The organism is Mycobacterium sp. FW102-FHT13B02 (assembly GCF_058790275.1).
Genome location: NZ_JBYTCM010000027.1, coordinates 1 through 84,700, shown reverse-complemented (window position 1 = coordinate 84,700; position 84,700 = coordinate 1). Strand labels below are relative to the sequence as shown.

At 68.3% G+C, this 84,700-nt stretch carries 79 protein-coding genes and 2 pseudogenes; 61 read left to right on the top strand and 20 right to left on the bottom strand.

Annotated features, from left to right (window positions below; all coding sequences use genetic code 11):
- Positions 1-319: 319 nt before the first annotated feature.
- The 3 genes and pseudogenes from AC3WTE_RS29260 (at position 320) to AC3WTE_RS29250 (ending at position 4,756) form a co-directional block, all read left to right on the top strand.
- On the top strand, positions 320-1,171 hold the full coding sequence (locus tag AC3WTE_RS29260) for a hypothetical protein (protein WP_492442955.1): 852 nt from the start codon (positions 320-322) through the stop codon (positions 1,169-1,171).
- Positions 1,164-1,838 (top strand): annotated as a pseudogene (locus tag AC3WTE_RS29255) (MBL fold metallo-hydrolase); the annotation flags it as partial. The gene AC3WTE_RS29260 and the pseudogene AC3WTE_RS29255, both read left to right, overlap by 8 nt.
- A gap of 125 nt (positions 1,839-1,963) precedes the next feature.
- Positions 1,964-4,756, top strand: coding sequence for an ATP-binding protein (locus AC3WTE_RS29250; protein ID WP_492442954.1), 2,793 nt, complete (start codon positions 1,964-1,966; stop codon positions 4,754-4,756).
- A 9-nt stretch (positions 4,757-4,765) separates the two neighbouring features.
- On the opposite strand, the gene AC3WTE_RS29245 is transcribed toward AC3WTE_RS29250, so the two are convergent.
- A complete protein-coding gene (locus AC3WTE_RS29245; protein WP_492442953.1) occupies positions 4,766-6,496 on the bottom strand; it encodes an L-aspartate oxidase in 1,731 nt (576 codons plus the stop codon).
- A gap of 158 nt (positions 6,497-6,654) precedes the next feature.
- On the opposite strand from AC3WTE_RS29245, the gene AC3WTE_RS29240 reads away from it, so the two are divergent.
- The 5 genes from AC3WTE_RS29240 (at position 6,655) to AC3WTE_RS29220 (ending at position 10,056) form a co-directional block, all read left to right on the top strand.
- Positions 6,655-7,320: a nitroreductase gene (locus tag AC3WTE_RS29240; protein WP_492442952.1), complete on the top strand. Its 666-nt coding sequence runs from the start codon at positions 6,655-6,657 to the stop codon at positions 7,318-7,320.
- A 122-nt stretch (positions 7,321-7,442) separates the two neighbouring features.
- Positions 7,443-7,841, top strand: coding sequence for a cupin domain-containing protein (locus AC3WTE_RS29235; RefSeq protein ID WP_492442951.1), 399 nt, complete (start codon positions 7,443-7,445; stop codon positions 7,839-7,841).
- A gap of 2 nt (positions 7,842-7,843) precedes the next feature.
- On the top strand, positions 7,844-8,497 hold the full coding sequence (locus AC3WTE_RS29230) for a nitroreductase (RefSeq protein ID WP_492442959.1): 654 nt from the start codon (positions 7,844-7,846) through the stop codon (positions 8,495-8,497).
- A gap of 99 nt (positions 8,498-8,596) precedes the next feature.
- Complete coding sequence (locus AC3WTE_RS29225; protein ID WP_492442950.1) at positions 8,597-9,340, top strand: SDR family oxidoreductase; 744 nt, start codon at positions 8,597-8,599, stop codon at positions 9,338-9,340.
- Positions 9,337-10,056 (top strand): SDR family NAD(P)-dependent oxidoreductase, encoded by a 720-nt coding sequence (locus tag AC3WTE_RS29220; RefSeq protein WP_492442949.1) that lies wholly within the window; start codon positions 9,337-9,339, stop codon positions 10,054-10,056. The genes AC3WTE_RS29225 and AC3WTE_RS29220 overlap by 4 nt, the downstream gene beginning before the upstream one ends.
- Positions 10,057-10,110: 54 nt before the next feature.
- Here the strand turns inward: AC3WTE_RS29220 and AC3WTE_RS29215 are convergent, their stop codons facing one another.
- Positions 10,111-11,025: an MBL fold metallo-hydrolase gene (locus tag AC3WTE_RS29215; protein ID WP_492442948.1), complete on the bottom strand. Its 915-nt coding sequence runs from the start codon at positions 11,023-11,025 to the stop codon at positions 10,111-10,113.
- A gap of 212 nt (positions 11,026-11,237) precedes the next feature.
- Here AC3WTE_RS29215 and AC3WTE_RS29210 point away from each other — a divergent pair, with 212 nt between their 5' ends.
- The 3 genes from AC3WTE_RS29210 to AC3WTE_RS29200 are packed head-to-tail and all read left to right on the top strand — an operon-like array spanning position 11,238 to position 15,049.
- Positions 11,238-11,786 (top strand): sigma-70 family RNA polymerase sigma factor, encoded by a 549-nt coding sequence (locus tag AC3WTE_RS29210; protein WP_492442947.1) that lies wholly within the window; start codon positions 11,238-11,240, stop codon positions 11,784-11,786.
- Between the two features lie 39 nt (positions 11,787-11,825).
- A complete protein-coding gene (locus AC3WTE_RS29205) occupies positions 11,826-13,592 on the top strand; it encodes a flavin-containing monooxygenase (protein WP_492442946.1) in 1,767 nt (588 codons plus the stop codon).
- A complete protein-coding gene (locus tag AC3WTE_RS29200) occupies positions 13,589-15,049 on the top strand; it encodes an aldehyde dehydrogenase (RefSeq protein ID WP_492442945.1) in 1,461 nt (486 codons plus the stop codon). The genes AC3WTE_RS29205 and AC3WTE_RS29200 overlap by 4 nt, the downstream gene beginning before the upstream one ends.
- A gap of 150 nt (positions 15,050-15,199) precedes the next feature.
- Here AC3WTE_RS29200 and AC3WTE_RS29195 read toward each other — a convergent pair whose 3' ends face one another.
- Complete coding sequence (locus tag AC3WTE_RS29195) at positions 15,200-16,339, bottom strand: NDMA-dependent alcohol dehydrogenase (protein ID WP_492442944.1); 1,140 nt, start codon at positions 16,337-16,339, stop codon at positions 15,200-15,202.
- A 108-nt stretch (positions 16,340-16,447) separates the two neighbouring features.
- Here AC3WTE_RS29195 and AC3WTE_RS29190 point away from each other — a divergent pair, with 108 nt between their 5' ends.
- The 8 genes from AC3WTE_RS29190 to AC3WTE_RS29155 all read left to right on the top strand — a co-directional run bounded on the left by AC3WTE_RS29190 (position 16,448) and on the right by AC3WTE_RS29155 (position 23,140).
- Positions 16,448-17,281 carry a GNAT family N-acetyltransferase gene (locus tag AC3WTE_RS29190; RefSeq protein WP_492442943.1) on the top strand — a complete coding sequence of 278 codons (834 nt, stop codon included), beginning with the start codon at positions 16,448-16,450 and terminating at the stop codon, positions 17,279-17,281.
- Positions 17,278-18,132, top strand: coding sequence for a lysophospholipid acyltransferase family protein (locus AC3WTE_RS29185; RefSeq protein WP_492442942.1), 855 nt, complete (start codon positions 17,278-17,280; stop codon positions 18,130-18,132). Before AC3WTE_RS29190 ends, AC3WTE_RS29185 begins: the two co-directional genes overlap by 4 nt.
- Before the next feature lie 33 nt (positions 18,133-18,165).
- On the top strand, positions 18,166-19,353 hold the full coding sequence (locus AC3WTE_RS29180; protein ID WP_492442941.1) for a cysteine desulfurase family protein: 1,188 nt from the start codon (positions 18,166-18,168) through the stop codon (positions 19,351-19,353).
- 2 nt (positions 19,354-19,355) lie between these two features.
- A complete protein-coding gene (mnmA, locus tag AC3WTE_RS29175) occupies positions 19,356-20,423 on the top strand; it encodes a tRNA 2-thiouridine(34) synthase MnmA (RefSeq protein ID WP_492442940.1) in 1,068 nt (355 codons plus the stop codon).
- A gap of 76 nt (positions 20,424-20,499) precedes the next feature.
- Entirely contained in the window at positions 20,500-20,988 is a 489-nt protein-coding gene (locus AC3WTE_RS29170; protein WP_492442939.1) for an SRPBCC family protein, read from the top strand.
- Positions 20,985-21,329 carry an ArsR/SmtB family transcription factor gene (locus AC3WTE_RS29165; protein WP_492442938.1) on the top strand — a complete coding sequence of 115 codons (345 nt, stop codon included), beginning with the start codon at positions 20,985-20,987 and terminating at the stop codon, positions 21,327-21,329. The genes AC3WTE_RS29170 and AC3WTE_RS29165 overlap by 4 nt, the downstream gene beginning before the upstream one ends.
- A gap of 10 nt (positions 21,330-21,339) precedes the next feature.
- A complete protein-coding gene (locus AC3WTE_RS29160; RefSeq protein ID WP_492442937.1) occupies positions 21,340-22,350 on the top strand; it encodes a methionine synthase in 1,011 nt (336 codons plus the stop codon).
- A 118-nt stretch (positions 22,351-22,468) separates the two neighbouring features.
- A complete protein-coding gene (locus AC3WTE_RS29155; RefSeq protein WP_492442936.1) occupies positions 22,469-23,140 on the top strand; it encodes a hypothetical protein in 672 nt (223 codons plus the stop codon).
- Here the strand turns inward: AC3WTE_RS29155 and AC3WTE_RS29150 are convergent.
- Both AC3WTE_RS29150 and AC3WTE_RS29145 read right to left on the bottom strand, forming a co-directional pair.
- Positions 23,137-24,756, bottom strand: a complete 1,620-nt coding sequence (locus AC3WTE_RS29150) for a 4-coumarate--CoA ligase family protein (RefSeq protein WP_492442935.1) — start codon at positions 24,754-24,756, stop codon at positions 23,137-23,139. The genes AC3WTE_RS29155 and AC3WTE_RS29150 overlap by 4 nt on opposite strands.
- 120 nt (positions 24,757-24,876) lie before the next feature.
- A complete protein-coding gene (locus tag AC3WTE_RS29145; RefSeq protein WP_492442934.1) occupies positions 24,877-25,290 on the bottom strand; it encodes a F420-dependent biliverdin reductase in 414 nt (137 codons plus the stop codon).
- Between the two features lie 35 nt (positions 25,291-25,325).
- Between AC3WTE_RS29145 and dprE2 the strand changes: the two genes are divergently transcribed.
- From dprE2 to AC3WTE_RS29115, 6 genes are all read left to right on the top strand, one after another.
- Entirely contained in the window at positions 25,326-26,084 is a 759-nt protein-coding gene (gene dprE2 / locus AC3WTE_RS29140; protein WP_492442933.1) for a decaprenylphospho-beta-D-erythro-pentofuranosid-2-ulose 2-reductase, read from the top strand.
- A 124-nt stretch (positions 26,085-26,208) separates the two neighbouring features.
- Positions 26,209-27,393 (top strand): precorrin-6y C5,15-methyltransferase (decarboxylating) subunit CbiE, encoded by a 1,185-nt coding sequence (gene cbiE, locus AC3WTE_RS29135; protein WP_492442932.1) that lies wholly within the window; start codon positions 26,209-26,211, stop codon positions 27,391-27,393.
- On the top strand, positions 27,390-28,145 hold the full coding sequence (gene cobM / locus AC3WTE_RS29130) for a precorrin-4 C(11)-methyltransferase (protein ID WP_492442931.1): 756 nt from the start codon (positions 27,390-27,392) through the stop codon (positions 28,143-28,145). The genes cbiE and cobM overlap by 4 nt, the downstream gene beginning before the upstream one ends.
- 26 nt (positions 28,146-28,171) lie before the next feature.
- Positions 28,172-28,894, top strand: a complete 723-nt coding sequence (locus AC3WTE_RS29125) for a cobalt-precorrin-6A reductase (RefSeq protein WP_492442930.1) — start codon at positions 28,172-28,174, stop codon at positions 28,892-28,894.
- 140 nt (positions 28,895-29,034) lie between these two features.
- On the top strand, positions 29,035-29,973 hold the full coding sequence (locus AC3WTE_RS29120; RefSeq protein WP_492442929.1) for a hypothetical protein: 939 nt from the start codon (positions 29,035-29,037) through the stop codon (positions 29,971-29,973).
- A gap of 56 nt (positions 29,974-30,029) precedes the next feature.
- Complete coding sequence (locus AC3WTE_RS29115) at positions 30,030-30,446, top strand: hypothetical protein (protein WP_492442928.1); 417 nt, start codon at positions 30,030-30,032, stop codon at positions 30,444-30,446.
- 167 nt (positions 30,447-30,613) lie between these two features.
- On the opposite strand, the gene AC3WTE_RS29110 is transcribed toward AC3WTE_RS29115, so the two are convergent.
- Genes AC3WTE_RS29110 through cobG form a run of 3 tightly spaced genes read right to left on the bottom strand, consistent with a single transcriptional unit; the run spans position 30,614 to position 33,869 of the window.
- Positions 30,614-32,083, bottom strand: coding sequence for a precorrin-2 C(20)-methyltransferase (locus AC3WTE_RS29110; RefSeq protein ID WP_492442927.1), 1,470 nt, complete (start codon positions 32,081-32,083; stop codon positions 30,614-30,616).
- Positions 32,084-32,111: 28 nt separating this feature from the next.
- Complete coding sequence (locus AC3WTE_RS29105; protein WP_492442926.1) at positions 32,112-32,738, bottom strand: precorrin-8X methylmutase; 627 nt, start codon at positions 32,736-32,738, stop codon at positions 32,112-32,114.
- A 9-nt stretch (positions 32,739-32,747) separates the two neighbouring features.
- Positions 32,748-33,869, bottom strand: a complete 1,122-nt coding sequence (gene cobG / locus AC3WTE_RS29100) for a precorrin-3B synthase (RefSeq protein ID WP_492442925.1) — start codon at positions 33,867-33,869, stop codon at positions 32,748-32,750.
- A 404-nt stretch (positions 33,870-34,273) separates the two neighbouring features.
- On the opposite strand from cobG, the gene cobN reads away from it, so the two are divergent.
- Complete coding sequence (gene cobN, locus AC3WTE_RS29095) at positions 34,274-37,864, top strand: cobaltochelatase subunit CobN (protein ID WP_492442924.1); 3,591 nt, start codon at positions 34,274-34,276, stop codon at positions 37,862-37,864.
- A 2-nt stretch (positions 37,865-37,866) separates the two neighbouring features.
- Here cobN and AC3WTE_RS29090 read toward each other — a convergent pair whose 3' ends face one another.
- The gene (locus tag AC3WTE_RS29090) at positions 37,867-38,241 is read right to left on the bottom strand and encodes a DUF7715 family protein (RefSeq protein WP_492442923.1); all 375 of its coding nucleotides are present in this window, start codon (positions 38,239-38,241) and stop codon (positions 37,867-37,869) included.
- Between the two features lie 242 nt (positions 38,242-38,483).
- On the opposite strand from AC3WTE_RS29090, the gene AC3WTE_RS29085 reads away from it, so the two are divergent.
- Genes AC3WTE_RS29085 through AC3WTE_RS29055 form a run of 7 tightly spaced genes read left to right on the top strand, consistent with a single transcriptional unit; the run spans position 38,484 to position 44,876 of the window.
- Positions 38,484-38,864, top strand: coding sequence for a PPOX class F420-dependent oxidoreductase (locus AC3WTE_RS29085; RefSeq protein ID WP_459365716.1), 381 nt, complete (start codon positions 38,484-38,486; stop codon positions 38,862-38,864).
- A complete protein-coding gene (purU, locus tag AC3WTE_RS29080; RefSeq protein ID WP_492442922.1) occupies positions 38,864-39,754 on the top strand; it encodes a formyltetrahydrofolate deformylase in 891 nt (296 codons plus the stop codon). The genes AC3WTE_RS29085 and purU overlap by 1 nt, the downstream gene beginning before the upstream one ends.
- Positions 39,755-39,758: 4 nt before the next feature.
- Entirely contained in the window at positions 39,759-40,151 is a 393-nt protein-coding gene (locus AC3WTE_RS29075; RefSeq protein WP_459365714.1) for a PPOX class F420-dependent oxidoreductase, read from the top strand.
- Between the two features lie 34 nt (positions 40,152-40,185).
- On the top strand, positions 40,186-40,674 hold the full coding sequence (locus tag AC3WTE_RS29070) for an FxsA family protein (RefSeq protein WP_492442921.1): 489 nt from the start codon (positions 40,186-40,188) through the stop codon (positions 40,672-40,674).
- Positions 40,675-40,695: 21 nt separating this feature from the next.
- Entirely contained in the window at positions 40,696-42,321 is a 1,626-nt protein-coding gene (locus tag AC3WTE_RS29065; protein ID WP_492442920.1) for an amidohydrolase, read from the top strand.
- Positions 42,314-44,131 carry an apolipoprotein N-acyltransferase gene (gene lnt, locus AC3WTE_RS29060; RefSeq protein ID WP_492442919.1) on the top strand — a complete coding sequence of 606 codons (1,818 nt, stop codon included), beginning with the start codon at positions 42,314-42,316 and terminating at the stop codon, positions 44,129-44,131. Before AC3WTE_RS29065 ends, lnt begins: the two co-directional genes overlap by 8 nt.
- Entirely contained in the window at positions 44,121-44,876 is a 756-nt protein-coding gene (locus tag AC3WTE_RS29055) for a polyprenol monophosphomannose synthase (protein WP_492442918.1), read from the top strand. Before lnt ends, AC3WTE_RS29055 begins: the two co-directional genes overlap by 11 nt.
- Before the next feature lie 59 nt (positions 44,877-44,935).
- Here the strand turns inward: AC3WTE_RS29055 and AC3WTE_RS29050 are convergent, their stop codons facing one another.
- Positions 44,936-45,271, bottom strand: coding sequence for an RNA polymerase-binding protein RbpA (locus AC3WTE_RS29050; RefSeq protein ID WP_043400890.1), 336 nt, complete (start codon positions 45,269-45,271; stop codon positions 44,936-44,938).
- 129 nt (positions 45,272-45,400) lie between these two features.
- On the opposite strand from AC3WTE_RS29050, the gene AC3WTE_RS29045 reads away from it, so the two are divergent.
- The 3 genes and pseudogenes from AC3WTE_RS29045 to AC3WTE_RS29035 all read left to right on the top strand — a co-directional run.
- Positions 45,401-45,727: a hypothetical protein gene (locus tag AC3WTE_RS29045; RefSeq protein WP_459365709.1), complete on the top strand. Its 327-nt coding sequence runs from the start codon at positions 45,401-45,403 to the stop codon at positions 45,725-45,727.
- Positions 45,728-45,758: 31 nt separating this feature from the next.
- A complete protein-coding gene (locus AC3WTE_RS29040; protein WP_492442917.1) occupies positions 45,759-46,397 on the top strand; it encodes a DNA-directed RNA polymerase subunit beta in 639 nt (212 codons plus the stop codon).
- 240 nt (positions 46,398-46,637) lie between these two features.
- A pseudogene (locus AC3WTE_RS29035) lies at positions 46,638-46,775 on the top strand (patatin-like phospholipase family protein); the annotation flags it as partial.
- Between the two features lie 96 nt (positions 46,776-46,871).
- Here the strand turns inward: AC3WTE_RS29035 and AC3WTE_RS29030 are convergent.
- A complete protein-coding gene (locus tag AC3WTE_RS29030) occupies positions 46,872-47,621 on the bottom strand; it encodes a hypothetical protein (RefSeq protein ID WP_492442916.1) in 750 nt (249 codons plus the stop codon).
- A 36-nt stretch (positions 47,622-47,657) separates the two neighbouring features.
- On the opposite strand from AC3WTE_RS29030, the gene ilvA reads away from it, so the two are divergent.
- Positions 47,658-48,941, top strand: coding sequence for a threonine ammonia-lyase IlvA (gene ilvA / locus AC3WTE_RS29025; RefSeq protein ID WP_492442915.1), 1,284 nt, complete (start codon positions 47,658-47,660; stop codon positions 48,939-48,941).
- Between the two features lie 53 nt (positions 48,942-48,994).
- Here ilvA and treZ read toward each other — a convergent pair whose 3' ends face one another.
- From treZ to sucT, 4 genes are read right to left on the bottom strand one after another with little or no spacing between them, the layout of a single operon-like run.
- Positions 48,995-50,716, bottom strand: a complete 1,722-nt coding sequence (gene treZ / locus AC3WTE_RS29020) for a malto-oligosyltrehalose trehalohydrolase (RefSeq protein ID WP_492442914.1) — start codon at positions 50,714-50,716, stop codon at positions 48,995-48,997.
- Positions 50,709-52,970 carry a malto-oligosyltrehalose synthase gene (gene treY, locus AC3WTE_RS29015; RefSeq protein ID WP_492442958.1) on the bottom strand — a complete coding sequence of 754 codons (2,262 nt, stop codon included), beginning with the start codon at positions 52,968-52,970 and terminating at the stop codon, positions 50,709-50,711. The genes treZ and treY overlap by 8 nt, the downstream gene beginning before the upstream one ends.
- Before the next feature lie 11 nt (positions 52,971-52,981).
- Positions 52,982-55,114: a glycogen debranching protein GlgX gene (gene glgX / locus AC3WTE_RS29010; RefSeq protein ID WP_492442913.1), complete on the bottom strand. Its 2,133-nt coding sequence runs from the start codon at positions 55,112-55,114 to the stop codon at positions 52,982-52,984.
- A 9-nt stretch (positions 55,115-55,123) separates the two neighbouring features.
- The gene (sucT, locus tag AC3WTE_RS29005; protein WP_492442912.1) at positions 55,124-57,280 is read right to left on the bottom strand and encodes an acetyltransferase SucT; all 2,157 of its coding nucleotides are present in this window, start codon (positions 57,278-57,280) and stop codon (positions 55,124-55,126) included.
- A 112-nt stretch (positions 57,281-57,392) separates the two neighbouring features.
- Between sucT and AC3WTE_RS29000 the strand changes: the two genes are divergently transcribed.
- Genes AC3WTE_RS29000 through AC3WTE_RS28985 form a run of 4 tightly spaced genes read left to right on the top strand, consistent with a single transcriptional unit; the run spans position 57,393 to position 61,070 of the window.
- Positions 57,393-58,685, top strand: coding sequence for an adenosylmethionine--8-amino-7-oxononanoate transaminase (locus AC3WTE_RS29000; protein ID WP_492442911.1), 1,293 nt, complete (start codon positions 57,393-57,395; stop codon positions 58,683-58,685).
- 36 nt (positions 58,686-58,721) lie between these two features.
- Positions 58,722-59,864, top strand: a complete 1,143-nt coding sequence (locus AC3WTE_RS28995) for an 8-amino-7-oxononanoate synthase (protein WP_492442910.1) — start codon at positions 58,722-58,724, stop codon at positions 59,862-59,864.
- Positions 59,861-60,553 carry a dethiobiotin synthase gene (gene bioD, locus AC3WTE_RS28990; RefSeq protein WP_492442909.1) on the top strand — a complete coding sequence of 231 codons (693 nt, stop codon included), beginning with the start codon at positions 59,861-59,863 and terminating at the stop codon, positions 60,551-60,553. The genes AC3WTE_RS28995 and bioD overlap by 4 nt, the downstream gene beginning before the upstream one ends.
- A 1-nt stretch (position 60,554) precedes the next feature.
- Complete coding sequence (locus tag AC3WTE_RS28985; protein ID WP_492442908.1) at positions 60,555-61,070, top strand: 2'-5' RNA ligase family protein; 516 nt, start codon at positions 60,555-60,557, stop codon at positions 61,068-61,070.
- A gap of 160 nt (positions 61,071-61,230) precedes the next feature.
- Here the strand turns inward: AC3WTE_RS28985 and AC3WTE_RS28980 are convergent, their stop codons facing one another.
- Positions 61,231-61,854, bottom strand: coding sequence for a TetR family transcriptional regulator (locus tag AC3WTE_RS28980; RefSeq protein ID WP_492442907.1), 624 nt, complete (start codon positions 61,852-61,854; stop codon positions 61,231-61,233).
- A gap of 61 nt (positions 61,855-61,915) precedes the next feature.
- Here AC3WTE_RS28980 and bioB point away from each other — a divergent pair, with 61 nt between their 5' ends.
- The 3 genes from bioB to AC3WTE_RS28965 are packed head-to-tail and all read left to right on the top strand — an operon-like array spanning position 61,916 to position 63,821.
- A complete protein-coding gene (gene bioB / locus AC3WTE_RS28975) occupies positions 61,916-62,923 on the top strand; it encodes a biotin synthase BioB (RefSeq protein ID WP_020103207.1) in 1,008 nt (335 codons plus the stop codon).
- The gene (gene bsaP / locus AC3WTE_RS28970; RefSeq protein ID WP_043398517.1) at positions 62,923-63,162 is read left to right on the top strand and encodes a biotin synthase auxiliary protein BsaP; all 240 of its coding nucleotides are present in this window, start codon (positions 62,923-62,925) and stop codon (positions 63,160-63,162) included. The genes bioB and bsaP overlap by 1 nt, the downstream gene beginning before the upstream one ends.
- Positions 63,159-63,821, top strand: a complete 663-nt coding sequence (locus tag AC3WTE_RS28965) for a DUF2567 domain-containing protein (protein WP_492442906.1) — start codon at positions 63,159-63,161, stop codon at positions 63,819-63,821. The genes bsaP and AC3WTE_RS28965 overlap by 4 nt, the downstream gene beginning before the upstream one ends.
- Here AC3WTE_RS28965 and AC3WTE_RS28960 read toward each other — a convergent pair.
- Positions 63,805-65,133: a lipase family protein gene (locus AC3WTE_RS28960; RefSeq protein WP_492442905.1), complete on the bottom strand. Its 1,329-nt coding sequence runs from the start codon at positions 65,131-65,133 to the stop codon at positions 63,805-63,807. The genes AC3WTE_RS28965 and AC3WTE_RS28960 overlap by 17 nt on opposite strands.
- An 87-nt stretch (positions 65,134-65,220) precedes the next feature.
- Positions 65,221-65,913 (bottom strand): NUDIX hydrolase, encoded by a 693-nt coding sequence (locus AC3WTE_RS28955; RefSeq protein ID WP_492442904.1) that lies wholly within the window; start codon positions 65,911-65,913, stop codon positions 65,221-65,223.
- Positions 65,914-65,961: 48 nt separating this feature from the next.
- On the opposite strand from AC3WTE_RS28955, the gene nadA reads away from it, so the two are divergent.
- The 4 genes from nadA (at position 65,962) to AC3WTE_RS28935 (ending at position 70,081) form a co-directional block, all read left to right on the top strand.
- Positions 65,962-66,975, top strand: coding sequence for a quinolinate synthase NadA (gene nadA / locus AC3WTE_RS28950; protein ID WP_492442903.1), 1,014 nt, complete (start codon positions 65,962-65,964; stop codon positions 66,973-66,975).
- 2 nt (positions 66,976-66,977) lie between these two features.
- Positions 66,978-68,576 carry an L-aspartate oxidase gene (locus AC3WTE_RS28945; RefSeq protein WP_492442902.1) on the top strand — a complete coding sequence of 533 codons (1,599 nt, stop codon included), beginning with the start codon at positions 66,978-66,980 and terminating at the stop codon, positions 68,574-68,576.
- A gap of 64 nt (positions 68,577-68,640) precedes the next feature.
- Positions 68,641-69,498, top strand: a complete 858-nt coding sequence (nadC, locus tag AC3WTE_RS28940) for a carboxylating nicotinate-nucleotide diphosphorylase (RefSeq protein ID WP_492442901.1) — start codon at positions 68,641-68,643, stop codon at positions 69,496-69,498.
- Between the two features lie 22 nt (positions 69,499-69,520).
- Complete coding sequence (locus tag AC3WTE_RS28935) at positions 69,521-70,081, top strand: flagellar basal body-associated FliL family protein (RefSeq protein ID WP_492442900.1); 561 nt, start codon at positions 69,521-69,523, stop codon at positions 70,079-70,081.
- A 48-nt stretch (positions 70,082-70,129) separates the two neighbouring features.
- On the opposite strand, the gene AC3WTE_RS28930 is transcribed toward AC3WTE_RS28935, so the two are convergent.
- Positions 70,130-70,546, bottom strand: a complete 417-nt coding sequence (locus AC3WTE_RS28930; protein WP_138231152.1) for a nitroreductase family deazaflavin-dependent oxidoreductase — start codon at positions 70,544-70,546, stop codon at positions 70,130-70,132.
- A 57-nt stretch (positions 70,547-70,603) separates the two neighbouring features.
- Here AC3WTE_RS28930 and hisD point away from each other — a divergent pair, with 57 nt between their 5' ends.
- The 8 genes from hisD to hisI are packed head-to-tail and all read left to right on the top strand — an operon-like array spanning position 70,604 to position 77,004.
- On the top strand, positions 70,604-71,923 hold the full coding sequence (gene hisD, locus AC3WTE_RS28925; RefSeq protein WP_492442957.1) for a histidinol dehydrogenase: 1,320 nt from the start codon (positions 70,604-70,606) through the stop codon (positions 71,921-71,923).
- Positions 71,923-73,077: a histidinol-phosphate transaminase gene (locus tag AC3WTE_RS28920; RefSeq protein ID WP_492442899.1), complete on the top strand. Its 1,155-nt coding sequence runs from the start codon at positions 71,923-71,925 to the stop codon at positions 73,075-73,077. The genes hisD and AC3WTE_RS28920 overlap by 1 nt, the downstream gene beginning before the upstream one ends.
- Positions 73,074-73,682, top strand: a complete 609-nt coding sequence (hisB, locus tag AC3WTE_RS28915) for an imidazoleglycerol-phosphate dehydratase HisB (RefSeq protein ID WP_492442898.1) — start codon at positions 73,074-73,076, stop codon at positions 73,680-73,682. Before AC3WTE_RS28920 ends, hisB begins: the two co-directional genes overlap by 4 nt.
- Positions 73,679-74,296 (top strand): imidazole glycerol phosphate synthase subunit HisH, encoded by a 618-nt coding sequence (hisH, locus tag AC3WTE_RS28910; RefSeq protein WP_492442897.1) that lies wholly within the window; start codon positions 73,679-73,681, stop codon positions 74,294-74,296. Before hisB ends, hisH begins: the two co-directional genes overlap by 4 nt.
- A complete protein-coding gene (gene priA / locus AC3WTE_RS28905; protein WP_492442896.1) occupies positions 74,293-75,024 on the top strand; it encodes a bifunctional 1-(5-phosphoribosyl)-5-((5-phosphoribosylamino)methylideneamino)imidazole-4-carboxamide isomerase/phosphoribosylanthranilate isomerase PriA in 732 nt (243 codons plus the stop codon). The genes hisH and priA overlap by 4 nt, the downstream gene beginning before the upstream one ends.
- Complete coding sequence (locus tag AC3WTE_RS28900) at positions 75,025-75,849, top strand: inositol monophosphatase family protein (protein ID WP_492442895.1); 825 nt, start codon at positions 75,025-75,027, stop codon at positions 75,847-75,849. It abuts the gene before it with no gap.
- Positions 75,840-76,619 (top strand): imidazole glycerol phosphate synthase subunit HisF, encoded by a 780-nt coding sequence (gene hisF, locus AC3WTE_RS28895; RefSeq protein WP_492442956.1) that lies wholly within the window; start codon positions 75,840-75,842, stop codon positions 76,617-76,619. The genes AC3WTE_RS28900 and hisF overlap by 10 nt, the downstream gene beginning before the upstream one ends.
- Positions 76,620-76,653: 34 nt before the next feature.
- A complete protein-coding gene (hisI, locus tag AC3WTE_RS28890) occupies positions 76,654-77,004 on the top strand; it encodes a phosphoribosyl-AMP cyclohydrolase (RefSeq protein WP_492442894.1) in 351 nt (116 codons plus the stop codon).
- Here the strand turns inward: hisI and AC3WTE_RS28885 are convergent.
- Positions 77,001-77,651, bottom strand: coding sequence for a TetR/AcrR family transcriptional regulator (locus AC3WTE_RS28885; RefSeq protein WP_492442893.1), 651 nt, complete (start codon positions 77,649-77,651; stop codon positions 77,001-77,003). The genes hisI and AC3WTE_RS28885 overlap by 4 nt on opposite strands.
- Positions 77,652-77,813: 162 nt before the next feature.
- Here AC3WTE_RS28885 and AC3WTE_RS28880 point away from each other — a divergent pair, with 162 nt between their 5' ends.
- Genes AC3WTE_RS28880 through atzF form a run of 5 tightly spaced genes read left to right on the top strand, consistent with a single transcriptional unit; the run spans position 77,814 to position 84,620 of the window.
- On the top strand, positions 77,814-79,322 hold the full coding sequence (locus tag AC3WTE_RS28880; RefSeq protein ID WP_492442892.1) for an amino acid permease: 1,509 nt from the start codon (positions 77,814-77,816) through the stop codon (positions 79,320-79,322).
- Between the two features lie 32 nt (positions 79,323-79,354).
- The gene (locus AC3WTE_RS28875; RefSeq protein WP_492442891.1) at positions 79,355-80,215 is read left to right on the top strand and encodes an urea amidolyase associated protein UAAP1; all 861 of its coding nucleotides are present in this window, start codon (positions 79,355-79,357) and stop codon (positions 80,213-80,215) included.
- Positions 80,212-80,859, top strand: a complete 648-nt coding sequence (locus tag AC3WTE_RS28870) for an urea amidolyase associated protein UAAP2 (RefSeq protein ID WP_492442890.1) — start codon at positions 80,212-80,214, stop codon at positions 80,857-80,859. The genes AC3WTE_RS28875 and AC3WTE_RS28870 overlap by 4 nt, the downstream gene beginning before the upstream one ends.
- Positions 80,860-80,910: 51 nt before the next feature.
- Positions 80,911-82,932 (top strand): 5-oxoprolinase/urea amidolyase family protein, encoded by a 2,022-nt coding sequence (locus AC3WTE_RS28865; protein WP_492442889.1) that lies wholly within the window; start codon positions 80,911-80,913, stop codon positions 82,930-82,932.
- Positions 82,932-84,620, top strand: coding sequence for an allophanate hydrolase (gene atzF, locus AC3WTE_RS28860; protein WP_492442888.1), 1,689 nt, complete (start codon positions 82,932-82,934; stop codon positions 84,618-84,620). The genes AC3WTE_RS28865 and atzF overlap by 1 nt, the downstream gene beginning before the upstream one ends.
- Positions 84,621-84,700: the final 80 nt, after the last annotated feature.

Below are 84,700 nucleotides of genomic sequence, written 5' to 3'. Positions count from 1 at the left end.
ACCCCAGCCGAGCGCTTGCGTGATCTACTACGGGCTCAATAACCAGCAGTGTTGCGACAACCCCTAGAAACCGCCCCAAGGTTCCGGGGCACTTTTGTGTCCGCCGCCGCCGACCAGCACTTGATCGGATTGCGAAACTACGGACTTCCAATGGTCCGGTTGTCCCGTCCTTACATCACGCTGATCTGGGCAGGCCGAAGCGGGTGTCGCCGGCCCGCCGATCACACCTGCGCAACCGCCGAGAACACGTCGGCACGACTCGGCGGAGTGGTGCCATGGCATATGTCGCGTGAAATCCGTTGTATTGGAGTGAATTTCAGTGTCACGAATCCTGTTGCAGACTACGATCCCAGGGCACCCTGACGACTGGCACGTCGGCCGTTTCTCGCTGCTGGCCGAAGAGTTACGGGCGGTTGGCCACGACGTGGTTGCCCGCGATCGCGCGAAACTGAGCGATGACGCCGTTCTGGGACATCTCGATGAACTCGATTTCGATCAGCTTTGGCTGATGGCGGTAGACGTCGGCGACGGCCTGACCGACGCGGAGGCGTGCGCGATCCAGAGATTCCGGGACAACGGCGGCGGAGTGCTGACTGCGCGCGACCATCAAGACCTGGGTTGCTGTCTGAACCGGCTGGGGTCACTCGGATTGGTCAACGAGTTCCACGACGCGAGCATCGACCCGGCCATCAGGTGCGACGACACGGGTACCCCAAACATCTCGTGGCCCAACTACCATTCGGGCGCCAATGGCGATTATCAGCATGTCGTGGTGGCGGAACCCGTACATTTCCTGCTGCGCACCGATAGGACTGTGAGTGGCCGGATCGAATGGTTCCCCGCGCATCCGCACGAAGGATCGGTGTCGCCGCAAACCCCTGACGCGACAGCCATCGCGCAAGGGCGGAGCGCGGTGACTGGCCGCAATTTCAACCTTGCTGTTGCACTCGACGGGGAGTACGCACCCGATGGTCGGCGCATGGGCCGAGCCGTCGCCGAGTCGACCTTCCATCACTTCGCGGACTACAACTGGGACCTCGATCGAGGAGCGCCCTCATTCGTGTCCGAGCCGCCCGGAACGCAGATCAAGACGGACCCTGTGCGGTTGGACATCTTCAAGGACTACATCCGCAATATCGCGACCTGGCTGCACCCATCCGCGGCGGTCTGACTTGGTTGATGCCGGACTCGGAACGGAATTCGCGTTTTCGGACCCTTCTCGAGCCGGATTGCTGGCGTTGCGGCTGCAGGGTGCGGGCGTCGACCCGGCCTCGGTGACCGACGTGGTGCTCACCCACATGCACATGGACCACATCGGTGCGTTGTTGGGCGATGGGCTGCGGTCGCGACTGCGGCCCGACCTGAAGATTCATCTGGCAGCGGTCGAGGCCGAGTTCTGGGAGTCGCCCGACTTTTCCAAGACGTCCATGGCGCCGGGGGTGCCCGAAGCGCTTCGGTCGGCTGCTACCCAGTTCTTGGGCGAATACCGTGATCGTCTGCGGACGTTCGAGACCGACACCGAAGTGGCGCCCGGCGTGCACGTCAGTCGAACTGGGGGGCATACCCCCGGGCACAGCGTGGTTCGAGTGGAGTCGGGCGGCGATCGATTGATGTTCGCCGGCGACGCGATGTTCCAGGCCACTTTCGAGAACCCCGAGTGGCACAACGGCTTCGAACACGATCCCGAGGAGGCTGCCCGCGTCCGGGTCCGGCTGATGAGGGAGCTCGCGTCGACTCGCGGGGCATTGGTGGCCACGCACTTGCCGTTCCCGTCGGTCTGTCACGTGGCGAACGCGGGCAACGCTTTTCGATGTGTGCCCACGGTGTGGGACTACTGATCGGCTGCTGGCATCGAGCGGACCAGCCGATGGCCATCGGCGGTCCGGGTCCTGCAGTTCGGGCGGCGCACAACAGTTGCTCCAGCCGACGGTAAGGTTCACCGCAGAGAGACGCGGTGGAGTCTATGTCGAGCGAGATTCAGGGAGAACGTCTGCGCGGTCGCGCCGGCGAATGCGAGTCGCTTCGGGTTCTGTTGTCGGCCGCCCAATCGGGCAGCAGCCAGGTCCTGGTCGTACGTGGTGAGCCAGGCGTCGGAAAGAGTGCACTGCTGCGCTACGCGGCCGATCGTGCGCAAGGGTTTCGCCGGACGTACGTCGCCGGCGTGCAGTCTGATATGGAACTGGCGTTTGCCGGGCTGCAGCAGCTGTGCGCCCCGCTGCTCGGTTATCTCGACGAATTGCCGGAACCGCAACGCGAGGCACTGAATGTCGCATTCGGTCGCGGGGTCGGTGCGACGCCCGACCGCTTCCTGGTCGGATTGGCGGTGCTGAGCCTGATGGCGGCCGCCACCGCCGATCAGCCGTTGTTGTGCGTCATCGACGACGTGCAATGGCTCGACGAGGTGTCTGTGCAGACGCTTGCATTCGTCGCACGGCGGCTGTTGGCCGAGCCGGTCGCGCTGGTCTTCGGTGCGCGCGATCGCGGCGCAGCGACATTGGCCGGTCTGCCGGAACTTCGGGTCGGCGGTCTGTCCGACGGCGACGCAAGGGAATTGCTCGAATCGGTGTTGGTGGGCGGGATCGACCCACGAGTGCGAGACCGCATCGTGGCCGAGACCCGTGGGATTCCGCTTGCCCTTCTCGAAGTGCCACGGACCGTACCTGCGTCCGAGCTTGCGGGCGGGTTCTGGGATATGGGCGCGCGCCGCTCGGTGGGTCAGATCGAAGACGGCTACCTGCGCCGCATTCAGGCTCTCCCGTCCGACACCCGGCGGTTGCTGCTTCTCGCGGCCACCGAGCCCATCGGGGACACGGCATTGTTCCTGCGCGGAGCGGAATTACTCGGAATTTCGGTCGATCGACTCGCCCCGGCCGAATCGGCGGGAGTGATCGAATTCGGTGCGCGCATGCGCTTCCACCATCCGCTGATGCGATCGGCGGCCTACCGAGCGGCAGCGGTCGCCGAGCGTAAAGCGATCCACCGGGCGTTGGCCGAAGCGACGGATCCGCAGTCGGATCCCGATCGGCGCGTCTGGCATACGGCCAACGCTGCCGCGGGCCCCGATGACGCAGTGGCCGCCGAACTGGAGGCCTCGGCCGGCCGCGCGCAGAGTCGCGGTGGAATAGCCGCCGCCGCAACATTTCTGGAACGCGCGACGGCCCTGACGGCGGACCCGGTACTCCGCGGTGCGCGAGCTCTCGCGGCCGCACAGGCCAAATGCGACGCGGCTGCGCCCGAGGCGGCACGCGAATTGCTTGCCATCGCAGAACTGGGACCGTTGTCCGAGCTTCAGCGTGCGCAGGTGGCCAGACTCCGGGCCCAGATGGAGTTCGCGCGCAGCCGCGGCGGCCAGCTGGGTGCTCCACCGATTGCCGAGGCCGCGTCGCAATTGCTCGAGGCCGCGATCCGGCTGGAGCGTCTCGATGACGAGGCAGCTGGAGAGGCGTACCTCGAGGCGTTCACCGCGGCGATGTACGCGGGGCGGCTCGGTGAGCCGGGCGCGATGGAGAAGGTCGCCGCCGCTGCCCATACCACTGTGGGTCGTGCCTCGAACCTGCATCGGCCGTTGGACCTGCTGCTCAGTGGTATAGCGACGCGGATCACCGGCGGTCTGAGCGCTGCCCGCGGGCAGCTGCGCACTGCACTGGGGTTGATCTGCGGTCAGCCACAGCGCGATAGTCAGTCCCTCGGTTGGGCGTCGCTCGGGTTGGCCATCGTCCAGGAGAACGCCGCCGGCGAGCTCTGGGATGACGCGATATGGAATCGCCTCGCGAGCAACATGGTCCGGCAGGCGCGGGCGGCCGGGGCGTTGGCCGTGTTGCCCTCTGCCCTCGCCTTCCGTGCCGGAACGCACCTGTGGGCGGGCGAGTTCGCCACGGCGGCAACGCTTCTCGAAGAGGCTAAGTCGATCGCCGCAGCCACCGATCACCTCGCGCCGATGCGTTACCACTCTCTGTCTCTGGCCGCGTTCCGCGGAAACCCGGATGATGCGCTCCCGATCATCGAGGCCGTGGCAGCGGGCGCAGCCGCCAGGGGCGAAGGTCGCGCGCTTGCGATGGCGGGTTGGGCCACCGCCGTCCTCTACAACGGTCTCGGCCGGTACGAGGAAGCATTTGCCGCAGCGCGCGACGCTTGCAGGTACGACGACCTCGGGCTGCACGGGTGGTGTCTGTCCGAACTCGTCGAAGCTGCCGCGCGCAGCGGCGATCTTGACGCGGCTGGCGCAGCCGTGCAGCGCCTCGAGGCGCGCGCTGGTGCCAGCGAGGCTGATTTTGGGCTCGGTGTCCTGGCCAGTGCGCGCGCGATGACCGTGGACGGCGAGCAGGCCGACGGGCTGTTCGCCGACTCTGTCGAGCGTCTTGCGCGCACCAGTATGGTCATCCACCTCGCCCGTGCCCATCTCCGCTATGGCGAATGGTTGCGTCGGGTGAACCGGCGCGTCGACGCCCGCAGGCACCTGGGCAGTGCGCACGAGATGTACAGCCGAATGGGAGCGCAGGCCTTCGCCGAACGAGCTCGCCGCGAACTGATCGCCACTGGTGAGAAGGTCCGGAAACAACCGATCAGCTCCGGTGACGAGCTGACGGCCCAGGAGGGGCAGATCGCCCGACTGGCTGCCAACGGCCTGACGAATCAGGAGATCGGTGCTCAGCTGTTCATCAGCACGCACACGGTCGAATGGCATCTCCGGAAGGTCTTCGTGAAACTCGGCATCACCTCACGCAGGCAGCTGCGTACCGTGTCCTGGGCAAGGTAGCCGCACTCGCTACTCGGCAAGCTTCCCCTGGCTCGAAACCTCGCGCATCCGCACCGAAATATCCTGCGGGATGGGACGAATCGTTTCGTGTTCGATCCGGCCCGGCCCCGACCACACCAGATTGACGTTGAGCCTGTCATCGATTTGCGGATAATCCGAGCGATTGTGGCAGCCACGGGTCTCGCGGCGCTCCAGCGCTGCCTCCAACGTGGCACGCGCCGCGATCACGCTGGCCTTGAGATCGAACGCATGCGCGAGGTCGTAGAACCCGGCAATATCGGGGTGAACGCCGACATCGGTCATTCGCGTCTCGATGTCGGCGAGCTCGTGCAATCCCGCCCGCAGGCCGACCTCATCGCGCACGACGCCGGCGTGCTCGGTCATGTCGTTGCGCAGCGCCCGCTGAAGCGATCGGACGTTCTCGGACCCGTCTGTCGCCAAGGCTTCACCGACCTCGCCACGTGCAGTGGAAACCGCTGTGTGAGAACGTTGTTGAGCCGTGAGGTGAGCCGAGTAGGCTGCGGCCGCCCGGCCGACGATCTTGCCGTAGACGAGCAGTTCCATGAGTGAGTTTCCACCCAGGCGGTTCGCCCCGTGCAGCCCGCTCGATGCTTCGCCGACCGCGTACAGGCCCTCGACGTCGGTGCTGTGATCCTCGGGACGCACCCACACTCCACCCATCGCGTAGTGCGCAGTCGGCGCGATCTCGATCGGTGCAGTCGTGATGTCGAGTAGTTGCAGATCCATCAACGTCTGATACACGCGCGGCAGGCGCTCCATGATCTGCGTCCGCGGCAGATGCGAGACGTCGAGCCAGACCCCGCCACGAGGGGTGCCGCGGCCCGACTTGATCTCGGTGTAGGCCGCCAGGGCGACCCGATCGCGAGTCGACAATTCCATCCGCTCGGCGTCGTAGCGTTTCATGAAGCGTTCCCCGAGATCGTTACGCAGAACGCCGCCTTCACCACGGGCCGCTTCGGACACCAGGGTGCCCGCGGAGTCTTCGGGTTCGATCAGTCCGGACGGATGGAATTGGACGAGCTCGGGGTCTCGAATCCGGCCGCCGGCCTCGAAAGCCAAACGCATTGAGTCACCGGTGTTTTCGTCGCGACGCGACGACGTGCGTCGCCAGATCCGGGTGTGTCCGCCAGCGGCGAGGATCACGGCATCGGCGTAAATGGTGTAGCGGGTGCCGTTCTCGATGTTGAATCCGTAGGCACCGAAGACGACGTTGTCGCGGACGAGCAGCCTGGTGATGTACATCGAGTCGAGGATTGGGACGGCGAGGTCCGCAGTCCGTCGGATGAGGGTGCGCTGCAGTTCAAGGCCCGTGTAGTCGCCCGCGAACGCGGTGCGCCGGAAGGTGTGGGCACCGAAGAAGCGCTGCGAGATGCGGCCGTCCTGTTCCCGGGCGAAGGCCATGCCCCACCGCTCCAGATCACGGATCGATTCTGCAGCGCCCTCGGTGACCACCCGCACCGTCTCCGGGTCGGCGAGCAGATAACTCTCTGTGATCGTGTCGGCCGCGTGCTGCTGCCAGGTGTCCTCGGCGTCCATCGTGGCCAGCGCGGCATTGATTCCGCCGGCAGCCAACGTGGTGTGCGCGTCGTTCTTCGGCCGCTTGCCCACCACCAGGACGTCGATACCGCGTTCTGCGAGTTCGATCGCGGAACGGAGCCCGGCGCCGCCCGTGCCTATCACCAGCACAGAGGTTGTGATCTGCTGTTCGGCGTTGGTCATGTTCTCTCCTCACCTGGCCACAAGAACGGACCGAAGCATGCGAACTCATCCCGTTGGCGTGTATTTCGCGGAAACCACGAATTCCCAAGGGTTCGCCGGCCTGCGGCGGCCTGCAGGCTGAAGTCGACAGTCGAAACAGGCTGAGAAAGCAGGTGATCGTGGACGTCTACGAGGCGGTTACCAGCCGGCGTGCGGTGCGTGGTTTCCTCGACAAGGAAGTTCCCAGGGATGTGATGGAGCGGGTTCTCAGCGCCGCGGCGTGGGCGCCTTCTGGCTCGAACATCCAGCCGTGGAACATCTACGTGGTGACCGGTGCGCCGCTGGCCGAGCTGAAGAAGCGCGCCGTCGAGCGGGTTGCTGCGGGTGTGCTGTGGGACGAACGCGAGTACGTGATGTACCCGCCCGCGATGAAATCGCCGTACCGTGACCGGCGTTCGGCGTTCGGCAACGAGCGCTACAGCGTGCTCGGTATCGCGCGCGAGGACTGGGAGGCGCGCCAGCGGGCCGCCATCGCCAACTGGGACTGTTTCGGCGCCCCCGCGGCCCTGTTCTGCTATATCGACCGCGACCTCGGCCTAGCCCAATGGGCCGACCTCGGGATGTACCTACAGAGTGTGATGCTGCTGCTGCGGGCAGAGGGCCTGCACAGCTGCCCACAGATGGCGTGGTCGCAGGTCCACAACACCGTCGCCGAGGTCGTCTTACCCCCGGACGAACTCATCCTGTTCTGCGGCATGTCGATCGGTTACGAGGACGCCACCGTGGACTACATCCGTACCGGCCGGGCCCCGCTCGAAGAGACCGTCACGTTCATCGGAGACTGAGTCGCGCTCGCTCCTATCGCGGCAGGGCGGCGACTACGGACTTCCAAGGGTCCCTGCCGGCGATGCGGCTGAAAGTCTGAACTCGACACCGGACGGGTCCGAATTCAACTGAGGAGTAATCGATGTTCGCCACTGATGACCTGATGAAAGCCATCACGACCATCCAGACCGTCACGCCGCCGTTCATTCCCGCCGATGCCCACGTGATGACGTCGATCATCGAGTGGCCGGCGGGTAGCGCGGGAGCCCCGCCGCACCGACACCCGGGTGGACCGTCGTTCGGCTATGTGCTGGAGGGCGAGATGCTCTTCGAGCTGGAAGGCGAAGCGCCGCGGGTGATCAAGGCCGGGGAGGCGTTCTGGGAACCGGGCGGCGACGCTATCCATTATTCGGACGCTAACAACCGCACTGACGTCCCACTGCGCTTTCTGGTGACGATGATCTGTACTCCCGGCGTGCCGATGCTCGTCGTCGTCGACGACGACGAACTCGAGGCCCGCAAGGACCGGCGAGTCCGATGACGATGGGGTTCGGCGATATCGTCCGGTCGCGTCGGTCGTCGCGGATGTTCTTGCCGGACAAGCCCGTTCCGCGGGAGCTGCTCGACGAGGCGCTGGCACTGGCGATCCGGGCGCCGTCGAACTCCAACACCCAGCCGTGGCACGTCTACTTCGTCACCGGTGAGCGGCGCGCGCAGTTGGTCGATGCGCTGCTCGCTGCCGTCGACGCGGCACCGCCCGCGGTCGGCTCGGCAGGTCTGCCGCCCCGGTTCGCGCATCTGCGCCGCGAGAGCGGCGCCCTGGTGTACGGAGCGATGGGCATCGAGCGCAACGACGCGGAGGGGCGCTGGGCTGCCCAGCGCCGCAACTGGGAGTTCTTCCGTGCCCCGGTCGCCGGGGTGGTGTGCATGCACCGCGATTTCGGCACCGTGGACGCGATGGGCGTCGGGATGTTCCTGCAGACGTTGATGCTGGCATTGACCGAACAGGGGCTCGGGAGTTGTGTACAGGTGTCGATCAGTTTCTATCCGGAGGTGTTGCGTGAGCAGCTGGACATTCCCGAGGAACTCGCGGTCCTGTGTGGCATCTCGATCGGCTATGCCGACCCGGCTTTTCCGGCGAACCACCTTGACACGCCGCGAAATCCGATCAGCGAGAACGTGGTGTTCCTCGACTGACGACAGCGACGCAGACTACGGGTTTTCCGGGGTTCGCTCGCTCTTTGTGCCTGCCAATGTGGAAGGTGCACAACCAAACAACTCGAAAGGGTATGTCTGATGAAGATCACTGTGATGGGCGCCAGCGGCCAGATCGGTTCGAAGGTCGTCGCGCTGCTCAAAGCGGCCGGCCACGAAACCGTGGCGGCGTCCAGGGACTCAGGGGCTGATGTGCTGACCGGCGCGGGCCTGGCCGAAGCGCTGACGGGCTCCGACGTGCTGGTCGACGTCGTCAACTCACCGGACTTTTCCGACGGCCCGGTGCTGGACTTCTTCACCAAGTCGGCGACCAACCTCACGGCCGCCGCGAAGGCGGCCGGTGTCGGACACTACGTGGCGCTGTCCATCGTGGGGTGCGACGGCCTGCCCGACAGCGGGTACATGCGCGCCAAGGTCGCGCAGGAGCGCATCATCACCGAATCGGGGCTGCCGTACACCATCGTGCGGGCCACCCAGTTCCACGAGTTCGCCGAAGCCATCACCGCATCACTGACCGTGGACGGTGAAGTCCGGGTGCCCGACGGACTCATCCAGCCGATCGCGGGAGCCGACGTGGCCGCCGAGGTGGCGCGGGTCGCGCAGGCCGCACCGATCGACGGGATCGTCAACATCGGCGGACCGGACAAGCTGACCTTCGCCGGCCTGGCCAAGCTGGCGCTGGCCCATCGCGGCGAAAGCCTGCCGATCGTGGTCGACCCGGCGGCGGTCTACTTCGGCACCAAGGTCGGTGACACCGGACTGGTCACCAGCGGCGACGCGATCATCTCCGATCTCAGGTTGGTGGATTGGCTGGCGACACAGTGACCGAACTGACCGGGCTGACCGCGCTGGTGACCGGCGGGACCGCGGGCATCGGGTTCGAGACGGCTCGCCTGCTGGCGGCCGCGGGCGCCTCGGTGATCACCACCGGCCGGTCCGCGGACCGCGGCGCCGCGGCGGCTGCCGAACTCGGGGTGCGGTTCATCGCCGCGGACCTGGCCGACCTCGAATCGGTGGAAGCCCTTGCCCGGCAATGTGGCGATGTCGACATCGTTGTCAACAACGCCGCCAGCTTTCCGAGTGCGCTCACGGTGGAGCAGGACGTCGCGACGTTCGAGTCGACCTTCGACACCAACGTGCGCGGCGCCTACTTCCTGGTTGCGGCACTGGTGCCGGGCATGCTCCGGCGCGGACGGGGGAGCATCGTCAACGTCACCTCGATGGTCGCGTTCAAAGGCGTGCCCGGGGCATCCAGCTACAGCGCGTCGAAGGCGGCCGTGGAATCGCTGACGCGCACCTGGGCAACCGAATTCGGGCCGCATGGGGTCCGGGTCAACAGTGTTGCTCCCGGGCCTACCGCGACGCCGGGGGTGGCCGCCGAATGGGGCGACACGAACGACGAACTCGGCCGCGGGTTGCCGCTGGGCCGTACTGCGCAGCCGGCCGAGATCGCACAGGCGGTGCTGTTCCTGGCGTCCCCGCGGTCCAGTTTCATCACCGGGTCGACTCTGCACGCGGACGGCGGTGGCGCGGCGGCCTGATCGCCGAAAACGGCCCCCGGACAAGCAGTCCGGGGGCCGTTCTCGTTGCGCGGATCAGTAGTCCCAGACCGCCGGCACACACCGGAAGGCATCACCGATGGCCGCCACGTGGCACACCGACGGGAACGGCAGGTGCGTGGCGACCAAGGCCTCCCCTGAGGCCGCGATTTCCCGCAGCAGTCGGACCCGCACCCGGGCCGCCTCTTCGGGGTCGTGCTCGAAGCCGTTCTGCCACTGCGGATTATCGAAGCCCGGGGCGAACACGGCGTCGCCGGCGAAGGTGAGCTTCTCGCCACGCGACTCTAGGCGAACCACGCTGTGCCCGGGGGTGTGACCCCCGGTTCGGCTGAGGAGGACGCCCGGCGCGACCTCGTAGTCCGTCTCGAAAGTCCGGAGTTGGCCGCTGTAGTCGTTCAGGAACTGCGTGGCGCACCGGCGCAGCACGTCCGGGATGGGCCCGGGCATGACGGTGTGGGAGAAGTCGGGGGCCGCCCAGAATTCGGCCTCGGCCGTGGCGGCGTGGACGCGCAGGTCCGGCCGGAACCGCTCCTTCACGCCCTCGGTGATGAGCCCGCCGACGTGGTCCATGTGCATGTGGGTCAGCACGACGTCGGTCACCGAGCCGAGATCGACACCGGCGGCCTCGAGTCGCTGGACGGTCTGTCCGGCGCGCGGGAAGTCCGGAAATTCCAGGCCCAGTCCGGCGTCGACCAGGATCGTCCGGTCGCCGCTCCGGACCACCACGATGTTGAGCGGCCAGTCGACGATCTCGGGAGGCAGGAAGTTGTCGTCCAACCATCCCGTCAGTTCGGCCGGCGGGACATTGGTGCCCAGTGTCGAAGCCGTGATCGGCAGGACACCGTCACTGATCACCAGTACGTCAATGTCGCCGACCGGCACCGCGTAGCGCGACGGGACCAACTCGTCGAGTCCCGTCCGATCGAGATGGGAAATGCTGTCCAAACTCACGTTGTCTCCTTGTGGCGCATCATTCGGCAGCGTCATGGATTTGACCCTGTGCGGCGTTGAACGCGCACCGGCGCGCGAAGTCATCCATCGTTACGCACACCACGGATTCAGGTAGCGACCACGTACTTCCAATGGTTCGCTGCAGGCGCTTCCCGGTAAGGCTGAGTTCGGCGGCGCGCCCTGCGCTGCCCTAGACGAGGGGAGTGTCGATCGTGACGGCAGCGCCGGTGCCGGACGCTGACCTCGCGGCCCGGTTTGCCGCGGGTACCGCGCCGCTGCTCGACGCGCTCGGCCGTGGCGCCCGCCGGTTGACACGCTGCGAAGCCGATGCCGAAGATCTGCTGCAGGACACCCTGTTACACGCGTATCAGGGCTTCGGGTCATTTCAGCAGGGCACCAATCTGAACGCCTGGCTGTTCCGCATCTTGCACAATCGCTGGGTCAGCAGGCATCGCCACCGGGCCGCGCGCCCGCCGGAGGTTTCCCTTGAGGTGATCATCGATTGCGGCCATGAACAGCCGACCACCCACGGTTCGGCTGAGGTCGAGGTGCTCGACCTCATGGCGGACGGCGATATCGAGGCCGCGTTCGCGGAACTGTCCGAAGGAGCCCGGACGGCCATGTTCTACGTGGAGGTCCAGGGGTACACCTACGCCGAGACCGCCGGGCTCATGGGCGTGCCGATGGGCACGGTGATGTCCAGGGTTTCCCGCGGGCGGCAGCAGCTTCGCGTTGCGCTGGCGCACCGGGACAGCGCATGAACCCTTGCCAGAAACTGAAACGTGTTCCAATATGCATCGATGACGCAACGCGGCGACAGCGCGACGTTTGACCCGGACGTACTCCGGCAGCGGTATGCCGAGGAACGCGCGCGGCGGCTGCGGAGCGACGGCATCGGCCAGTATGTCGAGATCGCCGGCCGGTTCGCGTCCTTCGGCGAAGACCCTTGGACGGAGCCGGGTTTCACCCGGCAGCCGCTGACCGACGAGGTCGACGTCGCGATCATCGGGGCCGGTTTCGGCGGGCTGCTCACGGGCGCTCGGCTGCGTGAACTGGGTGTGGCGGACATCCGGCTGATCGACAAGGCGGCCGACGTGGGCGGCACCTGGTACTGGAACCGGTACCCCGGCATCGCCTGCGACGTCGAGTCGTACGTGTACATGCCGCTGCTGGAAGAGCTGGGTTACATACCGAGCGAGAAATACGCCAAGGGTCCCGAGATTTTTGCGCACTGCCGGGCCATTGCCGAGCATTACGACCTGTACCGCAACGCCTGCCTGCGGACCGAGGTGCAGGAAATCCGTTGGGACTCGGACGATTCCCGCTGGGTGATCGCGACCAACCACGGCGACGCCATCCGGGCCCGGTTCGTCTCGATGGCCAATGGTTACCTGCAGAAGCCGAAACTGCCCGGGATCGAGGGCATCACCGAATTCGAAGGCCACGCCTTTCACACCAGCCGGTGGGACTACGGCTACACCGGCGCAGGTTTGGAGAACCTGGCTGACAAGCGCGTCGGCATCATCGGTACGGGCGCGACGTCCATCCAGTGCGTGCCGCGCCTGGCGCCGGCGGTCGGGGAGCTGTTCGTGTTCCAGCGCACGCCGTCGACGGTCGACGTGCGGGCCAACGCGCCGACCGATCCGGCCTGGGCCGCGGCGCTGGAACCCGGGTGGCAGCAACGCCGCATCGAGAACTTCCAGATCCTCACCGCGGGTGGCCAGGCCGACGAGGACCTGGTGGCCGACGCCTGGACCAGCCTGGCCAAGGCCATGCCGATCGCCAAAGAGGGAACCGATCCGCGGGCGTCGACGGCAGAACTGGCGGACTTCGCGAAGATGGAAGAGATCCGGGCGCGGATCGATGCGCTGGTGACCGATCCGGCCACCGCCGAGGGGCTCAAGCCCTGGTACGGCTACTACTGCAAGCGGCCGTGCTTCCACGACGAATACCTGCAGACGTTCAACCGCGACAACGTCACCCTGGTCGATACCAAGGGCCGGGGCGTCGAGCAGATCAGCGCCGCCGGGGTCGTGGTGGATGGCACCGAATACCCCTTGGACTGTCTGATTTTCGCCACCGGCTTCGAGGTCGGCACCGACTACACGCGGCGCGCCGGCTTCGAGGTGATCGGCCGCGCCGGAAATACGTTGACCGACAAGTGGTCCTCGGGGGTCCGCACGCTGCACGGCCTGCACGTCAACGGCTTTCCGAACTGCTTCATCGCGAGCATCGCGCAGTCGGGCTTCACGGTGAACTTCCCGTACCTGATCGACACCCAGTCGCGGCACACCGCGTGGGTGATCGCGTGGGCCCTCAAGCACGACATCGCCGAGGTCGAGGCGAGCGCCGCGGCCGAGGACAGCTGGGTCCGTGACGTCGTGGCCCGATCCGTGGTGATCTCCGGCCGGCGTGAAGCTTGTACGCCCGGCTACTACAACCGCGAAGGACAGCCCAGCGACCGGCTGAACCAGGACAGTTTCTTCTTCGGCAGCCCCACCGAGTACGCCGACATCCTCGCCGCCTGGCGGGACGCGGAAACTCTTGAGGGGCTTATGATCACGTGAGGACCGCACTGCTGATCGACGGTCAGCTGGTGCCGGGTGGCCGTGGCGAGTTCACCACCATCAATCCGGCCACCGAGGAGACGCTGGGACACGCAGCCGACGCGGACACCGGCGACATGGACCGCGCCATCGCCGCGGCCCGCACGGCATTCGACGACACCGACTGGTCGCGCGACACCGCGCTGCGGGTGCACTGCCTGCGGCAGCTGCGCGACGCGCTGAGTGAGGAGATCGAGCACCTGCGGGCCATCACCGTCGCCGAGGTCGGGGCCCCGGTCTCACTGACCTACGGCGGCCACCTGCAGCTGCCGGTCGACGGTCTGGGCTATGTGGCCGACCTCGCGGAAAACTACGCGTGGACAACCGATCTCGGAGCGGCCGCCCCGTTCTGTAAACCGACTCGGCGCACGGTGGTTCGCGAGCCGTGCGGCGTCGTCGGCGCGGTGACGCCGTGGAACTTCCCGCATCAGATCAACTTCGCCAAATTGGGCCCGGCGCTGGCCGCCGGCAACACCGTCGTGCTCAAGGCCGCCCCGGACACTCCGTGGTGTGCGGCCGAAGTCGGCCGGATCATCCACGAGCGCACCGATTTTCCCGCCGGCGTCGTCAACATCGTCACCTCCGATGATCACCGGATCGGCGCCCAGCTGACCGAGGACCCGCGAGTGGACCTCGTGTCGTTCACCGGATCGACGGCCACCGGCCGGGCCGTCATGGCAGCGGCATCGCAGACCATCAAGAAGGTGTTCCTGGAACTCGGCGGCAAGTCCGCCTACCTCGTGCTGGACGACGCCGATCTGCCCGCGGCCTGCGCCGCCGCTGCTGCCGGGGTGGCGATGCATGCCGGGCAGGGCTGCGCCTTCACGACCCGGCTGCTGGTGCCGCGGGCTCGGTACGACGAAGCCGTCGCGGCTGCGGCGTCGGCCATGTCCGGCATCGGTTTCGGCGATCCCACCGATCCCGCGACGTTGTGCGGCCCGCTGATCTCAGCGCGGCAGCGCGACCGGGTCGAGGGCTACCTGCGGCTGGCGCTCGAGGAGGGCGGACGGTTCGCGTGCGGTGGTGGCCGCCCGGAGGACCGGGATGCCGGTTTCTACGTCGAACCGACCGTCATCGCCGGACTCACCAACGACGCTCGGGTGGCGCGTGAGGAGATCTTCGGCCCGGTGCTCACCGTCATCGCGCACGACGGTGACGCGGACGCCGTGCGCATCGCCAACGATTCTCCGTACGGTCTGTCGGGGGCGGTGGTCGGTTCCGATCAGGACCGCGTCGACTGGGTGGCGTCGCGGCTGCGGACCGGCACCATCAACGTCAACGGCGGCGTCTGGTACTCGCCGGACGCGCCGTTCGGCGGCTACAAGCAGTCGGGGATCGGCCGGGAGATGGGCCTGGCCGGCTTCGAGGAGTACCTGGAAACCAAGCTGATTGCCCGCGGCATTGCCGACACACGTTGAGCCTGTATCTGTGGCGTATTCGTGCGAGTAACCACCGCCCCGGTTACAGGCTCAACGTGTGGGTGGCGACGTGAGCGCGTTGAGTCGGTATCTGTGGCGTGCTTGTGCGAGTAACCACGACCCTGGCCACAGGCACAACGCGGCGCTGGACTAAGTGAAATCCAAGACGGCGCGAATCACCCGGCCGTCCAGCAGATCATCGAAGGCCTTGTTGATGTCGTCGAGCCGGTAGCGTCGGGTGATCATCTCGTCGAGCTTGAGCCGGCCCTCCCGGTAGAGCTGTGCCAGCGCCGGTATTTCGCTGGTCGGATTGCACGACCCGAACAGCGTCCCGCACAGGTTCTTGTTCATCAGGATCAGGTCCTGCAGATCGAGCTGTACGGCCCCGGCTGACGGCGCCGCCATTCCCGTCAGCACGCACGTGCCACCCTTGCGGGTCAGGGACAGCGCATCGGCGACGTCGCCGTCACCGATCATCGACGGCGAGACCACCACCGCGTCGGCCATCACGCCGCGCGTCAGCTCCCGCACGAGCGCGACGGCTTCCGTGACGGTCGCCGCGGTGTGGGTCGCGCCGAACGTCAGCGCGCTATCCCGTTTGAAGGCCACCGGATCGACGGCGACCACCCGCGCCGCGCCGCCGAGGTGGGCACCCTGGAGGGCGGCGGTGCCGATGCCCCCGGCACCGATGACGACCACGGTGTCGCCGGCGCGCACCCCGGCCCGCCGCACGGTCGACCCGTACCCGGTCGGCACCGCGCACGACAACAGCGCACTGGGCACCAGTGGCAACGACGGATCGATCTTCACGAGCGAATCCGCCGCCACCACAGTGTGTTCCGCGAACGCACCGATCTTCGAGGTGTGTCGCAACTCCTCACCGGCGAGGCTGCGGTGGCGGAAGGTCCCATCGGTCGGCATGCCCGGTATCAGCGTGCCGGCGCCGACATCGCACAGGTACTCCATACCGCTTGTGCACCAACGGCATTTCCCGCACACCGCCAGGAACGACGTCACCACATGGTCGCCAGGGGAGAACCGCGTGACGCCCGGACCGGCCTCGAGCACCACCGCCGAACCTTCATGACCACCGATGGTGGGCGGCATACTCGGCGCCGCAGCGCCATTCGGCGCGGCCAGCTGCCCGGAGCGGATGTGGTCGTCGGAGTGGCACAGCCCGGCCGCCGCCATCTGCAGCAATACTTCACCGGCGCGCGGCGGATCGAGCTCGAATTCCTCGACGGACCAGTCCCCGCCCACCTCACGGACAATCGCGGCGCGGCTTCTCATCGCGGCATCATGTGCCGAATGTAACGGACCGTGATGTTTCGCAACCGGTCATCAACGCGTTACGTGAACGATGCCGCCGCGCTGAACGGCTCCGTCACCGTGCACAACATGAGCACTAGTTCTGTACTCATCGCCCCTGACGACACCAGTTCATCGACCGACACTCCGCGCTACACGCTGCTGCTGTCGGCCGACTCCGAACACATCGAGGCTGCGCAACGGCTTCGTCACCACGTGTTCACCTCGGAGCCGGGCTACACCCTCACCGACGACAGCCCCGGTTTCGAAAGTGGCCGGGACGCCGACCGATTCGACGAGTTCTGCGACCACCTCCTGGTCCGCGAAGACAACACCGGCGAGTACGTCGGCTGCTACCGCATGTTGCCACCGCCCGGCGCCATCGCCGCCGGTGGGCTTTACACCGCAACGGAATTCGACGTCAGCGCGCTCGACAGCCTGCGCCCTTCACTGGTGGAGATGGGTCGCGCCGTGGTGCGTGCCGATCACCGCAACGGCGCCGTCGTACTGCTCATGTGGGGCGGCATCCTGGCCTACCTGGACCACAGCGGCTACGACTACGTCACCGGCTGCGTGTCGGTGCCCATCCAGGGCAGCCCCGACGAGCCGCCGGCCACCCAGATTCGCGGCGTCCGTGACTTCGTCAACAAGCGGCACGCCTCGGAGTACAACGTGCGCCCGTACCGTCCCGTGATCATCGACGGCAAGTTGCTCGACGACATCGAGCCGCCGGCCCGAGTAACCGTCCCGCCGCTGATGCGCGGCTACCTGCGCCTGGGCGCCAAGGTGTGCGGCGACCCCGCCTACGACCCGGACTTCGGCGTCGGTGACTTCCCGGCCCTGCTGGACAAGCGCGAGGCCGACGTGCGCTACCTGACCCGGCTGCGTTCGGCCGCCACGGCCACCGACAAGGCCGGGCAGTGACCACGCCCACGGCCGTGCAGGAGCACCCCTGGCTGCCGAAGGCGTCGTGCGACGCCAGCTGCATCCGGGTGGACGCCGTGCACGTCAGCCGCCCGTTCGTCGTCGCCCTGCGCACCACCGCGCGGCTGATCATGACGATGCTGCTGCTGCCCACCCTGCCGCTGCTGGCGGTGCCGCTGCCCGGCCGGTCGCGCATCCAGCGGATGTACTGCCGGCTGGTGCTGCGCGGCCTGGGTGTGCGGATCAGTGTGTCCGGCGGCCCGATCCGCAACCTGAGCGGCGTGCTGGTGGTCGCAGGCCACGTCTCGTGGGTCGACATCTTCGTGATCGGCGCGGTCATGCCCGGGTCGTTCGTGGCGCGTGCCGACCTCATCGAGTGGCCTGCCCTTGGCTTCCTGGCCCGCTTGATGAAGGTCATCCCGATCGACCGCAACAGCCTGCGCCGGCTGCCCGACGTGGTCCGCACCGTCGCGGACCGGCTCACCGCTGGTCAGACCGTCGTCGCGTTCCCGGAGGGCACCACGTGGTGCGGTCTGGGCCACGGCACCTTCGCGCCGGCCATGTTCCAGGCCGCGGTGGACGCCGGCCGTCCCGTCCAGCCGCTGCGACTGACGTATCGGCACCGGGACGGCGCCCAGTCGACCATCCCGGCATTCATCGGCGACGATTCGCTGCTGACGTCAATCAAGCGCGTCATCACCGCCAAGCTGACGGTGTGCCACATCCAGGTGCAGTCGCTGCAGTTGCCGGGTACCGATCGCCGCGATCTGGCCGGCCGCTGCCAGGCCGCGGTGCACCAGGTCGGTCCGCTGCCCGTCGCCGCTGTTCACGGGCACGTGCTGGCCGCCTGACCGGTTTGGCCTGGCCGGTATCCTGGACAGGCCATGAGCCCCGCATATCTGGACCACGCCGCCACCACCCCGATGCACCCCGTTGCCATCGAGGCGATGACGGCGGTCCTGGCGGCCGGCGGTAACGCGTCTTCGCTGCACACCTCGGGGCGGGCCGCGCGGCGCCGGATGGAGGAGGCCCGCGAGTCTCTGGCCCAGCAGCTGGGCGCCCGGCCCTCCGAGGTGATCTTCACCGCCGGCGGCACCGAGAGCGACAACCTGGCCGTCAAGGGCATCTTCTGGGCGCGCCGGGACGGCTGCGACGGCCGCCGCCGGATCGTGACGTCACCCGTCGAGCACCACGCGGTGCTCGACGCCGTCGAATGGCTGGTGGAGCACGAGGGTGCGGAGGTGACATGGCTGCCGGTCGATTCCGCCGGTGCCGTGTCGCCCGCGGCGTTGCGCGACATCCTCGAAACCCATGACGACGTCGCGCTGGTCAGCGTGATGTGGGCCAACAACGAGGTCGGCACCATTCAGCCGATCGCCGAATTGGCCGCCATCGCTGCAGAATTCGGCGTCCCGATGCACAGCGACGCGATCCAGGCGATCGGGGCCGTGCCGGTCGATTTCGCCGCGAGCGGGCTGTCGGCCATGAGCGTGGCGGCACACAAGTTCGGCGGACCCACCGGGGTCGGCGCGCTGTTGCTGCGCCGGGATGTCGCGTGCGTGCCGCTGTTGCACGGCGGTGGGCAGGAGCGTGACGTGCGTTCAGGCACACCGGATGTCGCGGGCGTTGTGGCCATGGCTGCGGCCGCGCGCGTCGCGGTCGAGGGTCTGGACGCGCACCGGACCAGGATCGGGGCTTTGCGCGACCGTCTGATCGAGGGCGTGCTGTCCGGCATCGAGGACGTGGTGCTCAACGGCGGCGCCGGTGCGGACCGACTGCCGGGCAACGCGCACTTCACTTTTCGCGGATGCGAGGGCGATGCTCTATTGATGTTGCTGGACGCCAAGGGCGTCGAATGTTCGACGGGCTCGGCCTGTACGGCCGGGGTGGCGCAGCCGTCACACGTCTTGATCGCGATGGGCGCCGCTCCGGCCAGCGCCCGCGGATCACTCCGATTTTCGTTGGGGCACACCAGTTCTGATGCCGACATCGACGCCGTGCTGGCTGTGCTGCCGGCCGCGGTCGAGCGGGCTCGTCAGGCTGCACTGGCCAGTGCCGGGTTGGGAAGGTAGTCATGCGGGTTCTGGTAGCGATGAGCGGGGGAGTGGACTCCTCGGTGGCAGCGGCGCGCATGGTTGACGCCGGCCATGACGTGGTGGGCGTGCACCTGGCCCTGTCCACCGCTCCCGGCACCCTGCGCACCGGGTCACGTGGCTGTTGTTCCAAGGAAGACGCCGGAGATGCCCGCCGGGTCGCGGACATCCTCGAAATCCCGTTCTATGTCTGGGATTTCGCCGACCGCTTCAAGGAAGACGTGATCGACGACTTCGTCGAGTCGTACGCGCGCGGTGAGACGCCGAACCCCTGCGTGCGCTGCAACGAGAAGATCAAGTTCTCGGCGCTGTCGGCCCGCGCATTGGCGCTCGGTTTCGACGCCGTGGCAACCGGGCACTATGCGCGTCTGGAGGACGGTCGGCTCCGTCGTGCCGTCGACGCGGACAAGGACCAGTCGTACGTCCTCGGTGTCTTGACGGCCGAGCAGCTGAGCCACGCGCTGTTCCCGATCGGCGACACCCCCAAGCCGCAGATCCGGCAGGAAGCCGCCGAGCGTGGGCTGGCGGTCGCCGAGAAGCCGGACAGTCATGACATCTGCTTCATCCCGTCCGGCGACACCCGGGCCTTCCTCGGGGCACGCATCGGCATCCGTCCCGGCGCGGTCGTCGACGCCGGCGGCACGGTGCTCGCCGAACACGACGGCGTGCACGGTTTCACCATCGGCCAGCGCAAGGGCCTGGGCATCGCCGGTCCGGGGCCGGACGGTCTGCCGCGCTACGTGACGGGCATCGACGCCGAGACCGGCACTGTGCACGTCGGCGGCGTGGACGACCTCGAGGTACACACGCTGACCGGTGAGCGTCCGGTGTTCACCTCGGGTGTGGCGCCGGTGGGGCCCATCGAGTGCCTGATTCAGGTCCGGGCGCACGGCGGCCTGGCCGACGCGGTCGCCGAGTTCAACGACGGCGTCCTCACCGTGCAGTTGCGGTCCGTGCTGCGCGGCGTCGCACCTGGTCAGACCATGGTGCTGTACCGCCGCGACCCCGACGGTGACGAGGTCATCGGCAGCGCCACCATCGCGCGCTGACCTCATCCAAAGGCAACTGAATGGTTGCGTGTCCGAGCGTGCCGTCCTAGCCTAATAGGCAACCAGGAGGTTGCCTATGTATTCCGACCGCATCGAAAAAGAAGTCATGTTGCGCGCACCGCTGGACCGGGTGTGGCGCGCCATCTCCAATGCCGACGAGTTCGGGCGCTGGTTCGGCGTGCGGTTCGACGGCCCGTTCGTGGCCGGCGAATCGGTGACCGGGGTGATCACCCCGACCGAGGTCGACGACGCGGTCGCCGCTGCGCAGGAACCGCACGCGGGGAAGTCGTCCGTCTGGCACATCGTCGCTGTAGAGCCGAGGCGGCGACTGGCCTTCCGCTGGCACCCGTACGCCGTCGAACCGGACGCCGGCTATGACGCCGAACCGACCACGCTGGTCGAGTTCACGCTGACCGAAACCGCCGACGGTGTGCTGCTGCGGATCGTCGAATCCGGGTTCGACAACATCCCGGCCGACCGCCGCGCCGCGGCATTCGAAGCCAACAGCGGCGGCTGGGAAGCGCAGACGAAACTGGTACGCAAGTACCTGGACGAGCGGGCGTGAGTACGGCCGTCGAGACCCGGGCGCCGTTGTTCGACGCCCTCGGCGACCCCAACCGGCTGCGCATCGTCGTGCGTCTCTGTGAGGGCGGACCATGCTCGACTTCGCAAGTGACACAGGTGATCCCGGTGACCCGGCAGGCGGCCACCAAACATCTGCAGCTCTTGGCGGCGGTGGGCCTGGTGACCAGCAGCCGGCACGGCCGGGAGCGCATCTGGCGGATCCAGCCGGAGCCCCTGGCCCAAGCCAGCGACTACCTGACCGCGCTGTCGAAGCGGTGGGACCGGGCGCTGGACCGGCTGCGGAGCTACGTGGAGGACCAGGCCGAGGAACCCATCGAATAATGTTGGCCGCGTGACTATTTTCGCCCAGGCAACCGGTATCGGCTCGTGGCCGGGGACGGTCGCCCGGGAAGCGGCGGCCGTCGTGGTCGGTGAGCTACCCGCCCTGCCGCATCTGGTGGAGCTTCCGGCCCGCGGTATCGGCGCCGACATCATCGGCCGCGCCGGTGCGCTGCTGGTCGACATCGGCATCGACACCGTGCCCCGCGGTTACCGCATCGCGCCCGGCCGCGGTGCCGTCGTCCGCCGCGCCACGGGTCTGCTCGACGAGGACGTCGACGCACTCGAAGAAGCGTGGGAGAAGGCCGGGTTGCGCCGGGCCGGGCGGACCATCAAGGTGCAGGTCCCCGGTCCACTGACGCTGGCTGCCGAACTCGAGTTGTCCGGTGGGCACCGGGCCATCACCGATGCGGGCGCGCTGCGAGACCTGGCCGGATCACTCGCAGAGGGCGTGGCGCGCCATCGCGCCGAGGTCGCGCGGCGCTGCGAGGCCGAGGTGGTGGTGCAGTTCGACGAACCGGCACTGCCCGCCGCGTTGGCTGGGCGGCTGGCCGGGGTGACTCGGATGTCTCCGGTGGCGCCGGTCGACGCGTTGCTGGCCGCGAGTCTGCTCGACGAGTGTCTCGCGACCGTCGGGGGACCGGCCGCCATTCACGTGTGTGCGGCCGATGTGCCGTGGAAAACCTTGGCGCGCACCAGTTTCAGCGCCATTTCTGTTGATGCCGCCACACTGACCGCGGCTGATCTGGACGGCATCGGCCAGTGGATCGAGGCGGGCCGGACCATCATGCTGGGAGTGCTGCCGGGCGTGGCACCCGACCGCTCGGTCCCGGTCGAGACGGTCGCCGCCACAGCCGCGAGCATCACGGACCGGCTGGGGTTTCCGCGGACGGTGCTGCGCGAGCGCGTCGGCCTGACGCCCGCCTGCGGGCTGGCCGGGGCCACCGAGAAGTGGGCCCGCACGGCACTGACCCTGCTCCGCAGGGCTGCCGACGGCATTGCCCAGGACCCGGACGCCGCGTGAGTTCTGACCTGCCCGGCGAACCGCGGAAATCGTCAATCCGGGCTCGGTGACGTGCGATGATGAGAGTCCAGAGTGCGCCGCGGGGTGCCACTCGGTAGGGGATTGATCGGGGGCGGACGTGCGCCGTGACAATGCGCTACGGACTGCGGGGAGTCTCGCGGCAGCGGCATTTCTCGTGGCGGCCGGCCCTACGGTCGCGATCGCAGCGGCTAGCCCGGGCGGGTCCCACGGCAACGGCGGAAACAGCGGCTCGGGAAAGGCCGGGTCCGGCCAGAACAGCACCTCGCGTGGCAACTCTGCTGCCGGTGGATCCGTCACGCATGCCAATTCCGGCGGCAACTCCGCTATTTCGGGCCAGACCAACACCGGAAGCTCATCCAACGGTAAGGGCGGCGGCAACAGCAGTGCGCCGGGCACCCAGTCCAACAACGGTTCCGACAACCCCGCCGCGACGCCGACGCGTACACCAGCCACCCAGCCGACGGCAGTGGTCGTCGCCGAACAGCACACCGGCACGACGGCGGCCGGACAAGCGTGGTGGGCGGCGCCTGCGGTGGCCCCACCCGCTGTCGAGGTGCACATGCCCGCGGCACCGCGCGAGGACACCGCTGCGGATCTGCTGTCGGCCGCCCACACCGGCGTCCCGGTGTGGGCCGCCGCCGAGCCCGTCGGATTACGGAGCGATCTGTTCGGGCTGGCCGGGCTGGTGTTGATGCCGCTCGTCGGGCTCGGGGTCGGGTATCGCCAGGCCAAGGCCGTGCGCGACGCCGACCTGACGATCGGTCCCTAGAGCTCGCGGATCCCGCGCAGTTCGCGGCGCAGAATCTTGCCGGCTGCGGACTTCGGGATGGCATCGATGAATGCGACCTGCCGGACCTTCTTGTACGGCGCGACCTGCCCGGCGACGAAGTCCATGATCTCGTCGCCCGACAGCGCGGACCCCGGTTGCCGCACCACGAATGCCTTCGGCACTTCCTCGCCCGATTCCGGATCACGGACCCCGACCACCGCGGCATCGGCGATCCCGGGATGCGTCAGCAGCACGGCCTCGAGTTCGGCCGGCGGCACCTGGTAGCCCTTGTACTTGATGAGCTCCTTGAGCCGGTCGACGATGTAGATGCAGCCACTGGCGTCGACCCGGGCCAGGTCACCGGTGTGCAGGAAACCGTCGGCGTCGATGGTCTCGGCGGTGGCCGTGTCGTTGTTGAGGTAACCGGTCATGACGTTGGGGCCCTGGAAGCACAGTTCGCCGACCTCGCTCAGGCCGTGCTCGGGCTGGCCGATCTCGGCTCCGGTATCGGGGTCGACGATCTTGCTGACGGCATTCGGCACCGTCCAGCCGCACGAGCTCAGTGGCGCGACGGCGCCGACGAGTTCGCGACCACCGTCGAACGGCATGCAGTGGCTCACCGGGCTCAGCTCACTCATGCCGTAGCCCTGCACGATGGGGCAGCCGAGCCGGTCGGAGACCGCCATCCCGAGGTCGTCGTCGAGCGGCGCTGCACCCGACATCAAGCCCTTCAGGGAATCGAGCCGGTAGGAGTCGACCATCGGGTGCTTGGCCAGCGCGACGGCGACCGGCGGCGCGATGAACGCGAACGTGCACTTGTGGTCCTGGATGGTCTCGAGGAACACCGCGAGATCGAAGCTCGGCATGATCACCAGCCGGGCCCGGGCGTGCAGCACGGAGTTGAGCAACACCGTCATGCCGTAGATGTGGAAGAACGGCAGCACAGCCAGTACGCGGTCGTCGGGGACCAGGCCCTGGATCGGCCGAATCTGCGCCACGTTCGCCGCCAGATTGGTGTGGGTGAGCATGACGCCCTTGGGATTTCCCGTGGTGCCGGAGCTGTACGGCAATGCCGCCAGATGAGTGGCCGGGTCGAAGCCGACTTGTGGTGCGGGCAGTGCGGTGCCCAGCAGTTCCGCTGCGTTCGGATGGCCGTCCACCGTGGTACCCGGACCGTCGAGGACGACGATGCGGTCGGCAGCCAAGCCGACCTCGCCGGCGGCCTGCAGCGCCTGCGGTGCCAGCGCGGTGACCGTGATCAGCATGGTGGCACCGGAGTCGGTCAGCTGCTTGGCGATGTCCTTGGCGGTGAACAGCGCGTTGATGGTGGTGGCCGTGGCGCCGGCCCGCAGGATGCCGTGAAAGGCGACTGCGAACGCGGCGCTGTTGGGTGCCAGCAGGCCCACCACGTCGCCCGTGCCCAGGCCGCGGGCGGCCAGCGCACCGGCGAACGCCTCGATGCGGTTGGTCAGCTCGCGGTACGTGTACTCCGTGCCGGTCGCTACCTCGGTGATGGCGATGCGATCGGCATCCGCCTCGGCCAGATCGCCGAATATGTACTCGTAGACGGCAGTAGTCGGGATCTGGACTTCAGGAAAAGGGCTGGCGATAGTCATGGCGTCTTAGATCGAACCATGCCGGGGCGACGCGAGTCATGCCGGTTGGTGGCCTTTGCCTGCCGGGTTGTCGGGCCGCGTTACACCTCGTCGCCGAAGCGCAACGCCTCCGTCGCGCGACTACGCCTCGCCGCGGTCCAGGAGCCCGCTGGAGCCGAGGACGCGTTCCACCCGGACCTCGATCACCACGCGCCGGGGATTGACCCGCGGCGTGCGGTAGCGCTGCGCATATCGCAGTTCGGCGTCGCGAACGTCGTCGGCATCATGGCTGACCGTCGATTTGCCTTCGAGCGACAACCACCGGGCGCCGTCGACCTGGCTCAGCACGGCAACACCACGCTGGGCCGCGTTGAGGGCCTTCTGGGAACCGCCGGTGGTGATGACGCGCGCGATGTGGGTTTTCGGGTCGAAGGTGAAACCGACCGCGACGACGTGCGGCGAATTGTCCGACCGCAGGGTGGTCAGCATCGCCAGATGACGCTCGGTGAGGAATGCCAGCGCGTCACTGGTGAGCCGTGTCGTTGCCTTCGCCATCACGGTCAAAAGTAGCGCAGGTGATAATCGCAGCCGTGAACGACACGGCGGATACCGGCGGCGAGGTGGTCGTCGTCTTCGGCGGCCGCAGTGAGATCGGCGTGGAACTGGCCATCCGGCTGGCGCCCGGCAACACAGTGGTGCTCGCGGCACGCCAGGCCGACCAGCTGACCGACGAGGTGCAAGCGGTTCGCGCGGCGGGCGCTGCCAGCGTCCGGACCCGCGAGTTCGATGCCGACGACCTGCCCTCGCACGCCGCGTTGATCGGCGCGATCGAAGCCGAGCACGGCCCGATCGGCACCGCGGTGCTGGCCTTCGGCATCCTCGGGGACCAGGCCCGCGCCGAGGACGATGCCTCCCATGCGGTGGCTGTCGTGCACACCGACTACGTGGCCCAGGTGAACCTGCTGACGCTGCTGACGCAGCGAATGCGTGCCGCCGGCCGGGGTCGGCTCGTGGTGTTCTCGTCGATCGCCGGCGCGCGGGTCCGGCGGGCCAACTACGTCTACGGTTCGGCCAAGGCCGGCCTGGACGGCTTCGCTTGCGGGCTGGCCGACGCACTGCACGGCACCGGTATCCAACTGCTGATCGTGCGGCCCGGCTTCGTGATCGGCCGCATGACCGAGGGCATGGAGCCGGCACCGATGTCGAGCACGCCGGCGCAGGTCGCCGACGCCGCGGCCCGGGCCCTGGGGCGCGGCAAGGGCGCGGTGTGGGTGCCGTGGGGGATTCGGCCGCTGATCTTCGCGACGCGGTTCGTGCCGAAGGCGATCTGGCGAAGGATGCCGCGATGAGCGCTTGCGCGAAGAGCAGAGGGCACTGATGAGCGCTTGCGCGAAGAGCAGAGGGCACTGATGAGCGCTTGCGCGAAGAGCAGAGGGCACTGATGAGCGCTTGCGCGACGAGCGGAGGCCGCAGATGACCGGGAACGGTAAGATCACCGTCGTCGGTATCGGAGCCGACGGCCTGGCCGGCCTCGGCCAGGCCGCGCGCGGTGAACTGCTCCGCGCGACAGTGATTTTCGGTGGTCCCCGGCAGCTGGATCTGCTGGACACGCAGGTGACCGCCGAGCGGCGGGCCTGGCCGTCGCCGATGCTGCCGGCCCTGCCCGCGTTGTTCGACGGGCTGTCCGACGTGCACGTGGTGGCCTCCGGCGACCCGATGCTGCACGGCATCGGCGCCACGTTGAGCCGGCTGTTCGGCCGGGATCGGGTGACGGTGCTGCCGCACGTGTCGTCGGTGACGCTGGCCTGCGCGCGGCTGGGGTGGAGCGTGCAGGACACCGAGGTGATCAGCCTTGTCAACGCCGCACCGCACACCGCGATCCGGCACGGTGGACGCGCGGTGGTGTTGTCCAAAGGCTCCGATACGCCGCGGGCGCTGGCCCGGCTGCTCGACGAGACTGGTTGTGGCGAGTCGCAATTCACCGTGCTCGAGCAACTCGGCGGCCCCGCTGAACGGATCACCACCATGGTTGCCGCGGAGTGGGCCACCGACGCCCCTGCTGTTGATGCGCTGAATGTCATTGCCGTGCAGTACCTTCCCGAACGACGTGTCGCTGCGGTGCTACCGGACGCGGCGTTCGGCCATGACGGACAGATCACTAAGCAGACCATCCGGGCGCTGGCGCTGACGGCGCTGCAGCCGCGTCCCGGTCAGGCGTTGTGGGACGTCGGATCCGGGTCGGGGAGCATTGCCATCGAATGGTGCCGGGCGTCCGGTGGCCGAGCGGTCGCTTTCGAACGCGACGAGGTGCGCCGCGAGCGCATCGCCAACAACGTCACCATGTTCGGCTTGCGCGTCGATGTCCGTGGTGCCGCACCCGACAGCTTCGCCGACGTGCCAACGCCGGACACCGTCTTCATCGGCGGCGGCCTCACCCAGCCGGGGCTGTTCGAGGCCTGCTTCGACGCGCTGGAACCCGGCGGCCGGCTGGTCGCCAACGCGGTCACCGCCGAGTCGGAAGCATATGTGGTGCAGCTCTATGCAAAGCTCGGCGGCGACCTGCGGCGCTTCCAGCACTATCACGGCCAACCGATCGGCGGCTTCACCGGCTGGCGGCCGGCGATGCCGATAACCCAGTGGACGGTGGTCAAGAAATGACGGTGTACTTCATCGGCGCTGGTCCCGGCGCCGCCGACCTGATCACCGTGCGGGGACAGCGACTGCTGCGGTCCTGCCAGGTCTGCCTCTACGCGGGCTCGATCATGCCCGACGACCTGCTGGCGGAGTGCCCGCCGGGCGCGCGGGTGGTGGACACCGGTCCGCTCAACCTGGAGCAGATCATCGACGAGCTCGCCGCGGCACACGAAGCCGGACTCGACGTGGCGCGCCTGCATTCCGGTGACCCGTCGATCTACAGCGCCGTGGCCGAACAGTGCCGTCGGCTCGACGAACTCGGTATCGACTACGAAATCGTCCCGGGCGTACCGGCTTTCGCGGCCGCCGCCGCCGCACTCGGTCGGGAGCTCACGGTGCCCGGTGTCGCTCAGACCATCACCTTGTCGCGCGTTGCCACGCTGTCGACGGCGATGCCCGACGGCGAGGATCTCGTCACGCTGTCCAAACCGGGCGCCACACTGGTACTGCATCTGGCTGCGGCGCAGATCGACAGCATCGTCCCGCAGCTGCTCGATGGCGGGTATCGCCCCGAAACGCCCTGCGCGGTGGTGGCTTTCGTGAGCTGGCCGACCGAACAAGTCATCACGTGCACCCTGGCCGAGCTGGCCGACCGAACGAAGGCGGCCGGCATCACCAAGACCGCCGTCATCTTCGTCGGAGACGTGTTGGGCGCCCAGGGTTTTGCCGACAGTTACCTGTACTCCAGCGGCCGCCGCCGCGGGACGCGGCATTGATGGCACAGCCGGGGGACCGTTTGCCCATGAAGCTACTGCTCCTGGGCGGCACCTCCGAGGCGCGGACGCTGGCCAAGGTGCTGCACCCTGATGTCGAGCTGATCAGCTCCCTGGCCGGCCGCGTCCCGGACCCGGCCCTGCCGGTCGGACCCGTCCGGATCGGTGGCTTCGGTGGCGTCGACGGCCTGCGTGCCTATCTGCAGGACAACGGGATCACCGCCGTCGTCGACGCCACGCACCCCTTCGCCGCCAACATCACGGCCAACGCCGCGCGGGCCTGTGCCGGCTTGCAGCTGCCGCACCTGGTGCTGGCCCGGCCCGCCTGGCCGCACGGCGATGCCATCGTCGTCACCGACGACCGGCACGCCGCACAGACCGTCAAAGACCATGGCTACCAACGGATTTTCCTCACCACCGGACGTTCGGGCACCACGGTGTTCCGCTCATCGGACGCCTGGTTCCTGATCCGAGCGGTCACGCCGCCGGACGCCGACACCCTGCCCCCGAATCACGAAATCCTGCTCTCGCGCGGCCCGTACGACTACGACAACGAGCTCGCACTGCTACGCGCACACCGCATCGACGCGCTGGTCACGAAGAACAGCGGCGGGAGCATGACGCGGGCCAAATTGGACGCTGCTGCGGCGCTGAACATCCCGGTGATCATGGTGGATCGTCCGGCGCTGCCGACCGGGGTCGCGACCGTCAGCACCGTCGACGATGCCGTGGAGTGGGTCAGGCGGCGCTGACCCGATCCAACGCCCCGAGCCGGAAGGTTGGTCTCGTTTGTCCAGATCCGAGATAGTCCGCCGGTGTGATCTGGACGGTCCGGCGCCGGTGTCGAGAAATTAGGTCGATTTCGAGACGGATGTACGCGGATGCTGTTGTGGTGGGGATCGTTGAGCGGTGGCCGTCGCTGGGTGACCAGGTTGTGGTGGCGGAGCGGTTGTTTGGCCCGTCGGGGCTCGGCAAGGTCGGGGGATGGCTCGCCGAGCAAGCCGGGTTCGTCGGTGACGGTGAGTTCGCGAGGACCTTCTCCGATCACGTCCATCTGCCCGGGATCGAGTCCCTGGACTACGCACACCGACACATTCGCACCGCACGCGGTGACCTCTTGGGGGGAATCAGGTTCTACTCGCGCAACCTGACCCGCCCGTTCGTCGACGTCGTGGCTCACAGCTTCGACGACCTCGACGCGCTGGCCGCATGCGTGCACGCCGAATGGTCAGCGTTCCACGTGCGCTACCTGCGGGTGCGGACCCGGCCCGGCCGGCTGGCCAATCGACCCGGCGTCCTGCTCGACAAGAGCATCCACGCCGCCCGGTGCCGCGACATGGCCCCCGACGACGGCCGCGTCGCGCTGCGCCGCTTCGACACTCCTCAACGCGCCATCGACGCGGTCACCGACCGTTACGCCCACCTCGCCGCGACGAATCCCGTGCTGTCGAACAACCTGTCCCCAGCCCCACCCGAGGATCTGCGGGACTGGCATGCCCGGCACCAGATGTGGGCCATCACCCGCGGGAAGGACACCGTCGGCGCCTTCGCGGTGGCGCCCGGCTCGCTCGGCTGGATCACCGGCCAGGAAATCAACGAAGAGGTCATCGCCGTCGCCCACGCCGGGCAGCGGTACGCCACCTCGGCGCAGTGCGCATGGGCCCACGGCGGGTTCGCCGAGGCCACCGACCTGCTCATCGGAACCATCGACCGCCACAACCACGCCTCCCGAGCCACCGCGGTGCGCGCCGGCCGGCCCCGTGTCCTCGATGACGTCTTCATCACCCTCGACGACGACCCAGCCGGTGAGCACCGTGACCCGAGTGCCTGATCGCATCGGCACCAGCCCAGGCGGCGGCGTCCGGATCCGGCCGCGGCGTTCTGAAGATGAACCGGGCGACACTGGTCGCGGCCTTCGCCGATCTCTACGCGTGGACCCACCGGGATTGGTCACCGGTCACCAACACCAACGAGTTGATGGAGGCGTCTCGCCACGAAATCGCCCAGGTCGATCGCGCGCTCAGTACCGGAGTCTGGGTTGACGGACACTTGGCCGCGATCGCGTTGGCCTTCCCCGACGATGCGGGGATCGAGGTCGTCGCCGAGACCGTCCGCCCCACCCAAACCCGAGGTGAAGAACTGGTCGTCAGCGTCCTCACGACGTTGCTGGACACCCTCGCACGGCGCGGCGCCAGCAGCCGCGTCCAATTCGATGGGCACGTCACCGACCCCCACCTGCAGCCGGTACTCGACCGCATTCCGCGAGAGGACGCCAAGCCCGTCGATCTCATCGAAATTGACTGAAGATCCAAGACAAGATCTGAGCCGTCCAACGTCTCTAGATATGAGACGCCGGCCGCAGTCTCAGCAAGCGAACGGGCGCGTCAAGACCCGGGCAGTTGACGGGGCCCTCTGCCTTGACAGCTAGAACCATCGGAGGTCTGTTGGTTTTGTGGCGCCTCGACGACCGGTCAGCTCGGGTACGTCCGCGGGGTGAAGACTCGGTCGCCATCGGCAGTGGTGTGCCATACCGTCTGCGACGAACCGATGATCAGCAGGCAGCGCATGTCGATCTCGGCCGGCTTGAGGTCGGCAAGGCGCACCACGCACACCGACTCGTTGGGTCCGGCCACGTCGCGTCCGATGACCACGGGCGTGTTCGGGTCCCGGTACTCCAACAGCAGGTCCTGCATGGCGGCCACCTGCCAGGTCCGGGTCTTCGACGCCGGGTTGTAGATCGCCAGCACCAGATCGGCGCGGGCGGCGGCGGTGAGCCGCTCGGCGATGATGTCCCACGGCTTCAGTCGGTCGGACAACGAGATCACCGCGTAGTCGTGGCCGAGCGGCGCGCCGACGCGGCTGGCCACCGCCTGCGCGGCGGTCATCGCCGGGATCACCCGGACGTCCACGCCTGGCCACTGCTGGGCCTCTTCGAGCACCGCGGTCGCCATCGCGAAAACCCCGGGGTCGCCCGAGGACACGACGGCGACGGTGCGGCCCTGCTGGGCCAGCGTGCAGGCGAGCCCGGCGCGGGCACGCTCGTCGGTGTTGTCGCTGGGGTGGCGCTTCTGGCCGGGGCGATCCGGCACCCGGTCCAGATACGGCCCGTAGCCGATCAGATCGGTGGCGGCCGCGAGTTCCCGACGGGTCTGGGCCGTGGTCCACTCGGGGTCGCCCGGACCCAGCCCGACCACCACCACGCTGCCGACCGTTGCCTTGTCGCGTCGCCCACCCGGGAGGATCGCGATCGAGAAGTACGGGACCGTCGCGTCGTCGACGTCAGCGGCCGGCAGGACCCGCTGCGCCTCGGTGCTCGCGCGTTCCACGTAGTACGCCTCGTCGAGCCGTCCTGCTGACGAAAGTGCCTGTCGCACAGCGGGGTACGACCGGCCGAGCTTCATCACCACGGCCGCGTCGGTGTCGGCCAGCCGGCGCTGCAGCTCGCCCTCGGGCAGGGTGCCGGGCAGGACTGTGAGCACCTGCTCGCCCTGCACCAGCGGTGTCGAGATCGCGGCCGACGCGGCGCTGACCGACGTCACTCCCGGCACGATTACCGCATGGAACCTCTCGGTCAACCGCGTGTGCATGTGCATGTAGGAGCTGTAGAAGAGCGGATCGCCCTCAGCGAGCAGCGCGACGTTGCGGCCCGCCGCCAGGTGGGTGGCGATGCGCTCGGCGGCCTCGGAGTAGAAGTCCTCGATCGCGCCGTCGTACCCACCTGGGTGTGATGTGGTCTCGGTCGTCACCGGGTAGACCAGGTGTTCCTCGATCTGGCCGGGACGCAGATACGGTTCGGCGATGCGCCGCGCGATGCTGTGGCCGTGCCGCGCGCTGTGATAGGCCACCACGTCGGCCTCACCGATCAACCGGGCGGCCTTGACCGTCACCAGTTCCGGGTCGCCCGGACCCAGGCCGACACCGAAGAGCGTTCCCGTTGTCATCGTCCACCTTCTGCTCGTTCGGCAAGCCTCACTCGCGTTCACTCGCAATCGCGTTCACCGCGGCGGCAGCCATGGCACTACCGCCACGCCGCCCCGTCACCACCAGATAGTCCATGCCGCGCGGCCGCGCGATCAGTTCGTCCTTTGACTGTGCCGAGCCGACGAAGCCCACCGGACCGCCCAGCACCACCGCGGGCACCGGAGCGCCCTCGTCCAGCAGCTCCAGCAGCCGGAACAGCGCGGTCGGCGCATTGCCGATGGCCAGCACGGCGCCGCCGAGCCGGTCCGCCCACAGATCGACGGCCGCCGCCGAACGCGTGCTGCCGAGCTTCGCGGCCAGTTCTGGGGCCCGGGGATCGGCGACCAGTGACACCACCTCGTTGTCCGCCGGCATACGCGAGCGGGTGATGCCGGCGGCGACCATCGACGAGTCACACAGGATCGGGGCTCCGGCGGCCAATGCCGCATGGGCGCGCGTCACAACGTCGTCGGTATAGGCGACGTGCGCGGTGACATCGACCTGGCCGCAGGTGTGGATCAGGCGTACGACGACGCGCGAGACGTCGTCGGGAAATCGCGCCAGATCCGCCTCGGCGCGGATCGTCGCGAACGACTGCCGGTAGATCTCCGCAGCGTCGCGGACGTAGTCGAGCACCCGATAACCCTACGGGTGGCGCGGTTGGTACCCCGAGTTGGTCGCCACCAGCACTTCTCCGACGGCCGGACTGCCGCACGCGCGCTCACAGCCGACGAAGTGCCGGCGCCCGCCGGGCTCGCCGGACTCCGCTGCCGCGGCGGCGTCACTCCGGACGTCGGCGCGTGACTTGGCGCACCCCGGGCTGCCGGTGCAGGCACTGATCGACAACCAGGGGGAGTGCTCGTCGAAGACCAGACCCAGCGGCGCCAGCACGCGCAGTGCGGTGTCGGCAATACCCTCTTCGAGGTCACAGATGAGTAACGAGCGCCATGGAGTGACCACGACCGGGGCGGTGATTGCTGCCACAAACTCCGCGGTACGGGCCTGCAGCACACCCAGCGGGACAGCCGCGCCCAACGTGATCCGGCCGTCGTCCTGGGTGACCCAGCCAACCGGCGGGGCGTCGACGGGCGGCCAGGTGGCGCCCGGTGAGTCGGTGGGGTGGAGCCCGGCGCCGGTCAGGAGCTCGTCGGTATTGTCCAGTTCGCTTGTCCGCCAGCGGTTCCCGCGAATCTCCAGGAAGGTCTGGGCGAGGTCCAGCAGGGTGCCGCCGGCCTGTGCGGCAGGAATCCGCACCCCGGTGTCACGGCCCGCCACCAGCACGGCGGCGGTGTCGGGGGACACCAGATGGGTGCTCACATCGGGTGCCAGGCCCGAGATGTCGCCCCGCCCGTCGTCGACCCCGAACCAGAACCGTCCGGGTAGCTCGGCCAGGTCAGAGCGGTTTTGCAGCCCGGAATCGAGGTCGCGGACCACGTCCCGGACGTCGCCCAGCCCGCCGCTGCGGCCCGTCAGCGGCGACGCCACGATGTTGCGGACCCGTTCGTGGGTCGGCGAGGGCAGCAGGCCTGCCGTATCGACCGCCGCGGCCAGCCCTGCGGCGTCGTGGATGCCGCGCACCTGGATATTGCCGCGGGAGGTCAGTTCCATTGCCGGTGAACCGAATTCGTTCGCGGCGTGGGCCAGCGCCTCCAGTTGCCCAGCGGTGATCATGCCGCCCGCCAGGCGGATGCGGGCGAGGCCGCCGTCAGCTGCCTGGTGCACCTGCAGGGCGCCTGGGCAGGCGTCGTCATCACGTGTGCGAATCACCTTGTCCACGTTACGTTGTGCGGAGAATAGTGAAATAGGTCACTGCCGTTTCCGGCCTGTTCCCTGCCTTACATGTCCCTTGTTTTCGCCGCATCGGCCCGTACCGTGGAACACGAACTTCCGTTTGCTCCACCGCTTTCGGATGACGTAAGGAGGGACGTAATGTCCGATTTCGCTTTGTATGTTGGTGGCGTCTTCGCTCTCATCGTGGCCGCCGGCCTGCCGTACCGAGGCAAGACCTGGTACTCGCGTTGGAGTGCCAGCGAGCGCTGATCCCAGCAGCTTCACGTAAGTAAGACCGCCGACGGGGCGGGTTGCCCAGCAACCCGCCCCGTTGTGCATTCCACAGCACCCCTACCGAGGGCAGCCACCACTGGAGGCCGCCCGTACGGTACGAATAGGCGGTGCCGACCGTACTACTGCTCTCGACGTCCGACACCGACCTGATCACCGCCCGGGCCAGCGGAGCCGGGTACCGATGGGCCAACCCCTCCCGGTTGATCGACGGCGAATTGCCGGACCTGCTGGCCGGCGCGGACCTGGCGGTCGTGCGGGTGCTCGGCGGCTACCGGACCTGGCAGGACGACATCGACGCCGTCGTCGCCACCGGAATCCCGACCGTGGTGCTCTCGGGTGAGCAGACGCCCGACGCCGACCTGATGAGCCACTCGACCGTCCCCGCCGGCGTCGCCCTCCAGGCGCACATCTATCTGGCGCACGGCGGCACGGAGAACCTGCGCAACCTGCACTCCTTCTTGTCGGACACGGTCCTGATGACGGGGCTCGGCTTCGGTGAGCCCGAATCGACCCCGAGCTGGGGACTGCTGCGCACGCGAGGAGCAAATGAGCACGAGGCGCGCGAGTCCGAAGTGACCGGCCCCACCGTCGCGGTGCTGTACTACCGGGCGCAGCAGCTGGCCGGCAACACCGCCTACATCGACGCGCTGTGCGAGGCCCTGGAAGACGCGGGCAGCCGTCCTTTGCCGATCTTCTGCGCCTCGCTGCGCACCGCCGAACCCGAACTCATCGAGTTGCTCGGGACGGCCGACGCCCTGATCACGACCGTGTTGGCGGCCGGCGGCGCGACCCCGGCGCTGGCCAGTGCGGGCGGCGATGACGACAACTGGAACGTGGCGCACCTGGCGGCTCTCGACATCCCGATCCTGCAGGGCCTGTGCCTCACCAGCTCGCGTGCGCAGTGGGACGAAAACGACGACGGGCTGACGCCGCTGGACGTCGCGTCGCAGGTCGCGGTGCCCGAGTTCGACGGCCGCATCATCACCGTGCCGTTCTCGTTCAAAGAGATCGACAGCGAAGGCCTGATCTCGTACGTCGCCGACCCCGAGCGCTGTGAGCGGGTGGCGCGGCTGGCGGTCCGGCACGCGCGCCTGAAGCACATCGCGCCCGCCGACAAGCGCGTCGCCCTGGTGTTCTCGGCGTACCCCACCAAGCACGCCCGCATCGGCAACGCCGTCGGACTCGACACCCCGGCCAGCGCCGTGGCGCTGCTGCGCGCCATGCGCGACGCCGGCTACCGCATCGGCGACATTCCCGGCGTCGACGCCGAAGATGGGGACGCCCTCATCCACGCCATGATCGAGCGCGGCGGTCAGGACCCCGACTGGCTCAGCACCGAAGCGCTGGAAGCCAACCCCGTCCGGGTGTCTGCCAAGGACTACCGCGCCTGGTTCGCGACCTTGCCGGCCGAACTCACCGACGCCGTGACCAAGCACTGGGGCGCGGCCCCCGGTGAGCTGTTCGTCGACCGCTCGCAGGACCCCGACGGTGAAATCGTCATCGCCGCAATGGTTTCCGGCAACGTCGTGCTGATCGTCCAGCCACCGCGCGGATTCGGTGAGAACCCTGTCGCGATCTACCACGACCCCGACCTGCCGCCGAGCCACCACTACCTGGCGGCCTATCACTGGATCAACAAGCACTTCGGCGCCGACGTGATGATCCACCTGGGCAAGCACGGCAACCTGGAATGGCTGCCCGGTAAGACGCTCGGCATGTCCTCGGCATGCGGCACCGACGCCGCACTGGGCGACCTGCCGCTGGTGTACCCGTTCCTGGTCAACGATCCCGGGGAGGGCACGCAGGCCAAACGCCGCGCGCACGCGGTCCTGGTCGACCACCTGATCCCGCCGATGGCCCGCGCCGAGACCTACGGCGACATCGCCCGGCTGGAACAGCTGCTCGACGAGCACTCCACCATCTCGGCGCTGGACCCCGGCAAGCTGCCGGCCATCCGTCAGCAGATCTGGACGCTGATGCGCGCTGCCAAGATGGACCACGACCTGGGGCTGGAGGACCGGCCCGACGAGGACGTGTTCGACGACATGCTGCTGCACGTCGACGGTTGGCTGTGCGAGATCAAGGACGTCCAGATCCGCGACGGCCTGCACATCCTGGGCCAGGCGCCGGACGGTGAGGCCGAGCTGGACCTGGTGCTGGCCATCCTGCGGGCCCGCCAGCTGTTCGGCGGCGAGCAGTCGGTGCCGGGCCTGCGCGAGGCGCTGGGCTTGGCCGAAAATGGTGAGGCCGGCAGGGCAACTGTCGATGCGGCCGAGGGCCAGGCGCGTGAACTGGTTGCGGCACTGCAAAAGTCCGGCTGGGACGCCGCCGCGGTCGACGGCATCACCGACAACGCTGAAGTCGCCAAGGTGCTGCGGTTCGCCGCCACCGAGGTGGTGCCGCGGCTGCGCGCGACGGGCCGCGAGATCGACCAGATCCTGCACGCGCTCGCCGGCGGGTTCATCGCCGCCGGACCGTCGGGCTCACCGCTGCGCGGACTGGTCAACGTGCTGCCCACGGGACGCAACTTCTACTCCGTCGACCCCAAGGCCGTCCCGTCGAAGCTGGCGTGGGAAACCGGTGTGGCGATGGCGGATTCGCTGCTGGAACGCTACCGGACGGACTACGGCCGCTGGCCCGAGTCCGTCGGGCTCTCGGTCTGGGGCACGTCGGCCATGCGCACTGCGGGTGACGACATCGCCGAAGTGCTTGCGCTGCTGGGTGTACGGCCGATCTGGGACGACGCGTCACGTCGTGTGGTGGGGCTGGAGCCGGTCGCACTGGCCGAGTTGGGCCGCCCGCGCATCGACGTCACCGTCCGCATTTCCGGCTTCTTCCGCGACGCCTTCCCGCACGTGGTGGCCATGCTGGACGACGCCGTGCAACTGGTCGCCGGGCTCGATGAATCCGCCGAGGACAACTACGTCCGCGCCCACTCTCAGGTCGACATCGCCGACCACGGTGACCAAAGACGCGCCACCACAAGAATTTTCGGCTCCAAGCCGGGAACCTACGGCGCCGGACTGCTACAGCTCATCGACAGCCGCAACTGGCGCGACGACGCCGACCTGGCCCAGGTGTACACCGCCTGGGGTGGCTTCGCCTATGGTCGCGGCCTGGACGGTGCCCCGGCCACCGACGACATGAACCGGGCCTACCGGCGAATCTCGGTGGCGGCCAAGAACACCGACACCCGTGAGCACGACATCGCCGACTCCGACGACTACTTCCAGTACCACGGCGGCATGGTCGCCACCGTCCGCGCACTGACCGGCAAGGACCCGGCCGCCTACATCGGCGACAACACCCGGCCCGACGCCGTCCGCACCCGCACGCTGTCGGAGGAGACGACGCGCGTGTTCCGGGCCCGGGTGGTCAACCCGCGCTGGATGACGGCGATGCGACGGCACGGCTACAAGGGCGCCTTCGAGATGGCTGCCACCGTCGACTACCTGTTCGGGTACGACGCCACGGCGGGCGTCATGGCCGATTGGATGTACGAGCAGCTCACCCAGAGCTATGTGCTGGATCCGGAGAACCGCAAGTTCATGTCCGAGTCCAACCCGTGGGCGCTGCACGGTATGGCCGAGCGGCTGCTGGAGGCGGCGGGCCGCGGCATGTGGTCGGCGCCGGAGTCCGAGACCCTCGACGGCCTCAAGCAGGTGCTGTTGGAGACCGAAGGGGAGCTGGAGGGCTAGGTTTACGCGGCCCGCGGCGAGAACTCCTCGAGTCGACGTTCGATCACTGTTCCGGTGTCGAATGCTGCGGCCATGGCGAGGTTCTCGTCGGCAACTTCTTCAGCCCACTCGGGTGGCCATCCGCCGTCGCTGAGGCTGGTCCGCATTGCGAGGACCAGTTCTTGTCGTGTCATCTCCGCATCAACGACCTGAGCAGTGGTCGTGGCGCGATGTGATGCGAGACCGGCAAAACCCCGGCCGCATCCGCATCCGCCTTCAGGGTCGCGGCGGTCACGGTCGCACGGATCCTGAACCCACACGAGTTCTCCTGGGACGCAGTAGTTGTAGTCATTTCCGCGAACACCTTGAGTGAGCGCTGTCGCTACAAGGATTTTCATCTTGTCGACCTCCTGATCGGTTGGAACACGACGCTACGACTGGCCACCGACAAGTGTGGCGGTCGACATTGACGCAATGACCGAACGCAACTGGGTGGCGCCAGAACCGCCGATCTACCGCCGTCCAGTTGCTTTCGGCGACCGTCTACCACGCGGGTGCCAGCTGTGAACCATCACGCGTTTCGCGGCCGGCGAACCAGTTCGCAGCGCTGGCCGCACACCGCCCGACTAGCCTGATCGCCATGGCCCTCACCTTCGCCGACGTCGCCACCGCGAACTACATCCTGCTGACCACTTTCACCAAGGACGGCCGGCCGAAGCCCACCGCCGTCTGGGCCGTGCCCGACGGTGACCGGCTACTGGTCATCTCCGAAGCCAAGGCCTGGAAGGTCAAGCGGATCCGCAACACCCCGCGCGTCACGGTCGCCAAGTGCGACATGCGTGGCAACCCGAAGAGCGAGGCCGTCGAGGCCACGGCGGCCATCTTGGACAAGTCGCAGCTGAACACCGTCTACGACGGCATCGGCAAGCGCTACGGGTTGATCGGCAAGGCCTTCAACTTCGTCTCCAAGCTGCGCGGCGGTATGGAGAACAACGTCGCGCTGGAGTTGCGGGCCGCGTAGTGACTGGATTCCCCGCAGGCGCGCCAAAGCTGCCGCGCCACAAGGACATCGGGCGGCTACTGCTGAACTGCCCGGACCGCCGTGGCGTGATCGCCGCGGTCTCGACATTCCTGACCGACTCCGGTGCCAACATCATCTCGCTGGACCAGCATTCCACGGCTCCCGAAGACGGTGTCTTCCTGCAACGCACCGTCTTCCACCTGCCGGGGCTGGCCGCCGCGCAGCCCGATCTGGAGCGCGAATTCCATTCGGTGGCACAGGAATTCGACATGGACTACCGGTTCACCGATGCGTCAAGGCCGAAGCGCGTGGCGATCATGGCGTCGACCGCCGACCACTGCCTGCTCGACCTGCTGTGGCGCAACCGGCGCGGCGAACTCGACATGACCGTGGTGATGGTGATCTCCAACCACGCCGACCTGGCCGAGCAGGTCCGGGCGTTCGGGGTGCCGTTCGTCCACATCCCGGCCACCCGGGACATTCGCGAGCAGGCCGAGCAGCGTCAGCTGGAGCTGCTCAAGGGCAACGTCGATCTGGTGGTGCTCGCCCGGTACATGCAGATCATCACGCCGGCGTTCCTCGAGGCCATCGGCTGTCCGCTGATCAACATCCACCACTCCTTCCTGCCGGCGTTCGTCGGCGCGACGCCGTACCGGCGGGCCAAGGAGCGCGGCGTGAAACTCGTCGGCGCCACCGCCCACTACGTGACCGAGGATCTGGACGAGGGACCGATCATCGAGCAGGACGTCGTCCGCGTCGACCACACCCACAGCGTCGAGGAGCTTGTTCGGCTGGGTGCGGATGTGGAACGGGCCGTGTTGTCCCGGGCGGTGCTGTGGCACTGTCAGGACCGCATCCTGCGCCACGGCAATGAAACCGTGGTCTTCTAGAGCCATGGCTCCGACGTTCGAAGACGTGTACCGCGAGAAGTACCTGCTTCTGACGACCTTCACGAAGGACGGCCGGCCCAAGCCGACTCCGGTCTGGGGGGTGCCGCACGAGGGCAAGCTGCTGATCAGCACCGACGACGGCTCCTGGAAGACCAAGCGGATCAAGAACACCCCGCGGGTCACCATCCAGAAGTGCGGCGCACTGGGCAAGGTCAAGGGCGAGCCCGTCGAGGCCATTGCCCGCAACCTGCCCAAGTCCGAGACCAAGCGCGTCTTCGACATGGTGACCCGGCGCTACTGGTGGCACGCGTGGTGGTGGATCCCGCAGGCCATCATCCGCGGCGGCGTCGAGAAAGTGCACGCAGCAATCGAGGTGGAGCCGGTTCCGGACGCCTAGGAACCAATTCCAGCGTTTCCGCGTTGTCCAGGGCATGGCGATGCGACTATTTCTCGTTTATGCCTTGGTCGAGGTCGCGGTGCTGGCGGTCCTGGCCTCGACCATCGGTGTGGCTTGGACATTGCTGGCGCTGTTGGCCACTTTTGCCGTCGGCCTGGCCGTCGCGGGCACCCAGATCGCCCGGCATTTCAGCAGGCTGTCGGACGCGCTGAGCGCTCGATCCGCCGATCCGACGCTGGCCACGGACAGCCTGTTGGTGGCGCTCGGCACGGTGCTGGTCGTTCTTCCCGGGCTGGCCAGCTCGGTGCTCGGGGCGCTCATGCTGGTGCCGTTCACCAGGCGCGCGGTGCGGCCGGCGGCAAAGGCCCTGTTCAGTCGTCAGCTCACGCCCATGGACTTCCCGACCCAGGTGATCTACGTCAATCACGACGAGCGCTATCGCGGCCGCGATGACTACATCGACGGGGAAGTGATCGAGGTCATCGACAGCGCACCGGTTGCTGTACACCGGCACGCCGGCTGAACGGACTAACCTGTCACGTTCGTGACCACCTTTGCGACGACTCTGCTGCTCGGCGGTCGTATTCACAGCCCGGCTGCGCCCGACGCCACGGCGATCGCCATCCGCGACGGAGTGGTGGCCTGGCTCGGCTCCGATGACATCGGCCGGGCGCTGTATCCGGACGCGACTGTCGTCGATCTCGAGGGCGCATTCGTGGCGCCGGCATTCGTCGACAGCCATGTGCACCTGACCGCCACCGGACTCACCGTGGTCGGGCTTGACCTTCGCACCGCGACGTCCCTGCCGCACCTGCTGACCCTGCTGACCGAGTACGCCGCGCAGCACCCGGACGTTGTCATCTGGGGCCACGGCTGGGACGAATCGGGCTGGCCGGAACACGCTGTCCCGACCACTGCGGACCTCGATGGAGTGCTCGGTGGCCGTCCCGCGTACCTGGCCCGGGTCGACGTGCACTCCGCCGTCGCATCGACCGGTCTGCGGCAGCTGGTGCCCGGACTTTCCGACACCGCGGGCTTCTCCGAGCAGGGGCCGCTGACCGCCGAGGCCCACCACCGCGTGCGGGCCGCGGCCCGCAACCTGCTCAGTGCGACACAGCGCCGCGACGCGCAGCGCGGCGCACTCGATCTGGCCGCGCGCAACGGCATCGTCGCGGTGCATGAGTGCGCCGGCCCTGAGATCGGCGGCCTCGACGACTGGGCCGAACTGCGGGCCACCGAACACGGCGTCGACATCGTCGGCTACTGGGGCGAGGCCGTGACCAGCGCTACTGCTGCGCGGGATCTGATTGCCCACACCGGCGCTCACGGATTGGCCGGTGACCTCTTCATCGACGGTGCGCTGGGCTCGCGCACCGCCTGGCTGCAGCAGCCCTACTCCGATGCGCCCGGCTGCCCGCCCGCCTGTGGCAACTGCTACCTGGACACCGACGCAGTGACTGCGCATCTGCTGGCTTGCACCGAGGCCGGCATCACCGCCGGTTTCCACGTCATCGGCGATGCGGCCGTCGCCGCTGTCATCGAAGCGCTGGACCGGACCGTGGCGGCGTTCGGGGCGCCCGCGGTGGCGCGCTGCGGTCACCGGCTCGAGCACCTCGAGATGGTGGATTCGGAACAGGCGCGCAGGCTGGGTTCGTGGGGCGTCGTGGCCAGTGTGCAGCCGAACTTCGACGCGCTGTGGGGCGGCGCGGACGGCATGTACGCGCAGCGTCTCGGTGCCGATCGCTCACAGGGTTTGAACCCGTTTGCGCTGTTAGCATCCCAAGGCGTGCCCCTCGCCTTCGGTTCGGACAGCCCCGTCACCAGCATCAATCCGTGGGAATCCGTGCGCGCCGCCATCAGCCACAAGACGGCCGGAAGTGCCATTTCGGCGCGGTCGGCGTTCCTGGCCGCCACCCGTGGTGCCTGGCGGGCCGGCGGCGTCCGCGACGGCATGACGGGGACGCTGGTGCCCGGCGCGGTCGCCTCGTACGCCGTCTGGAAACTGCCGGGAGGTGCCTCGACATTGGACGTGACCGCACCGGCCGACGCCGTCCAGCGCTGGTCGACCGATCCGCGGTCCCGGGTCCCGGCGCTGCCTGCGCTCGGGCCCGACGACGAGCTGCCGACCTGCCTGCAGACCGTGCACCGCGGTGAGCAGATCCATGGCTGACGGCCGGGGAGGTCTGGAAGGCATGGCGGACGCCGAAGAGACCCTGGACAATGCCGTCCAGGGTGAGGTGGAGACACCCGAACAACCACAGGCACCCGAGCCGCAGGGCCCCAGCCGCGGCGCGCGGATCATCGCGAGTCTGCGGCAGTTCTTCGAGCCGCGGTTGGTCCGGCTCGCCGCGGCCGTCGTGGCCGGTCTGCTGCTGTGCGCGAGCTTCCCGCCGTTCGATCTCTGGTACCTGTCGTTTCCCGCACTGGCACTACTGGCCTGGGTGCTGGCTGACGAACGCACAACTCCCGCAGGCGGTTTCGGCTACGGCATGCTGACCGGCCTGGTGTTCTACGTGCTGTTGCTGCCGTGGATCAGCAGTTTCGTCGGCCTGGTGCCGTGGCTGGCGCTGTCGGCCCTCGAGGCGTTCTTCACCGGGGTGTTCGGGTTGACCGCGGTCCTCGTGCGGCGCCTGCCCGCGTGGCCCCTGTGGTTCGCCGCGCTGTGGGTGGCAGCGGAATGGCTCAAGTCGACGGTGCCATTCGGCGGCTTCCCGTGGGGCGTCGTGGCGTTCAGCCAGACCGATGGCCCGCTACTGCCGCTCGCACAACTCGGCGGTGCGCCGCTGGTGTCGTTCGCGGTGGCACTGATCGGATTCAGCCTGACGGCGATCGTGCTCGAGGCCGTCAGGCACTGGCGTCACGATCACCGCACCGGTGCCGCCGCGCCGCCGGAGGTGTTCATCCCGGGTATCTGCATCGCCCTGGTTCTGCTGCTCACCGGCCTGGCGTGGCCGCACGTCCGCAAGGCCGGTGCCGGGTCCGGTGACGACCCCGCAATCAACGTCGCCGCCGTCCAGGGCAACGTGCCGCGGCTCGGTCTGGACTTCAACGCCCAGCGCCGCGCGGTGCTCGACAACCACGTGCACGAAACCAAGCAGCTGGCCGAGGACGTCCGTGCCGGCCGGGCACCACAGCCGCAGGTGGTCATCTGGCCGGAGAACTCGTCGGACATCGATCCGCTGGTCAACGCCGACGCCGCGGAACTGATCTCGGCGGCGTCCTCGGCGATCCACGCGCCGATCCTGGTGGGCACCGTGCTGGCCGCGCCCGACTACACGCCGGAGCATCCGGTGACCACCAACTCCGTCATCGTCTGGGACGGGACAAACGGGCCGGGGGACCGTCACGACAAGGCCATCGTCCAGCCGTTCGGCGAGTACCTACCCTGGCGCAGCTTCTTCCGGCTGTTGTCGTCATATGCCGACCGGGCCGGCTACTTCGTTCCGGGCAACGGCAGCGGTGTGGTCACCGCCGCCGGCGTGCCGATCGGCGTGACGACCTGTTGGGAGGTCATCTTCGACCGGGCGGCCCGCCAATCGGTTCTCAATGGCGCACAGCTACTGGCAGTGCCCGCCAACAACGCGACATTCGACGAGCCCATGAGCCTTCAGCAGCTGGCCTTCGCCCGGCTGCGTGCCGTCGAGCACGACCGGTACGTCGTGGTTGCCGGCACCACCGGGATCAGCGCGATCGTCGCCCCCGACGGCCATGTCCTCGAGCGGACCGAGTTCTTCCAGCCGGCCTATCTGGACCGCCAAGTGCGGTTGAAGACCGACCTCACCCTCGCCACCCGGTGGGGACCGGTCATCGACGGGTTGCTTGTGGGGGTCGGTGCTGCCGCCCTTCTGGTTGCCATGCTGCACAATAGGAACCTCATGCGCCGCCGCCAGGCGGTTGCGGAGCATCAGGACGGCAGCGCCGCCGGAACTGACACCGACACCGACACCGAAACGAACAGGGGAACTGACCATGGGCGATGACCGTCCGAGTCAGCGCACGCTGGTGATCATTCCGACCTACAACGAGCGCGAGAATTTGCCGTTGATCGTCGGCCGCGTGAACGCTGCCCGCCCGGACGTCCATGTGCTGATCGTCGATGACGACAGCCCCGATGGCACCGGCAAGCTGGCCGACGAACTGGCGCTGGCCGATCCCGACCGCCTGCACGTCATGCACCGGGCCGGCAAAGGTGGCCTGGGCGCGGCGTATCTCGCCGGCTTTGCCTGGGGCCTGGACCGCGGTTACAGCGTCCTCGTCGAGATGGACGCCGACGGCAGCCACGCGCCCGAGGAGCTCTACCGTTTGCTGGACGCCGTCGACGCCGGCGCCGATCTGGCCATCGGGTCCCGGTACGTCCCGGGCGGCGCCATCCGGAACTGGCCCCGTCGCCGGCTCGTGCTGTCCCGCACCGCGAACACCTATGCCCGGTTGCTCCTGGGCGTCAAGATTCACGACATCACAGCCGGCTACCGCGCCTACCGGCACGACGTGCTGGAGAAGATCGGCCTCGACGATGTCGATTCGAAGGGCTACTGCTTCCAGATCGACCTGACCTGGCGTGCCATCAATGCGGGCTTCACCGTCGCCGAGGTGCCCATCACGTTCACCGAGCGCGAGCTGGGCGTGTCGAAGATGAGCGGATCGAACATCCGTGAGGCCATGTCGCAGGTGGCGAAGTGGGGTATCCGCGGCCGGCTGGACCGGGCTCGCGGCATCGTGCGCTGACCACCGAGCCGCAAACACAAAAAAGCCCCGCCGTGGGCGGGGCTTTTTCGTTTGCGTAGTTAGCCGCGGCGGCGGGTCTTGATGAGCTCCAGCCGCTCCTTGAGCAGCTCTTCGAGCTCCTCGACGGAACGACGCTCGAGCAGCATGTCCCAGTGGGTACGCGGCGGCTTGACCTTCTTGGGCTCTGGAACGTCACCCTCCAGCAGGGTGCCTTCCATGCCGTTCTTGCACGCCCAGGTGCCGGGGATTTCCGCGTCGTCGGCGAACGGAACTTCGAATTCCTCGCCGTTGTCGGTGCGGTACCGGGCCACCTGACGCGGCGCCAGGTCATGGTTACGGTCGGTCTCGTAGCTCACGGCTCCGAGGCGACTGCCTCTCAGGACTCGATCAGCCATGGTCAATCACTCCCTTGGTATAGCGACAGGGGAATCAACGCAGACCAGCGGCGTGAAGTTCCCGACTCAGGTATCCATGATACCGGGGTCCGAGCCGTCTCCCGATACAGTCACGACCGTGAGGCGGACATGAAGCGTTCGAAGGCCCAACCGTGCCGGTGGTGTGGCCGGGAGGTGGCTGACGCGGGCATGGGTCGTCGTCGCCAGTACTGCCGCCAATCGTGCCGTCAGCGGGCCTACGAGCAGCGTGCCATGGTGAAGGGGACCAACCTGGCGGAAGACTCGGTGGTGCTCAGCGCCGAGGAAGCGGCGGCCCTCTCCGACCGCGTTTATCAGGTACGGTGTGCGGCCGAGGACGTCGCGACCGCTGTTGCCGAAGGCGCCGGGCCCGCTGAATTGGGAGAGCTGTGTGAGGTGCTGCTGCAAGCCGCGAAGGACGCAGACGGCTGGCGCTAGGGCGAGCGCAGTGACGGGAAAGAAATAGCGCATGACTGATGACCGTCGGCGGATTCACAAGCCGACCAAGTTTCTGGGCCGCGGTTTCGAGGCGTTTCACGATGTCGAGGACCCGGTGCAGGACAGTCGCATCGCCCATGAGACGGCGGCGGCGCTGCTGGAGCGGGTGCGGACCTATCCGGACCCGGACGTGGTGTCGCGGCTGGTGGCCTACACCGATGAGCACGGCATCGAGACCATCGCCGAGTTGTGGGCCGGTGCCGGCGCGCGCAGCCTGCCCGGCGCGCTGTGGCGGGTGTATCTGCTGCGGCTGTCGATCCGCAACGACCCCTATTCGGCCAGCCTGATGTTCGGCCGCGGTGCGGAGGTGCTGCACTCGATCGACCCCGTGGTCGCCGGCGCCGAGACGCCCGTCGGGCCGACGGAGATCCGGGAGCTCGCCGACCGAATCCTGCGCGGCGTCTTCGAGGGCGACTTCGCGGTCGCCCTCGAGCGCGCGGCGGCGTATTGCCGGGTTAGTGCGGCCGGCTGCACGAGTCTCGCCGAGGACGCGACGACGACCGCGCCGGAGCGCGCCGCGGAGCTGACCGACCGGGCTGTGGCGTTCACCCGGATCGCCAACGAGCTGCATGCCGCAGCCGGGTTGTGGCGCAGCGACTCGCTGGATTGACGCGATGGCCGACGATGTCGGCGCTACAGCTTCTGAGAAGTTAAAGCCAGACCGCAGAACGCCTCTCGGCGGTAGGCCGCTCGTGGCGGCGAAATTTGGGGCCCGGGGTTACTGCGGCCTGGCGATGTTCACTCTAGCGGATGATCGCGTGTGGCGAGCAATTCCGTGATGGCGTCGGGCGCTGCGCGAGGTGTCCGGAATCGTCTCGGCGGACCGACTCGATGTGCGTACGGGGTCGCCATGACGACGGCGTTCGTGTTGTCCGGTGGCGGCAGCCCGGGGTCCATCCAGGTGGTCATGCTGCTGGGGCTCGCCGAGGCGGGCAGCACGCCGGATCTGATCGTCGGCACCTCGGTCGGTGCCCCCCATGGCGGGTGGTGAACAACACACCGGTGCCGCACGCGGTGGAGCTGGGCGCGACCGAGGTGTGGGTGCTGCTGTCCAGTGCTCGAGTTCCACCTGGATTGACGTGGGCTACTTCAACACATTGACGGCCCGGGCCACCACGAGCGCGGTGGTCGACACCGCCACCATCGACTGCACGGTCATCATCGTCTTGGCCCAGCGCGACAGCGGCATGGTGTCGGTAGGGGAGAACGCGACCACATTGGTGTAGCTGGTGTAGAGGTAATCGACGAAGGTCGGGCGCCAATTGGGTTTGGCGTTCTGCGGATCGGACATCTGCGGGAACTGGAAGTCCGGGTAGGGGTTGTCTCCCGCCCGCCGGGCGAAGGGGCCGCCGCGATCCAGCTCCCAGTACCAGATGCCGAACACGATGATGTTGGTGATGAAAATCGCTGCGCCGCTGCCCAATAGGACGCCGGCGTCGTTGCTCACCTTGCCGGACAGGATGTTCAAATCCAAGATGATCGCCGAGGCCGTGTTGTCCAGCGTGATGGCCGCGGTCAGCACGATCATGGTCCAGCGGCCGACGGTGGTCTGGCGGGACAACCGGACCGGATTGATGACCATCAGGACGGCGACCAGCAGCAGTTCCAGCGTGATCAACGGCCACCGGGGTATTTCCGGGACGGTGTACTGCACAGGGATCGCGCGCTGCAGCGTCACCGCGGCCAGGATCGCGAAGATCACCGGCAGCCGGTTCTCCGGATCGCCGGGCCGGAGCCAGGACGGCACATGTTGTTCCGCGCTGTTCGTGATGCGGTGAGTCCGCTCGATGAACGTCCTGACCGCCGGCGGCAACGGTTCTGATGTGGGGTCCATTCGCTCAGTTTCGCACCGGGATGACACCATTGAGCGGTGTCTGCCGAGCTGAGCCAGGGAACCCACAGGTCGTCGCCGCTTGCCGCGGCCGACATCGATGCGGCTGCCCGGCGAATTTCCTCGGTCGTGACGCGCACCCCGTTGCAGTACAGCGACCGGCTGTCGGCGCTGACCGGCGCCCAGGTCTACCTCAAGCGTGAGGACCTGCAGGCGGTGCGCTCGTACAAGCTGCGTGGCGCCTACAACCTGTTGATGCAGCTCTCCGACGAGGAGAAGGCCGCCGGCGTGGTGTGCTCGTCGGCGGGCAACCATGCGCAGGGGTTTGCGCTGGCCTGCCGGTCGATGGGTGTGCACGGCCGCGTCTACGTCCCGGCCAAGACCCCCAAGCAGAAGCGGGACCGCATCCGGTACCACGGCGGCGACTTCATCGAGCTGATCGTGGGAGGCGCCACCTACGACCTGGCGGCCGCGGCGGCGCTCGAGGACGTCGCGCGGACGGGCGCCACGCTGGTGCCGCCGTACGACGACCTGCGCACCATGGCCGGGCAGGGCACCATCGCGGTGGAGATCCTCGAGCAACTCGACGTCGAACCCGACCTGGTGATCGTGCCGGTCGGCGGCGGCGGTTGCATCAGCGGGATCACCACCTACCTGGCCGAACACACCAGCGCGACGTCTGTGCTCGGGGCCGAGCCCGCGGGTGCGGCGTCGATGATCGCGGCGCTGGCCAAGGGAGAGCCGGTGACCCTCGAGCACGCCGACCAGTTCGTCGACGGGGCGGCGGTGGCCCGGGCCGGAACGCTGACGTATGCGGCGCTGGCCGCGGCCGGTGACATGGTGTCGGTGACGACGGTCGACGAGGGCGCGGTCTGCACCGCGATGCTCGACCTGTACCAGAACGAGGGCATCATCGCCGAGCCCGCGGGTGCGCTGTCGGTGGCGGCGTTGATGGAGAACGGTGTCGAGGCCGGGTCGACGGTGGTCTGCCTGATCTCCGGTGGCAACAACGACGTCTCGCGGTACGGCGAGGTGCTCGAGCGGTCGCTGGTGCACCTGGGTCTCAAGCATTACTTTCTGGTGGATTTCCCGCAGGAGCCCGGCGCGCTGCGGCGGTTCCTCGACGAGGTGCTCGGTCCGGGCGACGACATCACGCTGTTCGAATACGTCAAGCGCAACAACCGGGAGACCGGCGCGGCGCTGGTCGGCATCGAGCTCGGTTCGGCCGCCAATTTCGACGGCCTGCTCGCGCGGATGCATGATTCCGGCATCCATGTCGAGCCGTTGGAGCCGGGCTCGCCGGCGTACCGGTATCTGACGTAGCCATCTCCTCGCCGAGATGACGCGTTATGACGGGATTCGGCGATATTTCGTCATCAAGCGTCATCTCGGCGGAGGATGGCGAAACTGTGGCCGTGCAGGGTCGCGGCGTCCGTTCCGACCTGAGGCGCGGCTGACCACAGCACCGGCGCACCGGTGACGGGCACCGCGACGGGCTGCGCGCCGAGGTTGCATGCCACGGCGAACGCCCCACGGTGCATGACGATCCACCGGTCGCCTTCGTCGAACTCGACGCGCAGCTGGTCGAGCCACGGATTGGCGAAGTCGGGTTCGGTGCGCCGCAACGCAATCAGCTCGCGGTACAGCTGCAGCAGGTGGGCGTGCTCGCCGGTGCCGGCTTCGGCCCAGTCGAGTTTGGAGCGCTGGAACGTCGCAGGGTCCTGCGGATCGGGGATGTCCTCGGCGGCCCAGCCGTGATCGGCGAACTCCGCCTTGCGCCCCTCTGCGGTCGCGCGGGCCAGTTCGGGTTCGGGGTGCGAGCTGAAGAACTGGAACGGCGTCGATGCGCCCCACTCTTCGCCCATGAAAAGCATTGCCGTATAGGGCGATCCGAGGACCAAGGCGGCCTTGATGGCGAGTTGCCCGAAATCGAGATGCTGCGACGGACGGTCACCGAGCGCCCGGTTGCCCACCTGATCGTGCGTGCACGTATAGGCCAGCAGTCGGGTGGCCGGCAGCTGCGCGGTGTCCAGGGGCCGGCCATGACGCCGGCGCCGGAACGACGAATACGTGCCGGCATGGAAGAAGCCGTGCGTGAGGGTGGTGGCCAGGGTCTGTAGAGACCCGAAATCGGCGTAGTAGCCTTGCCGTTCGCCGGAGACGGCGGTGTGGATGGCGTGGTGGATGTCGTCGTCCCACTGCGCGGCGAGGCCGTAGCCGCCGTGGTCTCGCGGGGTGATCAGCCGTGGGTCGTTGAGGTCGCTTTCGGCGATCAGAGACAGCGGGCGGCCCAATTCTTCTGCCAGCGTGTCGGTTTCGGTGGCCAGCTCCTCCAGCAGATGAACGGCTGTGGTGTCGACCAGCGCGTGCACCGCGTCCAACCGCAGGCCGTCCATGCCGAAATCCCGCATCCAGCGCAGCGCGCAGTCGATGATGTAGCGACGCACCGCATCGGAGTCGGCATCGGCGATGTTGACGGCTTCGCCCCACGGCGTCCGGCCCACGGTCAGGTACGGCCCGAACTTCGGGAGGTAATTCCCCGATGGGCCGAGGTGATTGAACACCGCGTCGAGCAGGACACCGAGGCCACGCCGGTGGCAGGCGTCGACGAACCGGACGAGACCCGATGGGCCGCCGTAAGGTTCGTGGACTGCGTACCAGAGCACGCCGTCGTAGCCCCAGCCATGACTGCCGCTGAACGCGTTGACCGGCATCAGTTCGACGAAGTCGACGCCGAGCTGGACCAGGTGGTCCAGCCGCTCGATGGCGGCGTCGAACGTGCCGGCTGCGGTGAAGGTGCCGACGTGCAGTTCGTAGATCACCGCGCCGTCGATGGCCCGGCCGGCCCAGGGGGCCACGGGCTCGGACTGCCACAGCTGCGAAAGGCCGTGCACGCCATCGGGTTGCCGTGGCGACCGCGGATCGGGCAGCGGATCAGAATGATCGAGGATGAAGCCGTAGCGCGCATCGGCCGGTACCTCGACGGTGGCGCGCCACCACCCGTCGTCCGAGCGGTGCATCGGGTGTCTGGCTCCGTCGGCCTCGACTGCGACGGCCTGCGGTATCGGGGCCCATACCGCGAATTCGTGGTCAGGCACGGGCTTTCTCCAACAGCGCGCCGGGCAGTTCGGCGAACAGTGCGTCGGCGGTCACGGTGCCCGACCAGGCTCTGCCGGTCAGGCGGTCGGTCCAGTCGCCGTCCGGCAGGGTGAGTGTCGTCTCGCCCCATCCGGTTTCGCCGAGCTTCAGCGTCCACCGCGGAACCGCCACCAGCACATCGGTGCCGCGCTGGAAGGCGATCACGTGGTCGGCGGCGGCCCCCGCGGCGGCGACGGGTGTGTAGTCGCCCGACAGGTACGTGGCCGGCCGCTCCCGGCGCGACCGCAGTGCCCCCACGACGACCCGGATCTTGGGGTGGCTCAAGGTATTCAGTTCGGTCTGGCGGACAGCGAAGTCGACCGGACGACGGTTGTCCGGGTCCACCAGGCTGTCGTCGAACAGCTCGGTGCCCTGGTAGACGTCGGGGATGCCGGGCACGGTGAGGGCCAGCAGTTTCTGCGCGACGGCGTCACTGCGGGTGGCCTCATCGAGCTCCGCGACAAATGCGGTGACCTCGCCCGCGACCGGACCGTCGAACAGGGCGTCGATCCAGTCGTGCACCCCGTCCTCGAATTCACTGTCGGGCTGCTCCCAATCGGTGTGCAGTTCGGCTTCCCGGATGGCCTTCTCGGCGTAGGCGTGCAACCGCCGGCGCAGGCTGTCGTCGATCTCGCCGGATGTGGGCCACACACCGATGATGTTCTGCCACAGGAACAATCCGGTGCCCTCGTCTGGTGGGACACACACCCTGTTCCAGCGGAGAACCCGCTGTGACCACCGGTCGGCGCGCTGGGACAGCACCGTGATGCGGGCCCGGACATCCTCGCTGCGCTTGGTGTCGTGCGTGGACAGGGTCACCATGCTCGCCGGCCAGTCTCGTCCGCGCGCTGCGGCGCGGCGGTGAAACTCGGCCGTGCCCATGCCGAACAGTTCGGGGGTGCCGCCGACTTCATTGAGAGACACCAGCCGGGCGTCGCGGTAGAACAGGGTGTCTTCGACGGCCTTGGCCGTCACCGCGCCGCACAGCTGCTGCAACCGGGCGGCCGGTTCCGGCTGTTCGACGGCGTCCGTGAGAAGTGCCACGGCGGGCGCCAATTCCGGTGCCTCGGCGATCGTTTCGCTGATGGCCCGCGGCAGCATCGCGGACACGGACTGGTAGTCCGTGCGGTACGCGTCGATGCGGCTCACCACGTCGGCGATGGCCGCAGGCAGGGCGGGGTCGTCGCTTCCGGCGGTACGCACGACGGCGCGGCGCAGCCTGGCCAGCTCGCTGGCCAGGACCTCGGTGGCCACCCGGATCTTCAATTCCCGGGTGTCGCATCGGGTCTCGCGAGCCAGGTCCGTCAGCGGGCCCGCCCCATCGGGGTCGACGAACAGCCCGCCGATCTCCCGCAGCACGTCGTACCCGGTGGTGCCGCCGATGGGCAGGCTGGGTTCCAGCGGCTCGTCGGCGGCCAGGATCTTCTCGGCGACGATCCACGCGTCGGGCCCGGTCAGTTCGCGCAGCCGAGCCAGATAGCCGGCGGGATCGGTCAACCCGTCGATGTGGTCGACCCGCAGCCCGTCCACCAGACCCTCCCGGAACCAGCGGCTGATCTCGGCATGACTGGCGTCGAACACGTCTGGGTCCTCCTGGCGCACCGCCGCCAGCGAGGTGATGGAGAAGAACCTCCGGTATCCGCAGGCACCGGACTGCCAACCCGTCAGCCGGTACGCCTGCCGCGCGTAGACCTCGGCGGCGGTGCCCGCGCCGGTGCCGGGCCGGATCGGCCAGATTCGGTCGCCCAGTCGCAGCACCTCACCGTCGACGGTCAGAGCATCGACGTCGGCGTCAGAACCGAGCACCGGCAACACGATTCGGCCGTCGGGGTCCAGGTCCCAGTCAATATCGAAGAAGGTGCTGAACCGAGATGAACGCCCATACGTCAGGACGTCCCACCACCACGGGTTCTGTTCGGGCCGATCGACCCCGACGTGGTTCGGCACGATGTCCACGACCAGCCCCATACCGCACGCGCGGGCGGCTTCGGAGAGCCGCGAAAACCCGTCCGGCCCGCCGAGTTCTGCCGAGACGGCGGTCGGATCGGTGACGTCGTAGCCGTGCGTCGACCCGGCGACGGCGGTCAATACCGGCGACAGGTAGAGGTGTGAGACGCCGAGATCGGCGAGGTAGGGCAGCAGGGCACGCGCGTCGTCGAAGGTCATGCCGGCGCTGCTCATTTGCAGTCGGTATGTGGACATGACCGGCGACATGGGCACTGTGTTCACGCCGTCTTACGCAACACCAGTAGCGAGCGGGCCTGCAGCGAGATCGTCTCGCCGGCGGCCGCCACCAGGGCGGTGCGCCCGCGCGGATCCGCGGTATCGAGATCCGCCGCCCACTGCTGGCCGTAGCCCTGGTCGGGGATCACGAATTCCAGCGCCTCGTCGTGGGCGTTGAAGCACAACAGGAACGAGTCGTCGGTGACGCGCTCACCGCGCGCGTTGGGTTCGGGTATCGCATCGCCGTTGAGGAACACCGAGATGCTCTTGCCGAAACCCGAATCCCAATCCTCCAGCGTCATCTCGTCGCCGGCCGGGGTCAGCCAGGCGATGTCGCGGACCTGTCCGCTGCTCCGGATCGGTTGCCCGGCAAGGAACCGGCGGCGGCGGAACACCGGATGCCGGCGCCGCAGCGCCACTACGGTGCGGGTGAATTCCAGCAGCGCCGAGTTGGCCTCGAGCATGCTCCAGTCCATCCACGACAGCGGGTTGTCTTGGCAGTAGGCGTTGTTGTTGCCCTGCTGGGTGCGTCCGATCTCGTCCCCGTGGCTGATCATCGGAGTGCCTTGCGACAGCATCAGCGTCGCGAAGATGTTGCGGCGCTGTCGTTCCCGCAGCGCGAGGATCTCGGGATCGTCGGTCGGGCCCTCGACACCGCAGTTCCAGGATCGGTTGTGACTCTCGCCGTCCCGGTTGTCCTCGCCGTTGGCTTCGTTGTGTTTCTCGTTGTAGGACACCAGATCGGTCAGGGTGAAACCGTCGTGGCAGGTGACGAAGTTGATGCTGGCGCCGGGGCGCCGGCCCGTCGCTTCGTACAGGTCTGAGGAACCCGTCAGCCGGGAGGCGAATTCGCCAAGGGTTGCGGGCTCGCCCCGCCAGTAATCGCGCACAGTGTCCCGGTATTTCCCGTTCCACTCGGTCCACAAACCTGGGAAGTTGCCGACTTGGTAGCCACCCTCGCCGACATCCCACGGCTCGGCGATCAGCTTCACCTGGCTGATCACCGGATCTTGTTGCACCAGATCGAAGAACGCAGACAGTCGGTCCACGTCATAGAACTCGCGGGCCAGGGTCGAGGCCAGGTCGAAGCGGAAGCCGTCGACGTGCATCTCCAGCACCCAATACCGCAGCGAGTCCATGATGAGCTGCAGGGTGTGCGGGTGACGGGCGTTGAGGCTGTTGCCGGTCCCGGTGAAGTCCTTGTAGAGCGACGGGTCTTCGTCGTCGAGCCGGTAGTAGGCGGCGTTGTCGATGCCGCGGAAGTTCAGCGTCGGGCCGAGGTGGTTGCCTTCGGCGGTGTGGTTGTAGACCACGTCAAGGATGACTTCGATGCCGGCTTCGTGGAACGACTTCACCATGGTCTTGAACTCGGCGACCGCGCTGCCGGCGTGCTGGTTCCACGAGTACTGGTAGTGCGGGGCGAAGAAGCCGAACGTGTTGTAGCCCCAGTAGTTCCGAAGGCCCAGGTCCAGCAGCCGGTGGTCGTGCAGGAACTGGTGCACCGGCATCAGTTCGATCGCGGTGACGCCGAGAGACCGCAGGTGCTCGATGATCGCCGGGTGCGCGAGCCCGGCGTACGTGCCCCGCAGTTCCTCGGGGATGGCCGGATGGGTCTGCGTCATGCCCTTGACATGGGCCTCGTAGATCACCGTCTCGTGGTACGGCGTCCGGGGCCCCCGGTCGTTGTCCCAGTTGAAGAACGGGTTGATCACCACGCTGGTCATGGTGTGCCCCAGCGAATCAACGCCCGGGGGTTCGCCGGTGGCCGACTGCTGAGGTGCTCCGGTCAGGTCATAGGAGTACAGCGCCTGAGAAAAGTCGAAGTCGCCGTAGAAGGACTTGCCGTAGGGGTCGAGCAGCAGTTTGCTCGGATCGCAGCGGTGCCCCGCGACCGGATCCCATGGGCCGTACACGCGGAATCCGTACCGTTGTCCTGGCGTCACCGTCGGCAGATAGCAGTGCCAGACGTAGCTGTCGACCTCGTCGAGGTTGACGCGTTCCTCGGTGCCGTCCTTGGCGATCAGGCACAGCTCGACGCGTTCGGCGACTTCGGAGAACAGCGAGAAATTGGTACCGGAACCGTCGTAGGTGGCACCGAGGGGATAGGCGCTACCCGGCCAGACGCCAACAACCATGAAGGCAGCTCACCACCAGCCGGTGGCAGCCCCGACCTGGCGGCCGAGTTCGGCGGTCATGGTGCGCATGTAGGTGGCGGACAGATGATGAGAGTCGTGGTACAGCAATACATTTCCCTCCACAGCGCGGCAGTCGTCGGGTCGGCACACCGCGTCACTCATGTCGAGCGGTTTCAGCAGTGGGAACTGCGCGACGAAATCGAGGGTCGGGTTGTGGTCGGACAGTACCTCGGAGCGGGCGATACCGCAGGACGTCGAATTGCCGCCGCTGGCAAGGCAGTCGGCCGGGAAGAAGGGCTTACCGTCCCGCACCAGCCAGGGGGTGTCGCGCATGGCCAGAATCGGGATGTTCGCGTCGGACAGCCGCTGCCAGATACCGATGTAGGTGCCCGGCATCACGTCACCGGGCTTGATGTTCCAGGGTCGCGTGGAAGTGGTGAACACGAAGCTCGGGTGGTCGGTCACGAGCTTCGGCATGACCAGCTCGTTCCACTCGTAGCACTTCGGGTACGGCCGGTTGTCGCCCATCACCAGAGGATTGGGCTCTGTCGACAGCGGACAACCCATCTTCAGATAAGTCACCACTTTGAAGTGGTACCGCTTGCCGAGGAGGTCCAGTGCGGTGATCCAGTGTTCGGCGTGCGAGCCGCCGGCCAGCGCGATGGTGCGGGGCGCTTTCGTGTCGCCGTAGGTGCAGTTGCGGATGGACAGGTCATCGAAATCGGCGATACAGCCGTCAGCGGTCGTCGCCGGCACGTCGTCATGGGCTTCGAGCACGGTCGGGCGGAACAGGAGCTTCGGCACCCTGGCGTGGTGCAGCAAGGCGCGCGCGCCCGGGTAGTCGACGGGCGACAGCGTGACGAGTTCCTTGCCGTTGGCGCGTGCGGTGTTCATGTGCTCGCGCCAGGTGAACGCCGTGGCGGTCAATGTCACGCCCATCAGGGCGACGACTGTCGCCAGCAGCGCGGTGGGCCGCCGCATCCGGCTCCGGCCGGCCGCACCAGCCGACGCCGACGGCCGGCGCAACGGGTTCTCCACGTAGCGGGTGGTCAGCCAGGCCAGCATCCCGGACACCGCCAGCACGGCGGTGCCGTCGACGAAATGAGCCCGGCTGTGGCCGCTGTAGGCCAGCCAGAAGATCAGCAGCGGCCAGTGCCAGAGGTACAGCGAATACGACATGGCGCCGAGAGACAGGAACGGTCCGGTGGCCAGCAGCCGGTTCGGCGCGGGCAGCCGCTCGGTGTGGTTCGCGGCGCTGAGGATGAAAAGCATGGTCGCGCCGACCGGAACCAGCGCCCACGGTCCGGGGAACTCTCGCACGCCGTCGATCAGGGCGCCGCATGACAGGATCGCCGCCAGCGCGACCACCGACACGGTGTTGCGCAGCCACATCGGCCACCGGACGGACGGCACGAGCGCGCCGACGAGAGCACCCAGTAGCAGCTCCCAGGCGCGGGCGAAGCTGTCGTAGTAGGCACTGACCTGGTCGGCTTGGTGCGCGACGATCGCGTACCCGAACGACACCACGGTCAGCACACTGAGCAGCGCGATGAATGCGGGCCGCAGCCGGTCACCGAGCCTGCGCCGGAACAGATACGCGAAGCCGAAGATCAGCGCCAGGAACGTGACGTAGAACTGGCCCTGCACCGACATCGACCAGAGGTGCTGCAGCGGGCTGACGGATTCGCCGGCTCGCAGATAGTTCGACGCGGTCTCGGCGAGCTCCCAGTTCTGGTAGTAGCCGAGGCTGGCCAGGCTCTGGTCGGCGAACGTCTCCCAGCGCGTCTGAGGCTGAATCAGGATGGTCAGCACCGCGCCCGCGGCCAGCACGACGATCAGGGCGGGGAGCAGACGGCGGACCAGGCGGCGCAGCTGCGGACCGGGGGACAGCGGCGCTTGCGGCGTCAGCGCGATCCGGAGGAGTTTGCCACCGAAGAAGAAGCCGGACAGCGCCAGGAAGACATCGACACCGCCGGAAACCCGGCCGTACCAGACGTGAAAGGCCGCGACCATGGCGATGGCGATACCGCGCAGACCGTCCAGGTCGTGGCGGTAGAACGCACTCGGCGCGTTGCCCGCAGCGGCGTCTGCACCGCCGTCGGAGACGCGCGCGGCGTTGCCCGACCCGGGCTGCGACGCCGGCCGCGGTGCTGCAAGAGTCGTCATGGTCGGATGTCAATCTACCCAAGATCCAGAACTGGTTCATGTAGCGGCGAGTCGCCCGCCGGCCGAGTACGCCGGTGTCGACGTGCTCGGCGGGCGATTAGGCTCGGTCATCGTGCCAGCGCTGAACCCTGCCGAAATCTCGGCGATCGACACCGCCCACATCTGGCACCCGTACAGCACCATCGGTGCCGGAGCGTTGCCCGCGGTGGTTGCCACCGAGGCGCACGGCACCTTGCTGACGCTCATCCACGAGGGCCGGCCGGTCCAGGTCATCGACGCGATGAGCTCGTGGTGGACGGCGGTGCACGGCCACGGGCATCCGGTGCTCGACGCCGCGATCATCCGTCAGCTGAGCACCATGAATCACGTCATGTTCGGTGGATTGACGCACGAGCCCGCGGCCCGGCTGGCGCAGCTGCTGGTGGAGATCACCCCGGCCGGTCTGGACACCGTGTTCTTCTCGGATTCGGGTTCGGTTTCCGTCGAGGTTGCCGCGAAGATGGCGCTGCAGTACCAGCGCAGCCTCGGCCGTCCCGGCCGGCACAAGCTGATGACGTGGCGCGGCGGCTACCACGGCGACACCTTCACGCCGATGAGCGTCTGCGACCCCGACGGCGGCATGCACTCGATCTGGACCGATGTCCTGATGCCGCAGATCTTCGCACCGCGGGTACCCACGGAGTACGACCCGGCATATGTCGAGGCCTTCGAGGCCCAGCTGGCGTCGCACGTCGACGAACTCGCGGCCGTCATCGTCGAGCCGGTGGTCCAGGGCGCCGGCGGCATGCGGTTCCACGACCCGCGCTACCTGACGGCGCTGCGCGACATCTGTACCCGCCACGACGTGCTGCTGATCTTCGACGAGATCGCCACCGGCTTCGGGCGCACCGGTGAGCTGTTCGCGGCGGACCACGCCGGCGTCAGCCCCGACATCATGTGCGTCGGCAAGGCGCTGACGGGCGGCTACGTGACGCTGGCGGCGACGCTGTGCACTGCCGAGATCGCGCGGGTGATCAGCTCCGGCGAGCCCGGGGCACTCATGCACGGGCCGACGTTCATGGCCAACGCGCTGGCGTGCGCGGTATCGGTGGCAGCGGTCGAGTTGCTGTTGAGCGGGGATTGGAAGGCGCAGGTGGCTGCCATCTCGGACGGGCTGCGGCGTGGCCTGGCGGCGGCGGCGGAGTTGCCCTCGGTCGCCGACGTGCGCGTGCTGGGTGCCATCGGCGTCGTCGAGATGCGCGAACCGGTGAACATGGCGCTGGCCACGGTCACCGCGATCGAGCACGGGCTGTGGCTGCGGCCCTTCGGCAAGCTGGTGTACGTCATGCCGCCCTTCATCTGCACTCCCGCGGAGATCGACCGGATCACCTCTGGTGTGGTCGCCGTAGCCCGTGCGCTAACCTGAACACCGTTCAATTGCACTGGAGTCAGGAGCGCGCCGATGACTGATCACTCGCCGCTGGCCTGGCTCGCCGAGGTCGAACGCAAGCGCCGGGCCGCGGGCCTGCGCCGCTCGCTGCGGGTCCGCCCCGCGGTCGCCACCGAGCTGGACCTCGCCTCCAACGACTACCTGGGTCTGTCTCAGCATCCCGACGTCATCGAGGGCGGCGTGACGGCGCTCCACACCTGGGGTGCGGGCTCCGGCGGCTCTCGGTTGGTGACCGGCAACACCGAGCTGCACGAGGACTTCGAGGCCGAGCTGGCCGACTTCATGGGCGCCGAGTCGGCGCTGGTGTTCTCCTCCGGTTACACCGCCAACATCGGTGCGGTGGCGGCGCTGTCCGGGCCGGGCTCGCTCATCGTGTCCGACGCGTACAGCCACGCCTCGCTGGTGGATGCCTGTCGGCTGTCCCGGGCGCGGGTGGTGGTGTCCGCGCACAACGACGTCGGCGCCGTGGAGACCGCGCTGGTCAGCCGCTCGGAGGAGCGCGCCGTGGTGATCACCGATTCGGTGTTCTCCACGGACGGCGCACTGGCCCCGCTGCGCGCCCTGCACGAGGTCTGTCGCCGGCACGGTGCGCTGCTGATCGTCGACGAGGCCCACGGCCTGGGCGTACGCGGTACCGGCGGGCGCGGCCTGGTCCATGAGGTCGGCCTGGCCGGAGAACCCGACATCGTGGTGACCACGACGCTGTCGAAGTCACTCGGCAGCCAGGGTGGTGCGGTTCTCGGCCCCGCCGCGGTGCGGGCCCACCTGATCGACGCCGCCCGCACCTTCATCTTCGACACCGGCCTGGCTCCGGCTGCTGTCGGCGCCGCGCGGGCCGCGCTGCAGGTCCTCGTGGCCGAGCCGTGGCGCGCGCAGGCCGTGCTGACCCACGCCGCGACGCTGGCCCGGTTCGGCGGCGCCGTCGGTACCCCTGACTCCGCCGTCGTCTCGGTGATCCTCGGTGACCCCGAGGTCGCGCTGGCCGCGGCGTCGGCCTGTCTGGACCGTGGGGTCCGGGTCGGCTGCTTCCGGCCCCCGACCGTGCCCGCCGGCACCTCGCGGCTGCGGCTGACCGCGCGCGCCTCCCTCGATGACACCGAACTGGATTTGGCCGGTCGGGTGCTCGGCGAGGTGCTCGCGCTGGTGCAGTCGTGACGGTCCTGTTCGTCGCCGGTACCGACACCGGCGTCGGCAAGACCATCGCCACCGCGGCCCTGGCGTGCGCCGCTCGACAGGCCGGCCTCGACGTCGCGGTGTGCAAGGCGGTGCAGACCGGAATCTCTCCGGCCGCCGGCCACGGTGACGACGACCTGGCCGAAGTGGGACGCCTGGCCGGGGTCACCTCGCTGGTCCCGGGCTGGCGCTATCCCGAGCCGCTGGCGCCCGTCGCGGCGGCCGCACTGGCCGGCATGACGTTGCCGTCCCGTGACGAGCTGATCGCGCTGATCAAGAACGTGGACCGGCCCCGTCAGCTCACACTGGTGGAAGGCGCTGGGGGACTGCTCGTCCAGCTCGGCTCCGACGGCACGACGTTGCGTGACCTGGCTATCGAGCTCGGGGCGCCGGTCCTGGTCGTCGTCGCGCCGGGCCTGGGCACCCTCAACCACACGGGCCTGACCGTCGAATCGCTTGCCGCCCACGGCATCGCGTGCGCAGGATTGGTGATCGGTAGCTGGCCGCAGGAGCCGGGGGTCGCGGAGGAGTCCAATCGGGGCGCGCTGGACGACATCGCCCCGGTGCGTGCGGTGCTGCCCGCTGGAGCCGGCCGCTTGTCGCTCGAGGATTTCGCCGCCGTGAGCGCGAAAGCATTTGCTCCGCAATGGGTTTCGAGCCTGGTCGGTTGACATGGTGCACTCGGTCGAGCTGTTGTTCGACCTCGACACCGAGGCCGTGATCCGGTCGCTGTGGGATGACCTGCGGGACGCGGGGATCGCTGCTCAGCCGCCCGCCGCACGTCCACACGCCACCCTGTGCGTCGCCCAACACATCGACGACGCGGTGCTACCGGCGCTGGCTGGTCTCGCCGGGAGGTTCCCGTTCCCGGCCCGCCTCGGTACCACGCTGGTGTTCGGTCGCACTGCCGGAATCCTCGCGCGGCTCGTGGTGCCCAGTGGCGAGCTACTGGACCTGCATGTCGAGGTCTGCCGGCTCAGCGCACCGCATCTGCGCCCGGGCCCCATGCCCCACACCAATCCCGGTGACTGGACGCCGCACGTCACCCTGGCGCGTCGGGTCCCGCCGGACCGGCTCGTCAGAGCACTCAGCATCGCCGGCAGGCCGGCAGAGATCAGCGCGACCGCTCGTGGACTGCGGCTCTGGAACGGCAACGCCCGCACAGAGACTCAGATCGACTTGAGCTGAGTCTGATACCTGGCTTCAATTTCGAGGCACTCGCACCTGTCGTGGTTGAAGCCAGGTACTTCTCGAGACCGTCAGGCATCCCTGAGTGCAATAACCATGGGCAGATCGCCAAAGTGATTGCACTCAGGAACTTTTCGTTGACGTGGACGGTCTACCGGGTCTACCGGGCTCGGGAGGCGTCAACCGATTGCGCCCGGTCATCTCCGTGTGCGGCCAGCCCGTCGATCAGCAGATTCAGGCCGAAAGTGAAACGGCCGCCGGCGTTTTCGGACCACACCGAGTCGCCGTCGGCCACGGTCGCGCCGGCCGCGTCCCACTGGAGGCGGGACTGTTCGTCGGCGGTGAAGCCCAGCACGTAGTACACGATGGTGCGCGCGGCGAGGCCGGCGTCGTCGGCGGTGAGCCCGGACTCGGCACAGGCCGAGGCCAGGGCCGCCACGATGCGGCTCAGCTCGGCCGACCGTCCGGCGGAGAAACTGGCCGAGACCAGCTCGGCGCCGTCGGTGGCGGACAGCAGGGCGTCGCGCAGTGCCGAGCACAGCGTCACGATGCGGCCGGGCCACTGGCCGCTCACCGGTCCGCTGACCGGAAGGGGAGTCGCGGCCGCCAGCAGGCGGTCGGCGACGGCGCCCAGGAGTTCCTGCTTGTCGGAGAAATGCCAGTACAGCGCGCCTGGGCTGACGCTCAGTTCACGCGCCAGCCTGCGCATGGTCAGGTCGGCGATCCCGTAGTTGTCCAGGATTTCGGCGGCCTTGGCCACCACGTCGCTTCGGTGCAGTTGCACGTCTGTATCCTAAACACCGTTCAAGTTGTAGGCCGCAGTCGGCCTGGAGTGAGGAGTGCCGATGACTCAGGCCGCGACCGATGTACTGGGTGTTGCCCGCGAGCAGGTGCTCGAGCGTGGCGAAGGCTTGAGCCAGGAGCAGGTGCTCGAAGTTCTGCAGCTGCCCGACGACCGGCTGGAAGACCTGCTGGCCCTCGCGCACGAGGTGCGCATGAAGTGGTGCGGTCCCGAGGTCGAGGTCGAGGGCATCATCAGCCTGAAGACCGGCGGTTGCCCCGAGGACTGCCATTTCTGTTCGCAGTCCGGTCTTTTCGCCTCCCCGGTGCGCAGCGCCTGGCTGGACGTCCCGAGCCTGGTCGAGGCCGCGAAGCAGACCGCCAAGACCGGCGCCACCGAATTCTGCATCGTGGCCGCGGTGCGCGGGCCCGACGAGCGTCTGCTGGCCCAGGTGGCCGCCGGCATCGAGGCCATCCGCAACGAGGTCGACATCCAGATCGCGTGCTCGCTGGGCATGCTCGATCAGGAGCAGGTCGACCGGCTCAAGGCCATGGGCGTGCACCGCTACAACCACAATCTGGAGACCTCGAAGTCGTACTTCCCGAACGTCGTCACGACCCACACCTGGGAAGAGCGTTGGAAGACGCTCGAGATGGTGCGCGAGGCCGGCATGGAGGTCTGCTGCGGCGGCATCCTCGGCATGGGTGAGACGCTGGAGCAGCGCGCCGAGTTCGCCGCCAACCTGGCCGAGCTGAACCCGCACGAGGTGCCGCTGAACTTCCTGAACCCGCGCCCGGGCACGCCGTTCGGCGACCTGGAGGTGCTGCCGGCCGCTGACGCGCTGCGCGCTGTCGCCGCGTTCCGCTTGGCCATGCCGCGCACCATGCTGCGCTTCGCCGGTGGCCGTGAGATCACGCTCGGCGACCTGGGCGCCAAGCAGGGCATCCTGGGCGGTATCAACGCCGTCATCGTCGGCAACTACCTGACGACGCTGGGACGCCCGGCCGAGTCCGACCTGGAACTGCTGGACGATCTGCAGATGCCGATCAAGGCCCTCAACGCCACGCTGTGATGACCCGCGAATTGCCCGCACCGGTCAGTGCCGGCAAGTTCAACGTGTACACCGGTGTCGCGGCGGATGCCGTCGACGGCGCCGTGATGCCGACCACGGCCCAGCTCGGTCTGGAAGCGCCCCGGTTCTGCGCCGAATGCGGCCGACGCATGGTGGTGCAGGTGCGCCCCGACGGGTGGTGGGCCAAGTGCTCACGGCACGGGGTGGTGGACTCGAAGGACCTGGAGACCCAAAGGTGACCGAAGGCGTCCAGCGTGCCGAAATGGTGCAGCCGCCGAAGCTTTCGCATCGCGCGGCCGCGCTGCGGGTCGTCGTCGGGTTGACACTGACCGGCGCGCTCGGTGGGGTGCTGTGGGCGTTTCTGGCGCCACCTGTCGACGCTGTCGTGGCGTTGACGAAGAAGGGCCAGCGCATTCACGGGTATTTCGGTGACGAGGCGGACCGGGTGTTCCTCGGCGCTGCGCTGGCGGTTGGCCTGCTGACGGTGATCGCCGTGCTGGCCGCCACGCTGGTGTGGCAGTGGCGGGCACATCGCGGGCCGGTCCTGGCCGGCGCACTGGCGCTCGGCAATGTGGCTGCGGCCGGAGCGCTCACCGGTGTCGGTGCCGTCGTCGCTCATTGGCGCTACGGGACGCCGGACCTTGCGGCTACGGCGTTGTCTCCCGAGCATCGGGTGGGCTACCTCGTCGAGGCGGCGCCGGTGTTCTTCGGCCACTCGCCGTGGGTTGTCGCGACGACGCTGTTCTTCCCGGCCGGCGTCGCCGCGCTGGTGTACCTCTTCTGCACGTTGGCGACCAAGCGCGACGATCTGGGTGCCTGGCCGCCGGTGGAGCCGACGCCGCCGGCGGGTGTGGTGCTGCCGACCGCCGATGCGGTTGCGGCTACCGACGCCCAATAGGAAGGCCCAGCAGCACCTTCGTGCTGACCACACCGAGCTTGATCAAGCCGAGGTAGGTCGCCGGGTTCAGCAGGACCGGCCACGACGTACGCACGGTGGGGCCCAACGGCTTACCGGCGAACCGGTCGGCCAGCCAGCTCAGTGCCATCGGTGCGGCCAGCGGGTGCAGGGCGATGTGCTCGCTGAGGATGTCCCGGTGGTAGGTCACGTGCGAGCCGCCCATGACGTAGGTGTCGATCAGCTCGTCGATGTTGCCGACCGCGATGATCTGGTCGTACACGGCCTGCATCACCAGCAGCGGCGGCGTCGGCGCGGTCTTGCCCAGCTTGATGCTCTCGAAGACGTGCTGCACCTCGGGAGTGTCGAGCACTTCATGCAGCGGCTTCTTCAGCAGGCTGCCCATGTCGAGTCCGGCGTGCCGGACGACGGCCTCGACGGTCGTCATGCCCTTGATGTTGCGCAGCATCGCTTTGCCGGCCTCGGTGGCATGCTCGTGGATGACGCGGTTCAGGCCCGGGTAGATGTGCATGAGCGCCGCGATGACGGTGGCCGGTAGGCCGGCTTTGGCGGTGCCGTTCAGCTGGTGGAACACATTGCCCAGGTTGGCGACCGGCGAGCCGAGGGCGGCGCCGACGACGTTGAGCTCAGGTGCGTAGCCTGCGCATTCCTCCGCGGCCCAGGAGCTGGCGAGGCCGCCGCCCGAGTAGCCCCACAGGCCGATCGGTGCGTCGGCGTACAAGCCGAGTGATTCGGTGTTTATGGCGGCGCGCAGGCCATCGAGGATGTGGTAGCCGGGCTGGTGCGGGGCGCCCCAGATGCCGTCGGTGCCTTCGTGGTCGGGGACGGACACGGCCCAGCCCTGCGCGAGGACCGCGGCGATGAGCATGTATTCGAGCTGCGCCACCGAGCCGAGGGCCCGGGCCCGGTGCCGTAGGGCGTAGGACGGGAAGCAGGCGTCGGAGACCGCGTCGATGGCGCACTGGTACGACACGATGGGGCAACGACTGTCCGGGTTGTGGTCCACGGGCAGCAGCACGGTGGTCACCGCCGCCTGCGGTGCGCCGCCCAGGTCAGTGCTGCGGTACAGCAGCTGCGTGGCGGTAACGCCCTGGGGGATGACGCCCATGAAGCCGAGCTCGACGTCGCGGGACCGCAGGACGGTCCCGGGCGTGGTGAGCTCGAAGCCGACGGGCGGCATGTAGAACGCGTCGTCGCTGGGTCGCAGGGGGCGGATGCCGGACTGCAGCTCCTCGTGGTACGGCTGGCCGATCCACTCGGCGTCGAACGCCCTGGCTGCGTTGCCCATGGTCATCGGCAAATCATGTCTTAAGGAACCCTTAAAAACCAATTCCGGCTCGCGAAATGTGGCCGTAAAGTGATCTACGTCACGGTGCGTAGGTTAACTAGGTGGGCGTAGCGCGGCGAACTCGTCGGTGACGCGGTATGTCGAGTCGGTGAACCGGTACAGCGCGGCCGGCCGGCCGCCGCTGCGTCCGGAACGCGCGGTCGTGCCCGTCGGGGTGATGACGCCGCGGCGGGCCAGCACGCGCTGCAGGTTGGTCGGATCCACCTGGTGGCCCAGCGTGGCGGCGTAGATGTCGCGCAGCGTAGTGAGCGTGAATTCCTTTGGTGCCAAGGCGAATCCGATGTTGGTGTAGGACATCTTGGCGACCAGCCGGGCGTGGGCGTGGGTGATCATCGGGCCGTGGTCGAAGGCCATTGGGGGCAGTGCCGACACCGGATGCCAGCGCGTGTCGGCCGGCAGTTCGGGTGTGGCGGGGGAGGGCACCAGGCCGAGGAAGGTCGAGGCGATGGTGCGCGGTCCGGGCACACGTCTGGGATCGGAGAAGACCGCGAGTTGCTCGAGGTGGGTCAGTTGGCGCAGGTCGACCTTCTCGGCAAGTTGACGGCGGACTGAACTCGTCATGTCTTCGTCGTGTCGCAGCTGGCCGCCGGGTAGGGACCACGCGCCGCGCTGCGGTTCCATGGCACGTTCCCATAGCAGCACGCTGAGCTGCGGCTTTTTGCTGGCGAGGGCACGCACCTGAAACACGACGGCGAGCACTTCATGCGCAGTGCTAGTATGTGGCATGTTTTCGATCATAAGTCGAAAACCTGGCCAGGTTCAAAGGAGACGGCCATGACGGTTCTGGACCGTGCGATGGAGTCAGGCGGGTTCGGCGACGTAGTCGCCGACGCGCAGTGGGCGGACGAGGTGCGCCGCCTGGCGAAAGAACGCAACGCCACGATCCTCGCGCACAACTACCAGCTGCCCGAGATTCAGGACATCGCCGACCACGTGGGCGACTCGCTGGCGCTGTCCCGTATCGCGGCAGACGCCGCCGAGGACACCATCGTGTTCTGCGGTGTGCATTTCATGGCCGAGACCGCGAAGATCCTGTCGCCGGCCAAGACCGTCCTGATCCCGGACCAGCGGGCGGGCTGCTCGCTGGCCGATTCGATCACCGCGGACGACCTGCGGGCCTGGAAGGCCGACTACCCGGACGCGGTGGTGGTGTCCTACGTGAACACCACCGCGGCCGTCAAAGCACTCACCGACATCTGCTGCACGTCGTCCAACGCCGTCGAGGTGGTCGCCTCGATCCCCGCGGACAAGACCGTGCTGTTCTGCCCCGACCAGTTCCTCGGTGCGCACGTGCGCCGCATGACCGGACGGGACAACCTGCACATCTGGGCCGGGGAGTGCCACGTGCATGCCGGCATCAACGGTGACGAGCTCGCCGACCAGGCCCGCTCGCACCCCGACGCCGAACTGTTCGTGCACCCCGAATGTGGTTGTGCGACATCGGCTCTGTACCTGGCGGGCGAGGGCGCCGTGCCCGACGACCGGGTGAAGATCCTGTCCACCGGCGGCATGCTCGACGCCGCCCGGGATACCCAGGCCAAGCAGGTGCTGGTCGCCACCGAGATCGGCATGCTGCACCAGTTGCGCCGGGCCGCACCCGAAACCGAATTCCTGGCCGTCAATGATCGGGCCTCCTGCCCCTACATGAAGATGATCACGCCGGCCGCGCTGCTGCGCTGCCTGCGCGACGGTGCGGACGAAGTTCACGTCGACGAGGACGTCGCAGCCGCAGCTCGGTTGAGCGTGCAGCGCATGATCGGGATCGGACAGCCCGGCGGCGGGGAATAGTGATGAGGGCCTCCACGCCCGGGAGGCTGGCCGCGTGCGGCGGACGCGGCTATTGGCGCCAACGAGCTGACGTCGTCGTCGTCGGCACGGGCGTCGCCGGTCTGGCCGCCGCCCGCGCGGCGCAACTGGCCGGCAGCCGCGTCGTGGTCGTCGGCAAGTCCGGTGAGACAGCCACTGCGTACGCACAGGGTGGCATCGCGGTCGTCATCCCCGACACCGATGACTCGGTGCAGGCGCACGTCGCCGACACGGTCGCGGCCGGCGCCGGTCTGTGCGACGTCGAGGCGGTCACCTCGATCGTCGCCGACGGTTATGCCGCGGTACGCGAATTGGTCGGTGCCGGTGCGGCTTTCGATGAAGTGAGTCCGGGGGACTGGTCGCTGACCCGCGAGGGCGGGCACAGCCGCCGCCGCATCATCCACGCCGGCGGCGACGCCACCGGCGCCGAGGTGCAACGGGCACTGGCGGCCGCGACGCAGACGCTGGACATCCGGCCCAATCATGTTGCGCTGCAGGTGCTGCACCACGATGGCGTGGTCAGCGGACTGCTGGTCCTGAGCCCTGAGGGACCCGGGGTGCTGACGGCGCCGTCGGTGATCCTGGCGACCGGCGGGCTGGGTCAGCTGTACACCGCGACCACCAACCCCGACGGGTCCACCGGCGACGGCATCGCCCTCGCGCTGCGCGCCGGACTAGCGGTCCGCGACATCGAGTTCATCCAGTTCCACCCCACCATGCTGTACACCGGCGCGGCCGGTGGTCGTTGCCCGTTGATCACCGAAGCGCTGCGCGGCGAAGGGGCGATCCTGCGTGACCGCCACGGCGACCCGGTCACCGACGGCGTGCACCCGATGGGCGACCTGGCGCCGCGCGACATCGTGGCCGCGGCCATCGATGCGCGGCTGTCCGCCACCGGCGACGACTACGTCTACCTCGACGCCCGCGGTGTCCCCGACGTCGCCGCCCGGTTCCCGACCGTCACGGCCGCATGCCTGGCCGCCGGTATCGACCCTGCGCGTCAACCGATTCCGGTGGTACCCGGCGCCCACTACAGCTGCGGTGGTGTGGCCACCGACGTGCACGGGCGCACCGAGATGGCGGGCCTGTTCGCGGCCGGCGAGGTCGGACGCACCGGTATGCACGGCGGCAACCGCCTGGCCTCCAACAGCCTGTTGGAAGGACTGGTCGTCGGTGGCCGGGCCGGTCGCGCGGCGGCCGAGCAGGCCCGCGGCGCCGGCGGAAACCGCGTCCCGGAACCGGATTTGGGCACGCGGCCCGCAGTGGATCGGGTTGCGCTTCAACAGGGCATGACGCGTTACGCATCCGTCGTGCGCGACGCCGCGGGACTGGGACACCTGGGCGAATTGCTGGCCGGGGCACGTGGCAAGACCATGACGGACCGGACCGCCGTCGAGGATGCGGCACTGACGGTGACGGCGGCGGCGGTCGCGGCGGCCGCGGCGGCGCGGGCCGAATCCCGCGGCTGCCACCACCGCAGCGACCGGCCGGACCGAGATTCGGCGTTCGGGGTATCCATCGATGTTCGGCTGGACGGCAACGGCTGTGCCGTAGCGGCGATGCCGGTAGCAGTGGGTTTGTGATGAGCGCTCGCGCGAAGATCAGCGAGAGTGCGCAGTGCATCCGTTCGAGGAAGAGAAGGTTCTGATGTCGCTCAGTGCAGCGGAATTGGCGGACGCGCACGCGGTCATCGATCGCGCGCTCGACGAAGACCTGCGTTACGGCCCGGACGTCACCTCGGTGGCGACGGTGCCCGCCGACGCCACCACCGTCGCGTCGATGGTGCCGCGGCAGGCGGGTGTCATCGCCGGCCTGGACATCGCGGTTCTGGTGCTGGACAAGGTGATCGGCGCGGGCGCCTACCAGATCAGGGACCGGGCCGAGGACGGCGCGGAGGTCAAACCCGGCGACGCGGTGCTGACCGTCGAGGCACCGACGCGGGCCCTGCTGACGGCCGAACGCACCATGCTCAACATCGTCTGCCACCTGTCGGGTATCGCGTCGGAGACGGCCCGTTGGGTGCACGAAGTGTCCGGAACCGACGCGGCCATCCGCGATACCCGAAAGACCTTGCCGGGATTGCGGTTACTGCAGAAGTACGCCGTGCGGGTCGGCGGCGGCGTGAACCACCGGCTGGGGCTCGGCGATGCCGCGCTGATCAAGGACAACCATGTCGCGGCCGCGGGGTCGGTGCTCGCGGCCCTGCAGGCGGTGCGTGCGGTGGCGCCGGATCTCCCGTGTGAGGTCGAGGTGGATTCGCTCGAGCAGCTCGACGAAATCCTCGGTGAAAACGTCGAATTGGTCTTGCTGGACAACTTCCCGGTCTGGCAGACGCAGATCGCGGTGCAGCGCCGCGATGCCCGCGCGCCCGGCACCAAGCTGGAATCGTCGGGCGGTCTGAGCCTGGACTCGGCCGCGGCCTATGCCGCGACCGGGGTGGACTACCTCGCTGTCGGCGCCCTGACACATTCGGTGCGGGTCCTCGACGTCGGACTCGATACGTAGCTCGGCCGCTACTATCACGGTCATGCCAGAAGACGAGAAGTCCGAAGACAAGACCACCACGCTGAGCAAGGCGGCCAAGGACTCCGGCGCGACGTCGGCGTCGGGTGGCGGATCGGTGTCCGTCACGCAGATCATCGCGATCGCCGCCGTGGTCATCGGCCTGATCGCTGCCGCTATCGGGGGCTACGCCTTGTACGAGGTGAAGCACCAGGACAAGACGTACACGCAGGCCGAGCAGGACGCCGCCAAGATCGTCGTGTGTGACGCCATGAAGACCGTCAGCAAGGGCATCGCGATCAACACCAACCTGACGCCTCCCGGCGGGCCGCAGGACACGACGGGCGCGCTGGCCGTGGCGGCCAACGCGCGCCTGGCGCTGATCACCGGTGGCCAGTACCTGTTGAACCGGATCGATCCGGCCGCCCCGGCCGACCTGGCGACGGCCGCGCGGAAGTACGCGAACACGCTGCTGGACATCGGGGCTGCGGCGACGTCCGGCGCGCAGACCGACGATCCGCAGCAGAAGGTGCGCCTGGATGACGCCGGCGCCGACAGCAAGCAGGTCGACGACATCTGCAAGTAGTCGCCGAGGCAACGATGGCCACGCTGGGTTCCAGCGTGGCCATCATTGTCAGTGGGCGATGTCGGCGACGAAGACGCCGGTGCGCTTCGCCGCCATCTGTGCGATGCGCGGCAGCGACGGATCGACGGTGCCTGCCGGCAGTACCCGCGGGTTGACCAGGTGCAGGTCTTTCCGCGACACGTGGATGTCGGCTTCGCCGGCGGCCAGCACGTTTTTGACCCAGTTGGTCTTGCCGTGGGCCAGGGCGACCGCCAGCACGTCGCCCTTGCGGTACGACGTGACGATGGTCTCGAATTCCTTGCCCGACGTGCGGCCGCGGTGCTTGATGACCGAGAAACCGGGGAGCTTCTTGGACAGTGGGCGCAACGCCGGGTTGATGTACTTGATCTGGAAGTTTTCCAACCACACCGGGAAGATCATCGGCACACCGGCCGCGTTGTTGGGGTGTTCCTGACGGCTTGACATTGACGCCTCCGAATTCGATTTGGCCTGCTCTGGGAGAATAGTGGGGTGAACACTGCAGTGAAGCTCGCGCGTATCGATTTGCGAGGTCAGCAGCTGTCCGCGGCGCAGTTGCGAGCGGTGCTGCCCCGGGGCGGTGTCGACGTCGATTCGGTGCTGCCCAAGGTGCGCCCGATCGTCGACGCGGTGGTCGAACGCGGCGCGGTGGCGGCCCTCGAATACGGAGAGTCCTTCGACGGCGTGCGGCCGGCCGCCGTGCGCGTCCCCCAAGCCGAGCTGGACGCTGCGCTGACCGGGTTGCCCGCCGACGTGCGGGTGGCGCTCGAGGTTGCCATCGAGCGGACCCGCGCCGTGCACGCCGACCAGCGTCGCACCGACACCGTCACGACCCTCGCGCCGGGGGCGACCGTCACCGAACGCTGGGTCCCGGTCGAGCGCGTCGGGCTGTACGTGCCGGGCGGCAACGCCGTCTACCCGTCCAGTGTCGTGATGAACGTCGTGCCGGCCCAGACCGCCGGCGTCGACTCGCTGGTGATCGCCAGCCCGCCGCAGAAGGACCACGGTGGTCTGCCGCACCCGACCATCCTGGCTGCCGCCGCGCTACTCGGGGTCGACGAGGTGTGGGCCGTCGGCGGCGCCCAGGGCATCGCGTTGCTGGCCTATGGCGGCGTGGACACCACGGGTGACGAGCTCGCACCGGTCGACATGATCACCGGGCCAGGCAACATCTTCGTCACCGCGGCCAAGCGCATCTGCCGCTCCCAGGTGGGCATCGATGCCGAGGCCGGCCCGACGGAGATCGCGATCCTGGCCGACAACTCGGCCAGCCCGGTGCACATCGCCGCCGATCTGATCAGCCAGGCCGAGCACGACGAGATGGCCGCCAGCGTACTGGTCACCACCAGTGAGAAGCTGGCCGACGCCACCGACGTCGAGGTGGCCGCGCAGGTCGCCACCACGCTGCACCGCGAGCGCGTGACGGTCGCGCTGAACGGCAAGCAGTCGGCCATCGTGCTGGTCGACGATCTCGACGTCGGTGTGCGGGTGGTCAACGCCTACGCCGCCGAGCACCTCGAGATCCAGACAGCCGACGCCGCACAGGTCGCCGGCCGAATCCGTTCCGCCGGGGCGATTTTCGTCGGCGCCTGGTCGCCGGTGAGCCTCGGCGACTACTGCGCCGGGTCCAACCACGTGCTGCCGACCGCCGGCTGCGCACGGCACTCCAGTGGCCTGTCCGTCCAGACGTTCCTGCGCGGCATCCACGTCGTCGACTACACCGAGGCGGCCCTCAAAGACGTTGCGGGTCATGTGGTCACGTTGGCCACGGCAGAGAACCTGCCGGCGCACGGTGAGGCCGTGCGCCGGAGGTTCGAGCAGTGATGAGCCGCTTGCGCGAAGAACAGAGTGGCCCGGTGAACAGCAAAATATCTCTGGCCGACCTACCCCTGCGCGACAACCTGCGGGGCAAGTCGCCCTACGGCGCACCGCAATTGGCGGTGCCGGTGCGGCTCAACACCAACGAGAACCCGCACCCGCCGACGCAGGCGCTGATCGACGACGTCGCCGAGACCGTGCGTGCGGCGGCTGCCGAGCTGCACCGCTACCCGGATCGCGACGCCATGGCACTGCGGACCGACCTGGCCGCGTACCTGCAGGCGCAGACCGGTGTCGCGTTGACCGCGGAGAACCTTTGGGCGGCAAACGGTTCCAATGAAATCCTGCAGCAGCTGCTGCAGGCGTTCGGCGGTCCGGGCCGCAGCGCCATCGGTTTCGTGCCGTCGTACTCGATGCATCCGATCATCTCCGACGGCACCCAGACCGAGTGGCTGTCGGCAACCCGGGCGGCCGACTTCGGGCTGGACATGGATGTGGCGGTCGCGGCGATCCGAGACCAGCAGCCGGACGTGGTGTTCGTGACCAGCCCCAACAACCCGACCGGGCAGAGCGTTCCGCTCGACGACCTGCGGCGATTGCTCGACGTCACGCCAGGCGTGCTGATCCTGGACGAGGCATACGGCGAATTCTCGTCGCAGCGCAGCGGTGTCGAACTGCTGGCCGACTACCCGGCCAAGCTGATCATCAGCCGCACCATGAGCAAGGCCTTCGCCTTCGCCGGAGGCCGGTTGGGCTACCTGGTGGCCGACCCCGCGGTCATCGACGCGATGCTGTTGGTGCGGTTGCCGTACCACCTCTCGGTGCTGACCCAGGCCGCGGCGCGTGCGGCGTTGCGGCATGCCGACGAGACGCTGAGCAGCGTCGCCACCTTGGCCGCCGAGCGCGACCGCGTGGCGGCTGCCTTGTCCGACATGGGTTTCCGGGTCATTCCCAGCGATGCCAACTTCATCCTGTTCGGGGAGTTCGCCGACGCCGCGGCGACCTGGCAACGCTACCTGGACGCCGGCGTGCTGATCCGCGATGTCGGAATCCCCGGATTCCTGCGCACCACCGTCGGTTTGGCCTCGGAGAACGACGCCCTGCTCGAAGTCAGCGCCAAGCTCGCCGCATCGGAACTAGCCCCACAAGGAGTTTCATGACCCGCCGCGCCCGCGTGGAACGCACCACCAAAGAGTCGAGTATTCAGGTCGAAATCGATCTCGACGGCACCGGCCAGGTCGACATCAGCACCGGCGTGCCGTTCTTCGACCACATGCTGACCTCCCTGGGGACGCACGCCAGCTTCGATCTGACGGTGCACGCCAAGGGTGACGTCGAGATCGAGGGCCACCACACCGTCGAGGACACCGCGATCGTTCTCGGTCAGGCGCTCGGCGAGGCCTTGGGGGACAAGAAGGGCATCCGGCGCTTCGGTGATGCGTTCATCCCGATGGACGAGACCCTGGCCCATGCGGCCGTTGATGTTTCGGGCCGCCCGTACTTCGTGCACACCGGCGAACCGGAGTCCATGGTGTCCTTCACCATCGCCGGTGCCGCGGTCCCGTACCACACCGTGATCAACCGGCACGTGTTCGAGTCGCTGGCCTTCAACGCGAAGATCGCGCTGCACGTGCGGACGCTGTACGGCCGCGACCCGCACCACATCACCGAGGCGCAGTACAAGGCCGTGGCCCGGGCGCTGCGCCAGGCTGTCGAGCCGGACCCGCGGGTGGCCGGGGTGCCGTCGACAAAGGGCACTCTGTGAGAAAGAAGCTCGTCGTCCTGGACTACGGTTCGGGCAATCTCCGGTCCGCGCAGCGCGCACTCGAGCGGGTGGGCGCTGACGTCGAGGTGACTGCTGACGCCGCGGCTGCCGCCGCCGCGGACGGACTCGTGGTGCCCGGCGTCGGTGCCTACGAAGCGTGCATGACGGGTCTGCGTTCGATCGGCGGGGAGAAGATCATCGCCGACCGTCTCGTCGCGGGTCACCCCGTGCTCGGCGTATGCGTCGGAATGCAGATCCTGTTCTCGAAGGGTGTGGAGTTCGGTGTCCAGACCGAGGGCTGCGGGCAGTGGCCCGGCGAGGTCACCCGGCTCGATGCGCCGGTGATCCCGCACATGGGCTGGAATACCGTCGACGCCGCTGCGGGCAGCACCCTGTTCAAGGGGCTCGGCCCGGACACGCGGTTCTATTTCGTGCATTCCTACGCCGCCCAGCAGTGGGGCGGCCACGCCGACGCGAAGGTCACCTGGGCCACGCATCACGTGCCGTTCATCGCCGCTGTCGAAGACGGCGCGTTGTCGGCAACACAGTTTCATCCGGAGAAGAGCGGCGACGCAGGTGCGACGCTGTTGGCGAATTGGGTTGAGGGGCTATGAGTTTGATTTTGTTGCCGGCCGTTGACGTGGTCGACGGCAAGGCGGTGCGGCTGGTGCAGGGCAAGGCCGGCAGCGAGACCGATTACGGTTCGGCGCTGGAGGCGGCGCAGACCTGGCAGCGCGACGGCGCCGAGTGGGTGCACCTGGTGGACCTGGACGCCGCGTTCGGCCGGGGCAGCAACCGGGAACTGCTGGCCGAGGTGGTCGGCAAACTCGATGTGGCCGTGGAGCTTTCCGGCGGCATCCGCGATGACGCCTCACTCAAGGCGGCCATGGACACCGGCTGCGCCCGGGTGAACATCGGCACCGCCGCGCTGGAGAGCCCGCAGTGGTGCAAGCGCGCCATCGGCGAGTACGGCGACCGCGTGGCGGTCGGCCTGGATGTGCAGTTCGAGAACGGCAGCTGGCGCCTGCGTGGCCGTGGCTGGGAGACCGACGGCGGCGATCTGTGGGAGGTGCTGGAACGCCTTGACAGCGAAGGCTGCTCGCGTTACGTCGTCACCGATGTCACCAAGGACGGCACGCTGACCGGACCGAACCTGGAGCTGCTGAGCACCGTGGCCGGCCGCACCAAGGCACCGATCATCGCGTCGGGCGGGGTGTCGAGCCTGGACGACCTGCGGGCCATCGCCACGCTCACCGGCCAGGGCGTCGAGGGCGCGATCGTCGGAAAGGCCTTGTACGCCGAGCGGTTCACGCTGCCCGAGGCATTGGCCGCTGTGCGATAGATGGGTGAAGTGATCGAACCGGCGAGGTTGGCAGAGCTGGTCGCGACAGCGACCGGCGTCCTCGACGACGCTGTTGCGCCCTTCATCGCCGGGCACCAGGCCGACGCGGCAGTTCGCAAGAAGGGCAACGACTTCGCCACCGAGATCGATTTGGCCATCGAGCGGCAGGTGGTCGCGGCACTGACGTCGGCGACCGGGATCGGTGTGCACGGTGAGGAATTCGGCGGTGCGCCCATCGATTCCGAACTGGTGTGGGTGCTGGACCCGATCGACGGCACGTTCAACTATGCCGCCGGTTCGCCCATGGCGGCGATCCTGCTCGGCCTGCTATGGCGGGGTACCCCGGTCGCCGGGCTGACCTGGCTGCCGTTCATGGGCCAGCGGTACGTCGCGACGGTGGATGGCCCTGTCCGCGACGGGGACTCGGTGTTGCCGCCGTTGGCTCCGTCCACACTGGCCGACTCGATTATCGGCATCCAGACCTTCAACATCGAGTCGAAGGGCCGGTTCCCCGGGCGGTGGCGCAACGCGGTGCTGTCGGGCCTGACCCGGGAGTGCTCGCGGGTGCGGATGCATGGCGCCACCGGCCTGGATTTGGCCTACGTCGGCGCCGGCATCCTCGGTGGCGCAATCAGTTTCGGTCACCACATCTGGGACCACGCCGCGGGCGTGGCGCTGGTGCGTGCCGCTGGCGGCATCGTCACCGACCTCGCCGGCGAGCCCTGGACCGTCGAGTCCAAGTCGGCGCTGGCCGCCGCTCCCGGCGTGCACGAGAGGATGCTGGAGATCGTGAAGTCCGTTGGTGTGCCGGAGGAATACCTGTGAGTCTCGCAACCCGTGTCATCCCGTGCCTGGACGTCGACGGCGGCCGCGTGGTCAAGGGCGTCAACTTCGAAAACCTCAGGGACGCCGGTGATCCCGTCGAGCTGGCCGCCGCGTATGACGCCGAGGGCGCGGACGAGCTGACGTTCCTGGACGTGACGGCCTCGTCGTCGGGCCGCTCGACCATGCTCGAGGTGGTGCGGCGCACCGCCGAGCAGGTGTTCATCCCACTGACCGTCGGCGGTGGCGTCCGCTCGGTCGAGGACGTCGACACCCTGCTACGGGCGGGTGCCGACAAGGTCTCGGTCAACACCGCGGCCATCGCCCGGCCCGAGCTCCTGTCGGAGCTGTCGCGTCAGTTCGGTTCGCAGTGCATCGTGCTGTCGGTGGATGCTCGCACCGTGCCCGAAGGATCTGATCCGACACCGTCCGGCTGGGAGGTGACCACACACGGTGGTCGCCGCGGTACCGGCATCGACGCTGTCGAATGGGCAGTCCGGGGAGCGGAACTCGGCGTCGGAGAGATCCTGCTGAACTCCATGGACGCCGACGGCACCAAAGCCGGGTTCGACCTGGCGATGCTGCGGGCGGTGCGCGCCGCGGTGAGCGTGCCGGTGATCGCCAGCGGGGGAGCCGGCGCCGTCGACCACTTCGCGCCGGCGGTGCAGGCCGGCGCCGATGCGGTGCTGGCCGCGAGCGTGTTCCACTTCCGCGAGCTGACCATCGGTCAGGTGAAGGATGCGATGGCGGCTGAAGGGATCACCGTTCGATGAGCGAAGCGACATCGGCGAATGAAGGTCCGGTGCGATGAGTGCTCTCGATCCGAATATTGCCGCGCGCATCAAGCGCAATGAGGCCGGGCTGTTCACGGCCGTGGTGCAGCAGCGGGGCACCGGCGACGTCCTGATGGTCGCCTGGATGGACGACGACGCGCTGGCCCGCACACTGGAAACCCGTGAGGCGACGTACTTTTCCCGCTCGCGCGGCCAGCAGTGGGTCAAGGGGTTGACGTCCGGACACACGCAGCACGTGCACTCGGTGCGGTTGGACTGCGACGGTGACGCCGTGCTGCTCGAGGTCGACCAGGTCGGCGGGGCTTGCCACACCGGCGATCACAGCTGCTTCGACGCAGACCTCCTGCTCGCCCCCGAGTCCTAGCCGGCGTCGGACAGGTGCTGGTGGACCAGTGCCCGTCCCTCGGCCCGCAGCGCGTCGTCGACATCGACGCCCAGCACCCGCAGCGCCGCATCAGCGATGGCGGCGGCCACCTCATCACCGGCGATGCCGGGATCGTCGACGCGCTGCGCGATGACCGTTTCGGTCAGGCGCACCGGTAAGCCGCAGCGGAACTCGTCGTGGCCGCCCATGACGTCGACCGCGAGCTGGCGGTAGACGGCATGCAGCTCACGCCGCCGGTGGTGGAAGCCCTCGATGCCGTCGACCTCCGGCAGCAGATACAGCCGGCCCAGGTTCCACGGGACGGACAACAGGTTGGCCGCGTCGCCTGCCGTCACCGCCCACAGCGCGGCCCGCGGATCCTCCACCAACCGCGTCACACGCCGCGCGAAGTCCAGCGACGGCACCACCGTCGCATCGAGTAGTGCTTCGAGAATGGCTTCCTTGTTGGGGAAGTGGTGGTACAGCGAGGCCTGCCGGATGCCGACCGCCTCGGCGATGGACCGCGTCGAGGTCACGGTGAACCCCTGCGTCACGAAGAGTTCCCCGGCGGCGTCGAGGATCTGCTCGACGGCGGTACTGCCGGGGCGTAGGGCATCGCGATGGCGGGGGCGGCCTGGGCGGCTCATGCCACTACTGTGCCACCTGCGGTCATCCGCGCATCGCCGCCTCGCGTGAAACTCAACTGTTACATCGCGACCCACGACGGAAACGTCGGTGACCCTTCTGCGTCACGCTTTCCATTAATTCTGTCAGTTGACAGGTATTAATCTCTGAAGAAGCGGGATCGGATGACATTGACCAACGCGTCGCCGGCGGACCACGACGATCTCGCCGAGTTCGGCTACGACCAACAGCTGCACCGCTCGCTGGGCAAGTTCGCCTCGTTCGCGGCCGGCTTCTCGTTCGTCTCGATCCTCACCACGATCTTCCAATTGTTCGGCCTCGGTTACGGTTTCGGTGGTCCGGCGTTCTTCTGGACCTGGCCTGCGGTATTCATCGGCCAGTTCGCGGTGGCCCTGTGCTTCGCCGAACTCGCCGCGCGGTACCCGATCTCGGGAGCCATCTACCAGTGGGCCCGTCGTCTCGGCGGTGAGGTGGTCGGCTGGTTCGGCGGCTGGTTCATGATCCTCGCGCAGATCATCACGGCGTCGGCCGCGGCCATCGCACTGCAGGTGGTGCTGCCGGCGGTGTGGTCGGGTTTCCAGATCATCGGCACCGACACCGCTCTCACGTCCGCGGACGGAGCGGCCAACGCGGTGCTACTGGGTACCGCGCTCCTGGTGATCACCACCACGATCAATTGCATCGGAGTCCGCTGGATGTCGCGGGTGGCGACCATCGGGGTCTGCTGCGAGATCGTCGGCGTCATCGCGGTCGTCGGCGTGTTCTTCACTCATGCCCAGCGCGGTCCTCAGGTCGTTTTCGACACCGGCGCAGCGGGCCCCGGGTACGGCTGGGCCTGGATCGCCTCCGGCCTGATGGCCGCGTACGTCATGGTCGGCTTCGGTTCCGCCGGTGAACTCGCCGAGGAGACTCGCGACGCGCGCCGGGTCGCCCCGCGCACCATCCGCTCGGCGCTCACCGTCTCCGCGCTCGGCGGTGGACTGATGATCATCGGTGCCCTGATCGCCGCGCCGAGCCTGACCGATGGGCGCCTGGCGACGGAGGGCCTGCCCTACGTGCTGGCTGCGGTGCTGTCCTCGCCGTGGGGGACCTTGCTCCTCGTCGATGTCGCCATCGCAATCTTCATCTGCACCTTGGCCATTCAGACCGCGGCCACCCGCCTGATGTTCTCCATGGCACGCGACCACCGGCTGCCGTTCTCGTCGCTGCTGTCCCGCGTCAATCCGGCTACCGGGACGCCCATTCCGCCGGCCATCGTGGTCGGTGTCGCCTGTGTCGGCGTGCTGTTGGTCAACGTCGGCAACTCCGCGATCTTCGCGACGCTCGCCAGCGTCTGCATCATCGCGATCTACATCGCCTACCTGCTGGTGACGGCACCGCTGCTGGTGCACCGGCTGCGGGGAATGCGTTGGGACGCAACGGTCACCGATGCCGGTGGACGGCCGCTCTTCTCGATGGGCCGCTGGGGACTGCCGATCAATGTGTTCGCGGTGGTGTACGGCATGGCCATGGTGATCAACCTGGCCTGGCCGCGGCCGGAGATCTACGACCCGACGGGCACCATGCCACTGCTGGTCTGGGCCGGGCCGTTCACCATCGCCGCCATCGTCGCGCTCGGTGCCCTGTGCTTCCCGTACCGCCGGCAACACCCCCGCCCCGTCGGGTCGCTCTGACCCTCCAATCCGCAACTGCCGAAAGGATTCTCGTGACTGCCTCGTCCACCTCAACAACCGCTGCCGCCCGAGCGCACGCCCGCGCCCAGGCCGGCACTCCCGCGGCGGCCATGCCCGTCGTCCCGGCATCGCGGTGGCCGAGGCCGCCCGCCGGTGTCGACGCCGACCGTCTGACCTGGGCCGAAACGGTGCCCGGCGGCCGCTACACCAACAAGGTGCTGGCCCGCGGGACACGGTTGCGACTCACCGACATCGACGGGCGCGCGTGCGCGCACCTGCTGTTGTGGCGCGCCGACGCCCCGTGGGAGCGGCTCAACACCGCCGACACCGTCAAGGTGCCGTGGCAGGCGTACCTCGGTACCGGCCATCCGCTGCTCGATGACCAGGGGCGGGTCCTGGCGACCATCGTCGCCGACACCTCGGCTCACCACGATGCGCTGTGCGGCACCACAACCCGCGCCCAGAACGAAGCCCGCTACGGGGCCGGCACGGCTCATTCGGACAGCCCGGCCGGCCGCGAGCTCCTGGTGCTCGCCGCGCTCAAGCACGGTCTCGGACCGCGCGACGTCGGCCCCGGGGTGTCGTTCTTCCACGGCGTCCGCGCCGACGATGCGGGTCAACTGGAGTCGACGGGCTCGGCCGGCCCCGGCGCCACCGTCGAATTGATCGTGCATCTGCCGGTGATCGTGGCGATTGCCAATACCGCGCATCCGCTCGACCCCGACCCGAACTTCACCACCTCCGACCTGGAGGTCCTGGCCTGGTCCGCTCCTGACGACCTCGCCGAGCTGGCCGTCCGCGCCGAGACCATCGGGCCCGAATACGAACGCGCCCACCGCAACACCGAAGACATCTGGACCGCACTGCATCTCACCGAAGGAGCATCCGCATGAGCACCGCAATCGGCTCGGTCCCCGCGCTGGTTTCCGGCACGACCATCCGCGACGAGATCGTCGAAGCTCGCGGCCCCTGGTCGGCGATCATCACGGCCGGCGATGTGCTGACCATCGTCGACCTGCACGGCAACCAGGCTGTCGATACCCTGATCTACGGGGCGCACGACACGTCGCGGCGCTATAGCGCGCAGACCACCATCACGGCGCAGCGGTCACTGTTCGTCGGCACCGGAACAGTGCTGCGGGACAGCGACGGTGGGGCACTGATGACCGTCGTGGCCGACGAAGTGGGCAACCACGACACCGTCGGCGGCGCCTGCTCGCAGGAGTCCAACACGCTGCGCTACGGCCACCACACGCGTCACCAGCACGCCTGCGTGGAGAACTTCCTGATCGAAGGCGCGCGCTACGGCCTCGGAAAGCGTGATCTGGCACCGAATCTCAACTTCTTCATGAATGTGCCGGTCGAGGCCGACGGCACCCTCGGCATCGTCGACGGGCTGTCGGCGCCGGGTCTGCGGGTGGCGCTGCGGGCCGACACCGACGTCCTCGTGTTGGTGTCGAACTGCCCGCAGATCAACAACCCGTGCAACGGCTTCGATCCGACGCCGGTACGGATGATCGTCACCCGCCCGTCCTGATCCAGGTTGACACACCGCGTTGAGCAGAGGAGTGCCCGCATGGCGCCATCGATGACCGAGCCCCCCATCACCGTGCTGCGGCCGGGACCGAGTACCACCGTTCAGGACTGGCCGGGCCGCATCGGCTACTGGCAGGTGGGTGTGCCCCCGTCAGGGCCGATGGACGACCTGTCTCTGCGGCTGGCCAACCTCGCGGTCGGTAACGCCGAAGGAGCGCCCGGCCTGGAGGCGACGATGGCCGGCCCGACACTGGGATTCGACGAAGCGACCGTCGTCTGCGTCACCGGTGCTCCGGTATCGGTGACCCTCGACGGGGTGCCGGCGCGGCAATGGGCGCCCATTGCGGTCCCGGAGGGCGGCGTGCTCGAGATCGGCGCGGTGCAGGGCGTCGGGATGCGCATTTACATCGCAGTGGCAGGTGGGATCGAGGCCGAGGCCTACCTCGGCTCGCGCTCGACGTTCACGCTCGGGAAGTTCGGCGCGGGTGGCCGGGCCCTGGCCGCCGGTGACCGCCTCGACGTGGGTGCCGCGGTGGGCCGTCCGCGCCGACTCACCGATGAGGAGGTCCCCTCGATCGGCCACGAATGGCGGCTGGCGGTCACCGAAGGACCGCACGGTGCGCCGGAGTTCTTCACCCGCGCCGATATCGAAACCCTTTACGAGGCCACGTATCTGGTGGACCACAACCTCGACCGCACCGGTGTCCGCCTGGTCGGGCCGAAGCCGCAGTGGGCCCGGACGGACGGCGGTGAGGCCGGTCTGCATCCCTCCAACATTCACGACACCCCGTATTCGGTTGGCGCACTGGACTTCACCGGTGATACCCCGATCCTGCTGGGCCCGGACGGCCCGAGCCTCGGCGGTTTCGTCTGCCCGGTGACGGTGACGTCCGCGGACCGCTGGAAGCTCGGGCAGCTCACCCCGGGTGACCGGGTGCGCTTCGTGCCCGTGCGGGCCAGCGCTGCGGCGCCGCTGGCGGCCCTGGGCATGTCGCGGCGGGCGGCCTCGCCGGTGGTGCGGAGCCCGCGCGGTGACGGCGACGACGGTGTGCTGCACCGCGGCGTCACCGGGGACGGCACGACGTCGATGACGTTGCGCCGCAGTGGTGATGACAACCTGCTCGTCGAATACGGCACCATGACACTGGATCTGGTGCTGCGGGCGCGGGTGCACGCGCTGCACACCGCCATCGAGGCCAACCGGCCCCGCGGAATCATCGACCTGACGCCCGGAATCCGTTCGCTGCAGGTCAAGTTCGACGCCGCGCTCACCGATCATCAGACGATGACGGCGTTCGTGCTCGACATCGAGTCCGCGCTCGGGCCCGTCGACCAGTTGGTGCTGCCGAGCCGCTCGGTGCGGTTGCCGCTCAGCTGGGACGACCCCACCATCCGGCTGGCCATCGACCGGTACCGCAACGGCGTGCGCGACGACGCCCCGTGGTGCCCGAGCAACATCGAGTTCATCCGGCGCATGAACGGCCTGGACTCACAGCAGGACGTGTTCGACATCGTCCACGCGGCAAGTTATCTCGTGCTCGGCCTTGGCGATGTCTACCTGGGCGCGCCTGTCGCCACGCCGGTCGATCCGCGGCACCGGGTGGTCACCACCAAATACAACCCGGCCCGCACCTGGACACCGGAGAACGCGGTGGGGATCGGTGGTGCCTATCTCTGCATCTACGGCATGGAAGGCCCGGGTGGCTACCAGCTGATGGGCCGTACCACCCAGGTGTGGAACCACCGGTTCCCGCTGTCGGCGCCGGGTTTCGAGCCCGGGCAGCCCTGGTTGCTGCGGTTCTTCGACCAGGTGTCGTGGTATCCGGTGTCCTCCGAGGAACTGACCGACCTGCGCGCCGACGTGGCCGCAGGGCGCGGCGCCGTGGACATCACCGATGGCGAGTTCCGGATCGCGGATTATCTGGACTTCCTGTCGCGTGAGGCCGACGACATCGCCGCGGTGCGACAACGGATGACGATTGCGCGGGGCGAGGAGCGGGCCCGCTGGGAGGCCAGCGGCGAGATCGGCGCACGCAAGAAGCCGTGCGCCACAACAGGACAGGAAGTCGCGTGATGGATCGGATCAGCGCCGCGTTCGCGGCCATCGCCCAGCGACCGGAAGCCTTCATCACCGTGCGCGACGAAGACGTGGTGCGCCAGGAATTTTCGAGGGCGCAGGGCCCGCTGGCTGGCCAGCTGCTTGCCGTCAAGGACAACGTCGACGTCGCCGGTTTGCCCACCACTGCGGCGTGCCCGGGTTATGCCTACACCCCGGAAGCCGATGCACCGGCGGTGGCGGCGCTGCGGGCGGCCGGTGCGGTGGTGATCGGCAAGACCAACCTGGATCAGTTCGCCACCGGGCTCGTCGGCACCCGAAGCCCGTACGGTGCGGTGCGCGACGCACGGCGACCGGACCGGATCTCGGGCGGTTCGTCGTCGGGTTCGGCCGTCGCGGTGGCCATCGGTGCGGCCGACATCGGAATCGGTACGGACACTGCAGGATCCGGTCGGGTCCCGGCGGCCTATCAGGGCCTGGTCGGGATCAAGGGCACCATTGGTCTGGTGTCGACCACGGGCGTCGTCCCAGCCTGCCCGAGCTACGATTGCGTGACTGTTCTCGCTCGCGACCTGGCTACGGCAGAGCGCGCCATGGCGGTCATGGCCACGACGACACAGCGGCCTTGGCCCACCTCGACCCACTTCGCCGCCCCGGCCGCCCCGGTCCTGGCGGTGCCGACCGAACTCCCGGCGATGGCTCCCGGTTGGGCTGCCGCGTTCGAGCGGGCAGTCGACGCCGCGCGCGCCGCCGGCATGCGCATCGTGCCCATCGATCTGACGGACTTCCTGGCCGCCGCGCGCCTGCTGTACGACGGCGCACTGGTCGCCGAACGCACGGAAGCGGTGGGGGACTTCATCACCGGGGCGGGGGAAGACAACGACCTCGATGCCGGTCTCGATCCGACGGTCGCGGCCATCATCTCCGCCGGTGGTGCCCACACCGCGACGGGGTTGCTGCGCGATCGCCACACGCTGGATGGCCTGCGCCAGCGGGCGTTCCGCACGCTGGGGGAGTGCGACGCGCTGCTGGTCCCCACCGCGCCGCTGCAGCCGACGTTGGCGGAGGTAGCGGCCGACCCGGTCGGTGTCAACGCCAGGATCGGCACCTACACCAACTTCTGCAATCTGTTCGACATGTGCGGGGTCGCGGTGCCGGCCGGTGAGGTCGTCGAATCCGACGGCACCACAGCCCAATTCGGGGTGACCGTGCTGGGCCGGGCATTCGATGATGCTGTGGTGGCGGATATCGCGGCCCGGCTGAGCGGCGGCGAGCGTCGTGCGGTGCCGTCCTGGCCGGAGCAGGCGGGAGCCGGTGTGCTGACGCTCGTGGTCGCCGGCGCGCATCTGCGGGACCAGCCGCTGGCCGGACAGCTTCACGATCTCGGGGCACGGTGGGACGGCCCGGCCCGCACGGCCGAGCGCTACCGCATGACGGCGCTGCCGTCGGGCAAGCCCGCGCTGGTGCGGCTGCCGCACGGTGGGCGAGCCTTCGAGGTGGAACGCTGGGCGCTTTCGCCCGCGGCGCTCGGGAAGTTCTTGGCAGCCCTGCCGACGCCGATGGGTCTGGCGGCGGTGGAACTAGACGACGGGTCGTGGGAGACCGGGTTCGTATGCGCTGACGAAGAAGCCATCGCGGCACCAGACATCTCGGAGTTCGGCGGCTGGCGCGCCTATCTGAGGGCCCGGGAGTTCGCTACCCGGTGATTTGTGCACGATTTTCCGCGTCTGGTGGTTGTTGCGTTTTGATTGAGCGTGTCTGGGTGTTTTGACCTGGCGTTTCGGCA

Excerpts from the sequence above, each read along its gene's own strand:
- AC3WTE_RS29045 (WP_459365709.1), top strand. The coding sequence starts at position 45,401 with ATGAAGCGTTCGAAGGCCCAACCGTGCCGGTGGTGTGGCCGGGAGGTG.
- AC3WTE_RS29075 (WP_459365714.1), top strand. The coding sequence starts at position 39,759 with ATGGCTCCGACGTTCGAAGACGTGTACCGCGAGAAGTACCTGCTTCTG.
- AC3WTE_RS29170 (WP_492442939.1), top strand. The coding sequence starts at position 20,500 with ATGTATTCCGACCGCATCGAAAAAGAAGTCATGTTGCGCGCACCGCTG.
- AC3WTE_RS29150 (WP_492442935.1), bottom strand. The coding sequence starts at position 24,756 with ATGACTATCGCCAGCCCTTTTCCTGAAGTCCAGATCCCGACTACTGCC.
- AC3WTE_RS29125 (WP_492442930.1), top strand. The coding sequence starts at position 28,172 with ATGAAGCTACTGCTCCTGGGCGGCACCTCCGAGGCGCGGACGCTGGCC.
- AC3WTE_RS29145 (WP_492442934.1), bottom strand. The coding sequence starts at position 25,290 with ATGGCGAAGGCAACGACACGGCTCACCAGTGACGCGCTGGCATTCCTC.
- priA (WP_492442896.1), top strand. The coding sequence starts at position 74,293 with ATGAGTTTGATTTTGTTGCCGGCCGTTGACGTGGTCGACGGCAAGGCG.
- AC3WTE_RS28935 (WP_492442900.1), top strand. The coding sequence starts at position 69,521 with ATGCCAGAAGACGAGAAGTCCGAAGACAAGACCACCACGCTGAGCAAG.
- hisI (WP_492442894.1), top strand. The coding sequence starts at position 76,654 with ATGAGTGCTCTCGATCCGAATATTGCCGCGCGCATCAAGCGCAATGAG.
- AC3WTE_RS29190 (WP_492442943.1), top strand. The coding sequence starts at position 16,448 with ATGAGCACTAGTTCTGTACTCATCGCCCCTGACGACACCAGTTCATCG.
- nadA (WP_492442903.1), top strand. The coding sequence starts at position 65,962 with ATGACGGTTCTGGACCGTGCGATGGAGTCAGGCGGGTTCGGCGACGTA.
- AC3WTE_RS29030 (WP_492442916.1), bottom strand. The coding sequence starts at position 47,621 with ATGGACCCCACATCAGAACCGTTGCCGCCGGCGGTCAGGACGTTCATC.
- AC3WTE_RS28865 (WP_492442889.1), top strand. The coding sequence starts at position 80,911 with ATGACCGAGCCCCCCATCACCGTGCTGCGGCCGGGACCGAGTACCACC.
- AC3WTE_RS28960 (WP_492442905.1), bottom strand. The coding sequence starts at position 65,133 with ATGACCATGGGCAACGCAGCCAGGGCGTTCGACGCCGAGTGGATCGGC.
- AC3WTE_RS29070 (WP_492442921.1), top strand. The coding sequence starts at position 40,186 with ATGGCGATGCGACTATTTCTCGTTTATGCCTTGGTCGAGGTCGCGGTG.
- sucT (WP_492442912.1), bottom strand. The coding sequence starts at position 57,280 with ATGACGACTCTTGCAGCACCGCGGCCGGCGTCGCAGCCCGGGTCGGGC.
- cbiE (WP_492442932.1), top strand. The coding sequence starts at position 26,209 with ATGACCGGGAACGGTAAGATCACCGTCGTCGGTATCGGAGCCGACGGC.
- nadC (WP_492442901.1), top strand. The coding sequence starts at position 68,641 with ATGTCGCTCAGTGCAGCGGAATTGGCGGACGCGCACGCGGTCATCGAT.
- AC3WTE_RS29235 (WP_492442951.1), top strand. The coding sequence starts at position 7,443 with ATGTTCGCCACTGATGACCTGATGAAAGCCATCACGACCATCCAGACC.
- AC3WTE_RS29085 (WP_459365716.1), top strand. The coding sequence starts at position 38,484 with ATGGCCCTCACCTTCGCCGACGTCGCCACCGCGAACTACATCCTGCTG.
- AC3WTE_RS29205 (WP_492442946.1), top strand. The coding sequence starts at position 11,826 with ATGACGCAACGCGGCGACAGCGCGACGTTTGACCCGGACGTACTCCGG.
- glgX (WP_492442913.1), bottom strand. The coding sequence starts at position 55,114 with ATGGTTGTTGGCGTCTGGCCGGGTAGCGCCTATCCCCTCGGTGCCACC.
- treY (WP_492442958.1), bottom strand. The coding sequence starts at position 52,970 with ATGTCGCCGGTCATGTCCACATACCGACTGCAAATGAGCAGCGCCGGC.
- hisB (WP_492442898.1), top strand. The coding sequence starts at position 73,074 with ATGACCCGCCGCGCCCGCGTGGAACGCACCACCAAAGAGTCGAGTATT.
- AC3WTE_RS28945 (WP_492442902.1), top strand. The coding sequence starts at position 66,978 with ATGAGGGCCTCCACGCCCGGGAGGCTGGCCGCGTGCGGCGGACGCGGC.
- mnmA (WP_492442940.1), top strand. The coding sequence starts at position 19,356 with ATGCGGGTTCTGGTAGCGATGAGCGGGGGAGTGGACTCCTCGGTGGCA.
- AC3WTE_RS29050 (WP_043400890.1), bottom strand. The coding sequence starts at position 45,271 with ATGGCTGATCGAGTCCTGAGAGGCAGTCGCCTCGGAGCCGTGAGCTAC.
- AC3WTE_RS29055 (WP_492442918.1), top strand. The coding sequence starts at position 44,121 with ATGGGCGATGACCGTCCGAGTCAGCGCACGCTGGTGATCATTCCGACC.
- AC3WTE_RS29195 (WP_492442944.1), bottom strand. The coding sequence starts at position 16,339 with ATGAGAAGCCGCGCCGCGATTGTCCGTGAGGTGGGCGGGGACTGGTCC.
- lnt (WP_492442919.1), top strand. The coding sequence starts at position 42,314 with ATGGCTGACGGCCGGGGAGGTCTGGAAGGCATGGCGGACGCCGAAGAG.
- AC3WTE_RS28930 (WP_138231152.1), bottom strand. The coding sequence starts at position 70,546 with ATGTCAAGCCGTCAGGAACACCCCAACAACGCGGCCGGTGTGCCGATG.
- AC3WTE_RS28900 (WP_492442895.1), top strand. The coding sequence starts at position 75,025 with ATGGGTGAAGTGATCGAACCGGCGAGGTTGGCAGAGCTGGTCGCGACA.
- AC3WTE_RS29245 (WP_492442953.1), bottom strand. The coding sequence starts at position 6,496 with ATGACCAACGCCGAACAGCAGATCACAACCTCTGTGCTGGTGATAGGC.
- AC3WTE_RS29110 (WP_492442927.1), bottom strand. The coding sequence starts at position 32,083 with ATGACAACGGGAACGCTCTTCGGTGTCGGCCTGGGTCCGGGCGACCCG.
- AC3WTE_RS28920 (WP_492442899.1), top strand. The coding sequence starts at position 71,923 with ATGAGCCGCTTGCGCGAAGAACAGAGTGGCCCGGTGAACAGCAAAATA.
- AC3WTE_RS29180 (WP_492442941.1), top strand. The coding sequence starts at position 18,166 with ATGAGCCCCGCATATCTGGACCACGCCGCCACCACCCCGATGCACCCC.
- bsaP (WP_043398517.1), top strand. The coding sequence starts at position 62,923 with ATGACCCGCGAATTGCCCGCACCGGTCAGTGCCGGCAAGTTCAACGTG.
- AC3WTE_RS29225 (WP_492442950.1), top strand. The coding sequence starts at position 8,597 with ATGAAGATCACTGTGATGGGCGCCAGCGGCCAGATCGGTTCGAAGGTC.
- AC3WTE_RS28870 (WP_492442890.1), top strand. The coding sequence starts at position 80,212 with ATGAGCACCGCAATCGGCTCGGTCCCCGCGCTGGTTTCCGGCACGACC.
- AC3WTE_RS28880 (WP_492442892.1), top strand. The coding sequence starts at position 77,814 with ATGACATTGACCAACGCGTCGCCGGCGGACCACGACGATCTCGCCGAG.
- AC3WTE_RS28995 (WP_492442910.1), top strand. The coding sequence starts at position 58,722 with ATGACTGATCACTCGCCGCTGGCCTGGCTCGCCGAGGTCGAACGCAAG.
- AC3WTE_RS29230 (WP_492442959.1), top strand. The coding sequence starts at position 7,844 with ATGGGGTTCGGCGATATCGTCCGGTCGCGTCGGTCGTCGCGGATGTTC.
- AC3WTE_RS29115 (WP_492442928.1), top strand. The coding sequence starts at position 30,030 with ATGAACCGGGCGACACTGGTCGCGGCCTTCGCCGATCTCTACGCGTGG.
- AC3WTE_RS28985 (WP_492442908.1), top strand. The coding sequence starts at position 60,555 with ATGGTGCACTCGGTCGAGCTGTTGTTCGACCTCGACACCGAGGCCGTG.
- AC3WTE_RS28885 (WP_492442893.1), bottom strand. The coding sequence starts at position 77,651 with ATGAGCCGCCCAGGCCGCCCCCGCCATCGCGATGCCCTACGCCCCGGC.
- AC3WTE_RS28955 (WP_492442904.1), bottom strand. The coding sequence starts at position 65,913 with ATGCCACATACTAGCACTGCGCATGAAGTGCTCGCCGTCGTGTTTCAG.
- bioB (WP_020103207.1), top strand. The coding sequence starts at position 61,916 with ATGACTCAGGCCGCGACCGATGTACTGGGTGTTGCCCGCGAGCAGGTG.
- AC3WTE_RS29040 (WP_492442917.1), top strand. The coding sequence starts at position 45,759 with ATGACTGATGACCGTCGGCGGATTCACAAGCCGACCAAGTTTCTGGGC.
- cobM (WP_492442931.1), top strand. The coding sequence starts at position 27,390 with ATGACGGTGTACTTCATCGGCGCTGGTCCCGGCGCCGCCGACCTGATC.
- AC3WTE_RS29090 (WP_492442923.1), bottom strand. The coding sequence starts at position 38,241 with ATGAAAATCCTTGTAGCGACAGCGCTCACTCAAGGTGTTCGCGGAAAT.
- AC3WTE_RS29250 (WP_492442954.1), top strand. The coding sequence starts at position 1,964 with ATGTCGAGCGAGATTCAGGGAGAACGTCTGCGCGGTCGCGCCGGCGAA.
- atzF (WP_492442888.1), top strand. The coding sequence starts at position 82,932 with ATGGATCGGATCAGCGCCGCGTTCGCGGCCATCGCCCAGCGACCGGAA.